This window comes from Xanthomonas sp. LMG 12461 (assembly GCF_009192935.1).
Lineage (GTDB): Bacteria > Pseudomonadota > Gammaproteobacteria > Xanthomonadales > Xanthomonadaceae > Xanthomonas_A > Xanthomonas_A sontii.
This window is the reverse complement of record NZ_NQYT01000018.1, coordinates 1-103432: the sequence shown is the minus strand read 5'-3', so window position 1 is coordinate 103432 and position 103432 is coordinate 1. Positions and strand designations below refer to the sequence as shown.

89 protein-coding genes, 5 tRNA genes and 5 pseudogenes are annotated in these 103432 nt (G+C 66.6%); 59 read left to right on the top strand and 40 right to left on the bottom strand.

Annotated features, from left to right (window positions below; genetic code table 11):
* Positions 1-298, top strand: a pseudogene (locus CEK68_RS05265) (IS5/IS1182 family transposase); the annotation flags it as partial.
* Between the two features lie 177 nt (positions 299-475).
* Entirely contained in the window at positions 476-2323 is a 1848-nt protein-coding gene (locus tag CEK68_RS05260; RefSeq protein ID WP_152238750.1) for a monovalent cation:proton antiporter-2 (CPA2) family protein, read from the top strand.
* 198 nt (positions 2324-2521) lie between these two features.
* Here the strand turns inward: CEK68_RS05260 and CEK68_RS05255 are convergent, their stop codons facing one another.
* Positions 2522-3295: an alpha/beta fold hydrolase gene (locus CEK68_RS05255; protein WP_152238749.1), complete on the bottom strand. Its 774-nt coding sequence runs from the start codon at positions 3293-3295 to the stop codon at positions 2522-2524.
* A gap of 4 nt (positions 3296-3299) precedes the next feature.
* Positions 3300-3596, bottom strand: a complete 297-nt coding sequence (locus tag CEK68_RS05250) for a DUF1244 domain-containing protein (RefSeq protein WP_043092094.1) — start codon at positions 3594-3596, stop codon at positions 3300-3302.
* Between the two features lie 51 nt (positions 3597-3647).
* On the opposite strand from CEK68_RS05250, the gene folD reads away from it, so the two are divergent.
* The 3 genes from folD (at position 3648) to guaA (ending at position 7919) form a co-directional block, all read left to right on the top strand.
* On the top strand, positions 3648-4559 hold the full coding sequence (gene folD, locus CEK68_RS05245; RefSeq protein ID WP_017913744.1) for a bifunctional methylenetetrahydrofolate dehydrogenase/methenyltetrahydrofolate cyclohydrolase FolD: 912 nt from the start codon (positions 3648-3650) through the stop codon (positions 4557-4559).
* Between the two features lie 236 nt (positions 4560-4795).
* Positions 4796-6253 (top strand): IMP dehydrogenase, encoded by a 1458-nt coding sequence (gene guaB, locus CEK68_RS05240; RefSeq protein WP_017917282.1) that lies wholly within the window; start codon positions 4796-4798, stop codon positions 6251-6253.
* Positions 6254-6353: 100 nt separating this feature from the next.
* The gene (gene guaA, locus CEK68_RS05235; RefSeq protein WP_010342916.1) at positions 6354-7919 is read left to right on the top strand and encodes a glutamine-hydrolyzing GMP synthase; all 1566 of its coding nucleotides are present in this window, start codon (positions 6354-6356) and stop codon (positions 7917-7919) included.
* 333 nt (positions 7920-8252) lie between these two features.
* On the opposite strand, the gene arsH is transcribed toward guaA, so the two are convergent.
* Entirely contained in the window at positions 8253-8987 is a 735-nt protein-coding gene (arsH, locus tag CEK68_RS05230; protein ID WP_152238748.1) for an arsenical resistance protein ArsH, read from the bottom strand.
* Between the two features lie 41 nt (positions 8988-9028).
* Between arsH and CEK68_RS05225 the strand changes: the two genes are divergently transcribed.
* From CEK68_RS05225 to CEK68_RS05215, 3 genes are all read left to right on the top strand, one after another.
* A complete protein-coding gene (locus tag CEK68_RS05225; protein ID WP_148828992.1) occupies positions 9029-9343 on the top strand; it encodes a metalloregulator ArsR/SmtB family transcription factor in 315 nt (104 codons plus the stop codon).
* A gap of 126 nt (positions 9344-9469) precedes the next feature.
* Positions 9470-9901 carry an arsenic resistance N-acetyltransferase ArsN2 gene (gene arsN2, locus CEK68_RS05220; RefSeq protein WP_152238747.1) on the top strand — a complete coding sequence of 144 codons (432 nt, stop codon included), beginning with the start codon at positions 9470-9472 and terminating at the stop codon, positions 9899-9901.
* 40 nt (positions 9902-9941) lie between these two features.
* A complete protein-coding gene (locus tag CEK68_RS05215) occupies positions 9942-10463 on the top strand; it encodes an arsinothricin resistance N-acetyltransferase ArsN1 family B (protein ID WP_148828994.1) in 522 nt (173 codons plus the stop codon).
* Here CEK68_RS05215 and CEK68_RS05210 read toward each other — a convergent pair whose 3' ends face one another.
* Genes CEK68_RS05210 through CEK68_RS05200 form a run of 3 tightly spaced genes read right to left on the bottom strand, consistent with a single transcriptional unit; the run spans position 10464 to position 14934 of the window.
* Positions 10464-10898 (bottom strand): helix-turn-helix domain-containing protein, encoded by a 435-nt coding sequence (locus CEK68_RS05210; RefSeq protein WP_152238746.1) that lies wholly within the window; start codon positions 10896-10898, stop codon positions 10464-10466. It lies immediately after the preceding gene.
* 4 nt (positions 10899-10902) lie between these two features.
* Positions 10903-13338, bottom strand: a complete 2436-nt coding sequence (locus CEK68_RS05205; protein WP_152238745.1) for a DUF2309 domain-containing protein — start codon at positions 13336-13338, stop codon at positions 10903-10905.
* A gap of 24 nt (positions 13339-13362) precedes the next feature.
* Positions 13363-14934, bottom strand: a complete 1572-nt coding sequence (locus CEK68_RS05200) for a proton-conducting transporter membrane subunit (protein WP_152238744.1) — start codon at positions 14932-14934, stop codon at positions 13363-13365.
* Between the two features lie 107 nt (positions 14935-15041).
* Between CEK68_RS05200 and CEK68_RS05195 the strand changes: the two genes are divergently transcribed.
* The 4 genes and pseudogenes from CEK68_RS05195 to CEK68_RS05180 all read left to right on the top strand — a co-directional run bounded on the left by CEK68_RS05195 (position 15042) and on the right by CEK68_RS05180 (position 21675).
* On the top strand, positions 15042-15932 hold the full coding sequence (locus CEK68_RS05195; RefSeq protein WP_043092087.1) for a LysR family transcriptional regulator: 891 nt from the start codon (positions 15042-15044) through the stop codon (positions 15930-15932).
* Positions 15933-16109: 177 nt separating this feature from the next.
* Positions 16110-18818 (top strand): AAA domain-containing protein, encoded by a 2709-nt coding sequence (locus CEK68_RS05190; protein ID WP_152238743.1) that lies wholly within the window; start codon positions 16110-16112, stop codon positions 18816-18818.
* Between the two features lie 16 nt (positions 18819-18834).
* A pseudogene (locus tag CEK68_RS05185) lies at positions 18835-19026 on the top strand (LysR family transcriptional regulator); the annotation flags it as partial.
* Between the two features lie 552 nt (positions 19027-19578).
* Complete coding sequence (locus tag CEK68_RS05180) at positions 19579-21675, top strand: ATP-binding protein (protein WP_226977765.1); 2097 nt, start codon at positions 19579-19581, stop codon at positions 21673-21675.
* A gap of 160 nt (positions 21676-21835) precedes the next feature.
* Here CEK68_RS05180 and CEK68_RS05175 read toward each other — a convergent pair whose 3' ends face one another.
* Together CEK68_RS05175 and CEK68_RS05170 are read right to left on the bottom strand one after the other, a co-directional pair.
* Positions 21836-22744 (bottom strand): NAD(P)/FAD-dependent oxidoreductase, encoded by a 909-nt coding sequence (locus tag CEK68_RS05175; RefSeq protein ID WP_152238741.1) that lies wholly within the window; start codon positions 22742-22744, stop codon positions 21836-21838.
* Positions 22745-22746: 2 nt separating this feature from the next.
* A complete protein-coding gene (locus CEK68_RS05170) occupies positions 22747-23190 on the bottom strand; it encodes an Rrf2 family transcriptional regulator (RefSeq protein WP_152238758.1) in 444 nt (147 codons plus the stop codon).
* Between the two features lie 260 nt (positions 23191-23450).
* Here CEK68_RS05170 and CEK68_RS05165 point away from each other — a divergent pair, with 260 nt between their 5' ends.
* Positions 23451-23870, top strand: coding sequence for a hypothetical protein (locus CEK68_RS05165; protein WP_152238740.1), 420 nt, complete (start codon positions 23451-23453; stop codon positions 23868-23870).
* On the opposite strand, the gene CEK68_RS05160 is transcribed toward CEK68_RS05165, so the two are convergent.
* On the bottom strand, positions 23854-25371 hold the full coding sequence (locus CEK68_RS05160) for an MASE1 domain-containing protein (RefSeq protein WP_193314113.1): 1518 nt from the start codon (positions 25369-25371) through the stop codon (positions 23854-23856). The two genes, CEK68_RS05165 and CEK68_RS05160, sit on opposite strands and share 17 nt — an antisense overlap.
* Before the next feature lie 539 nt (positions 25372-25910).
* Between CEK68_RS05160 and CEK68_RS05155 the strand changes: the two genes are divergently transcribed.
* The 3 genes from CEK68_RS05155 to CEK68_RS05145 all read left to right on the top strand — a co-directional run bounded on the left by CEK68_RS05155 (position 25911) and on the right by CEK68_RS05145 (position 27866).
* On the top strand, positions 25911-26741 hold the full coding sequence (locus tag CEK68_RS05155; protein ID WP_152238739.1) for an AraC family transcriptional regulator: 831 nt from the start codon (positions 25911-25913) through the stop codon (positions 26739-26741).
* Between the two features lie 81 nt (positions 26742-26822).
* A complete protein-coding gene (locus CEK68_RS05150) occupies positions 26823-27275 on the top strand; it encodes a VOC family protein (RefSeq protein ID WP_152238738.1) in 453 nt (150 codons plus the stop codon).
* A gap of 225 nt (positions 27276-27500) precedes the next feature.
* Complete coding sequence (locus CEK68_RS05145) at positions 27501-27866, top strand: nuclear transport factor 2 family protein (protein ID WP_152238737.1); 366 nt, start codon at positions 27501-27503, stop codon at positions 27864-27866.
* Positions 27867-27946: 80 nt separating this feature from the next.
* On the opposite strand, the gene CEK68_RS05140 is transcribed toward CEK68_RS05145, so the two are convergent.
* Positions 27947-29296, bottom strand: coding sequence for an Nramp family divalent metal transporter (locus CEK68_RS05140; protein ID WP_152238736.1), 1350 nt, complete (start codon positions 29294-29296; stop codon positions 27947-27949).
* Between the two features lie 147 nt (positions 29297-29443).
* On the opposite strand from CEK68_RS05140, the gene mntR reads away from it, so the two are divergent.
* The 3 genes from mntR (at position 29444) to orn (ending at position 31078) form a co-directional block, all read left to right on the top strand.
* Positions 29444-29908 (top strand): manganese-binding transcriptional regulator MntR, encoded by a 465-nt coding sequence (mntR, locus tag CEK68_RS05135; protein ID WP_026143893.1) that lies wholly within the window; start codon positions 29444-29446, stop codon positions 29906-29908.
* Positions 29905-30405, top strand: coding sequence for a tRNA adenosine(34) deaminase TadA (gene tadA, locus CEK68_RS05130; RefSeq protein WP_043092080.1), 501 nt, complete (start codon positions 29905-29907; stop codon positions 30403-30405). The genes mntR and tadA overlap by 4 nt, the downstream gene beginning before the upstream one ends.
* A 100-nt stretch (positions 30406-30505) precedes the next feature.
* Positions 30506-31078, top strand: a complete 573-nt coding sequence (gene orn, locus CEK68_RS05125; RefSeq protein ID WP_043092079.1) for an oligoribonuclease — start codon at positions 30506-30508, stop codon at positions 31076-31078.
* A gap of 98 nt (positions 31079-31176) precedes the next feature.
* On the opposite strand, the gene CEK68_RS05120 is transcribed toward orn, so the two are convergent.
* Complete coding sequence (locus CEK68_RS05120; RefSeq protein ID WP_152238756.1) at positions 31177-32127, bottom strand: mechanosensitive ion channel family protein; 951 nt, start codon at positions 32125-32127, stop codon at positions 31177-31179.
* Between the two features lie 5 nt (positions 32128-32132).
* Positions 32133-34508: a phosphoenolpyruvate synthase gene (gene ppsA, locus CEK68_RS05115; RefSeq protein ID WP_152238735.1), complete on the bottom strand. Its 2376-nt coding sequence runs from the start codon at positions 34506-34508 to the stop codon at positions 32133-32135.
* Between the two features lie 145 nt (positions 34509-34653).
* On the opposite strand from ppsA, the gene CEK68_RS05110 reads away from it, so the two are divergent.
* From CEK68_RS05110 to CEK68_RS05085, 5 genes and pseudogenes are all read left to right on the top strand, one after another.
* A complete protein-coding gene (locus CEK68_RS05110; protein WP_010342958.1) occupies positions 34654-35475 on the top strand; it encodes a pyruvate, water dikinase regulatory protein in 822 nt (273 codons plus the stop codon).
* Positions 35476-35630: 155 nt separating this feature from the next.
* Positions 35631-36137 (top strand): DUF1249 domain-containing protein, encoded by a 507-nt coding sequence (locus tag CEK68_RS05105; RefSeq protein WP_043092077.1) that lies wholly within the window; start codon positions 35631-35633, stop codon positions 36135-36137.
* Positions 36138-36206: 69 nt separating this feature from the next.
* The gene (locus tag CEK68_RS05100; RefSeq protein WP_017909497.1) at positions 36207-36695 is read left to right on the top strand and encodes an 8-oxo-dGTP diphosphatase; all 489 of its coding nucleotides are present in this window, start codon (positions 36207-36209) and stop codon (positions 36693-36695) included.
* Positions 36696-37157: 462 nt separating this feature from the next.
* A pseudogene (locus CEK68_RS05090) lies at positions 37158-37274 on the top strand (7,8-dihydro-8-oxoguanine triphosphatase); the annotation flags it as partial.
* A 182-nt stretch (positions 37275-37456) separates the two neighbouring features.
* Positions 37457-37570 (top strand): annotated as a pseudogene (locus CEK68_RS05085) (7,8-dihydro-8-oxoguanine triphosphatase); the annotation flags it as partial.
* Between the two features lie 543 nt (positions 37571-38113).
* On the opposite strand, the gene CEK68_RS05080 reads toward CEK68_RS05085, so the two are convergent.
* Positions 38114-38872: a 3-hydroxybutyrate dehydrogenase gene (locus tag CEK68_RS05080; protein WP_017913018.1), complete on the bottom strand. Its 759-nt coding sequence runs from the start codon at positions 38870-38872 to the stop codon at positions 38114-38116.
* A gap of 141 nt (positions 38873-39013) precedes the next feature.
* On the opposite strand from CEK68_RS05080, the gene CEK68_RS05075 reads away from it, so the two are divergent.
* The 6 genes from CEK68_RS05075 to CEK68_RS05050 are packed head-to-tail and all read left to right on the top strand — an operon-like array spanning position 39014 to position 42970.
* The gene (locus CEK68_RS05075; protein ID WP_017909499.1) at positions 39014-39628 is read left to right on the top strand and encodes a CDP-alcohol phosphatidyltransferase family protein; all 615 of its coding nucleotides are present in this window, start codon (positions 39014-39016) and stop codon (positions 39626-39628) included.
* A 45-nt stretch (positions 39629-39673) separates the two neighbouring features.
* Positions 39674-40789, top strand: a complete 1116-nt coding sequence (gene phaE / locus CEK68_RS05070) for a class III poly(R)-hydroxyalkanoic acid synthase subunit PhaE (protein ID WP_152238733.1) — start codon at positions 39674-39676, stop codon at positions 40787-40789.
* A complete protein-coding gene (locus CEK68_RS05065; RefSeq protein WP_152238732.1) occupies positions 40786-41862 on the top strand; it encodes a class III poly(R)-hydroxyalkanoic acid synthase subunit PhaC in 1077 nt (358 codons plus the stop codon). Before phaE ends, CEK68_RS05065 begins: the two co-directional genes overlap by 4 nt.
* A gap of 52 nt (positions 41863-41914) precedes the next feature.
* Positions 41915-42289: a DUF5329 family protein gene (locus CEK68_RS05060; RefSeq protein ID WP_148828215.1), complete on the top strand. Its 375-nt coding sequence runs from the start codon at positions 41915-41917 to the stop codon at positions 42287-42289.
* Positions 42290-42317: 28 nt separating this feature from the next.
* Positions 42318-42518 (top strand): PspC domain-containing protein, encoded by a 201-nt coding sequence (locus CEK68_RS05055; RefSeq protein ID WP_026144177.1) that lies wholly within the window; start codon positions 42318-42320, stop codon positions 42516-42518.
* Positions 42515-42970, top strand: a complete 456-nt coding sequence (locus CEK68_RS05050) for a hypothetical protein (RefSeq protein ID WP_017913022.1) — start codon at positions 42515-42517, stop codon at positions 42968-42970. Before CEK68_RS05055 ends, CEK68_RS05050 begins: the two co-directional genes overlap by 4 nt.
* Positions 42971-43120: 150 nt before the next feature.
* Here the strand turns inward: CEK68_RS05050 and CEK68_RS05045 are convergent, their stop codons facing one another.
* Positions 43121-44332: an FAD-dependent oxidoreductase gene (locus CEK68_RS05045; RefSeq protein WP_150409143.1), complete on the bottom strand. Its 1212-nt coding sequence runs from the start codon at positions 44330-44332 to the stop codon at positions 43121-43123.
* Between the two features lie 177 nt (positions 44333-44509).
* Between CEK68_RS05045 and CEK68_RS05040 the strand changes: the two genes are divergently transcribed.
* From CEK68_RS05040 to CEK68_RS05030, 3 genes are all read left to right on the top strand, one after another.
* Positions 44510-44725: a hypothetical protein gene (locus tag CEK68_RS05040; RefSeq protein WP_017907884.1), complete on the top strand. Its 216-nt coding sequence runs from the start codon at positions 44510-44512 to the stop codon at positions 44723-44725.
* A 144-nt stretch (positions 44726-44869) separates the two neighbouring features.
* Positions 44870-46435 (top strand): hybrid sensor histidine kinase/response regulator, encoded by a 1566-nt coding sequence (locus tag CEK68_RS05035; protein ID WP_255424753.1) that lies wholly within the window; start codon positions 44870-44872, stop codon positions 46433-46435.
* A gap of 96 nt (positions 46436-46531) precedes the next feature.
* The gene (locus CEK68_RS05030) at positions 46532-48895 is read left to right on the top strand and encodes a Tex family protein (protein WP_152238730.1); all 2364 of its coding nucleotides are present in this window, start codon (positions 46532-46534) and stop codon (positions 48893-48895) included.
* A 79-nt stretch (positions 48896-48974) separates the two neighbouring features.
* Here CEK68_RS05030 and CEK68_RS05025 read toward each other — a convergent pair whose 3' ends face one another.
* The 3 genes from CEK68_RS05025 to CEK68_RS05015 form a co-directional block, all read right to left on the bottom strand.
* On the bottom strand, positions 48975-52820 hold the full coding sequence (locus CEK68_RS05025) for a PAS domain-containing protein (protein WP_152238729.1): 3846 nt from the start codon (positions 52818-52820) through the stop codon (positions 48975-48977).
* Positions 52821-52937: 117 nt separating this feature from the next.
* Positions 52938-53318 (bottom strand): response regulator, encoded by a 381-nt coding sequence (locus CEK68_RS05020; protein WP_017909846.1) that lies wholly within the window; start codon positions 53316-53318, stop codon positions 52938-52940.
* 164 nt (positions 53319-53482) lie between these two features.
* Positions 53483-53569: transfer RNA gene (locus tag CEK68_RS05015), tRNA-Leu, on the bottom strand.
* 430 nt (positions 53570-53999) lie between these two features.
* On the opposite strand from CEK68_RS05015, the gene CEK68_RS05010 reads away from it, so the two are divergent.
* The 4 genes from CEK68_RS05010 to CEK68_RS04995 all read left to right on the top strand — a co-directional run bounded on the left by CEK68_RS05010 (position 54000) and on the right by CEK68_RS04995 (position 54507).
* Positions 54000-54075 (top strand) — tRNA-Ala (locus tag CEK68_RS05010).
* 46 nt (positions 54076-54121) lie between these two features.
* Positions 54122-54197 (top strand) — tRNA-Glu (locus CEK68_RS05005).
* Between the two features lie 114 nt (positions 54198-54311).
* Positions 54312-54387 (top strand) — tRNA-Ala (locus CEK68_RS05000).
* 44 nt (positions 54388-54431) lie between these two features.
* A tRNA-Glu gene (locus CEK68_RS04995) sits at positions 54432-54507 on the top strand.
* Positions 54508-55051: 544 nt separating this feature from the next.
* Here CEK68_RS04995 and CEK68_RS04990 read toward each other — a convergent pair.
* From CEK68_RS04990 to CEK68_RS04970, 5 genes are read right to left on the bottom strand one after another with little or no spacing between them, the layout of a single operon-like run.
* Entirely contained in the window at positions 55052-56923 is a 1872-nt protein-coding gene (locus tag CEK68_RS04990; RefSeq protein WP_152238728.1) for an alpha/beta hydrolase, read from the bottom strand.
* Entirely contained in the window at positions 56920-59994 is a 3075-nt protein-coding gene (locus CEK68_RS04985) for an efflux RND transporter permease subunit (RefSeq protein WP_152238727.1), read from the bottom strand. The genes CEK68_RS04990 and CEK68_RS04985 overlap by 4 nt, the downstream gene beginning before the upstream one ends.
* Complete coding sequence (locus CEK68_RS04980; RefSeq protein ID WP_152238726.1) at positions 59991-61109, bottom strand: efflux RND transporter periplasmic adaptor subunit; 1119 nt, start codon at positions 61107-61109, stop codon at positions 59991-59993. The genes CEK68_RS04985 and CEK68_RS04980 overlap by 4 nt, the downstream gene beginning before the upstream one ends.
* Before the next feature lie 23 nt (positions 61110-61132).
* Positions 61133-61951 (bottom strand): MipA/OmpV family protein, encoded by an 819-nt coding sequence (locus tag CEK68_RS04975; protein ID WP_152238725.1) that lies wholly within the window; start codon positions 61949-61951, stop codon positions 61133-61135.
* A 29-nt stretch (positions 61952-61980) separates the two neighbouring features.
* On the bottom strand, positions 61981-63441 hold the full coding sequence (locus CEK68_RS04970; RefSeq protein ID WP_226977763.1) for an efflux transporter outer membrane subunit: 1461 nt from the start codon (positions 63439-63441) through the stop codon (positions 61981-61983).
* 109 nt (positions 63442-63550) lie between these two features.
* Here CEK68_RS04970 and CEK68_RS04965 point away from each other — a divergent pair, with 109 nt between their 5' ends.
* The 8 genes from CEK68_RS04965 to CEK68_RS04930 all read left to right on the top strand — a co-directional run bounded on the left by CEK68_RS04965 (position 63551) and on the right by CEK68_RS04930 (position 73671).
* Positions 63551-64240, top strand: a complete 690-nt coding sequence (locus CEK68_RS04965) for a response regulator (RefSeq protein WP_017913698.1) — start codon at positions 63551-63553, stop codon at positions 64238-64240.
* On the top strand, positions 64237-65487 hold the full coding sequence (locus CEK68_RS04960; RefSeq protein WP_152238723.1) for an ATP-binding protein: 1251 nt from the start codon (positions 64237-64239) through the stop codon (positions 65485-65487). Before CEK68_RS04965 ends, CEK68_RS04960 begins: the two co-directional genes overlap by 4 nt.
* 76 nt (positions 65488-65563) lie before the next feature.
* On the top strand, positions 65564-65962 hold the full coding sequence (locus tag CEK68_RS21190) for a hypothetical protein (protein WP_226977762.1): 399 nt from the start codon (positions 65564-65566) through the stop codon (positions 65960-65962).
* 225 nt (positions 65963-66187) lie between these two features.
* Entirely contained in the window at positions 66188-67531 is a 1344-nt protein-coding gene (locus tag CEK68_RS04950) for an SWIM zinc finger family protein (protein ID WP_226977761.1), read from the top strand.
* Positions 67528-69054, top strand: coding sequence for a DUF5691 domain-containing protein (locus CEK68_RS04945; protein ID WP_152238722.1), 1527 nt, complete (start codon positions 67528-67530; stop codon positions 69052-69054). Before CEK68_RS04950 ends, CEK68_RS04945 begins: the two co-directional genes overlap by 4 nt.
* Before the next feature lie 26 nt (positions 69055-69080).
* Positions 69081-70163 carry an AAA family ATPase gene (locus CEK68_RS04940; protein WP_043092055.1) on the top strand — a complete coding sequence of 361 codons (1083 nt, stop codon included), beginning with the start codon at positions 69081-69083 and terminating at the stop codon, positions 70161-70163.
* A gap of 14 nt (positions 70164-70177) precedes the next feature.
* Entirely contained in the window at positions 70178-72493 is a 2316-nt protein-coding gene (locus tag CEK68_RS04935) for a DUF5682 family protein (RefSeq protein WP_152238721.1), read from the top strand.
* Positions 72490-73671 carry a VWA domain-containing protein gene (locus CEK68_RS04930; protein WP_152238720.1) on the top strand — a complete coding sequence of 394 codons (1182 nt, stop codon included), beginning with the start codon at positions 72490-72492 and terminating at the stop codon, positions 73669-73671. The genes CEK68_RS04935 and CEK68_RS04930 overlap by 4 nt, the downstream gene beginning before the upstream one ends.
* Before the next feature lie 856 nt (positions 73672-74527).
* On the opposite strand, the gene CEK68_RS04920 is transcribed toward CEK68_RS04930, so the two are convergent.
* The 9 genes from CEK68_RS04920 to CEK68_RS04880 form a co-directional block, all read right to left on the bottom strand.
* Positions 74528-74725 carry a hypothetical protein gene (locus tag CEK68_RS04920; RefSeq protein WP_152238718.1) on the bottom strand — a complete coding sequence of 66 codons (198 nt, stop codon included), beginning with the start codon at positions 74723-74725 and terminating at the stop codon, positions 74528-74530.
* A gap of 2 nt (positions 74726-74727) precedes the next feature.
* On the bottom strand, positions 74728-75831 hold the full coding sequence (locus CEK68_RS04915) for a zonular occludens toxin domain-containing protein (protein ID WP_152238754.1): 1104 nt from the start codon (positions 75829-75831) through the stop codon (positions 74728-74730).
* Complete coding sequence (locus tag CEK68_RS04910) at positions 75828-76103, bottom strand: DUF2523 family protein (RefSeq protein WP_152238717.1); 276 nt, start codon at positions 76101-76103, stop codon at positions 75828-75830. Before CEK68_RS04910 ends, CEK68_RS04915 begins: the two co-directional genes overlap by 4 nt.
* Complete coding sequence (locus CEK68_RS04905) at positions 76100-77215, bottom strand: virulence factor TspB C-terminal domain-related protein (RefSeq protein WP_226977766.1); 1116 nt, start codon at positions 77213-77215, stop codon at positions 76100-76102. The genes CEK68_RS04910 and CEK68_RS04905 overlap by 4 nt, the downstream gene beginning before the upstream one ends.
* A 122-nt stretch (positions 77216-77337) precedes the next feature.
* Entirely contained in the window at positions 77338-77478 is a 141-nt protein-coding gene (locus CEK68_RS04900; RefSeq protein ID WP_152238715.1) for a major capsid protein, read from the bottom strand.
* 16 nt (positions 77479-77494) lie between these two features.
* Positions 77495-77695 carry a hypothetical protein gene (locus CEK68_RS04895; RefSeq protein WP_152238714.1) on the bottom strand — a complete coding sequence of 67 codons (201 nt, stop codon included), beginning with the start codon at positions 77693-77695 and terminating at the stop codon, positions 77495-77497.
* A 3-nt stretch (positions 77696-77698) separates the two neighbouring features.
* Positions 77699-77968, bottom strand: a complete 270-nt coding sequence (locus CEK68_RS04890; RefSeq protein ID WP_226977760.1) for a G5P family DNA-binding protein — start codon at positions 77966-77968, stop codon at positions 77699-77701.
* A gap of 11 nt (positions 77969-77979) precedes the next feature.
* Positions 77980-78867 (bottom strand): replication initiation protein, encoded by an 888-nt coding sequence (locus tag CEK68_RS04885; protein WP_193314115.1) that lies wholly within the window; start codon positions 78865-78867, stop codon positions 77980-77982.
* A 413-nt stretch (positions 78868-79280) separates the two neighbouring features.
* Positions 79281-79496, bottom strand: coding sequence for a hypothetical protein (locus tag CEK68_RS04880; protein ID WP_152238711.1), 216 nt, complete (start codon positions 79494-79496; stop codon positions 79281-79283).
* Positions 79497-79631: 135 nt separating this feature from the next.
* On the opposite strand from CEK68_RS04880, the gene CEK68_RS04875 reads away from it, so the two are divergent.
* The 8 genes from CEK68_RS04875 (at position 79632) to CEK68_RS04840 (ending at position 88499) form a co-directional block, all read left to right on the top strand.
* On the top strand, positions 79632-80093 hold the full coding sequence (locus tag CEK68_RS04875; RefSeq protein WP_152238710.1) for a DUF3693 domain-containing protein: 462 nt from the start codon (positions 79632-79634) through the stop codon (positions 80091-80093).
* A complete protein-coding gene (locus CEK68_RS04870) occupies positions 80036-80581 on the top strand; it encodes a VC1465 family Xer recombination activation factor (RefSeq protein ID WP_226977759.1) in 546 nt (181 codons plus the stop codon). Before CEK68_RS04875 ends, CEK68_RS04870 begins: the two co-directional genes overlap by 58 nt.
* Positions 80578-81114 carry a hypothetical protein gene (locus tag CEK68_RS04865; RefSeq protein WP_152238709.1) on the top strand — a complete coding sequence of 179 codons (537 nt, stop codon included), beginning with the start codon at positions 80578-80580 and terminating at the stop codon, positions 81112-81114. Before CEK68_RS04870 ends, CEK68_RS04865 begins: the two co-directional genes overlap by 4 nt.
* Positions 81115-81754: 640 nt before the next feature.
* On the top strand, positions 81755-82300 hold the full coding sequence (locus CEK68_RS04860) for a VC1465 family Xer recombination activation factor (protein WP_226977758.1): 546 nt from the start codon (positions 81755-81757) through the stop codon (positions 82298-82300).
* On the top strand, positions 82297-82833 hold the full coding sequence (locus CEK68_RS04855; RefSeq protein ID WP_152238708.1) for a hypothetical protein: 537 nt from the start codon (positions 82297-82299) through the stop codon (positions 82831-82833). The genes CEK68_RS04860 and CEK68_RS04855 overlap by 4 nt, the downstream gene beginning before the upstream one ends.
* A gap of 242 nt (positions 82834-83075) precedes the next feature.
* On the top strand, positions 83076-84161 hold the full coding sequence (locus CEK68_RS04850) for a site-specific integrase (RefSeq protein WP_152238707.1): 1086 nt from the start codon (positions 83076-83078) through the stop codon (positions 84159-84161).
* 163 nt (positions 84162-84324) lie between these two features.
* Positions 84325-86655, top strand: a complete 2331-nt coding sequence (locus CEK68_RS04845; RefSeq protein WP_152238706.1) for an AAA family ATPase — start codon at positions 84325-84327, stop codon at positions 86653-86655.
* A gap of 20 nt (positions 86656-86675) precedes the next feature.
* A complete protein-coding gene (locus CEK68_RS04840) occupies positions 86676-88499 on the top strand; it encodes a UvrD-helicase domain-containing protein (protein ID WP_226977757.1) in 1824 nt (607 codons plus the stop codon).
* Between the two features lie 347 nt (positions 88500-88846).
* Here CEK68_RS04840 and CEK68_RS04830 read toward each other — a convergent pair.
* Positions 88847-89062: pseudogene (locus CEK68_RS04830) on the bottom strand (ATPase); the annotation flags it as partial.
* A 406-nt stretch (positions 89063-89468) separates the two neighbouring features.
* Between CEK68_RS04830 and CEK68_RS04825 the strand changes: the two are divergent.
* Both CEK68_RS04825 and CEK68_RS04820 read left to right on the top strand, forming a co-directional pair.
* Positions 89469-90899 (top strand): hypothetical protein, encoded by a 1431-nt coding sequence (locus CEK68_RS04825; RefSeq protein WP_152238704.1) that lies wholly within the window; start codon positions 89469-89471, stop codon positions 90897-90899.
* Between the two features lie 332 nt (positions 90900-91231).
* Entirely contained in the window at positions 91232-91672 is a 441-nt protein-coding gene (locus CEK68_RS04820; RefSeq protein WP_193314111.1) for a hypothetical protein, read from the top strand.
* A 579-nt stretch (positions 91673-92251) separates the two neighbouring features.
* Here CEK68_RS04820 and CEK68_RS04810 read toward each other — a convergent pair.
* On the bottom strand, positions 92252-93469 hold the full coding sequence (locus CEK68_RS04810; protein ID WP_152238701.1) for an FAD-dependent monooxygenase: 1218 nt from the start codon (positions 93467-93469) through the stop codon (positions 92252-92254).
* Positions 93470-93606: 137 nt separating this feature from the next.
* Between CEK68_RS04810 and CEK68_RS04805 the strand changes: the two genes are divergently transcribed.
* Entirely contained in the window at positions 93607-94524 is a 918-nt protein-coding gene (locus tag CEK68_RS04805) for a LysR family transcriptional regulator (protein ID WP_152238700.1), read from the top strand.
* A 122-nt stretch (positions 94525-94646) separates the two neighbouring features.
* Here the strand turns inward: CEK68_RS04805 and CEK68_RS04800 are convergent, their stop codons facing one another.
* From CEK68_RS04800 to CEK68_RS04775, 6 genes are read right to left on the bottom strand one after another with little or no spacing between them, the layout of a single operon-like run.
* Complete coding sequence (locus CEK68_RS04800; RefSeq protein ID WP_226977756.1) at positions 94647-95453, bottom strand: hypothetical protein; 807 nt, start codon at positions 95451-95453, stop codon at positions 94647-94649.
* A 12-nt stretch (positions 95454-95465) separates the two neighbouring features.
* On the bottom strand, positions 95466-96116 hold the full coding sequence (locus CEK68_RS04795) for a DUF3299 domain-containing protein (RefSeq protein WP_226977755.1): 651 nt from the start codon (positions 96114-96116) through the stop codon (positions 95466-95468).
* Positions 96103-96699 carry a DUF3299 domain-containing protein gene (locus CEK68_RS04790; protein WP_017916601.1) on the bottom strand — a complete coding sequence of 199 codons (597 nt, stop codon included), beginning with the start codon at positions 96697-96699 and terminating at the stop codon, positions 96103-96105. Before CEK68_RS04790 ends, CEK68_RS04795 begins: the two co-directional genes overlap by 14 nt.
* A gap of 2 nt (positions 96700-96701) precedes the next feature.
* Positions 96702-97955 carry an ABC transporter permease gene (locus tag CEK68_RS04785; protein ID WP_193314114.1) on the bottom strand — a complete coding sequence of 418 codons (1254 nt, stop codon included), beginning with the start codon at positions 97953-97955 and terminating at the stop codon, positions 96702-96704.
* A 2-nt stretch (positions 97956-97957) separates the two neighbouring features.
* The gene (locus CEK68_RS04780; protein ID WP_043092026.1) at positions 97958-98671 is read right to left on the bottom strand and encodes an ATP-binding cassette domain-containing protein; all 714 of its coding nucleotides are present in this window, start codon (positions 98669-98671) and stop codon (positions 97958-97960) included.
* Entirely contained in the window at positions 98668-99177 is a 510-nt protein-coding gene (locus CEK68_RS04775; protein WP_150409122.1) for a DUF2796 domain-containing protein, read from the bottom strand. Before CEK68_RS04775 ends, CEK68_RS04780 begins: the two co-directional genes overlap by 4 nt.
* 190 nt (positions 99178-99367) lie before the next feature.
* Here CEK68_RS04775 and CEK68_RS04770 point away from each other — a divergent pair, with 190 nt between their 5' ends.
* From CEK68_RS04770 to CEK68_RS04760, 3 genes are all read left to right on the top strand, one after another.
* Complete coding sequence (locus CEK68_RS04770; protein WP_017913716.1) at positions 99368-99598, top strand: hypothetical protein; 231 nt, start codon at positions 99368-99370, stop codon at positions 99596-99598.
* A gap of 332 nt (positions 99599-99930) precedes the next feature.
* Positions 99931-101211 (top strand): phospholipase D-like domain-containing protein, encoded by a 1281-nt coding sequence (locus CEK68_RS04765; RefSeq protein ID WP_226977754.1) that lies wholly within the window; start codon positions 99931-99933, stop codon positions 101209-101211.
* 272 nt (positions 101212-101483) lie between these two features.
* The gene (locus CEK68_RS04760) at positions 101484-101759 is read left to right on the top strand and encodes a hypothetical protein (protein ID WP_017910537.1); all 276 of its coding nucleotides are present in this window, start codon (positions 101484-101486) and stop codon (positions 101757-101759) included.
* A 192-nt stretch (positions 101760-101951) separates the two neighbouring features.
* Here CEK68_RS04760 and CEK68_RS04755 read toward each other — a convergent pair.
* Positions 101952-103432 (bottom strand): ABC transporter ATP-binding protein (locus tag CEK68_RS04755; RefSeq protein WP_152238698.1); only part of this gene is annotated, 1481 nt, incomplete at its 5' end.

Below are 103432 nucleotides of genomic sequence, written 5' to 3'. Positions count from 1 at the left end.
CGGGTATGCCGATGCAGCGCGGGAAGCAGACCTGAAAAGGCGTGGTTACCGCCCCGCGATCCAACATCAAGGGCAGGCACGCAAGCCCTTGAGCGAGGCAGCAAAGCGCCGGAACCGTCGAATTGCCAAGGATCGGGTGTTCGGCGAGCACCCGTTTGCGCGCTTGGCTCAACAAGGCGGCAAGTTCGTACGCTGCATCGGCTTGGCGCGGGCAAAGGTGGTGATCGGGCTGAAGGTCGCCAGCCATAACGTGATGCGGCTGGCACGGCTACAGGAGCGGGCCATGGTGCCAGCGTGATCGGCTGAGGTAGCCCAGCGGCCACCTCAGCCTCCCAACCACCACGATCAGGCGCCGCTCTGGTGCCGTTGCGACAGATGCTACTCCTGGCTCCAGGTCGTGGCAGGTTGTTCGAGGCGCCCTCATGTCGCAGTCCGCTCCATGGGGATGTCCGGACCTTGTGCGTAGAATCGGCGCATGACCAGTGCAGCCGACAGCAGCGAATTGATCAAGGTGGTAGCGCTGCTCGGCGCGGCTGTGGTGGCGGTGCCGGTGTTTCGCAGGCTCGGCCTGGGTTCGGTGCTCGGCTATCTCGCCGCCGGCCTGGCGATCGGGCCGTTCGGCCTGGGCTGGTTCTCCGATCCGCAGGCGATCCTGCACGTCGCCGAATTGGGCGTGGTCATGTTCCTGTTCGTGATCGGCCTGGAAATGCGGCCCTCGCATCTGTGGAGCCTGCGCAAGCAGATCTTCGGCCTGGGTACTGCGCAGATCATCGTCTGCGCGAGCGTGCTGACCGGGGTCGGACTGGCCTTCGGCTTTCCATTGCCGGTGGCCTTCATCGCGGCCTCCGGCTTCGTGCTGACCTCCACCGCGGTGGTGATGCAGTTGCTCGGCGAGCGCGGCGACATCGCCTTGCCGGCGGGGCAGAAGATCGTCGCGATCCTGCTGTTCGAGGACCTGTTGATCGTGCCGCTGCTGGCGGTGGTGGCGTGGATGGCGCCGGTACCGGCGGACGCGTCTGCGCCGTCGCGCTGGATCGGCATCGGTATCGGCGCCGCGGCGATCGTCGGCCTGCTGGCGGCGGGGCGCTGGCTGCTCAACCCGCTGTTCCGGCTGCTGGCGGCGGCCAAGGCGCGTGAGGTGATGACCGCGGCCGCCCTGCTGGTGGTGCTGGGCGCGGCGCTGCTGATGCAGCTCGGCGGGCTGTCGATGGCAATGGGCGCGTTCCTGGCCGGCGTGCTGCTGTCCGAATCGACCTTCCGCCACCAGATCGAAGCCGACATCGAACCGTTCCGCGGCATCCTGCTGGGGCTGTTCTTCCTCGGTGTCGGCATGGCGCTGAACCTGGCGGTGGTGGCGGCCAACTGGACGCTGATCCTCAGCGGTGTGCTTGCCTTCATGGCCGCCAAGGCCGCGTGCATCTACCTGGTCGCGCGGCTCACCGGCAGCGGCCATGCGCAGGCGCTGGATCGCGGCGTGCTGATGGCGCAGGGCGGCGAGTTCGCCTTCGTGCTGTTTGCCGCCGCCAGCGGTGCCGGGGTCATCGACGCGCAGATCAATGCCAACCTGACCGCCATCGTGGTGCTGTCGATGGCGCTGACGCCGCTGTTCGTGCTGCTGTACCGGCGCTGGGCACCGGTGGAGGCGCCGTCGATGGAAGGCGTGGATGCAGCCGACGGCCTCAACGGCAGTGTGCTGATCATCGGTTTCGGCCGCTTCGGCCAGGTCGCCAGCCAGTCGCTGCTGGCGCGCGACGTGGACGTGACCATCATCGACAACGACATCGAGATGATCCAGAGCGCGGCCAAGTTCGGCTTCAAGATCTACTACGGCGACGGCACCCGCCTGGACGTGCTGCACGCTTCCGGTGCGCACAGCGCCCGTGCCATCGCGGTGTGCGTGGACAACCGCGAAGCGGCCAACCGCATCGTCGAACTGGCCACCACCGAGTTTCCGCAGGCCAAGCTGCTGGTGCGCTCCTACGACCGCGAGCACGCGCTGGAGCTGATCGCCGCTGGCGTGGATTACCACATCCGCGAGACCTTCGAATCGGCTGTGGAATTCGGCCAGGCCGCGCTGATCGAACTGGGCATGGAGGAGAGCGAGGCGCGTTCTATCGCCCGCGAGATCCGTCGCCGCGATGCCGAGCGGCTGGAACTGGAGATCGCCGCCGGCGACGTGCGTGCTGGCAGGGGCCTGATGTACGGCAACATCACTCCAGTGGTGCCGACCCCGACTCCGTTCACGCCGCCGCGGCGCGAGAGCCGCACGCTCAATCCGGAAGGCGTGCCGGTCGAGCCCGGCGAGCCGCGTCGCGGCGATTAGCCACGGCAAGGCAGCCTTGTGTGCGGTGCCCGTGTGGGAACCGATAGGGACTTGCGACGAGCCCGCCGGATGCACTGTGGGAGGGACTTCAGTCCCGACGCATTGCGCTTTCGGAAGCACACACCACTTCGCGCGTCGTGGCTGCATGACAGTCGACTCCCGGGTACCTTTCGAGTACCACGCCCGAGCGATGCCGCCTCAGCGCAGGAACGCCTGCAGCGCCCGCACGTAGCCCGGATCGTCGCTGATGTCGTTGTGGTCGGCCTGCGCGAAGGCGACCACGGTCGGGCTTTGCGGCAGGGCCCCGAGCAGGGCATCGGTGCTGGCCGGCGGCACCACCTGATCGCGGCCGGCGCGCAGAATCAGCAGTGGGCCGCCATAGGCGCGCAAGGCGCGCGCCGAGTCGTAGCGATCGCGCAGCAGCCAGCGCACCGGCGCCCACGGGTAGTGCGCCTGCGCCGCCGACACCAGGCTGTCGAACGGCGTCACCAGCACCAGCTGCGCCACCGCGCGCCGCGCCGCCAACTGGCTGGCCACGCCGCTGCCCAGGCTGCGCCCCAGCACCGCGATCTGTGCCTGTGGTTGCGCGGCGCGCACATGGTCGTACAGCGCCACGGCATCGCCCACCAGTGCGGTCTCGCTGGGCTTGCCGTCGCTGGCGCCGTAGCCACGGTAGGCGAGCAGGTAGAGGCTGTGGTCGGGCAGGGCGGCCTGCAACTGCGCGCGGGCGACACGCAGATCCTCGGCATTGCCGCCGAAGTACAGCAGCACCTTGTCGCGACCGGGATTGACCTGCCAGCCGCGCAGCTCCACGTCCGCGCCGCGACGCAGCGCGAAATCGGTCTGCGCCGGTGCCACCCGCGTGCCCTGCGGGAAATACAGCAGGTCGCGCTGGCCCAGGTAGAGCAAGGCACAGACCAGCACATAGGCCGCGGCGAGAATGGCCGCCGCGATCGCGGTGTAACGCAGCATCGCGCTAGCCGTGCTTGCGCTGCGCCTCGGCGAAGGCGGCCAGTTGCTCAGGTGTGGCCTCGGCCTGGTGCTGCGCCTTCCAGTCGGCGAACGGCATGCCGTAGACGCGCTCGCGCGCCTGCTCCTTGCTGAGGTCTTCGCCTTCGGCGGCCGCCGCCTCGCGATACCAGTCGGCCAGGCAGTTGCGACAGAACCCGGCCAGGATCATCAGGTCGATGTTCTGCACGTCAGGGCGGACCTGATTGAGGTGCTGCAGCAGGCGACGGAAGGCGGCGGCCTCGATGCGGGTGGTGTCGGTCATGGCGGAATCGGGGACAATGGACATCCCCCGACTCTACACCCGCCCGCCCCGATGACCGATTCCGCGCCCGTCTCCTCCGTCCCGGCCCGCATCCTCGACGGGCGGCGCATCGCCGAAGACCTGCTCGACGAGCTCAAGGCGCGGGTCGACGCGCGGCTGGCGGCCGGGCAACCGCGGCCCGGATTGGCGGTGGTGCTGGTGGGCGGCGATCCGGCCTCGGCGGTGTACGTGCGCAACAAGCGCCGCGCGGCCGAAAAGGTCGGCATCGAGGCGTTCGACTACGACCTGCCGGCGGGCACCAGCGAAGCCGAACTGCTGGCGCTGATCGACCGGCTCAATGCCGATCCCAAGATCCACGGCATCCTGGTGCAGTTGCCGCTGCCGGGCATCCCCGATGCCAGCCGGCTGATCCACCGCATCGATCCGCGCAAGGACGTGGACGGCTTCCATCCGGAGAACGTCGGCCACCTGGCGCTGCGCGAATTCGGCCTGCGCCCGTGCACGCCGCGCGGCATCGTCACCCTGCTGGCGCACACCGACCAGCCGGTGCGCGGGCGCAACGCCACCATCGTCGGCGTCAGCAACCATGTCGGCCGGCCGATGGCGCTGGAGCTGCTGATCGCCGGCTGCACGGTCAGCTGCTGCCACAAGTTCACCCCGCCGGAGGTGCTGCAGGCGCGGGTGCGCGACGCCGACATCCTGGTGGTGGCGGTGGGCCGGCCGGGGCTGATCCCGGGCGAGTGGGTCAAGCCCGGCGCGGTGGTGATCGACGTCGGCATCAACCGTCTGGACGACGGCCGCCTGGTCGGCGACGTCGGCTTCGACGCGGCGGCGCAGCGCGCCAGCTGGATCACGCCGGTGCCGGGCGGGGTCGGGCCGATGACCGTGGCCACGCTGATGCAGAACACGATCGAGGCCGCTGAGGCGGCTGGGAGTCGGGATTCGGGATTCGGGATTCGTTGAAGGCTGCGCGGGATTTGGGAATCGGGATTCGGGATTCGTTAAAGGCGGAGCAAAAGCGCATGCGCGGCCTTTCCGGTTTGCATGCGGGATCGGCAGTCCGTCGAGATCGCCCTGCTGAAAGAGAGGCAAACGGTCCGACCGCGCAGGGCGCCGCCTTGACGAATCCCCACTCCCGAATCCCCAATCCCCGCCCCAATGCGTTAAAATGCCGCGCTTCCCCATACTCGGGTCCGCCGATGCTGCGCATCCAGGCTGAAGCTCTCACCTACGACGACGTCTCGCTCGTCCCCGCCCATTCGACCGTCCTGCCCAAGGACGTCAGCCTGGAAACCCGGCTGACCCGCGACCTGCGCCTGAAACTGCCGATCCTCTCGGCCGCGATGGACACGGTCACCGAGCACCGCCTGGCGGTGGCCATGGCCCAGCTCGGCGGCATCGGCATCATCCACAAGAACCTGACCCCGGCGCAGCAGGCGGCCGAAGTGGCCAAGGTCAAGAAGTTCGAGGCCGGCGTCATCACCGAGCCGTTCACGGTCGGTCCGGAGACCACCATCGGCGAGGTGCTCAAACTCACCCGCGCCCGCAACATCTCCGGCGTGCCGGTGGTCGACGGCAGCGAACTGGTCGGCATCGTCACCAGCCGCGACATGCGCTTCGAGAAGAAGCTCGACGATCCGGTCCGCCACATCATGACCAAGAAGGATCGCCTGGTCACCGTGCGCGAAGGCGCCAGCGACGAGGAGGTGCTGCAGCTGCTGCACCGCCATCGCATCGAGAAGATCCTGGTGGTCAACGACGGCTTCGAGCTGCGCGGCCTGATCACGGTCAAGGACATCCAGAAGAAGACCGACAACCCCAACGCCGCCAAGGACGCCGCCACGCGGCTGCTGGTCGGCGCCGCGGTGGGCGTCGGCGGCGATACCGAACAGCGCATCGAACTGCTGGCCGCGGCCGGCGTGGACGTGGTCATCGTCGATACCGCGCACGGCCATTCGCAGGGCGTCATCGACCGCGTGGCCTGGGTCAAGAAGACCTACCCGCAGCTGCAGGTGATCGGCGGCAACATCGTCACCGGCGACGCCGCGCTGGCGCTGATGGACGCCGGCGCCGACGCGGTCAAGGTTGGCGTAGGCCCCGGCTCGATCTGCACCACGCGTGTGGTCGCCGGCGTCGGCGTGCCGCAGATCACCGCGATCGATATGGTCGCCGAGGCGCTGCAGGACCGCATCCCGCTGATCGCCGACGGCGGCATCCGCTACTCCGGCGACATCGGCAAGGCGCTGGTCGCCGGCGCCTCCACGGTGATGGTCGGCGGCCTGTTCGCCGGCACCGAGGAAGCGCCGGGCGAAGTCGAACTGTTCCAGGGCCGCAGCTACAAGAGCTACCGCGGCATGGGCAGCCTGGGCGCGATGGAGAAGGGCAGCAAGGACCGTTACTTCCAGGACGCCTCCGACGCCGACAAGCTGGTGCCGGAAGGCATCGAAGGCCGCGTGCCGTACCGCGGTCCACTCAGCGGCATCATCCACCAGTTGATCGGCGGCCTGCGCGCGACCATGGGTTACGTGGGCTGCGCCACCATCGAGGACATGCGCACCAAGCCCAAGTTCGTCACCATCACCGGTGCCGGCCAGCGCGAAAGCCACGTCCACGACGTGCAGATCACCAAGGAACCGCCGAACTACAGGATGGGCTGACGCCCATCCGGGAATGGGGAATCGGGAGTCGGGAATCGATGAACCAGCGTCTGCACCGCTTTGCCCACTCCCGATTCCCCGTTCCCGATTCCCGGCCCCAATGACCAACATCCATAGCGACAAGATCCTCATCCTCGATTTCGGTGCGCAGTACACGCAGTTGATCGCGCGGCGCATTCGCGAACTGGGCGTGTATTGCGAGATCTGGGCGTGGGACCACGATCCGGCCGAGATCGCCGGCTTCGGGGCGAAAGGCATCATCCTCTCCGGCGGCCCGGAATCGACCACGTTGCCGGGCGCGCCGGCCGCGCCGCAGGAAGTGTTCGACAGCGGCCTGCCGATCTTCGGCATCTGCTACGGCATGCAGACCCTCGCCGCGCAGCTCGGCGGCGCCACCGAAGCGGCGGACCAGCGCGAGTTCGGCCACGCCGAGGTCGAGGTGGTCGCTGCCGATGCGCTGTTCTCCGGGTTGACCGATCACGCAGGCGCCTCGCGTTTGAACGTGTGGATGAGCCACGGCGACCACGTCTCGCAGGTGCCGCCGGGCTTCACCATCACCGCCGTCACCGACCGCATCCCGGTCGCGGCCATGGCCAACGAGGCCAAGCGCTGGTACGGCGTGCAGTTCCATCCGGAAGTCACCCACACCCTGCAGGGCCAGACCCTGCTGCGCCGCTTCGTGGTCGACGTGTGCGGCTGCGCCACGCTGTGGACCGCGGCCAACATCATCGACGACCAGATCGCCCGCGTGCGCGCCCAGGTCGGCGACGACGAAGTGATCCTCGGCCTGTCCGGCGGTGTCGATTCGTCGGTGGTCGCCGCGCTGCTGCACAAGGCGATCGGCGACAAGCTGACCTGCGTGTTCGTCGACACCGGCCTGCTGCGCTGGCAGGAAGGCGATCAGGTGATGGCGATGTTCGCCGAGCACATGGGCGTCAAGGTGATCCGCGTCAACGCCGCCGACCGCTATTTCCAGGCGCTGGCCGGCGTCAGCGATCCGGAAGCCAAGCGCAAGATCATCGGCAACCTGTTCGTGGAGATCTTCGACGAAGAGTCGAACAAGCTCCGCAACGCCAAGTGGCTGGCGCAGGGCACCATCTACCCGGACGTGATCGAGTCGGCCGGCAGCAAGACCGGCAAGGCCCACGTCATCAAGAGCCACCACAACGTCGGTGGCCTGCCCGAGCACATGAAGCTGGGCCTGGTCGAGCCGCTGCGCGAACTGTTCAAGGACGAAGTGCGGCGCCTCGGCGTCGAACTCGGCCTGCCGCGCAGCATGGTCTACCGCCATCCGTTCCCCGGCCCCGGCCTGGGCGTGCGCATCCTCGGCGAAGTGAAGCGCGAGTACGCCGAACTGCTGGCCAAGGCCGACGCGATCTTCATCGACGAACTGCGCAAGGCCGACCTCTACGACAAGACCAGCCAGGCCTTCGCCGTGTTCCTGCCGGTGAAGTCGGTCGGCGTGGTCGGCGACGCCCGCGCCTACGAATGGGTGATCGCGCTGCGCGCGGTGGAGACCATCGACTTCATGACCGCGCACTGGGCGCACCTGCCGTACGACTTCCTCGGCACGGTGAGCAATCGCATCATCAACGAACTGCGCGGCGTGTCGCGGGTGGTGTACGACATCTCGGGGAAGCCGCCGGCGACGATCGAGTGGGAGTGAGGTGACCTCCTTCGTGGGCGGCGCTGGCTGATCGGCGCGCCCTGAAGCAGGCTTGGCATTTCGGTAGTGTTCCCGCTCGCCTTCCAGCATCGAGTCCAGCAGGTCGCTGTCCGTCAGCTTGGTACTGCGTAGCTCCAGCGCCTGATACGGCGTGTCTTTCTTCGAAGAACCTCCCGCACCGTCAGCCCGGATGCTGCGATCGGCTCCACAAGTCGCTTCCGGCTTGGAGGTGTCTTGAGGTATTCGACGACCTGTGGGTGTGCTCCCGCGTGGCGGATCAGAGCGAGGTGTTGCGCGAGGTGCCGCATTCCGGGTTGTGGCAGATCACGGCCTTCATGGCACGGTCTTTGCCGCCTGGGTGGCTTCGACCGCGCCTGCGGCCGCCGCCAGTGCAGCGGCGGTCTGCGTATCCTTGCGCTCGCTGTAGCGGTCGACCAGGTAGTCGCTGCGGCCGCGCACCAGATAGGTGAACTTCACCAGTTCCTCCATGACGTCCACCACGCGGTCGTAGTACGCCGATGGTCTCATGCGGCCATTGGCGTCGAACTCCTGCCAGGCCTTCGGGACCGACGACTGATTCGGGATGGTCACCATCCGCATCCAGCGCCCAAGCATGCGCAGCGCGTTGACCACGTTGAAGGATTGCGATCCGCCGCAAACCTGCATCACCGCGAGCGTGCGTCCCTGCGTCGGGCGGACGCTGCCTTCCTGCAGAGGCAGCCAGTCGATCTGGTTCTTGAAGACCGACGACACCGCGCCATGACGTTCGGGGCTCACCCAGACCTGGCCTTCCGACCACAGCGAAGCGGCGCGCAGTTCCTGCACCTTCGGATGGTCCGGGCCGACGGCATCGACCATGGGCAGGTCGTGCGGATCGAAGACGCGGGTTTCGGCGCCGAAGTAGTCCAGCAGCCGTTGCGCTTCCAGTGCCAGCTTTCGGCTGTAGGACTCCGGGCGCAGCGATCCATACAGGATCAGAATGCGCGGCTTGTGCTCGGCATCGCCGGCGGCCAGGCGCGCGCGATCCGCTGCGGGCGCAAGCGTTGCATCCAGATTGGGAAGGTCCATGATCGATTGCCTGGGTTCATTAATTCTATTATTCTAAAATAATGGAACATTTGACCGCAACCAAGGCCTTGTCGGCACTGGGCCACGAGACCCGTCTGGCCATCTTCCGGCTGCTCGTCCAGGCCGGACCGGCGGGCAAGCTGGCGGGCGAGATCGCCAGCGCGCTGACCCTGCCGGGGCCGACCCTGTCCTTCCACCTGAAGGAGCTGGCGGCTGTCGGGATGATCCGCGCCGAGCAACGGGGCAGGACGGTCTGCTATCGCGCCGAGTTCGACACGATGACGCGTCTGCTCGATTACCTGACCGAGAACTGCTGTGGCGGCGACGTGCGTTGCGGAGAGGGACGGACTTGCTGACGCTTTGCCATTCGATGCGGGATGGCTGCGACATGAGCGTGGGCACGGCTCATGCGGCGCCGACGGCGCATCACCAGGCTGCCGCCAACCGTCGTTTCGGTCTTCTGCACATATCGAGGTGATGTCATGGACGTCGTGATCAGCCTGGCGCAGTTCGATCCGCAGATGGAAGAACTGCTGCAGTCCTCGGGGTTGCCGACCTCCGACCTGATCGCCGATCACGCGTCGCGACAGTTCCTTGCCGCGCGTCGGGGTGGGTTGGTCGGCACGGTGGCTGTCGAATTCCATGGCGAACATGGCGTGCTGCGTTCGTTGTGCGTCGCGGAGGGGCATCGCGGTGATGGCCTCGGGCGTCGGCTGGTTCGGGAGGCAGAGCGCCTGGCTATGCAGCGTGAGGTGCTTGCCTTGTATCTGCTGACCACGACGGCGCAGGATGTGTTCGCCGCCATGGGCTACGTACAGTGCGACCGACGGCAGGTGCCGCCGCTGGTCGTGGCGTCGAGCCAGTTCGAACGCCTCTGTCCGTCCAGCGCCGTCTGCATGTCGAAGCTCCTGTGATCCAGGCGCTGCCTCTCATCAACAAAGGAAGCCGGTGACCGTGACAGCGACCATCGTTTCGGCCAGTCCCGTGCATGCCCAGCGCATCGCGGACATCTACAACCACTACATCGCCAACACGTGCGTCACGTTCGAACTGGATCCCGTGACGTCGGCCGACATGGCCAGGCGCATTGCAGACGTCCAGAGCGTCGGCCTTCCGTGGCTGGTGGCGCTGGTGGGCGACGAGGTTGCCGGGTATGCCTACGCCACACAATGGAGAGCGAGAAAGGCGTACCAGCGTTCGGTGGAATCCACGATCTACCTGGCTGATGGGCATCGGGGGCGAGGGCTGGGCGCTGTCCTGTATGGCGCGCTGCTGGAAACACTGCGACGGCTGGAGTTGCACGTGGTCATCGGCGGTGTCGCTCAACCGAACGATGCAAGTGCCCGGCTGCACCAGGCGCTGGGGTTCAAGAAGGTCGCGCACTTCGAGGAGGTCGGTTACAAGCTCGGCCGTTGGGTGGATGTCGTGTACTGGCAGTTGCTTCTTCCAGCCGCGCCCCACGAAAACGCGCTCTGACTAGCGACGCTGGTAGACGACGCCCTGAACCAAGACCTGATCTTGCTCCGGCGCCTCGTCGAAACGTCGATGCGCTTCGGCAATGGCGCGTTGATTCTCGTTCGCCCAATGGACCAGCGCCATGACCGGCTTCAATAGCGTGCGTCCAAGGTCGGTCAGTGCGTAATCCACGCGCGGAGGGATCGTCGGATACAGCGTCCGCGTGACCAGTCCATCGCATTCCAGTCCGCGCAGGGTCAGCGTCAGCATGCGCTGGGAAATGCCGTCGATGCCACGCTTCAATGCGTTGAAGCGCTGCGGGCCGTTCGCCAGCATGGCGACGATGTAGAGACTCCACTTGTCGCCGATGCGATCCAGGATCTGACGCGTCGCCAGACAGCCGCCCGCATCAGGTGCAGGGACGTCGACAGGTGGGTCGATGTGACCAGGTGACATCCGGTCACGCGTGTGCCGGCACGGCGCTGCGCTTGGGCGGCGCATCGCCAGGACACGCCTCCCAGCGCAACTCGCCGGTGTAGCGCGACGCCATGCGGCCCTGGTCGTCCAGCGCGAACAGATGCAGCCAGCGATTGTCGAACAGCGCGCGAACCTGCGGATGGCGTTCGAGGATGTCGGTGATCGCGTCGGTCGGTGCTTCGATCAGCACCGACAGCCGCAACGGTTCGTGGATCAGCCGTTCGCCGTCGTGGACCGACTGCCAGGGGAGTCCGCCGCGCAGCAGGCCGCCGTTGCCCTCAACCACGCCGATGCCACCGGTGACGTTGTGCAGCAGCTTGTTGCCTGCGCCGAAGACCTCGGGCGCGACGGTCGAGCCGTAGTACTGCAGGCTGATCCAGCTGGCGACCACCACCGGGGCGGTCAGGATCAATTCCAGCACGCCGAAACCTTTGTCGCGCCGCCAATCGTAGTCGTGCAGGAAGGCGCGTCCCGCCAGGTCGCGTCCGGTCGTGCGCGCACGCGGCGCGGCGATGAAAGCCTGGCAGCCGGCCAGGGCCCATTCCGGGCGCAGCTCGGCCCAGTCGCGGGCGCGATGCGCGATGTCCTGGCTGCGCTGCGCGCGCGGTAGGCGCAGTGCCCGCTCGCCGCGCGCCAGCGTGCCGGCGGCGTGCAGCCAACGCGTCGCCTGGTCGAGGTCGGCGGTATGCGCGGGCGAAGCATGGTCGGCGCTGTAGAGCGTGACCGCATCGGTCGTGGTGTCGTGCAGGGCGCCGACGAACAGCGTGTCGGCGGGAATGGCGATGCCGCGCTCGGCAAGCCCGGCGCGCACCTCGGGGTCGTTGAGCAGCGCGGCGAGCAGCCGCGCGTTCACTTCGCCCGAGTAGCCGCCGCAGGCGCCGCAGTGCAGGGCGCTGGCGTGCGGATTGTTGACCACGTTTGCCCCGTGGCCGGCGATCACGACAAGTCGAGCGAACCCGGTGGTGAGCGACATCGCGGTGAGGATGCGCGTGGCCATGGTCAGCCGCGTGTCGAGGTCGAGCGCCTCGGCCGGGCGCGGCGCGGGATCGTTCGGCGCCGCCTGCCGCGTCAGTCCCAAGCCATCGCGCAGCAGCTTGGCGACATAGATCGGGCCGGTGGCCTCGACGAAGGCAAACGAGGAAATGGCGGCCAGCTTGAAGCGTCCCCAGGCACGCTTCGCACGCGCCGCGATCCGCGCGGCGAGGTCCGCCTCGGCCACCGAGGCCGTCGCCGCTCCTGCGCAGGTGTGCACCGCTGGTGTCAGCAGCACCGGAAGGCGTGCCTCGACCACGTCCGAAGCGAAGCGCCGATGGCCGATGCCCAGCCCGAAGAAGCCGGCGAATCCGAGCGTCTGGATGCCGGCATCGAGGCTTTCCAGCGCGCGGCGGAACACTTCCGAGCGTACGTCGATGCAGAAGGCCATCTGCAACGTCATCCGGTCGGGGGCGACCGGGGCCGAGGCGGGCGCTGCAAGCACGCTGCCGAGCCGCCGCTGTGTGGCTCGTTCGGCCGCTTCCTGCAGGAGGCTGTCGACGACGTCGTCCGAAGTCGCCGCCACCGGCGTGGCGTAAGCGGCGACGGCGCTTCGCCACTGCGGCGCGATCTCCGCACCGAACTTGCCCAGCAGGGCGGCTTCCCAACTGATGCGGATGGCGAGCAGATCGGTCACGCAGGCATCGGTTCCGCCGCTCAACTCCGCTTGCCAGAGCCGATAGCGGGCGACCTGGCTCCAGCCGCCCAGCGTGGTCAGCAGACGGTGGAAATAGTTCTCCAGCGCGTCTGGCGCGAGGCCGAGGCGGGCGACGCCCTCGACGATCGCCTCTTCGGCAGTCGCTGGCGCGTCCGCCACCTGCTGTGCGAATCGGGTGAGTCCGGCGATTTCCGGCGTCAGATCGCGTGTCGCGACCAGCCGCCACGCGTTGTAGGCGCCGCCGGACTGCCCGGCGACCCACAGCGCCTGGCCCTGGTCGAAGTAGCTGGCGGCCCAGTGTCCGATGCGCTCTTCGACGATGCCCGGCCAGTCGACCAGCGACGCATCGCGTGCCAGATCGGCGACGGTCGGGATCGCCTGCGGGGCAGGGCGCGTGGCTTCGATGACGAGCTTCAGTGCGGACACGCTCGGCGGACGCAGCGCCGCCGGCGCGTTGTGCCAGGCCGCCTGCAGATCTTCTTCGGCGATCTCGCCGGACTGCAGTCGCTGCGCATACCAGGCGCGCGGCATGGTCACGGCGATGCCGGCGGCGCGCCGCAGCCGCGCCGCCGCGATCGGCAGCGGTTCGCCGGTCTGGCCGAGGAAGGGGTTGACCGCCACGCTCGAGGCGAGCGGCCAAAGCGGGGGAATGGCCCGCGCCGCACACGCGGCGGCGGCGATGATCAGCTCGTGAGACAAGGACGGTGCGTCGGTGGTGGTCATCAGCATGGCGGTGTCCTGGCGGTTAGGGAGTCACGAGGTCTTGCGGACGGACCAGCCGCCGAGCAGGCGATCGAGCGTGGCGTTGGCATACAGGCCATTGGCGAGATGCATGCGCAGTCCGGCGGCGGCCGGGTGCGTCGCCCACAGCGGGAACAGCGCCTGCGCCACCGCCACCAGGCCGAAGCTCAGCACCGCCAGCGCCATCAGCGTCCACTCCAGCCGACCCGGCGCCGGCGTCGCTGGCAGCACCCCGGTGGTCAGCCATTCGGCTGCGGTCTGCAGCGCGAAGTAGCCGACCGCGGCCGCGCTGGCGTAGAGCACGGTTTTTCGGGTGAGCGGACGGGGTGCGGCATCGGCCAGACCCTGGGCCAGCAGATAGGCGACGCCGAAGATCAGGATGGCGCCCAGGGCTAGCGCCTGCGGCGACTTGTGCTCGAAGCCGAAGGCGAACCCGAAGGCGGCGCCGATCCCGACATAGATCGCCAGCGCGATCAGGAAGGCGCGGCACACCGCCGCCCCATTGGGCACGGCGACCGGCCCAGGCCGGCGAATGGACGCCACCTGCTCGACGGCGCCGCCGGAGGCCAGGAAGGCATGGGCCTTGTAGAGGGAGTGCGCGACGATGTGCAGCAGCGCCAGCGGGAACAGCGCCAGCCCGCACTGCAGAATCATGAAGCCCATCTGCGCGACCGTGGACCAGGCCAGCGAGGTCTTGATCGCGGGTTGGGTCAGCATCACCAGCGCGCCGAACAGCGCGGTGAACCCGCCCAGCATGGCCAGCACGGCGAGCACGCCGGGGGCCGCCAGCATCAGGTCGGCAAAACGGATCAGCAGGAAGCCGCCGCCGTTGACCACGCCGGCATGCAGCAGCGCCGACACCGGTGTGGGCGCCTCCATCATCTCGGTGAGCCAGCCGTGGGTCGGGAACTGCGCCGATTTCAGCACCGCGGCCAGCGCAAGCAGGGCGGCGGCCGCGGTCAGCGACCAGTCGTGCTGGCCGCTGCGGGCCAGGGTGTTGATCGTGGCGATGTCGGTGGTGCCCAGGCTGTTCCAGACCAGCGCGGCCGCACTCACCAGGGCGATGGCGCCGATGCTGGAGAACAGGCGCTTCTTGCGCGCGGCGCGTTGCGCGGCCACACGCTGGGGATAGAACAGCAGCAAACGATTGAGCGCGATGCTGGTGGCGATCCAGGCCAGCACGACCTGGACCAGGTTGCCGGCCTGCACGAGTAGCAGCACCGCGGCGAGCGCGACGCAAAGCCAGCCGGTGAAATAGCCCTGCCGCGCTTCGCCATCCAGATAGGTGCGGGTGTAGCGCACCACGATCCAGCCGACGAAGGCGACCAGCAGCAGCATCGTGGTGCTCACCGCATCGAGCCGGACCGACAGGCCGATGCCGCTCCATCCGATAAATGCGCTGCCGTCAGCGCCGCGGGCGATCAGCAGCGCCAGCGAGGCGATGGCGACGAGCAGTGCGCCGAGCGCGGCACGTTCGGCGAAGGCGGGGAGGAAGCGGGGGCGTCGGCCGCTGCGGACAAAGCCGAACACGGCCGCGACCAGCAGCAGGAGTGGGGCAGAGAGCGGCAGCAGATAGAGCGACAAGGCAATCCCCTTGGATCGAGCGCAGTGGCGGGCGGCGCCACGATAGCGATCGGCGGGGTCGAACAAAAATTCATTGTTTTCATGATATCGTTCGTTATTATCGAACAATGGCCGCTTTGAACTACAACCACCTGCGTTACTTCTGGGCTGTGGCCCACGACGGCAACCTGACCCGCACCGCCGAGCGGCTCAACCTCACCCAGTCCGCCTTGTCGGTGCAGATCCGCAAGCTGGAGGAGCGTTTGGGCCATGCACTGTTCGAGCGGCGCGGGCGGCAACTGCACCTGACCGAGGCGGGGCAGATCGCGCTGGACCACGCCGATGCGATCTTCGCCACCGGCGACGAACTGCTGGGCACGCTGCGGCAGACCGGCGCCGCGCGGCAGGCGCTGCGGGTCGGCTCGCTGGCCACGCTGTCGCGCAACTTCCAGCTGGAGTTCCTGCGGCCGCTGCTCGGCCGAACCGACATCGACCTGATCCTGCGCTCGGGCAGTGCCGGCGAACTGCTGCGGGCGCTGGAGGCGCTCAATCTCGACGTGGTCCTGCTCAACCAGGCGCCGGCCACCGACGCGCTGACCCCGTTCGTGACCCATCGGCTCGCCGAGCGCCCGGTCAGTTTGGTGGGCACGCCGGACCGGTTGGGTCATGCCGCCAGCATCGCCGATCGGCTTCGCCAGCATCCCATCATCCTGCCGACGGTGGACAACAGCGTGCGCGCGGGATTCGACGCCCTGGCCGATCGTCTGGGCGTGCGACCGCAGATCGTGGCGGAGGTGGAGGACATGGCGATGATGCGCCTGCTGGCGCGCGAGGACATCGGCCTGGCCGTGCTCCCGCCGATCGTGGTCAAGGACGAGATCGCCGCCGGCGTGCTGGTGGAGGGCGATCAATTGCCGGACATCGTGGAGACCTTCCACGCCGTCACCATGTCGCGGCGCTTCCCAAATCCGTTGGTGCGGCTGCTGCTGCTGCCGACGGCAACAGCAGAAAGCCTGTAGTTCCTTTTTCCCCGTGATTGCCCGATCTTCAGGCAGGTTCTAGGCTACGTGATGCAACGCTTGGGCCGTCTACCTGCGTCGGAAGAGAGACTGGCAATATGAAGTCATGTGAATAAGTAACGGCATCTGGCTGTCGGTCGAAGGGTGAACGACGGCCAAGTACACGGACAGAGACGTATGGTGTCGATCCAGGTGGGTGGCGAGGACAAGACTGCAGAGATCGTCAATTGGTTGATCTGGAGCGACAAGCGCGCAGGTCTGCAGCTGAAATGTTCCTACTTAAATAAGGGCGCCGTTTTACACGCGCTCAAAGATTGCGTCATCGTTCCCACTCGCGAACTGAATGATGTGCTGCTGACCAGATCAGGCAGCACGAACGTTACGCCTGTCGCGAAGGCGACGATATATGGCGAGCGGTATGCCGTGGTGCATTACCCTGGCGCTGCCGACAAGCCCTACGTTTTCAAAATGGAGGGAATCGACTTCATTGCGCCGATGGTGAAGAACGGCGCGCCGGTTCTGCAATATTTCATCAGGGTGGCTAAGGCGCGGCAGGCGCATGCAACGTCGCAAACAGATAGCAAGATCGCGGCCAATGTCGTAGACCAGCTGGGCAGGCTGCCTGTCAGTGTCGAAACGGCCTTGCATGCCTACTGCACGGGACACAACGGCACGCTGCTCCCCGGGCCGGGCCTGATCTATCCGTTCGGTCTGAACGAGAGCCAGTTGGCGGCGGTCGAGCATGCGTTCCGTGCTCAGGTCAGCGTGATCGAGGGTCCGCCCGGGACGGGCAAGACCCAGACGATTCTCAACATCCTTGCCAACATCCTGCTGCGTGGGCAGACAGTGGCGGTGTTGTCCAACAACAATGCAGCAGTAGAAAACGTCTACGAGAAGTTGGAGAAGTGCGGACTGGGCTATCTGGTCGCTAAACTCGGCAATCAGGAAAACCGCGACGATTTTTTCGCCGATCTGCCGCCATGGCCATCTGACGCACCCGAGCCGGCGCCGACGCTGGAGGAGATCCAGGGTCTGTTGGGTCGCTTGACGCAGCAGTTGCGCGATCGCAATCGGTTGGCGCAATTGCAGGCCGAACTCGACGAGTTGACCATCGAGCGGCGCTATCTCCAGCAATGGCAGGCGGAAAACGGCGTGCATGCTGCCGTCTCGCTGGAAAAGTACGGGTTGACGCCGCACAAGACCGCAGACTTGATGGCCTACTTGGCCCATCTCGGCCAAGAGCGTGTCCGCCTGCGGGATCGCATCGAGTTGTTGTTCAACTTCGGGATCCTTCGTGTCAAGCCTTTCGCCAACGCAGATGAGCGACTGTCCGTGTTTCATGCGCTGCAGATGCACTACTACGACAAGGAGCTACAGGAAAAGGCGGCGGAGTTGCAGGCTTGCCGCAAATCGCTGGCGCAAGGAAACTTTACTGCCTTGTTGGATGCAATGACTTCTGCGTCCATGCGCCATCTGAAGCAACACCTACAAAGTCTGCCCCTGCCATCGGACAGCTTCGATGGCAAAACCTACCGGCAAAGGTTCGATGTCTTCTTGAAGCGCTTCCCGATCCTGGGAAGCGGTACGCACTCCATCATCAATTCGATCGCACCGGAGACGATCCTTGATTACGTGATCATCGACGAGGCCTCGCTCCAGGACATCGTACCGGGCATCTTGCCACTGGGCTGTGCGAGGAACCTTATTGTTGTCGGCGACAACCGCCAGTTGGCGCACATTCCAGTTAAGCTGGGTCTGTCAGCGCCCGCCGAGGCCTACGATTGCGAGCGCTACAGCCTGCTCGATTCGTGTATCGCCGTGTTCAAGCAGGCGCTACCAAGGACACTGCTCAAAGAGCACTATCGCTGCCATCCCAGGATCATCCAGTTCTGCAACCAGCAGTTTTACGATAACGCATTGGTGCCGATGACCGAAGATCAAAGCGAAGCGCCTTTGCGCCTGATTGTGACCGCCAAGGGCAACCACACCCGTCAGAACACCAATCTCCGCGAATTGGATTCCCTGCTCAAGGTGCTCGATGATGAGGATGACGCGGTTGGCATTGATGGCGATGGGCGTGGATTCATCGCGCCGTTCCGGGCGCAGGTGAATCTCTCTGATTCGCGCCTGCCGGCGGAGTTCGTGAAAGACACGGTGCATAAGTTCCAGGGTCGAGAGTGCGATGAGATCGTCTTCTCCACGGTGCTGGACAAGAAGCGCTACAACCAGGATCCGAAGCGCCTGAGCTTCGTTGACGACCCACGCATGATCAATGTGGCGGTATCGCGAGCCAAGCAGCGCTTCACCCTTGTGACTGGCGATGACGTATTTGCCGACAATGGCCACATCGCTGCCTTGGTGCGCTATATCAGCTATTACGCCGAGGGTGCGCAAGTCGTGCGGGCGCCTGTGATCTCTGCATTTGATCTGCTGTACCGCGAGTACGACCAGTCCCTGGCCCGCTTGAATGCTCGCTTGCGCCCCGAAGATTCACAGTACAAGTCCGAGCAGATCGTGGCACAGCTACTGCGCGAGGTTCTGTCCACATCCGAGTGCCATGCCTTGATGTTCCACGATCAAGTCAAGCTGGATCAAGTCGCAGCCTCGAGCAACCCGGAGTTGACGGAACGCGAGCGGGCCTTCATGGCGCGTGCCAGTTGCGATTTTGTTGTTTATTTCCGGGTTGGAAAGATCCCAGTGGGGGTAATTGAAGTCGATGGCGGCCTTCACGACCGGCCCGAGCAGATGGAGCGGGATCGCTTGAAGAACGGAATCTTGTCCAAAAGCGGCATTGCCATCCTGCGCTTGCGCACTGTGGAAAGCGGCATCAAGGAGAAGATCACCGATTTTCTTGTAGAGTGGATGAGTGCTGTGGCCGAGAGCTGAATAGCCTGACAAGGTGCGCGAGGACATCGGCCTGGCCGTGCTCCCGCCGATCGTGGTCAAGGACGAGATCGCCGCGGGCGTGCTGGTGGAAGGCGATCAATTGCCGGACATCGTGGAGACCTTCCACGTCGTCACCATGTCGCGGCGCTTCCCGAATCCGCTGGTGCGGCTGCTGTTGCAGCCAGCGGCTGCGGCGGGTGGCGCGTAGCGCCTCGCCGAAACGTCTCGCCAACTGCGACGAACCCTAGGTGTGTCAGCGATGAGCGACCGCTGCGCGTTCGTCGCGCAGGCAAGCGACGACATGTGGCATGCCATCCCGTGACGCGAACACGGCGATATGCGCTTGTCTCGATCGTGCGATGTCCTTCAACCGCAGCGGTTCGAAGGGTCGGTTGACGACGCGATGGGCGCTGCTGCCCATGCGAACAAGCGTCATCGCCCCCTCACGCAGTTTGGCGATCGTGGAGCGCACGACTCCCGTGCATGCAGCGCTCACACGGCTTGAGGTCTAACGAGGCATTCACTCATAGACTTAGATGCACGTCGCACGCGCTTCACGCGTGACCTATGCCACCATCGTTTTCGCATCTCTTCGGAAAGCGTTTCCATTTTTGCGGATATCCATTCGCTCCGAAATCCATCGCGCTGGTGTTATTCGATAACATCCGGCGCCGCCATCCAGCAGGTGCGCGTGTACCGAGAACTTGCACAGGCCCAACGTGATGCATGCCTGGATGCGGAGCAGAGAAAAGCGCTGCTCATGATCGCGTCCGGCGCGCCGATGGAGGAATGCCTGGATGCACTGACCGACGCCGTGGCGCGGCTTGCTCCGGGCGCGCGCGCGTGCGTACTCCTGGCGAGCGAGGACCGCCGCACGATGGGCGGCGGCTACTCGTCGCACTTCCCGCCGACATTCGCCGCGGCCATCCGCGGCTTGCCGATCGGGGAAGCGCTCATCGGTACCTGCGGGACCGCCATCCATGAGGGGCATCCGGTCGAGTGCGAGGACGTGGAGCACGCGCCGCAATGGGCCGCGCCCTGGCGCTCGCTTTGCCTGGAAAACGGCATCCTGGCGTGCTATTCGCACCCGGCCATCGGGCAGGGCGGCAAGGCGGTCGGATCGTTCTTTCTGTGTCTTGCGGAAGCGCGGCAGGCTACTGCGTGGGAGCGCAAGGTCGCCGAGTTCGGCGCGCTGGTGACCAGCATCGTGGTGGAGCGGGAACGGGCCGCCGCGCATCTGCGCAAGGAAATGGCGGCGCTCGCCCGCCTGCAGGAACTGAGTGCCGAGCTGGTGGGGCCGGGAGAGTTCGAGCCGCTGCTGCAGAAGATCCTCGCGGCGGCCGCCGACATCTCGGGAACCGACAAGGGCAACATCCAGATCTTCGATCCGGTCAGGAAAACCCTGCGGATCGTCGTGCATCAGGGACTGGGCCCGCGGTTGGTCGAGCATTTCCGCGAGGATGGGTGGGATGCCAGTTGCGGGGAAGCGGCGAAGCAGGTGCAGCGTCTGGTCGTCGCCGACGTGGAGAAGCTGGAAGGCCTGCAGGGGACATTGGGGCTGGAGATCGTGCTGGAGGATCAGATCCGCTCCATCCAGTGCATGCCCTTGCTCAGCCGCGATGGCCGGCTGTTGGGCATGCTCAACAATCATTACCGCTGGCCGGGCGGCCCCGACCCGGACGCGCTGCGCTACATCGACCTGCTCGCACGCCAGGCCGCCGAACTGGTGGAGCGGCATCAGATCGAAGCGGAGCTGGCGCAGGAGCGGCGGCGCAAGGACGAGTTCCTGGCCATGCTCGCGCACGAGCTGCGCAACCCGTTGGCGCCGTTGCGCAACATGCTGGAAGTGCTCAAGCGCTCGCATGGCAACGAGGCGTTGTCGCGGAAGGCGCACGAGGTCATGGAACGGCAGGTACGGCAGCTGGTGCGCTTGGTGGACGACCTGCTCGACGTCAATCGCATCAAGCAGGGAAAACTGGAATTGCGGCGCGAGTCGCTGCTGCTGGCCGAGGTGATCCAGCAGGCCGTCGAGGTCTGCCGTCCTGCATTGGACCAGCAGCGGCATCGCTTGCGCGTGGTGTTGCCGGAGACGCCGCTGCCCTTGCAAGGAGACCCGGTCCGTCTCACCCAGGTGTTCGGGAATCTGCTCACCAACGCGTGCAAGTACACGCCACCCGGGGGAGACATCGAGGTTCGGGTCGACGCGATCGAGGGCAGCGCCGAAGTCGTGGTGCAGGACAACGGTTCCGGCATCCCACCGGACAAGATCGACGCCATCTTCGAACTGTTCACCCAGGTGGACCGCACGCTGGAGCGTGCGCAAGGCGGGCTTGGCATCGGCCTGATGCTGGTCAGGCAACTGGTCGAGATGCATGGTGGCACTGTCGAGGCACGCAGCGAGGGGGCAGGGAAGGGCAGCACGTTCGTCGTGCGGCTCCCCTCCGACGCCGCGCCTGCCGCAGTGTCGGGCACGGGAGATGTCAGGCCGGCACCAACCGTGCGCCGGATCCTGGTGGTCGACGACAATGCGGACATCGCGCTGGCGCTGGCCGCGCTGCTGGAACTGGACGGACATGACGTGCGCACCGCGGGAGGCGGAGAGGAAGCGCTGGCGTTGGGCGCACGCGTGCGCCCCGAGGTGATCCTGATGGACATCGGCATGCCCGGCATGGACGGGCACGAAGCGTGCCGCCGCATCCGCGACTGCGATTGGGGCAGGGACATCACCATCGTCGCGCTGACCGGCTGGGGGCAGGACGGCGATCGCCAGGATTCGGCGCGGGCCGGGTTCGACGCGCACCTGGTCAAACCGGTGGGATTTGCCGAGTTGCATGGCCTGTTTGCCGGGCTGGACTGACCTGGTCAGGTTCGGCGTCTGCAGCGTCCAGTGTGTGGAGCCTACGGGTGATGTGCAGCGCGGCTGAACCGCTACACGTGGCATGACCGTATCTACGTGGTTCGCTTGGCGTGGCCCGACATGGCCACCAGATCTGAGCAGGACATCATCCCGTGCAGGCTTATGCTGGCGGCGCGGCGAAGGTCTCCGGCCATACCAGCGAGCGGTGAACCTGCGAGCCTGCCATGGCGCCGCTGGCGACGGCCAGTGACAGCGAATGCGGCGCTTTCGCCAGGTCGCCGCAGGCGAAGACGCCGGCCACCGAGGTCCTGTGCTCGGCGTCGATGCGGACCTGGAGGCCCATCGGCGTCTCTTCCAGCTGGCAGCCCATGGCTTCGGCGAGGGAGCCGGACGGGACGGTGCGCGGGGCCGTGAACAGGCCGGCGAAGGTCAGCCGCCGGCCGTCGGCCAGGACCACGTCGGCATGCCCCTCGATCCTGTCGATGGGCGCCTCCTCGATCGCCACGCTGCGGTCGATCAGGCGGGCCCTGGCCGCGTCGTCCAGTTGCAGCGCATCGTTGACGAGCAAGGTCACGTTGCCCCATTCGGTGAGCAGTTCGGCCTGGTGCGCGGACAGCGGGCCGGCGCCGACGATGCCGATGCGGCCCTGGTCCAGCTCGTAGCCGTGGCAGTACGGGCAGTGGAAGACCGCAGTGCCCCAGCGTTCGGCAAGACCGTCGACGGCCGGAAGCCGGTCGGCGACGCCGGTGGCCAGCAGGATGCGACTGCCTTGGTGCGTGCCGCCATCGGAGGTGGTCACGCTGAAGGCGTCCAGGGAGCCGGTGGCGGTCAGGGCATGGGCGTCGAGCCAGGCCAGCGTCGGATAGGCGTCGAGCTGCTGGCGCGCGGTCGCCGCGATGGCGTCCGGCGGCACGCCGTCCTGGCCGAGGAAGCCATGTGCATGGCGGGCCGTGCGATTGCGGCGCTGGCCCGCATCGATCACCAGCACGGAGCGGCGTGCCCGCAGCAATTGCAGGGCGGCGGCCATGCCCGCATAGCTGCCGCCGATGACGATGGTGTCGTAATGCATGCTCAGTTCCTCGTGCGTCGTGCCGCCGCGTGCCGGCGCGCGAAGTCGGCGGCCAGGTCGGCAAGGGTGATCTCCGAAAACCGCTTCAACAGCAACGCCTCGGCTTCTGCGAACGTGCCTTCCAGTGCGGCATTCACCGCTTGCTCCACCAGGCACGCCGGGGTTTCGTGGCGATTGCCGATGGCGAACAGGGCCGGTTCGCCCAGTGCCTCGTGCAACTGGCGCAGGGTGACCGTGGCCAGGTCGGCATGGATGCGCCACCCGCCGGCGTGCCCGCGGTCCGAGGTCACGATGCCGGCTTCGCGCAGGTAACCCATCGTGCGCCGGACCACGACGGGGTTGGTGCCCAGGCACTGGGCCAGGGCGTCGGAGGTCATGGGACCATCGTGCTCGGCCATGTGCAGCAGGGCATGCAGGACAGAGGACAGGCGGCTGTCGCGTTTCATGTAACTAATGATGTTTCGAAATGCGTGGCGGGTCAAGCACGACCTGCGTTCCGGCGTGGTCGATCGCGTGCAACCGGATCCGCCGCGATTGCGGGTGCGCTGGGGTCGGTGGCAGGGCGCTTGTTCATCGTGGACAGGTAACGACCTGGTCGGGCGCCATGGCCGCGGCGCTGTTTGTCGACCGCTTCACGCCCCGGACCACGTACCTTGATCCAGCCTGAGATGCAGGCGGAATTCCCCGGATGGGAAAGGAACATGGAATGAAGACGAAGGCGAAGGGCTTGGCGATCATGGCGGCGGCGGGGCTGGCGTTGTCCTTTCAGGCGCAGGCACAGTCCTGCTGTCCCTCTGGCGGGCACGGGGTGGTGGGCAAGGGACTCGGCGAAAGCGTGCCCAAGGCGCTGAATCTGGCCACGGATTCGGCCTGGCGCGTCTACGCGTTCTCGCGCGATGGCGTGAACTACCTGCAGATCAACGACGCCAGCGGTGTGGTGCGTGCCGCGGTCGGCCGCATCGGCAAGACCCTGTGGGTGCTGCCGATGGGCAGTGACGTGGCGCGGGTCTCGCTGACGGCATCGCCTGCGATGCCGTCGCGCGTGATCTACCGGACGGCCGATGTGGTGGTGCGCCTGCGCTCGGATGCACGCGGTGACGCGTGGGAGGTCACGGCGGTGGAGTGAGGCTGCCGGAGGCCGGGCTTTCGGACACCAGAAAGCTGAAGCTCAACGCATGGCGGCGCCGGCAGGTGCCGCCATGCGCCTGCAGGCGGACCGCCAGTTCCCGCTCGGGCGCTTCCGGACGGCGCCGCAACGCGCTCAGCATCGCCGCATCGGCGGTGATGCGGATGGCGATGCCCTGTCGTCCTTGCGCACGCCATACCCGTGCGCGCAGCAGATGCGTGTGGGCCACGGGCAGGGTCTCGATGGCGTCGAGGATGCAGCGATAGGCCACCAGTTGCAGACCCAGCGAGAGGCGTCGCGGGTCGCCATGCAGGCGGCAGCGGAACTCCGTGGCGCACAGGTTGGCGAAGGTCGGCGAGTGCAGCGTGTGGTACAGGCCGTGCGTCTCGATGCCGAGCGGGTAGAGCGCGGTGACGTATTCGTCCAGCAACTGCGCCTGGATCACGCCGGTGCGGGTCATCTGCATGGCGGCGGCGTAATGTCCGCGTGCGCGCAGATCCTCCACCACATCGCGACGCAGCTTGTTGATCTGGGTGCTGAGGTCGGTGTAGTCGACCACCCGTCGGCGCAGCGTGCGTTCGGCGGAGAGGTAGCCGGCCTGTGCGAAGGCCAGCGCCTGTTCCCGCAGGCGTCCGTCGTCGCGCATGTGCCGATAGGCGGCGGAAATCCGTGATCCGAACGCGAACATCACCGTGGCGGTGGCGGCGAGCAGGATCTGCACCACGAACGCATCGGCATCGTGCATGCCAGGTGCGACGACCTTGGGCATGGACAGGGCCACCGCAACATTCGCCATGACCACGCCGAGCGCCGCGCCCCGCCAGCCATGGCGCAGCGTCAGTACGATCGCCGGGACCACCAGCAGGACCATCAGCAACTGTCGCAGCAGCGCGTCGCCGGCCACGGCGATCGACGCCGACAGCACGACGACCACGGCGATCGACGCCAGCCCCTCGCGCAACAGCGAGGCCTGCAGTCGCGTGGGTTCGTCGCGGCGCAGCCACAGCAACGCCGGCAGCACGAACATCAGGGTGCCCAGGTAGTCGCCAAGCCAGTAGCGCAGCAGCACATCGAGCGGCGCCGGCCCGGCGGGGCCGCCCAGCGCGGTGTTGATCGCGATGTTGCAGAGCGTGCTCCACAGCGCGGTCGCCAGCGTCAGCGGCAGCAGCCAGTGATCGTTGCGTGCTAGGTCAGGCACCCGCTGACGCGCCAGGACCGGCAGCAGCGACACGGCGGGCATCAGCAGGAACGGACTCAGGTATGCCCAGGTGGCACTCGCGCCCCAGGTCTCGCTCATGGGAATGCGCAATGTCAGCAGCGCGGCGGCATCGCCGGCCAGCAACCACGGCCAGCGCCGTGCGGGCAGGAACAGCAGGCTGGCGACGCGCACTCCGGCCGGCAGATACCACTGGTCCACGGAACACCGCCAGGCCAGCAGGAAGGCGGCGCAGTAAGTGGCGCTCAGTAGAACGCCTTTGGCGATATCTCTTGCCGCGGCCATTCCCGCCATCCGTGGTATGTCGCGGCTACTGTATAAGCCGGATCGGCGGCGAGGGTAGACAGTTGGCGGTGTCGACGACAGTGTGAGATACGTCGCAGGTGCGCGACGCATGCAGGCGAATGCCGGGTGTTCTTTCGCGCGGATTCGCGAGCCGGCAAGGGGGCGCTTGCAGTCGTGCCGCTGTTTCGTCTGCGTGATGCTGCGCGTCGCTCGTGCAGGCGGCAGCACGTCTTCGACCGCTTCGATGTCGAGCCACGCGAACATGGCTGGTGCGATGATGCATGGCCACGTGCTCCTCGAAATTGACTGCGACAGCAGGGCAAGGATGTGCGCCAGCAAACCTGAAACGCCCTGCCACAACGGATGCGGCATGATCACTGCAGGTGCGTCGCGGAGGCATTCCGAGGGCGTCCGATACTCCTGCGTGACCGAATCGGATTGATGCCGGCGACGTGCGGCCGAGCCTGTGCGGCAGCGTTCGATCATCGCGTCGTCGGGCGGACTACCGACGGAGCCGGTGACAGGCGTAGCATCGCGCCATGGCGTCCATGCATCGACCTCCCGTTTCCGCATTGCGCGGTCTGGTGACAGCGGTATGGGCGCACGAGCCCGCACCGGTGTCGGCAGCCGTGCGGCTGCCTGCGCGCGAGCACGTGCTGCCGACCGGTGCCACGCATCTCGCCGTGCGGATCGGCGGTGCACCGTTGCGGGTGTTCGACCACGCGGACGACCTGTGCGGCCATTGCCTCGGCCACGCGGTGGTGGGTGGGGTACGCACGGCGTATCACGTGCGCGATGTCACGCAGCCTGCGGTCTCGGTCGGTGCGATGTTGCGTCCAGGCGCCACCAGCGTGTTGCTCGGTGTGCCCGAATCCGCCTTGGCCGGGCATCACACGCCGCTGGAACTGCTGCTGCCTGCCGGCGAGGTCGATGCGCTGCTGGAGCGGTTGCATGCATGCGCCGAGGCGTCGGCGCGCCTGGCTGCCTTCGAACGGTGGCTGGTCGACCGCGCCGGCGGCCGCCCGCCCGTGCGGCATCCGGCGCTGTGCGTGCTGCGTTCCGGTGGCTGGCATCCGGACTTGCGCGTGGAGACCCTGGTGCGCGCCAGCGGACTCAGCCATCGGCATTGCATCGCCATGTTCCGGCAGGCGACCGGTCTGGCACCGAACGCCTGGCTGCGGCTGCAACGCTTCTCGCACGCGCTGGACCTGGCGTGCGACCGCTCGCTGGGCTGGGCCGACATTGCCGCCGCCAGCGGCTTCGCCGACCAGGCGCACCTGACCAACACCTTCCGCAGCGTGGCCGGTGTCACTCCGTCCGCCTGGCGTCGGGCGGCCGATCCCGCCGCCCCCCGGCATGTGCCGCGCTGATCGCGGCGCAGGTCAATTTCCTGCAAGACGCGGCGCACGCAGGGTTCCACAATGGGCGCCTGGCCCACACGAGGACATGCCATGGCGATCCACGAACTGTATGCCTATCTGTGCGTGCGCGACGCCGCCGCCGCGATGGCGTTCTACGCCCGCGCGTTCGGTGCGCGCGAACTGTTCCGCCTTACCGAGCCCGATGGACGTATCGGTCATGCCGAGGTGGATCTCGATGGCCACATCCTGATGCTGTCGGAGGAGTATCCGGACATGGGCGTACGCAGCCCCGAACACCTTGGCGCCACGCCGGTCACGCTGCACCTGCACGTGGACGATGCCGACGCGTTGGTCGCCCGCGCGCTCGGCGCCGGCGCCACGCTCGAGCGCGGTATGCAGGACCACTTCTACGGTGAACGCTCCGGCACCGTGCGCGATCCCTTCGGCCACCGCTGGCTGATCGGCCATGCGATCGAGTCGGTGACGCCGGAGGAAATGCAGCGGCGTTATACGGCGCTGTTCGCGAAAGCAACGACAACCTGAGAGGGCGCGAGATCGTCAGCGCCCGTGCATGCCGGTGCGTACCGGCAGGAACTCCGGTTTCGCCGTCACTGCCGATGCACGAGACTTCTGTATCGGGTCGTTGCAACGCTTGCGTGCGTCGCCGGTCGCTCGCGCGGCGAGCCGCTGAGGCGTGTACGCAGGTGCGACACGGGCGACGCTAGGTTGGCGCCATCTCGACCGTTCCCAGCCAGAGGAGACCATCCGATGACCGAGGCTAACCAGCACGTCCTGCAGGCCGCGAACGTCGCCATCGCCGCAGGCGATTACGAAGGCTTTCTCGCCCATTGCACCGAAGATACGACCTGGCACTTCATCGGCGAGCGCACATTGCGGGGCAAGCAGGCGGTCAGGGAGTGGATGGCCGAGGTCTACCGGCAGCCGCCGCAGTTCGACGTTCTCAAGTACATCATCGGCGACGGCCACGTCGTGGCCCTCGGCCAGATCACGCTCGAGACTGGCGACGCCGGGACGTCGCGGTTCTCCTACTGCGACGTCTGGCGATTTCGCGATGGGCGGATGGCGGAACTGGAGGCGTACGTAGTGCCGCTGGCTGCAGCCCAGGACAGGTAGCGACGCGCATGTGCTCGGACGTCCGTTCGCAGCGCGGCCATGCTGTCCGCGTCTGCGCACGGCGTCGGCGGCGGGATCGCTCAGTGCAGCAAGGTGTCCGTCAGCAGCTTCAGATTCAGCACCACGATCAACGCGGCGATCGTCCAGGCCAGCCAGGCCAGGCCGCGACGCACCACCAGTGGTCCCATCCGCTGCTTGTCGGTGACGAAGCGCACCAGCGGGATCACCGCGAACGGCAACTGCATCGACAGCACCACCTGGCTCAGCACCAGCAGCTTGGCGGTGCCCTGTTCGCCGTACAGCGAGGTCACCGCGACCACCGGCACGATCGCCAGACCTCGGGTCAGCAGGCGCCGCGCCCACGGCGGCAGCCGCAGGTGCAAAAAGCCTTCCATCACGATCTGCCCGGCCAGGGTGGCGGTGACGGTGGAATTGATGCCGGAGGCCAGCAGCGCCACCGCGAACAGGGTGGAGGCCAGGCCGACGCCGAGCATCGGCGCGAGCAGTTCGTGGGCCTGTTCGATCTCCTGCACGTCGGTGCGGCCGTGCGCATGGAACACCGCGGCGGCCAGGATCAGGATCGCGGCGTTGACGAACAGCGCCAGGCTCAGCGCGATGGTGCTGTCGGCCAGCGCCCAGCGCAGCGCCGAGCGGCGGCCCTGGTCGGTGCGCTCGTAGGCGCGGGTCTGCACGATCGAGGAATGCAGGTACAGGTTGTGCGGCATCACCGTCGCGCCGATGATGCCGATCGCCAGGTACAGCGCGGCCGGATCGGTCACCATCTGCGCACGCGGGATGAAGCCTGACAGCACCTCGCGCAGCGGCGGCGCGGCCAGCACGATCTGCACCAGGAAGCAGGCGAAGATCACCGTCAGCAGGGCGATCACGAACGCCTCCAGCGCGCGGAAGCCGCGGCGCATCAGCAACAGCACCAGCAGCGCGTCGATCGAGGTGATGATCGCGCCAGCGGTGAGCGGGATGCCGAACAGCAGCTTCAGCGCGATCGCCGTGCCGATCACTTCGGCCAGGTCGCAGGCGACGATGGCCGCTTCGCAGGCCAGCCACAACAGGAAGTTCACCGGCTTGGAGTAGTGCGCACGGCAGGCCTGGGCCAGATCCAGCCCGGTGGCGATGCCCAGGCGCGCGGCCAGGCCCTGCAGCACGATCGCCATCAGGTTGGAGAGCAGGATCACCGACAGCAGCAGGTAGCCGAAGTGCGAACCGCCGGCGATGTCGGTCGCCCAGTTGCCCGGATCCATGTAGCCGACCGAGACCATGTAGCCGGGCCCGAGGAAGGCCAGGAAGCGGCGCCAGCCCAGGCCGCTGCGCGGCACGGCCACGCTGGCATGCATCGCGCCCAGGCTGGGACGCGCCTCGCCACGGCTGGCGTGCGCGGCAGCGGAACTCGGCAGGGGCAGGGGGGCGGCCATGGCAATGACACGTGGGGCGGGGTGCGAACGAGTATATAGCAGGTGCTATATGGATTAGCATTGGCAATTCAGATCGCTGCGATAGCCCGGATTCGGCCAGAATAGGCGGGTGGCCGGCGGGCGCCGGCACAGGACAAGGGCGTTGCGATGCAGAAAAGCGGGAAGTCGATGGCGCCGCCGGCGGTGCTGCTCGACGCCGAAGTGCAGGTCGAAAGCTTCCGCCAGGTGCGCGAGGCGCACCGCCTGGAGCTGATCGAGGACTACGTGGAGTTGATTTCCGACCTGCTCGCCGACGGTGGCGAAGCGCGGCAGGTGGATATCGCCGCGCGCCTGGGCGTGGCCCAGCCGACCGTGGCCAAGATGCTCAAGCGCCTGGTCAAGGGCGGTTGGGTGGTGCAGCGGCCCTACCGCGGCGTGTTCCTGACCGCCGAGGGCGAGGCGCTGGCCGCGGCCAGCCGGCAGCGCCACCAGACCGTGGAGCAATTCCTGCTGGCCCTGGGCATCGATGCCGACACCGCGCGCCGCGATGCCGAGGGCATCGAGCATCACGTCAGCGAAGCGACGCTGGCGGTCTTCGCCGAGTTCGTGCGCAAGCACGGCGCGTCGCGATGAGCGTCGGCGACGACGCGCAACGGGCGCGCGACGTACATTGGATGCGCCATGCGCTGGCCCTGGCCGAACGCGCCGAGCGCGAGTTCGACGAGATTCCGGTCGGCGCGGTGCTGGTCTCGGCCGAGGACGAGGTGCTGGGCGAGGGCTGGAACCTCAACATCGCCGAACACGACCCCAGCGCGCACGCCGAGATCGTCGCGCTGCGCCAGGCCGGCCGCCGGATCGGCAATCACCGCCTGGTCGGCAGCCGCCTGTACGTGACCCTGGAGCCGTGCGCGATGTGCGCGATGGCGGTGGTGCATGCGCGGGTGGCGGAACTGGTCTATGCCGCCACCGATCCCAAGACCGGCGCCTGCGGCAGCGTGTTCGACCTGCTCGCCGATCCGCGCCACAACCACCGCGTGCAGGTCCGCGGCGGGGTGCTGGCGGCGGAGGCGAGCACGCGCCTGACCAACTATTTCCGCGCCAAGCGCGGCAAGCCGCCGCTGGGCGCGTGAGCGGCCGGCCCCTGCCGGTCGCGCAGGCCGCGCGGTATCATTGAAGCCTGATACGACACTTCCGCGCCGGCCTCGCCGCCGCGAACGACGGGACGGTGATATGGCGCAAGCGCACGTGGCGAACGATCGGCTGATCTGGATCGATCTGGAAATGACCGGCTTGGATACCGATCGCGATTCGATCATCGAAATCGCCACGGTGGTGACCGACGCGCAACTCAACGTGCTGGCCGAGGGCCCGGAGTTCGCCATCGCCCATCCGCTGCAGACGCTGGAGGCGATGGACGAGTGGAACCGCAACCAGCACCGCCACTCCGGCCTGTGGCAGCGCGTGCTCGACAGCCGGGTCACGCTGGCCCAGGCCGAGGCCGAGACCATGGCGTTCCTGACCCAGTGGTGCAAGCCCGGCACTTCGCCGATGTGCGGCAACTCGATCTGCCAGGACCGGCGTTTCCTGCACCGGCAGATGCCGCGGCTGGAGCGCTTCTTCCACTACCGCAACCTGGACGTGTCGACGCTGAAGGAACTGGCGCGGCGCTGGGCGCCGACGGTGTCGGCCGGCCTGACCAAGACCTCCTCGCACACCGCGCTCAGCGACGTGCACGATTCCATCGACGAACTGCGTTACTACCGTCCGTTCATGGGCAGGCTGGGCGGGCAGGGCGAGGGCTGATCCGCGATCAGGACGCTGTCAGAGAGCATGCGATAGATCGCCCGACGATCGTCGGGCGGATACAGTCGCGCAGGGAATGCAGGCGCTGACGCCGCCGCTCAGCGCGCCAGCGGCGGGCCCGGCTTGGTCTCGCCGTCGTCGGTGACGCCCTTGGTCAGCAGCTCGGCGATCGGGCGGCCGTCGGCATCGTGGTGGTACACGTGCAGGTCGCGCTGCGGATACGGAATGCTCAGCCCGTTCTCCAGCAACTGGTTGCGGATCTGCTCCAGCGTGCTGCTCTTGGCCGCGCCGAAATCGCTGTTCTTGGCGTAGCCGAACAGCATCAGGTCCACCGTGCTCTCGCCCAGGTTGGTGACCTGCACGAACGGGGCGGGCGTCTTCAGGATGTTCGGATTGTCCTGGGCGATCTTCAGCAACAGCTCCTGCGCCTTCTTCAGGTCGTCGCCGTAGCCGACGCCGACGGTGATCTCCAGGCGCCGGTTGGGCAGGGTGCTGTAGTTGACGATCGGCGCGGTGGTGATGGTGCTGTTGGGCAGGGTCACCATGCGCTCGTCGAAGGTACGGATGCGGGTCTGGAAGATCCGGATCTCGTCGACCACGCCTTCCTGGCCGGCCACCACCACGTGGTCGCCGTCGCGCATCGGCCGCAGCACGATCAGCATGACCCCGGAGGCGATGTTGGACAGCGAATCCTTCAGCGCCAGGCCCACCGCCAGGCCGGCGGCGCCGAGCACGGCGAACAGCGAGGTCGGCGGCACGCCGATCTTCTGCAGCGCGGTGACCAGCACCAGCACCAGCATCAACGCATAGGCGACGTTGCGCAGGAAATTGCTGAGCGTGGCTTCCACCCGTGCGCGCAGCAGGGCGCTGCGCAGCCATTCGCTCAGGCGCTTGGCGACCCACATCCCGACCACCAGGATCAGGATCGCCACGCCCCAGTTGAGCGCGTATTGCGCCCAGTCCAGCGTCCGCCAGTCGAACGGGCGCGCCGCCCGCGTCGCCGGCGCAGCGGTCGTGGCCGCCGTCAGTGCCGTCAGCCACGACTGCATCGGCATCACCCCTTGCTCTTCAGCTTGGCCAGGCGCAGCCAGGTGTCGACCACGGTGTCGGGGTTCAACGAGACCGATTCGATGCCTTCCTGCATCAGCCACTCGGCCAGGTCGGGGTGATCCGAAGGACCCTGGCCGCAGATGCCCACGTACTTGCCCTTGGCGCGCGCGGCCTTGATCGCCATCGACAGCATCTTCTTGACCGCCGGATTGCGCTCGTCGAACAGGTGCGCCACGATCGAGGAGTCGCGGTCCAGGCCCAGGGTGAGCTGGGTGAGATCGTTGGAGCCGATCGAGAAGCCGTCGAAGATCTCCAGGAATTCCTCGGCCAACAGCGCGTTCGACGGCACCTCGCACATCATGATGATCTTCAGGCCGTTCTCGCCCTGGCGCAGGCCGTTGCTGGCCAGCACCTCGACGACCTTGCGGCCTTCCTCGAGGGTGCGCACGAACGGGATCATGACCCACATGTTGTCCAGGCCCATCTCGTTGCGGACCTTGAGCACCGCCTTGCATTCCAGCGCGAACGCGGCGGCGAAGCTCGGATCGACGTAGCGGCTGGCGCCGCGGAAGCCGATCATCGGGTTCTCTTCGTGCGGTTCGTAGTTGCTGCCGCCGATCAGGTTGGCGTACTCGTTGGACTTGAAGTCCGACAGGCGCACGATCACCGGGTGCGGCGCCACGGACGCGGTCAGCGTGGCGATGCCTTCGGCCAGGCGATTGACGTAGAAGCTCACCGGGTCGGCGTAGCCGGCGACCTTCTCGTCGATCTTCTTCTTGGTCGCCGCGTCCTGCTTGGCGTATTCCAGCAGCGCGTTGGGATGGATGCCGATGTGCGCGGCGATGATCATCTCCAGGCGCGCCAGGCCGATGCCGGCGTTGGGCAACTGGCCGAAGTCGAACGCGCGCTCCGGGTTGGCCACGTTCATCATGATCTTCAGCGGCGCCGGCGGCATGTTGCCCAGGTCCGTGGTGGTGCGCTCGAACGGCAGGCGCTCGCCATAGATGTAGCCGGTGTCGCCTTCGGCGCAGCTCACCGTCACTTCCTTGCCGTCCTCGACCAGTTCCATCGCGTTGCCGGTACCGACCACCGCCGGCACGCCCAGCTCGCGGGCGATGATCGCCGCGTGGCAGGTGCGGCCGCCGCGGTTGGTGACGATCGCCGAGGCGCGCTTCATCACCGGCTCCCAATCGGGATCGGTCATGTCCGCGACCAGCACGTCGCCGGGCTGCACCCGGTTCATGTCCTCCAGGCTGCGCACCACGCGGGCGACGCCGGCGCCGATCTTCTGGCCGATGGCGCGGCCTTCGGCGATCACCTCGCCGCGCTGCTGCAGCGCGAAGCGTTCGATCTGGGTGGCGTGGCCGCGCGATTTCACCGTCTCCGGGCGCGCCTGCACGATGAACAGCTTGCCGCTGACGCCGTCCTTCGCCCACTCGATGTCCATCGGCCGCTGGTAGTGCTGCTCGATTACCAGCGCCTGCTTGGCCAGTTCCTGCACGTCCTCGTCGTTGATCGAGAAGGTGTTGCGCAGTTCGGCCGGGGTGTCCTCGATGCGCACGCGCTCGCCCGGCACGTCCGAATACACCATGCGGATCAGCTTGCTGCCCAGCGAGCGGCGCAGGATCGCCGGCTTGCCGGCCTTGAGGGTGGGCTTGTAGACGTAGAACTCGTCGGGATTGACCGCGCCCTGCACGACCATTTCGCCCAGGCCGAAGCTCGAGGTAACGAACACCACGTCGCGGAAACCGGACTCGGTGTCCAGGGTGAACAGCACGCCGGAGGCGCCGACGCCGGAGCGCACCATCAGCTGCACACCGGCCGAGAGGAACACGTCCTCGTGCTTGAAGCCGTGGTGCACGCGGTAGGCGATGGCGCGGTCGTTGTAGAGGCTGGCGAAGACTTCCTTGACCTTGTGCACCACGTCGTCGGCGCCGGTCACGTTGAGGAAGGTCTCCTGCTGGCCGGCGAAGCTGGCGTCGGGCAGGTCTTCGGCGGTGGCCGAGGAGCGCACCGCGACCGCGATGTCGCCGCCACCGTTCTCGTTGCACAGTTGCGCGTAGGCGTCGCGGATCGCCTGGTCCAACTCCGGCTGCAGAGGCGCGTCGATCACCCAGCCGCGGATTTCCTTGCCGGCGGCGGTCAGCGCGCCCACGTCTTCCACGTCCAGCGTGGCCAGCTTGTCGAAGATGCGCTGGTACAGATCGTTGTGGGCGACGAAGGCCTTGAACGCTTCGGCCGTGGTGGCGAAGCCGCCGGGCACCGAAACGCCGAGCCCCGCCAGGTTGCCGATCATTTCGCCAAGGGAGGAATTCTTGCCACCGACGCGAGCCAGGTCGGCCAGGCGCAGCTCATGCAACCACAGGATGTTCTCGTTCAAGCGCGATGCTCCGTTAGGCCATCGCCCGAGGCGGGCTGAATGGCCGCGTCCGTGAGGGAAGAAGCCGATATGATGCAGTGCGCACCCGAGCCGGCACAAGCGAAGCGGGCGCATCCGTTGGGTTTCAGCCAGGAGAATGCAGGCAATGTCGACGATCAGACCGGTGTTCTACGTGTCCGATGGAACCGGTATCACCGCTGAAACCATTGGGCATAGCCTGCTCACCCAGTTCAGCGGTTTCAGCTTCGTCACCGACCGCATGTCGTTCGTCGACGATCCGGAAAAAGCCCGCGACGCCGCGCAGCGGATCCATGCCGCAGGGGAGCGCTATCAGGTCCGGCCGATCGTGGTCAACTCCTGCGTCGATCCGCAATTGAGCATGCTGCTGGCCGAGAGCGGGGCGCTGATGCTCGACGTGTTCGCGCCCTTCATCGAGCCGCTGGAGCGCGAATTGAACGCGCCGCGGCACTCGCGGGTGGGACAGGCGCACGGCCTGGTCGACTTCGAGACCTACCACCGCCGCATCAACGCGATGAACTTCGCGCTCGCGCACGACGACGGCATCGCGCTGACCTACGACGAAGCCGATGTGATCCTCGTGGCGGTGTCGCGCGCGGGCAAGACCCCGACCTGCATCTACCTGGCGCTGCATTACGGCGTGCGCGCGGCGAACTATCCGTTGACCGACGAGGACCTGGAGAGCGATCGGCTGCCACCGCGCCTGCGCGCCTATCGCAACAAGCTGTTCGGGCTGACCATCGATCCGGAGCGGCTGCAGCAGATCCGCCAGGAGCGGCGGCCGAATTCGCGCTATTCCAACGCCGAGACCTGCCGGCGCGAAGTGGCGGCGGCCGAAACCATGTTCCGCATGGAGCGGATTCCGACCCTGAGCACCACGCATACCTCGATCGAGGAAATCTCCAGCAAGGTGCTGGCGACGCTGGGACTGCAGCGCGAGATGTTCTGAGAGAGGGGACGACTGGCCAGCGCGCGCCGGTCGGGCGGGGCCGTTCCTGGCGGCGACGGCATTTCCGCACGTCCTCGCAGGGATTTCCACGGTAGGCCGCTGGCGCCGATCCGTCAATGCTGCCGCCGGCGCGATCCAGCGTGTAGGATCGGTCCATGCAGCACGCCATGACCCGCAGCGAACGCATCCCCCGGCTCAGCCGTTTCGGCTGGCTGATGGGGTTGTACGCCGAGAACTATCTGCACCTGAACCGCCTGTTCGTGCCGGCCGACCTGGCCGCCGGCAGCTACGTGTCCAGCATCGGCGACGGCCTGGACCTGCGCCTGGACGTGATCGAGCGTCACCGCTACACCGTCGAGCTGCGCCTGACCTACGATCTGTGCGACCCGCTGACCGGCGAGCCGGACCCGTCGGCCTACGTGCGCCTGTACCTGGACGCGCGCCAGGCCGAGACCACGCATTGCTATGTCGGCCGCCGCTGGCAGGACGTGATGGGGCTGTACCCGCCGCCGGCGGAACTGATCAGCCACCGCATGCGCATGAACACCTTCCTCGGCAAATGGCTGGAATACCTGGCCGAGCGCGGCCACGGCGTGGCCACGCTGCGATCGGCGCCGCCGTTGCCGCGCGCGGCGCAGGACACGGCGACGCCCGCCGTCTAGCCACAGGCTAGACGAAGTGGCGGCACGGTTACGGCATACTGCGCGCCCGTCGTTCTCTGCCTTCGTCGCATGCCTTACACCCCCATCGTCGCCACCTTGGGCTACGTGCTCTCGCCCGACCGCAGCCAGGTGCTGCTGGTCCATCGCAATGCCCGGCCCGGCGACCATCACCTGGGCAAGTACAACGGCCTGGGCGGCAAGGTGGAGGCGGACGAGGACGTCCTGGCCGGCATGCGCCGCGAGATCCTGGAAGAGGCCGGCATCACCTGCGAGGCGCTGCAGTTGCGCGGCACCATCAGCTGGCCGGGCTTCGGCAAGCACGGCGAGGACTGGCTGGGCTTCGTGTTCCTGATCGACGCCTACGCGGGCGAGCCGTTCGCCGAGAACGCCGAGGGCACGCTGGCCTGGGTGCCGATCGCGCAGATGGACACGCTGCCGCTGTGGGAGGGCGATCGCCATTTCCTGCCGCTGGTGTTCGACGGCGACCCGCGCCCGTTCCACGGGGTCATGCCATACCGCGACGGACGCATGCAGTCCTGGCGCTACTCGCGGGTCTGACGCGCTAAGCCCCTCTCCCATCGGGAGAGGGGTTGGGGTGAGGGTACGGCGCGAAAGCGACTCGCGGAGTTTGGGGGGCGAGGGTGCGGCGCCAAGCGTCTCGCGATGTTTGGTTGCACCAGGCTCCGCCCGTACCCTCATCCGGCCCTTCGGGCCACCTTCTCCCGACGGGAGAAGGAGCAGCCTCTTCTTGCTGCTGGTATTCGACGGCGACCTGCGCCCGTTCCACGGGGTCATGCCATACCGCGACGGACGCATGCAGTCCTCGCGCTACTCGCGGGTCTGACGCGCTCGCGCTGCCGTAAAGCCCCTCTCCCACCGGGAGAGGGGTTGGGGTGAGGGTACGGCGCGAAAGCGACTCAAGGAGTTTGGGGCGAGGGTGCGGCGCCAAGCGCCGCGCGGAGTTTGGTTGCACCAGGCTTCGCCCGTACCCTCATCCGGCCCTTCGGGCCACCTTCTCCCGACGGGAGAAGGAACAGCCTCTTCTTCCCGCTGGTGTTCGACGGCGACCCACGCCCGTTCCACGGGGTCATGCCATACCGCGACGGACGCATGCAGTCCTGGCGCGACTCGCGTGTCCGACACACTCGCGCTGCCATCAAGCCCCTCTCCCACCGGGAGAGGGGTTGGGGTGAGGGTACGGCGCGAAAGCGACTCAAGGAGTTTGGGGCGAGGGTGCGGCGCCAAGCGCCGCGCGGAGTTTGGTTGCACCAGGCTTCGCCCGTACCCTCATCCGGCCCTTCGGGCCACCTTCTCCCGGCGGGAGAAGGAACAGCCTATTCCTGCCGCTGGTGTTCGACGGCGACCCACGCCCGTTCCGTGGGGTCATTCCGTATCGCGACGGACGCATGCAGTACTGGCGCGACTCGCGGGTCCGACACGCTCGCGCTGCCATCAAGCCCCTCTCCCATCGGGAGAGGGGTTGGGGTGAGGGTACGGCGCGAAAGCGACTCGCGGAGTTTGGGGGGCGAGGGTGCGGCGCCAAGCGTCTCGCGATGTTTGGTTGCGCCAGGCTTCGCCCGTACCCTCATCCGGCCCTTCGGGCCACCTTCTCCCGTCGGGAGAAGGAACAGCCTCTGCCTTTCGCGTCGGGGGATGGGCGAGGGGCCGGCGCGCCGCTCGGTCGAACACTCGCGCGGCATCACGTCCGTCTTGTCCACAGTGGCTGTGGATCGATGCTGCACAAGCCTGTGGGCAAGCGGTCCAAGTCGCTGAAATGGCTGCCCGATTCTGCCGGTTGGCGAAAATTTCATCAGTCCCGGTCGCGCTTCTCCACAGCCGGTGTGGATGAAAGCGCACGAACGCTGTGGATAAGATGCCAGTGGCGTTGTGCCGCAACGGCCGCCGCCGCAATGGCGAAAAATTGACCAGCGTCGATCGCGCGATCCAGCAGGCGCACGTGCGCGCTTGCCGCAGCGCTACTGCGCGGTCCAGCCGCCGTCGATGGCGATGGTCTGCGCGGTGATGTTGCGCGCCGCCGGCGAGGCCAGGAACGCCACACAGCCGGCCAGTTCGTCGTAGGCGATGAACACGCCCTTGGGCATCGGCTTGAGCATCACTTGGGCGATCACGTCGGCTTCGGAAATGCCGCGGGTGCGCGCCTGGTCGGCGATCTGCCTGTCCACCAGCGGCGTTTTCACGTAGCTGGGGCAGAGCGTGTTGATGGTGATGTCGGTGTCGGCGGTCTCCAGTGCGATCACCTTGGAGAAGCCGACCAGGCCGTGCTTGGCGGCGACATAGGCGCTCTTGTACGGGCTGGCGACCAGCGAGTGGATGCTGCCGATGTTGACGATGCGGCCGAAGCCGCGTTCGCGCATGCCCGGCAGCACCGCCTGGGTCAGCCGGGCGACCCCGGTCAGCATCACCTCCACCAGCAGGCTCCACTTGTCCATCGGGAACTCCTGCAGCGGCGCCACATGCTGCAGCCCGGCGTTGTTGACCAGCACGTCCACCGGCCGGCTGACGGCCGCCAGCGCCGCGGCGATGCTGTCCGCACTGGCTACGTCCAGCGCCACCGCCTCGGCCGAGCCGCCGGCCTGGCGCACCTGCGCGGCGACCGTTTCGGCGGCCTCGAGGTCGAGGTCGCTGACGACGATGTGGCGGCCGTCGGCGGCCAGTGCGTGGGCGATGCCGGCGCCGATGCCGCTGGCGGCGCCGGTGATCAGGACGGTCTGCATGGGGAGTACCTGCGCGGAGTGGGGGGCGATCAGCGTAGCAGCGCGCCGTGACGCCTGGCAGCGGCCGCTCGCCAGTGCGGCGGCGCCACGCTACCCTGTGCCGTCGCTCGCCGCTCACGCCGGATCCGCCACGTTATGCCGATGAAACGCCACTTCTCCATGCTGCGCGAGTTCCAGCTGGCCGACTGGTTCACCCTCGCCAACGCCTTCTGCGGCACCGGCGCGGTGTTCGCGGCGATGCGCTTCCTGCAGGACGGCCGCCGCAGCGACCTGCTGTTCGGCATGGCGCTGATCCCGCTGGCATTCGTGTTCGACGCGCTGGACGGGCGGGTGGCGCGCTGGCGCAAGTCGTCCTCGACCCTGGGCCGCGAGCTGGACTCGCTCGCCGACGTGATCTCCTTCGGCGTGGCCCCGGCCGCGCTGGCCTACGCCTGCGGCATGCAGGGCGGCTGGGACTGGCTGGTGCTGAGCTTCTTCGTCTGCTGCGGGGTCAGCCGCCTGGCCCGCTACAACGTCACCGCCGAGCAGATCGCCGGCGACGGCGACAAGGTGCCGTACTTCGAGGGCACGCCGATCCCGAGCAGCCTGGGCCTGGTCATCGTGCTGGCGATCGCCGCGCACCTGGGCCATATCGGCGACGCCTTGTGGTGGGGCGAGTGGCGGTTGGGACCGTGGCTGCTGCACCCGCTGGCGCTGCTGTTCGCGCTGTCCGGCTCGCTGATGATCAGCAAGACGCTACGCATCCCCAAGCCCTGATCGCAGCGGGTTGCTATCATCGCGGGCCAGGTCTGGAGAGTGGCGATGAAGGCTAGCGGCGGTGGCGCCGGCGATTTCGAGGCGATGACGCGGCAGTACTGGGACGCCTGGAGCGCCGCATTGCGCCAGGGCGCAGTGGCCCCCGCGTCGCACGCGGCTGGCGATGGCGCCGGTTCCTGGCGCGAGGCGATTGCGGCCTGGAGCCAGTGGCTGCCGCGCGGCAGCGCGCCGCAGGCCGAGGACGCGCTGGCGCAGTTCCAGCAGCAGGCCGGCGACTGGCTCGGCGCGATGCAGCAGGTGGCAGCGCAGTTCGCCGGTCGCGACGCCAGCAGTGCCGACGTCGCCGACGCCTGGAAGCGACAGGTACAGGGTCAACGCGAGCAGTTGCTGCAGTGGCTGCTGGGTGCGGTGCGCGGGGCCGGCCAGGCCGGGATCGACCCCTGGCTGCAGCAGGCGGCGCAGTGGCTGCAGGGCCTGCAACGCGACAGTGGCCCATGGTTGCAGATGCCCGGGTTCGGCCCGGCGCGCAACCACCAGGCGCGCTGGCGGGCGCTGGCCAAGGCCCAGCAGGACTATCAGGCGCAGTTGCAGGCCTATCTGGGACTGCTGCAGGGCGCCATCGACCGCGCCTTCGGCCTGTTCGAGGAGAAGCTGCGCGCGCACGAGGATCCGGGCCGGCAACTGACCAACGCGCGGGCGATGTTCGATCTGTGGATCGACGCGGCCGAGGAAGCGTATGCGGCGGCCGCGCTGTCGCCGGAGTTCCGCAAGGTCTATGCCGACGTCGCGAACGCGCAGATGCGCCTGCGCGCCCTGCTGCAGCGCGAGACCGAGCAGGTGTGCGAGCAGGTGGGCCTGCCCACGCGTACCGAACTGGATGCTGCGCATCGGCGCATCGCCGACCTGGAACGCCGGCTGCGACGACTGGAGCGCGGCGAAGGGCAGGGCGCGACTGCCGCGGCCGGACCTGCACCGGTTGCTCCGGCCCCGGCTGCGCCGCAGAAGAGCCCTCGGAAGACCGCGGCCAAGTCGGCCCCTGTGCGGGCGGCAGCCGCCGCGCCCAAATCCAAATCCAACGCCGCCACGCCAGCGAAGGCCACGCCCGCCGCCAAGCCGCGGCGGGCCGGGACCACGCCGGCGGCACGCCGGAGTCGCGCATGAAGGGACCGCTGAGTTTCAGCAGCGACGATCTGGTCCAGGAAACCCTGGAGCTGCAGCGCAAGCTGCTCGAAGGCCTGCGCGTGCTGCCGGGCCTGGACACGGTGGACTACGGCGCCACCGCGCGCCAGGAAGTGTGGCGCGACGGCAAGGTGGTGCTGTACCGCTTCGTCGGCGAACGCCCGCCCACCACCAAGGTGCCGCTGCTGATCGTCTATGCCCTGGTCAACCGCCCGTACATGGTCGACCTGCAGGCCGACCGCTCGCTGGTGCAGGGCCTGCTGGCGCTGGGCGAGGACGTCTATGTGCTGGACTGGGGCTATCCGGACCGCTCGGAGTGCTACCTGACGCTGGAGGACTACCTGCTGCGCTACATCGACGGCGCGGTGGACCATCTGCGTTCCGCCGGCGGCGGCGCCCCCGTCAACATGCTCGGCATCTGTCAGGGCGGCACGTTCTCGCTGTGCTACGCGGCTTTGCAGCCGGAGAAGGTGCGCAACCTGGTCACCATGGTCACCCCGGTGGATTTCCACACCCCGGACAACATGCTGTCCAACTGGGCGCGCCAGGTCGACGTCGACCTGTTCGTGGACACGCTGGGCAACGTGCCGGCGGACCTGATGAACGTCAGCTACCTGATGCTCAAGCCGTTCCGCCTGAACCTGCAGAAGTACGTCGGCCTGCTCGACATCCTCGACGATCCGCGGGCGCTGGAGGACTTCTTGCGCATGGAGAAATGGATCTTCGATTCGCCGGATCTGGCCGGCGAGACCTTCCGCGAGTTCGTCAAGCAGTTCTATCAGGACAACGCGCTGATGCACGGGCGCGCGCGCATCGGTGCGCACACGGTGGACCTGAGTCGGGTCACCATGCCGGTGCTCAACGTCTATGCCGAGCAGGACCACCTGGTGCCGCCGGATGCGTCGCGGGCGCTGCGCGGCGTGGTCGGCAGCCGCGACTACGCCGAACTGAGTTTCCGCGGCGGCCATATCGGTATCTACGTCTCCGGCCGCGCCCAACGCGAAGTGCCGGCGGCGCTCCATCAGTGGCTGGCCGAGCGCGATGGCGGGCACTGAGCGCCAGCGGCGACGCGTCGTGCCGCCAGGGGCGCGTCTTGCTGGCGTCGTCTTGGCGGTGGCGCTGGCCTGGCTGAGCGTGGAGCGCGGCATCGCTGCGCCTGCGGCCGCGGCCGACCGTGAAATCCGCGGACTGCTGGCGGCGTTGCAGTCCTCGCCGTGCCGGTTCCAACGCAACGGGACCTGGTACTCCGGTCGCGAGGCCGAGGCGCATCTGCAGCGCAAGTATGCGGCACTGCGTTCGCGCGACCTGGTGGACAGCGCCGAGCAGTTCATCGCGCGCGGCGCCAGCCGCAGCAGCGTCAGCGGAAGCGCCTACCGTGTCGCTTGTCCTGGCCGGCCGGAGCAGGAGGCGGCGGCCTGGTTCGAGCAACAATTGGCGGCATTGCGCCGTCACGCCGCGCCCGCGCCGGCGCGCGTAGAGTGAGCCGGCCGCCGTCGCTGGAGCCGCTGCCATGTCGCAACCCCGTTCGCTGTCGCGCTCGTTGAACGACCGCATGATCGCGGGCGTGATGGGCGGGATCGCCCACCGCTTCGGCTGGAATGCGACCCTGCTGCGGGTGCTGTACGTGGTCGGGTCGATCGTCTCGGCCGCCTTCCCCGGCATCCTGGTCTATCTGATCCTGTGGCTGCTGATTCCCAACGAAGCCGATTGACGCGGCCGCTGTCGCGGGTCTGGCGCCGTGCCGGCATCGCCGTCGGCGTCCTCTGGACCTCGCCGAACACTGTCCTGGGCATGCTCGTCGGGACCATCGCGCTGGCCTTCGGTGCCCGCCTGCGCTTCAGCCGGCGCGAACTGGCGCTGGTGTTCGAACGCGTGCCGATGCGGCCACGCGGGGCGATGACGCTGGGCAACGTGATCCTGCTCAGCGCAGACGATCTGGACGTGGCCTGCGCCACCTACGAACACGCTGCCGGTCGTTGCCGGCATCCTGCGGTACGGCTCGGCGACCACGAACGTGCGCACGTGCTGCAGTACATGCTGCTCGGGCCGCTGTTCCTGCCGGTGTACCTGGCCTGCGGCGGGGTCAGCGTGCGCAATCCATTGGAACGCGCCGCCGATCGCTATGCGCTGTACGGTCGGGGTTGGTGGCCGGGGACGGGTTGAGCGCGTGGCGTCCGCAAACCGCTGCTTTCGCAATGCACGACGTTGCCGCGCAGGAGCGGCTTCAGCCGCGACGGGCTTTCCCGGGAACGCCCCGGTCGCGGCTGAAGCCATGCGTACGGATGTACCAGTGGCGCTTGTTGGTGGCTCGGGTCAGTCGAGCCGGGAAAAACCGAACAGGCGCTTGAGCGGGTGCGCATGCCGCTCGATCTGGGCGCGCAGCAGGCCGGCGCCGATCATGCTGTAGGTGATGCCGTTGCCGCCGTAGGCCATGGCGAACTGCACGCGCGGGCCGTGCTGCGGGTGGGGGCCGAAGAACGGCAGGCCGTCCTCGGTCTCGGCGAAGGTGCCGGCCCAGGCGAAGGTCGGCTGCAAATCCAGTCCCGGCATCACCTTGGCGATCTTGCGCGACAGCGTGCGTGCCTTGCTGTCCACGCGCGCGTCGCGGCGCGCCGGCACGTCCACGCTGTCGTCCTCGCCGCCGGCGACGATGCGGCCGTTGCCGGTGCTGCGCAGGTACAGATACGGCCGCGCGCTTTCCCAGATCATGGTGTCGCGCAATGGGCCGAGGACGGAAGGCTCGAGCGGGTCGCTGACGAAGGCGTAGCTGCTGCGGTTGCGGGCCACGCGTTGATCCAGCCAGTGCTGGTTGGCGTAGCCGGCGGCCATCACCACATGGCCGGCGCGCACCTGCGCGCCCTGATCGGTGTGCAGGGTCACGCCGCGGCCAGTGACCACGATCCGCGCGATGCGGGTGCGGTCGTAGACGCCGACGCCGCGTCGGAAGGCGCGGCCGAGCAGGCGATAGGTGAGGCGGTACGGATCCACCCGTGCCGCCTGGTGGCTGAGGATCGCGCCGTGCGCCTGCAGGCCGTAGTCCGCGTCCAACGTCTGCGCGTCCAGCCATTCCACGTCCAGGCCGTGTCGCGCGCGCACTTCCAGCTCTTCCAGCAGCACCCGCACGTGGCGGCGTTTGCTGGCGTAGTACAGGCTGTCGTTCCAGCCGAAGTCGACATCGCGCAGCGGCCGGACCAGGTCGCGCAACTGCTCCAGCGCCTGCGCGCAGGCGCCGTAGGCGAGGGCGGCGGCAGGTTCGCCATAGCGCTTGGCCAGATCGATCAGGTGGGTGTCGATCTCGTACTGCAGCAGGGCGGTGCTGGCCGCGGTGCTGCCCCAGCCGATGTCGCGCTGCTCCAGGACCGTCACGGCATGCCCGTGCGCGCTCAGTTCTTCGGCGATCAAGGCGCCGGTGATACCGCCGCCGACGACCGCGACATCGCAGCGCACGTCGTCGCGCAGCTGCGGAAAGCTCTGCATCAGGCCGTTGCGGACCGACCAGAAGGGATAACCGCTCTTGAGATCCATGACGCCCCGGCGCAGAAAGGATGTGCGACTTAGGCGCAGGTCCGGTTAAGTCCGCGTGAGCCGCCGCGGACGTCATGTTCGGGCAAACAGCCGCGATTAATCTCGGTGCAGAAGTCCCTCACATGGCGCTGTGTATGGTGCGCGCCAGTTCCACGAATTCCCTGTAGAGGAAGCGTCATGTCGGTCGTTCTGTATATCGGTGGCAGCAAGGACGGAGAGAAGGGCGTCGTGCCCTACGGGTTCCGCAAGTCCATGAAGGAAACCGAGGCAGGCCCTGAGATCTATGTCGAGCGCGTGCTGGCATTGAGCGATCGGCAGGTGCGGATCATGGCGCTGGAGTCGCTGCAGGACGATATCGTGGTAGAACGCCTGCACAGGTATTATTCGCGTTGACGCCGGCGTGCGAACCCCGGTGTGGCCGCCCGCCTAGGCGGGCCAGCGACGGTTCGCATCGACCTGCCACCGACCATGCCCGCACCAGAAATCAGCAACACCTCGGCGCCGCCGACGACCGTCGACCCGAACGCCCCCACCGACATGTCCAACCAGCGCAGCGATATCTTCTTCGCTGCGGTGCAGACCACGCGCATGCCGATGATCGTGACCGATCCGCGGCAGCCGGACAATCCGATCATCTTCGTCAACCGCGCGTTCCTGGAAATGACCGGTTACGGTCGCGAGGAATTGATCGGCAATAACTGCCGCTTCCTGCAGGGGCCGGACACCGATCGCGAGACCGTACGCAGCGTCCGCGACGCCATTACCTCGCATGACGAAGTGGCGGTGGAGATCCTCAACTACCGCAAGGACGGTTCCAGCTTCTGGAACGCGCTGTATATCTCTCCGGTGTATGACGACCGCGGCGAGCTGGTGTATTTCTTCGGTTCGCAACTGGACGTCAGCCGCCGCCGCGATGCCGAGGACGCGCTGCGCCAGGCGCAAAAGATGGAGGCGCTGGGCCAGCTCACCGGCGGCATCGCGCACGACTTCAACAACCTGCTGCAGGTCATGTCCGGGTATCTGGAACTGATCGAGCACGCGGTCGAGAGCGACCCGCTGAATCCGTCGCTGCTGCGCAAGAGCGTGGACCGCGCTCGCGATGCCGCCGGCCAGGCCGCGCGCCTGACCCAGCAGCTGCTGGCGTTCGCGCGCAAGCAGAAGCTGGAAGGACGCGTGCTCAATCTCAATGCCCTGGTGGCCGGGATGAGCGATGTGGCCGAGCGCACGCTGGGCGACGGCATCGCGTTCTCGCTGGAGCTGTCGCCGGGCCTGCGCAACTGCCGGATCGACCCGACCCAGGCCGAAGTGGCGCTGCTCAACATCCTGATCAATGCGCGCGACGCCATGGCCGACCAGGCGGCGCCGCGTCTGGTGATCCAGACCCGCAACGTCTCGGTGCGCGCGGACGAACCCACCACCTACGACAACCTGCTGCCCGGCCATTACGTGTGCGTGTCGATCACCGACAACGGCAGCGGCATGCCGCCGGAGGTGCTGGCGCGCGTGCTGGATCCGTTCTTCACCACCAAGGAAGAGGGCAAGGGCACCGGCCTGGGCCTGTCCATGGTCTACGGCTTCGCCAAGCAGTCCGGCGGCGCGGTGCGCCTGTATTCGGAGGAGGGCCACGGCACCACCGTGCGCCTGTACTTCCCGATCGACGACAACGTCGAGAACATGGCCCCGCGCGATTCGCGCACGCGCCGCCCGTTCGATCGCCAGGGCGACGAGACCATCCTGATCGTCGAGGACCGGCCGGACATCGCCGAGCTGGCGCGGCTGTTCCTCGGCGACCAGGGCTATGCCACGCACGTGGTGTACAACGCCCGCGAGGCGCTGGAACTGCTCGATACCGGCGTGCACGTGGACCTGCTGTATTCGGACCTGATCATGCCCGGCGGCCTCAATGGCGTGATGCTGGCGCGCGAGGCGCGGCGGCGCCGGCCCAAGATCAAGGTGCTGCTGACCACCGGCTATGCCGAGTCCTCGATCGAGCGTACCGATGCCGGCGGCAACGAGTTCGAGGTGCTGGCCAAGCCGTACAACCGCCAGGAGCTGATCCGCAAGGTGCGCATGGTGCTGGACGGGCCGAACGGCGTCACCTGACGCCGCCAGCTTGGCGCGCGCCTGTCAACGGGTTCCCCGGCGGCGCGCGCACTGCGAAAATGCGGGTTTTCCGCAAGGCGGCTTCGGCCGGACGCAATGCACGACACTCAGCTCGCCCAGCAGATCGCCAACACCATCGCCGCCGAGATCGGCGCGCAGCCGGCGCAGGCGCGCGCCGCCATCGCCTTGCTCGACGAGGGCGCCAGCGTCCCGTTCATCGCGCGCTACCGCAAGGAAGTCACCGGCGGGCTCGACGACACCCAGTTGCGCAACCTGGAAGTGCGCCTGACCTATCTGCGCGAACTGGAAGAGCGCCGCGCCGCGGTGCTCGCCAGCATCGCCGAGCAGGGCAAGCTCAGCGACGAACTGCGTGCGGAGATCGTCGCCGCCGACACCAAGTCGCGGCTGGAAGACCTGTACCTGCCATACAAGCCCAAGCGGCGCACGCGCGCGCAGATCGCCCGCGAGGCCGGGCTGGAACCGCTCGCCGACGGCCTGCTGGCCGATCCGAGCCAGGTGCCGGAAACCTTTGCCGCCGGCTTCGTCGATGCCGACAAGGGCGTGGCCGACGTCAAGGCCGCGCTGGAAGGCGCGCGCGCGATCCTGATGGAGCGCTGGGGCGAGGATGCCGCACTGGTCGGCGAACTGCGCACCTGGCTGGGCGAGGTGGGCGTCATCCGCGCCCGCGTGGCCGAGGGCAAGGAGCAGGAAGGCGCCAAGTACCGCGACTACTTCGATCACGCCGAAGCACTGGCCAAGATTCCTTCGCACCGGCTGCTGGCGCTGTTCCGCGCGCGCCGCGAGGAGATCGTGTATCTGGAACTGGATCCCGGCAGCGAGGCCGAAGCCGGCCACCAGTACGCCGAAGGCCGCGTCGCGCTGCGCGCCGGCATCGCCAACCAGGGCCGTCCGGGCGACCGCTGGCTGCTGGATGCCTGTCGCCTGACCTGGCGCGCCAAGCTGCACATGCACCTGCTGCTGGACCTGTTCAACCAGGCGCGCGAAAAGGCCGAAGCCGAGGCGATCGCGGTGTTCGGCGACAACCTGCAGGACCTGATGCTGGCCGCGCCGGCCGGGCCGCGCGTGACCCTGGGCCTGGACCCGGGCATCCGCACCGGCTGCAAGATCGCGGTGGTCGACGCCACTGGCAAGCTGCTGGCCACCGACACCATCTATCCGCACGAGCCGCGCCGGCAGTGGGACCAGTCGCTGCACACGCTGCGGCAGCTGTGCACGCAGCACGGCGTGGAGCTGATCGCGATCGGCAACGGCACCGCCAGCCGCGAGACCGACAAGCTGGCTGCGGACTTGATCAAGCAGAATCCGCAGCTGAAGCTGGAAAAGATCGTGGTCAGCGAAGCCGGTGCCTCGGTGTATTCGGCGTCCGAGTTCGCCGCCAAGGAGTTCCCGCAGCTCGACGTGTCGCTGCGCGGCGCGGTGTCGATCGCGCGGCGCCTGCAGGATCCGCTGGCGGAACTGGTCAAGATCGAGCCCAAGGCGATCGGCGTGGGCCAGTACCAGCACGACGTCGACCAGTACCGCCTGGCGCGGGCGCTGGACGCGCGGGTGGAGGACTGCGTGAACGCGGTCGGCGTGTACGTCAACACCGCCTCGGCGGCGCTGCTGTCGCGCGTGTCCGGGCTGTCGTCGAGCGTGGCCGAGAACATCGTGCGCCACCGCGACGACAACGGCCCGTTCAAGCGCCGCAAGGACCTGCTCAAGGTGCCGCGGCTGGGCGACAAGACGTTCGAACAATGCGCCGGCTTCCTGCGCATCGCCGATGGCGAGGAGCCGCTAGACGCTTCGGCGGTGCACCCGGAAGCCTATCCGGTGGTCGAGCGCATCGTCGGTGCCACCGGCAAGCCGATCAAGGCGCTGATCGGCGATGGCGGCTTCCTGCGCGGGCTCAAGCCGGACCAGTTCACCGACGAGAAGTTCGGCCTGCCGACCGTGCGCGACATCCTCAAGGAACTGGAAAAGCCGGGCCGCGATCCGCGCCCGGAGTTCAAGGCGGCGCGCTTCGCCGACGGCGTGGAGGACATCAAGGACCTCAAGCCGGGCATGGTGCTGGAAGGCGTGGTCAGCAACGTCGCCGCCTTCGGCGCGTTCGTCGACATCGGCGTGCACCAGGATGGCCTGGTGCACATCTCCGCGCTCTCGGACAGCTACGTCAAGGATCCGCGCGACGTGGTCAAGGCCGGCGACATCGTCAAGGTCAAGGTGCTGGAAGTGGACGTGGCGCGCAAGCGCATCGCGCTGACCCGGCGCCTGGACGACACGCCGGCGCCGGCGCGTCCGTCCGACCGCGACCGCGACGCACGTGGCGCCGGGGGCCCGCCGCGGCGCGAGCGCGACGGGCGTGGCAATGCGGGCGGCGGCAATGCCAAGCCGCGGCCGGCTGCCGCGGCGCCGGTCAACAGCGCGCTGGCCGACGCGTTCGCGCGCGCCAAGCGCAGCTGAGGTTCCAGCAGAAAAAATCCGGCGCGCTCGCGCCGGTGCATCCAGTGCCGGCCGCACGGTGCAGCCGCGCAGCGCCGACTCAGGCCGATTCGGCGCTTTGGCTCTGGTCGGTGGCGAGCGCGGCCGGTGCCGGCGCCACCAGCGATGCGGCCAGCCCGAGCAGCTTGACCGGATCCACCGGCTTGCCCAGGTGCGCATCGAAGCCGGCCTCCAGGGCCAGCGCGCGATCCTCGCTGCGCACGTAGGCGGTCAGCGCGATGGCCGGGATGCGGCTGGCTGCGCCGACACCACGGGCGCGGATGCTGCGGATCAGGCTGTGGCCGTCGCGGCGCGGCATGCCGACGTCGCTGACCAGCAGCGCATAGGGCCGTTCGCGCAGCAGCGCTTCGGCATCGTCGGCGCAGACCGCGGCCTCGACCACGGCACCGGCTTCCTGCAGGAAGCGCTGGGTGACGCCCCGCGAATCCATGTCGTCGTCCACCACCAGCACGCGCACGCCATCCAGGCGAATGCCGTCACGCCGCAGCATGCCGCCGGACAGGGCGGTATCGTTGCCACGGCGGATCGGATCCAGGCTCTGTACGTCGTTGCGCGGCAGCAGCAGGGTGAAGGTCGCGCCGAGGCCGACGCCGTCGCTGCTGACCGACAACTGTCCCTGGTGCAGTTCGGCCAGCTGCTTGGCGATCGCCAGGCCCAGGCCGAGGCCGCCGGCGCTGCGCGTGCTGCTGGCGTCGGCTTGGCGGAAGCGGTCGAACACGTGCGGCAGGAACGCCGGGTCGATGCCGATGCCGGTATCGCCGACGGCGATGCGGACGTGGGTGCTGGTGCTGTCCAGGGTCACCGTGACCGTGCCGGCGCTGGGGGTGAACTTGATGGCGTTGCCGATCAGATTGGTCAGCACCTGCTGCAGCCGCACCCGATCGCCCAGATAGGGCAGGGCGGTCGCTTCGTCGGCGACCAGCACGATGTCGATGCCCTTGTTCTGCGCGCCGGGGCGCGCCGCATCGATGGTCTCGCTGAGCAGTGCGCGCAGGTCCAGCTCGCCGGCCTCCAGGCGGACCTTGCCGGACAGGATGGCGCTCATGTCCAACAGGTCGTCGATGATCTGCGCCTGCGAATGCGCGCTGCGCTCGATCACCTCCAGGCCCTTGCTCAGGTCCTTCTCGCGCACCGCATCGTCCTGCATCAGCCGCGACCAGCCCAGGATCGCGTTCAGCGGCGTGCGCAGCTCGTGGCTGAGCGTGGCCAGGAACTCGTCCTTCATGCGGCTGGCGCGTTCGGCCTCGCTGCGCGCGCTCTGCTCGGCGGCGAGCAGTTGCTGCAGGCGCAGGTCGGTGCCGCGGCGCTCGATGATGATGCCGGCCAGGTGCGAGGCGGAGCGCGCAAGATCCTGTTCGTGCGGGTTGGGGTAGTGCACGAACGGGTAGTACAGCGCGACTACGCCCAGCACTTCGCCATCGCTGGCCAGGATCGGCGTCGAGCAGCAGGCGACGATGTCCGCCTCCAGGGCGGTCGCCAGATACGCCTGCCAATGCGGGTTCACCCGCACGTCGCTGCACAGCACCTGCCGGCGCAGGTAGGCGGCGCGCCCGCAGCAGCCGGTGTTGGGGTCGATCGGCAGGCGCTGCACCGCCTTGCGGAAGGCGGGCGGCATGCTCGGCGCGGCGCCTTCCAGCAGGCACTGGCGGTGCTCGTCGACCAGCATGATGGTGCAGCGCAGGCCGATATCGCTCTGCGACTCGATGCCGCGCGCGATCGCCTCCAGCACCGTGCTAAGCGGCTTGCCGGTGGTGATCATCTCCAGCGCCGCACGCTCGGCGGTGGTGGCATTCTCGATGCGCTTGCGCTCTGCGATGTCCAGCAGCGAGCCGATGAAGCCCAGGAACTGGCCGGACGAACTGAAGCGCGGCGTGGCGGTGTCCACGCACCAGCGGTACTCGCCGTCGTGGCGGCGCAGGCGGTATTCCACGGTGTAGGCGCGGCGGTCGGCGCAGGCGCGCGCGAGGGTGCGGCCGACCGTGGCCAGGTCGTCGGCATGGATCATTTCCTGCCAGCCGCTGCCCAGCGCCTCCTGCTCGCTCTGCCCGGTGAACAGATACCACTGGCGGCTGATGTATTCGCAGTCGCCGTCGGCATTGGACATCCAGATCATCACCGGCGCGTTGTCGCACAGCTGGCGGAAGCGCAGTTCGCTTTCCTGCAGGCGCTGCTCGACCAGGCGGCGGTCGTGGATGTCGGTGTTGGTGCCGATCCAGCGCACGATGCGGCCGCTGTCGTCGCGGATCGGCAGGGCCCGGCCGAGATGCCAGCGGTACTCGCCGTCGTGGCGGCGCAGCGGGTACTCGATCTCGTACGGCTTGCCGCTGCGCAGCGCTTCCGGCCACACCTCCATCACCCGCGCCAGGCCTTCCTCGGTGTGCACATGGCGCCAACTGTCGTACCCGGCCTCGCCGACCGGCAGTCCGGTGTATTCGTACCAGCGGCGGTTGAAGTAGTCGACGTGGCCGTCGGGCATGGCGGTGAACACGATCTGCGGCATCGCATCGGCCAGTTCGCTCAGGCGCGCGGCACTGCTGGCCAGTGCGCTTTGCGCGCCCGCGCGTTGCATCGATTCCCAGCAGCGCGCCGCCACCAGCCGCACCAGCTCGATCTCGGCCGAGGTCCACACGCGCGGCTGGGCGTGGTGCACGCCGATCGCGGCCACCAGGCGGCCGGCCTTGTGCAGCGGTGCGGTCAGCACGGCGCGCATGCCCAGACGACGGTAGTTCGGGTCGTCCAGGCGCATCGGCGGCTGGTGGGTCTCGGTGTCCTGCACCACCCACGGCCGGTTTTCGCGCATGCAGTCCAGCAGGTCGCTGCCGAAATCGCTGAAGCGCGAGCGCCCGGTCAGGTGCGAGGCGCCGTCGACGTAGTCGGCGCGCACGTCGAACACGTCCTCATCGGCCTCGACGATCGCGTAGGCGCAGCGATTGGCGCCGAGGTGCTGGCCGAGCAGGGCGGCACCGGTCTCGCAGATGGCTTCGGTGCTGTGCAGGTTCTGCAGGGTGTCCTCGAGCATCAGCAGGAAGCTGTCGTGCGCCTGCGCGCGCGCCTGTTCGGTGCGGTCGATGCCATGCACCAGGATTCCGCTGACCCGGCCCTCGGCGTCGTGCATCGGCTGGTACACGCATTCCAGCGTGGTGTCCGAGGTCGCTTCGTGCGGACTGCGGCACAGCTGGAAGGTCATCGACTCGTCGATGAACGGCACGCCGCTGGTGCGGACGTTGTCGAGCAGGCCAATGACGCCCTGATGCTGGATTTCGGGGATGGCCTCGGTCAGCGGCCGGCCGACCACCTCGCGCGGTCCGACCAGCTGCTGGTAGCGCCGGTTGACGGTCTCGATCACGTAATCCGGGCCGCGCAGGATCGCCAGCGCCGCCGGCGACTGCTCGAAGGCATCGGCCATCTGCGCACGTTGCGCGTCCAGCGCCTTCAGCAGCGTGTCGCGTTCGCGCGCCAGGGTGATCCGCGCCGTGTCCTCGGTGCACACGCACAGCACGCCGGCGATGCGGCCCTCGTCGTCGAACAGCGGGCTGTAGGAGAAGGTGAAATACACCTGCTCGCCGTAGCCGTTGCGCATCATCGTCAACGGAATATGTTCGTTCCAGGTCGATTCGCCGCTGGCCATCACCTGGTCGGCCTGCGCCCGCACCTCGGGCCACACGTCCGGCCACACCTCTTCCATCGGCCGCGCGAACCCCTGCGGGTGCCGCAACCCGAGGATCGGCACGTAGGCGTCGTTGTACAGGTTGAACTGGCGCTCGCCCCAGCGCACCGCCATCGGGAACCGCGAGTTCAGGCAGATCGACAGTGCGGTGAGCAGGCTCCGCGGCCAGTGCTCCATCGGGCCCAGTTCGTGCTCACGCCAATCGATGGCGCGCAGCAAGGCCCCCGTGGCGCTGCCGGCGGGAAACCGGACAGGAGGCGGCGAACAGTCCTTGGCGTTGATGGCGGAGTTCCTCGAAGCGTTCCCGCCAGGCGGCGGGCTTACGGCCGAGGATTCTCAGGGGCGCGCGGTCGTCTTGGCGTGAGCGTCCTGCAAGGCCTTGATCAGCTGCTCGGACAGGTAGGGCTTGGTCAGCACCACGCCGGCGGCGAAACCGGGAGGGAGCGCGTCGGCGGCCACGCCGGTGGCGAGCACGAAGGGGGTGCCACGTTCGCTGAGCGCCCGGGCCACCGGTTCGCTGGTCTCGCCGGCGGAGAGGCGGAAGTCGAGCACCGCCCGGTCCGGGCGCTCGCTGTCGATCAGCGCAAGGGCCTGCTGCACGGATGCGGCGATGCCGACCACCTCGGCACCGGCCTGGGCAAGCTGCAACTCCAGCAGCGTGGCGTTCATTTCGTCGTTCTCGACCACCAGGATACGCAGGCCCCGCAATGCCGACATCGCTTGCTCGTTAAGGTTTGGGAACGGAAAGTATAGCGGGACCGTCACTGCCACCGCCTAGACAAACGGGCGCAGGAAGATGAAGCGTTTACCTGTGATCGACGTCGATGTGCGCCGCGGCGGTCGCGCAAAAAACAAACGGCAGCCGAAGCTGCCGTCAGTCCTGGTGCCGAAGGTGGGACTCGAACCCACACGCTTTTAAGGGCGGCGGATTTTGAGTCCGCTGCGTCTACCGATTCCGCCACTTCGGCGCGGCCGCGGAGTATAGCCGACAGTTCGGCCGCGCCGCCAGCGCTGTATTTGCCGTCGTTGGAGGAGGCGGGGGGGAATGGCAGTGGCCATGGGTACTTCCCGAGCACACCTCTATATGTGCGTCGCACGTTAGGCGAAGCATTCGGTTGCTGCCGACCGCGCAAGGGGCGCGCAAATCCACCCGTTGTGCCGATATCGGCAATCATCGACACGAGTGGCGGAGGGCTGCGGAGGCGGATTGGCGCCGTGTGCGGTGAGTTCCGTAGGTCGCCTCCATCGTTGGACGTGAGGCGCAGACGTCGCGCAATGCAGGCGTGCGCGCGGATGCAGCCGGTCGTGGCGAGGGCGTGTGCGGCGTCGCGAACGTTCCGAAAAAAACGCTTGCGTGTGCCGATCACGATCGTTAATATTCCGCTCCTCGCAGCACGTGGGGCCATAGCTCAGCTGGGAGAGCGCTTGCATGGCATGCAAGAGGTCGCCGGTTCGATCCCGGCTGGCTCCACCAACTTTTCGGACATAGGCCGTCCGCAAAGGCGACATCGTTACACAGCGTCCCCATCGTCTAGAGGCCTAGGACATCACCCTTTCACGGTGGCGACCGGGGTTCGAATCCCCGTGGGGACGCCATTTTTCGCAGGAATTCCTCGCGCGCATCCGGGTTCGGCTCTGCCGAACGCACTGAGTGCGGGGTTTGTACATCGGAAGAAAGTCGGGTAAGATTCCGCTTCTGCCAGTACACGTGGGGCCATAGCTCAGCTGGGAGAGCGCTTGCATGGCATGCAAGAGGTCGCCGGTTCGATCCCGGCTGGCTCCACCAACTTTTCGGACATAGGCCGTCCGCAAAGCAACATCGTTATCCGCGTCCCCATCGTCTAGAGGCCTAGGACATCACCCTTTCACGGTGGCGACCGGGGTTCGAATCCCCGTGGGGACGCCACTTTTCGAAAACACCCGGCACTGCCGGGTGTTTTTTTATGCGTGTGGCGGCCGTGTGCGGCGGCTGCGAGATGCGGCAAGCATGTGCTGGAAGCCGGGTGGATCGCTGGCTTCTTCGAGCGAGCTGCGCTGCTGTTCCTTGTCTGCCTGCATCCAGGATGAGCGAGGGCGCCCGTACCCTCACCCCAACCCCTCTCCCGAGGGGAGAGGGGCTTTGGCTGCTCCCTTCTCCCTCCGGGAGAAGGTGCCCCGTAGGGGCGGATGAGGGTCCGGGCGTCGCCTCGCATGGGCAGATTAGTGCAGGCGCTGCGCGCCCCGTACCCTCACCCCAACCCCTCTCCCGAGGGGAGAGGGGCTTTGGTTGCTCCCTTCTCCCTCCGGGAGAAGGTGCCCCGCAGGGCGGATGAGGGTCCGGGCGTCGCCTCGCATGGCCAGATTGGTGCAGGCGCTGCGCGCGCCGTACCCTCACCCCAACCCCTCTCCCGGAGGGAGAGGGGCTTAATGGGGCTGTTGCTGCATCGATGAAGGGCTAACGCTGCGCCAGTTCAATGCAGCAGCCGGCGGATCTGCAGGATCGCCTGCGGCGTGCGTTGCACGCTGTGTCCGGAGACGATCACCGTTTCCGAGGCGGCGCCGGGCAGGTGGGCGCTCCAGTACGGCACGATGCCGTCGCTGGACTGCGCCAGCGGTACGCGCGGATCCTCCTGCCCGATGATGGAGTGATAGGTCACCTGTGGTGAGATCGGCAACTGCGCCGCGGCGAGGATGAAAGGGTCGTGGTCGCTGAGGCTGTCGATGCTGTTGGGCAGCCCGTCGAGCATGTTCTTGCCCGCGATGTCCTGGAACTGGTCGAGCACGCGCCGTGGCAGCCCGATCACGGCGCGTGCCAGTTCGCCCACCGTGCCGGCGGCTTCGGGCGTGCCGCGCTGCGGGGTGGCCAGGAAGATCGCTTCGGAGACTTCCGGCATCGGTGCGAACTGCAGCATCGGTCCGAGCCTGGCGTGCAGTGCCTGGCGCGCCTGCGGATCCAGCGCCGCCCCGTCGAACAGGGTTCGCCACAGCCGCTCGCCGTCGCTGGAAGACACCATCAAGCGCGCCAGCACGCCGCCCATGCTGTGCCCGATCAGCACCATGTCATGTGCGGAGACGCTGCGGCGTTGCGGATCGAACTGGTCCAGCGTCTGCTCCAGGGCGTTGCGAACTTGCAGGTGGGTGTAGGGAATCGGCAGGTTGGTCGGGTAGTAGACGAACCAGATCTGATAGCGCGCGCGGACCTGCGGATCGCCGAGCAGGTCGTTGGCCAGGTTGACCCAGGCTTCCGGGCTGCTGGCCAGCCCGTGCAGCAGCACCAGCACGCGCCGGTTCGGATCGTAGGGCTGGGTCAGGAACACGTGCGGCCGGTCGATGCCGTGCCCGAGGCCGAGCAGGGTGCGCAGCGATTGCGCGGCGAAACCGGCGCGCGCCATCCACACGCCGTAGCCGGCGCTGAAATTGGCCGCCAGCGGCACGTCGACACCGCCCATCGTGACCCGATCGCCGAGCGAGGGGTCGTGGACCTCCACGTGTGCGCTGTGGCTGGCCAGCACCTGCTTGAGCGTGCGGCCATCGAAACGCAGCAATACCGTGAGGTTGGGGGTGGGCATGTCGCTGTAGACAGGAGCGGCGTCGGTGCTGCGGATGGCCTCCGCCGCCGGCTGCGGCAGGACCGCGACCATCTCCGCGCCGAAGCCATCGCGCCGATACAGGCTGCGCAGCCCATCGAAACGCAGGCCGCTGGCCGCCAGCATCGTCTCGGGCATCGGCATGTCCTGCGGGTTGCCGACGCCGCTGGTATCCAGCGTCACCGTCCAGTCGGGCAGGGCGGCGATCTGCGCGCTGGCCTCGTGCGTGGCCGGCGGATGCCGCCGGTAGCGGGCGAACAACGCGGTCACCGCCTGCTGCACGGCGTAGTTGTAGTAGTCGCGCACCTGGGTCTGGCGTTCCTCGAAGGCGCGTTCGCTGGGCGTGCGTGCGCTGAAGAACAGGTAGGCGTAGGCGTAACGCGCGGTCTGCAGCCAGGCGGCCAGCGTGGCATCGCTGGCCGGACGTTGCCTGGCGGCACGTTGCGCGGCCAGCAGCGACAGTTCCGCCGCCGTCGCCAGGGTACGTTCCTGGTCCATGTCGGCGTTGCCGAGCAACTGGTCGATGCATGGCGGCACCGTCGCCGTGCAGCGTGCCGCGTCGAGGCCGGCCACGTTCAGCGTCTGCAGTGCGGCATCGCTGGGGCGCGCGGTGCTCAGCGCGTCGCCGCGCTTGGCCTGGATGTAGCGCGCCGCATCCACGCGTTGCAGGGTGACGCTGGCACAGCCGCCGGTGCACAGCGCCATGCACAGCACGACACAGGCCAGGATCGCGCGGTGCCAGCGCCGCCGCTTCATGCCGCGACCTTCGCCGGCTTGCCGGCGCGGCGTGCGAACAGCAGGTCGTACAGCACCGGAATCACCCCCAGGGTCACCAGCGTGCCCAGGGCCAGGCCGCCGATCATGGTGATGGCCATGCCGGTCCACAGCGGCCCGGCGAAGAGCATCAGCGGGATCAGGCCGACAATGCAGGTCAGCTTGGTCATCACGATCGGGCGCAGGCGCTTGACCGCGGCGGCGATCACCGCCTCGTGCCGGCCCAGGCCATCGGCCAGTTCGGCCTCGATCCGTTCGAGCAGCAGCACCGCGTTGTTGACGATGATGCCGGCCAGCGCGAGCAGGCCGAAGGTGGCCATGAAGCCGAACGGATAACCGGTGACCAGCAGGGCGAGGGTGGCGCCGATCAGCACGAACGGAATGCTGGCGACCACGATGAACAGCTTGCGGAACGAATTGAACTGCCACACGAACAGCAGCAGGATCGCGCCCAGCGCATGCGGCATGTACTGCAGCAATGCCTGGTTGGCTTCGGCGGCGTCCTCCAGTTCGCCGCCCATCTCGATGCGGTAGCCCGGCGGCAGGCGCAGCGCCGCCACCTTGTCGGCCAGCGCGGCCACCACCTGGTCGGTGGTCAGGTCCGGGTTGCGGCCGGTGATGGTGATGGCGCGGCTCAGGTTGCGGCGCTGGATCGTCGAGGGTTCCGAACTCAGTTGGATGTCGGCGATCGCCGACAGCGGCAGCGGCGCGGCGCCGGAGGACGGGTAGATCGGCGTGTCGCCGGGGTTGCCGCTGCGTGCACCAGGGCCGCTGTCGCCGCGCAGCACGATCGGCACGTTGCTGCCGTCGTCGTGGATCACCGAGGCGTCCACGCCGCTGTAGCGGAGTTGCAGCGCCTGGGCGATGTCCTCGCTGGCGACGCCGGCGCGGCGCACCTTGGCCTGGTCCACCTGCACCACGTAGCGCGGAATGCGGCTGTCCCAGTCGTCGCTGACGTCCAGCGTGCCGGGCAGGGCACGCAAGGCGTCGGCGATGCCGGCGGCGATCCGGCGCAGTTGCGTTTCGTCCGGGCCGATCACCCGGTAGATCGCCACGCCGGATTCGGTCGAGCCCAGGGAGAATCGCTTGGGCTCGGCGCGTACCGCCGGGTAGGCCTGGCGCAGGTGGGAGCGCACCTTGGCGATCAGCGCATCGATGTCGCTGCCCGGCCGCACGCTGACGGTGAAGTAGGCGATGTTGGCCGCCGGCAGCGGCGGGTTCAGCCCGAGCACGATGCGCGGGCCGCCGTCGGCGACGTAGCCGATGCTGTCGACGATCTGCGGATTCTGCCGACGGTCGGCCAGCCACTGGCTGATCGACTGCACGGTGCGCAGGGTCTCGCGCGCATCGCTGCCCGGTTGCAGGGTCACCGGCATCTGGAACTGCAGGCGGTCGGACTTGGGCAGGAAGCTGTACGGCACCGAGACCAGCACGGTCACCGCCAGCGCCAGCAGGGCGAGCATGCTGCCCAGGAACAGCGCCTTGTGCGCCAGCAGCGCCTCGATCGTGCGCCGGTACAGCCGGTACGGCTTGGAGGTGTAGCTGTCGCCATGTCCATCGGCCGGCGCGACATGCGCGCGGGCGAAGTACATGCACAGCAGCGGGGTGATGGTGATGCTGAGCAGCCAGGAGCCGAGCAGGGTCACCGCCAGCACGATCGCCAGCGAACGCATGTATTCGTTGGTGCTGGTCTGGCCGAAGAAGAACGGCGAGAACGCCAGCACGATCACCAGCGAGGAGGTCAGCAGCGGGATCGCCAGGCTGCGGCCGGCCGCCTCGCAGGCGGCGCGACGTTCCTCGCCGGCGGCCAGGCGCCGTTCGATGTCCTCGGCGATGACGATGCCATTGTCCACCAGCAGACCCAGCGCCAGGATGATCGCGGCGATGGACACGGTCTGCAGTTCCACGCCCAGCACCCGCATCGCGATCAGCGCGCCGAGGATGGTCAATGGCACGATCGCGCCGACGATCAGGCCGGTGCGCCAGCCGAGAAACAGCATCACCACCGCCATCACGATGACGATGGTCTCGCCCATCACGTGATGCATCTTGCCCATCTCGCGCTCGACCACGTCGGCCTGGAAGGTGACCACGTGCTGTGCGAAACCCACCGGCAGCATCTTGGCGGTCTCGCCCAGGGTGTGGCGCAGCGCCTTGCCGACCTCGGCGACGTTGTTGCCCGGGGCCATCGACACCGCCACCACCACCGCCGGCTGGCCCTGGTAGATGGCGCCGGCTTCCGGCGGATCCACCGGCATCAGCTCGATCCGCGCCAGTTGCGCCAGCGGGATCTGCCGTGGGCCGTCGGCGCCCTGCGTCGCGATCGGAGCATTGCGCAGGTCGTCGAGGTCGCGCACTTCGCCGGAGGTGGTCACGGTCATCGCCATGCCCGACGCGGCGACCAGGCCGCCGCCGGCGACCACGTTCTGCGCGCGCAGTTGCTGCGCGACCGCGGCCGGGGTGAGGCCGGCCTCGCCCAGCCTGGTGCGGTCGAAGGCGACATAGACGCGCTCGTCCTGCAGGCCGTGGAAGGTGACCCGCTCGACGCCCGGCACGGCGTACAGCTGCGCACGCATCTGCCGCAGCGGCCCGAGCATCTCGGCGGTGTTGAAGCCGGGCGCGGTGACGGCGATCGAGGCGATGGCGACGCGGCCGAAGTCGTCGTCGACCAGCGGCCCCTGCGTACCCGCGGGCAGCTCGGCACCGGCCTCGGCCACCTTGCTGCGCACCCGCTGCCACAACGCCGGCAGGTCCTTGACGCTGTCCTGCGCGGTGACCTGCACGATGGCGCTGCCGGGATGGATGGTGGTGACGATCTTCTTCAGCCCGCTGACTTCGCGCAGCCGTTCCTCCAGCGGACGCGCGAGCAGGTTCTCCACGCGCTCGCTGGGCATGCCGGGGTAACCGACCTGCACGATCGCATCGCGCACGGTCACGCTGGGTTCCTCCTGCGAGGGGAAACCGAGAAAGGTGACGATGCCGCCGATCAGGATCAGGGCGGCGCTGAACAGCGCCAGGCGGCTCGATTGCAGGGTGGCGCGGGTCAGGTTCATGGCGAGGTGGTGCCGAGGCGGGTGGTGGGACGGAACGGCACGACGTGCTGGCCGTCGTGAAGGAAGGCGGCGCCAGCGGCGACGATGCGCTCGCCCGGAGCCAGGCCACGCAGGATCTGCACGCGGCCGCCCTCGGCGTGCCCGGTGACGACCTGGCGGCGGCGCACGCTGCCGCTGTCCTGGCGGTACACGAACAGCATGGTCTGGCCGTCGGCCATGCTCGGGATCAGCGCGCTCAACGGCACGCTCGGCGCCTGATCGGCGGCGCTGTCGGGCAGGGCCAGCAGCAGCGATTCGCCGCTGCGCGGCTGCGCCGCATCGGCGCCGGTGCTGTCGAACAGCGCCTGCACGGTGGCCCCGCCGTCCACGCGTTCGGACACGCTGCGCAGGCGCAGCGGCAGCGCCTGCTGCGGTGCGCTGCTGCGGTAGGCGAGGACGCTCTGGCCCGGTTGCAGCGCCGCCGCGCGATCGGCCGGCAGCGTCGCCAGCACCTGCGCGCGATCGGCGCCGTCCAGTTGCAGGACCGGCTGGCCCGCGCTCACAAGACTGTCGGGCTGCTGCAGGCGTGCCACCACGCTGCCGTCGAACGGTGCGCGCAGTTCCGATTGACGCACCGCGCGGCGCGCCAGCGCCAGGTCCGACTGCGCGCTGCGGACCTTCGCCTGCGCCGCGGCGAAGGCGCTCTTGGCCGCGGTCAGGGTCGCGGCCGAGGCGGCGCCGTCGTCGAACATGGCCTGCTGCTGGGCGAGCTGGGTCTGCTGCTGCTGCAGGTCTGCCGCGGCGATGCCGACGCCGGCCTCGGCCTGCTGCAGGCGCAGGTTGTTCGGTTCCGGGTCCAGGCGTGCGAGCACCTGGCCGGCGCGCACGCGGTCGCCCACGTCCACGGCGATGGCGGCGATGCGGCCGCCGCCTTCGAAGCCGAGATCGGCGCGTTGTTGCTGGCGCACCTGGGCGAGGTAGCGGGTGCTGTCGCGTGCGGCATCGCGGCCGACGGTTTCCAGCTTGACCGCGCGCGGCGCGTCGGCGGGCGGTGCGGCCTCGCGGCCGCAGCCGGACAGCGCCAGCACGGCCAGCGGCAGGCACAGCGTGAGAAGCAGGGTGGGGCGCAGGGTCATGATCGGCGGTGTCCCGGGAACGTTCAGAAGGTGTAGGTGACGGTGGCGCCGCCGCCGGCAGCGGCGCGGCGACGCACCACCGGGCTGCCGTCGGCGGGGCCGACGTAGCGGGTGGCGTTGAGCAGCAGCGAGGCGGTCCAGTGCGGCGACAGGGTGTGATCCCATTCGGCGCCGACGGTGTAGGCGTACACGCCGGCATCGGCGCGGTGCGGTTGGAATCCGCTGGTCAGGCTTTGCGCCTCGGTGACGCCGAAGTACGCCTGGTTGAAGCGGCGGTCGCCGACGTGCGCGTCCAGGTCCAGGGTCACGTTGTCGGCCGCCGCCTGCAGCAGGGTGAAGCGCGCGCCGGCGCGGTAGCGGTTGCGGCGCGCACCGTCCTTCAGCGCGAACTCCGCCTCGGCGTCCAGCGCCAGGTACGGGGTGAGCTGCTGCATGACCAGGCTGCGTGCGGTGATCGCGCCGGGCACGTCGCCCATGCCGGCCAGGCGCTTGGAGCCGGGGCGCCAGCTGCTGTTGCGCTGCAGGCGGCCCAGGTCGTAGCCGAACGACTGGCTGGCGGAGAAGCCGTGCGCGTTCTGGAACTGGACGCCGGCGCCGCGCAGTGTGTCCGCGAACAGGATGCCGCGCTGTACCGAGAGCACTGGCACCGCCTGCACGCGATCGTCGGCGGAACCGGCATAGCGCGGAGTCAGCATGGCGCCGGCGCCCACGCTCACTTGGGTGCGGTCGCCGAACAGGCCGGCGCTGGGGGCCGGATCGGTGTCTGCGGCGTGCGCGACGGGCGGCAGCGCCAGCACCGCCACGGTCAGCGTGGGCGACAGAACGGACAGGAGATGTTTCATCGGAGCAACCTCGTGCGGGGGAAAGGTCATCAGGGCGCGTTCGGCAGCGGCACGCCGTAGAACGCGCGGAACAGCGCGATGCGATCGAGCAACAGGTCCTGGCGCGCCTGCAGATGCGCCAGTTCGGCTTGCGCGGCCTGGATGTCGCCGGCCAGCAGCTCGGGGCGGTCCTGCAGACCTTGCGCGACGCGCTGCTGCAGGCGCGCCACACGCTGGCGTTCGCGTTCGAGATTGGTGCGTTCGCCGCGTTCGCGCTGTTGAAGCGCTGGCAGCGCATCCAGCGCATCGGCGACCTCGCGGAACGCCGCTTCCACGGTCTTCTCGTAGTCGGCCACCGCGCCGTCCTTGCGCATCTGTGCGATGTCCAGGTTGGCGCGGTTGCGGCCGCCGTCGAACAGCGGCAGCACCAGTTGCGGCATGAAGCTCCAGGTGCGGCTGCCGGGCATGAACAGGCCGTTCAACGCCTCGCTGGCGGTGCCCAGCGAGGTGCTCAGGCGGATCGACGGGAAGAACGCGGCGCGCGCGGCGCCGATGTCGGCATTGCGCGCGCGCAGTTCGGCCTCGGCCTGGCGGATGTCCGGGCGCTGCAGCAGCAACTGCGAGTCGAGGTCGCGCCAGGTGCGGCCATCGTCCTGCCCAGCACCCGGCAGCAGATCCTGCAAGGTGCCGGCGCCGTCCGGCGTGGCGTAGCCGGCGAGCAGTTGCAGGGCGCGGCGAGCGGCGGCGTGATCGCTGGTGGCCTGCTGCGCGCGCGCCTGCGCCTGGTCGTCGTCGTGGCGCTGGCGGTCCAGCGCATCGCGGGAGATCAGCCCGACCGTCTGCTGGCGCGTGGCGATCGCCAGCAGTGCGGCACTGCGCTCGGCGATGGTCTGCGCCTGCTGCTGGCTCTGCAGGGCAGCACGCTCCAGTGTGTAGGCGCGCAGCACCTCGGCGATCAGCGCGCCGCGCGCCGCCTGGCGGCCTTCTTCGGAGGCCAGGTAACGCTGTTGCGCCGCCGCCGACAGCGAGGCCAGCTTGCCGAACAGGTCCAGTTCGAAGCCATCCACGCCGACCGCAACGGTACTCAGCTTCTGGCCGTAGCGCGCCTGCGTGGCCGCGTCGTCGTAGCTGCGGCGCGCGCCCTGGGCATCGAGGCCCAGCTGCGGCAGCTGCTGCGCGCGTTCGATGCGGTACTGGGCGCGCGCCTGCTGCACGGTCAGCACGGCATTGCGGAAGTCCGGATCGTGGGCCAGTGCCTGGGTCAGCAGCGGGGCCAGGTCGTGCTGCGGCGAGAATGTCCGTACGAACTGCAGTTCCTGGTCGGTGAGCGCACTCTCGCCGCGATCCGGTGCGGCGGCCGCGGTCGCGTTGGTCGCGCCGAAGGTGGGCGGCAGGGCCGGTTGCGGGCGTTGGTAGACCGGCGCCAAAGAGCAGCCACCCAAGGCGAGTGCGAGAAGCCCGAGCAGGGCGCGGGTGCGACACGGGCGAAGCGGCAGGGACGGTAGAATCATGGCAGCGGTCGGGTGATCGAACTCGACTGCCAGCATCGGCGGGCATGTTCAAGCCGCCTTCTAGGAATCTTCAAGATTCCATCAAGACGCCAAACACGGGCACCGGGCAATGCACGCGAAGAAGATCCTGCTGGTCGAAGACGATGCCGACAGCGCCAGCATCCTCGAGGCCTACCTGCGCCGCGACGGCTTCGAGGTCACCATCGCCGAGGACGGGCAGAAGGCGGTGGCGGTGCATGCGCAGTGGAAGCCGGACCTGGTGCTGCTGGACGTGATGCTGCCGCGGCTCAGCGGCACCGAGGTGCTGTCCACGATCCGCCGCAGCAGCGACACGCCGGTGATCATGGTCACCGCGATGGGCGACGAACCGGAGAAGCTCGGCGCGCTGCGTTACGGCGCCGACGACTACGTGGTCAAGCCGTACAGTCCCAAGGAAGTGGTGGCGCGGGTGTTTGCGGTGCTGCGCCGCGCCGGGCCGGCGCGCGCCAGCGAGGAGCCGCTGCGCCACGAGCGCCTCACCGTGGACACCGCGGCGGTGCGCGCCACGGTGCGCGACGCCGACGGCCACGAGGTGGCGCTGGAACTGACCCCGACCGAGTTCAACATCCTGGCGACGCTGATGAAGACGCCGTTCAAAGCCTTCACCCGCAGCGAACTGCTGGAGATCTGCCTGCCCGACAGCGACGCGCTGGAGCGGGTGGTGGATGCGCACGTGCACAACCTGCGCAAGAAGCTGGAACACGAGCAGGTCACCGGCCTGCTGGTGACCGTGCGCGCGATCGGCTACCGCTTCCGATGAACTGGGCCTGGTTCCGCCGCAAACGCCACGCGCCGCTGTGGCAATGGGTAGGCCTGCGCATGAGCGCGCTGGCGGTGCTGACCATCATCGCGATCGCGCTGGGCATGGTGCTGCGCTTCGCGATCTGGGACGTCTCCACCCTGAGCCGCCTGCCGCCGCAGGCCCGGCAGGAGATGCTGCAGCTGCGCGAGGATCCGCACAGCAATGCGCGGCGTCTGTGGCAACTGTTCGAAACCTATTACGACGTGGCCGACTTCCTGCCCGGGCTGGCCAGCCGCGACTGGTGGCTGCTGGCCGGCATGGTGCTGGCGTCGATCCCGGTGATCGTGGTCTGCGGCCTGCTCGCTTCGCGGCCATTGTCGCGGCAGTTCTCCAATGTGGCCGAGGCGGCGCGGCGGATCAGCGATGGCGATTTCGCCGCACGTGCGCGCGTGGTGCCCGGCGCCCCGGACGAACTGGCCGGGCTGGCGACCGACTTCAACGGCATGAGCGCGCAGCTGCAGCGGTACGAGCGCGAGGTGCGCGAGTCCAGCGCGATGCTGGCGCACGAACTGCGCACCCCGCTCAACGCGGCGATGGGGCGGGTGCAGGGCATGCTCGACCAGGTGTTCCCGAGCAGCGAGGAGCAGTTGCGTATGGTCCAGCGCCAACTGGAACAGATCAATCGCCTGGTCGGCGACCTGCACCTGCTATCGATGGCCCGCGCCAACCAGTTGATGCTGGAGCCGCAGCGGTTCGCGCTCGGTGCCCTGGTCCGCGAACGCCTGACCTGGGCGGCGCAGCCGCTGCAGGAGGCCGGCATGCAGGTGCAGGTGCGCATTCCCGAGCAGTTGCACATCAGCGCCGACCGCGACCGCCTGGGCCAGGTGCTGTCGGTGCTGATCGACAATGCGATGCGCTACGCGGCGGCCGGCGGCGAACTGTTGCTGGAGGCGCAGGCCGACACCGATGGCGTGCTGATCCGCGTGGCCGACCGCGGTCCCGGCGTGGACGAGGAGGCCCTGGCGCGGATGGGCGACCGTTTCTGGCGCGCCGACGACTCGCGGGCACGCCATTCCGGCGGCAGCGGCCTCGGCCTGTCGATCGCCGCGGCCATCTGCCAGGCGCACGGCGGCACGCTGGAATTCGCCAACCGCGCGGGCGGTGGACTGTGTGCGCGGGTGCGCTTGCCGCATGCGCCTGCCGGCGACGCGGATGCGCTGGTCACAGGTGCGTCCGCGGCGAACCCGCGCAAGCGCCTGGCCTGAGGCTCTTAACGACTGTGGGATGTGGCGGGGGCTTGGCCAGCGGGAGTGGCGCACAATTCGCCCCATCGCAGTGCCCATGCTCGATGTCGCGGCGAACGGCGCCTCGTCGATGAACCCGTCGACCGCGGCACGTCCACGCGCCGAACTGCGGAGCGAAGATGCGGTTCTGCATCTGGCTGTCCACGCGGCACGAACCACCGATGACCGGCTTGGCGGTAAAGTGCATCAAGGCCGACACTGCATCGGCCGCCCCATGCCGCAACCGGATCCCGCAATGCGTGTAGCCAGCACCGCCATCCCGACCGGAACCACCCCCGCCGAATGGCGCTCCATCGAGCACGCCGCCACCCGGGAACTGCAACGCCGCACCGAGGCGGCGCATACGGCGGTGATCGCGCTGCTGCAGACCCACGCCGCTGCGTTCAGCGCGAAACAGCGCGCCCAGATCCGGCGGCGGTTGGCGCGGGGCGGCTGAACCCCACGGCCGCAGGTGCGGCAGTGCGACATGCGCGGGGTGCGTGATGCCGCAGCCAGCGAGGGAATGACAGGCGCCATCGACCGGCGTCGCATGCCCAGTTGTCAGCGCAAAGGCACACGCGGTCGGTGAGTCAACGAGGCAGCCGCCCGCGTGCCGCGTGTCCGGCACCGACCATGTCGCTGATTGCCACACGACCTCGGCTATCATCGACCAGACGCTGAGATGAGTAAGGATATGGAAGTGCGACTCACGCGCGAGCAGGTCCTCGCGCTTGCGCCGGATGCGGCATCGGCCAAGGCGGCCACCGGCCTGGCCACGGGCGGGAAGTGGGGCCTGCTCGGTGCCGACACCGAGGTGCTGTGGGGAGAATGCCAGGGCAGTGGCGCCAAGCCCTACCAGACCCAGGTGGACCTGGTCGCGCTGGTCAGCCGTTGCTCGTGCCCCAGCCGCAAGTTTCCGTGCAAGCACGGGCTGGCCATGCTGCTGCTGTATGCCGACGGCAACCCACGCTGCGTGCCGGGCACCCGCCCGGCCTGGGTCGAGGAATGGATGCAGGGACGTCGCGAACGCGCGGCGCGCAAGGAGGAAGTCGCCGCCAGCAAGCCGCCGCCCGATCCGCAGGTCCAGGCCGCGGCGGCGGCCAGGCGCGAACAGGCGCGTTGGGCGCGCATGCAGGCCGGCGCGGCCGAACTGCAACGCTGGATCGCCGACCAGTTCCGCCAGGGCCTGGCCAATCTGGGCGCGGAATTCGACCAGGACGCGCGGCGCATGATGGCGCGCATGGTCGATGCGCAGGCTCCCGGCCTGGCCGCGCAGTTGGAGCGCGCCGTGGGCGAGGGCGGCCGCGATCTCGCGCAGCTCGCCGACCTCGGCGAACGCCTCGGCCTGCTGCAACTGTTGGCACAGGCGGTGCCGCGCGCAGGCGATTTCAGCGCCGCGCGCCAGGCGGACCTGCGTGCCGCACTGGGCTGGCCGCTGGAGCGCGACACGGTGTTGCGCGAAGGCGAGGCGGTGCACGATCGTTGGCATGTGCAGGGGCAGCACGTGATCGAGCAGCCGGGCAATCTGCTGGAACGCCGGGTGTGGCTGCAGGGCCTGGACAGCGGCCGCCCCGCGCTGCTGCAGGAGTACAGCCACGGCGGGCGCGGATGGGAGCAGCATTGGCGCAACGGTCATGTACATGCCGGCTGCCTGCATTTCCATCCGGGTACGGTGCCGTTGCGCGCCGTGCCGGGCGAACTCGATCCCGGCGTGGAGGCCGGCGCCGCGCTGCCGCGCACCGACACCCTGGACGCCGCCGCCCGTGCGCATGCGCTCAACCCATGGCTGCCGCAGGTGCCGATGCGTCTGCAGGAGGCGCAGATCGCGCACGATGGCCGCAGCGTCCGGGCGCAGCACAGCGAAGGCAGCCTGCCGTTGCAACTGCCCGCGATGCAGGGTTGGGCGCTGCTCGCGTTCGCCGGCGGTCATCCTGTCTGCCTGATGGGCGAGTGGGACGGCGACACGCTGTGGCCGCTCAGCGCGTGGAATGCGCAGGGCGAGCGTTGGGAAAGGAGCGCGGCATGAACGAGGCCTGGTTGAAACCGGCGCTGCTGGGTATCGATCGCCCGCAACGGATTGCCCTCGATGGCGCACTCGGCGAGGTACTCGCCGCCATCGCCACGCAGGACGATGCCGCACTGGGCTACAGCCTGCAGGTGGGCGCGTTGGCCGCCTGCCGGCGTGCGGCGCTGCGTCTCGGCGCGCCACTGCCGCTACCGCCGCCCGCGCCGCCCGATCCGCAAGCGCTGCCCGCAGGCCATGCCTGGGTGCCGCTGTTGCGGGCGCTGTTCGCCAGCGCGCAGCCCGCAGCGTGGCTGAAACGCCTTCGCCACGAAGCCTGCCTGCAACTGGCCGCACGCGGCCAGCATCTGCCGGTCGCAGTACTGCCGCAGGCATTGGACGCAGGCGCGCGCCTGAGCGCGCTGCGGGGCGCATTGCGCCCGGTGATGGGCGCGCGTGGCCGCTGGCTCGCGGCGCGCAATACGGAGTGGACCTACGCCACCGATGCGGTAGCGGAGGCGCAGACGCCTGCCGATCTGGCGCGGATCTGGGAGGAGAGCACCTTCGATGCGCGCCTGCTGGCCTTGCGGCAGTTGCGCGCGTCAGACCCCGACGGCGCGCGCCAGCGCCTGCAGGACGCGCAGAAGGAACTGTCCGCACGTGAACGTGCCGCCTGCGTCGATGCGTTGCGGCCGCAGTTGTGCGAGGCCGATGCGCCGTTCCTGCAGCAACTGCTGAAGGACCGCAGCCGCGAGGTCCGCCAGTTGGCCGGGCCGATGCTGGCGCGGTTGACGTCCACCGCGCACGCGCAGTACCTGCAGGCGCAGATGTCGGCGGTGTTGCAACAGCAGCGCACCGGCCTGTTGCGCCGAGTGAGCTGGACCCTGGAGGCGCCGAGGGCGGCCGATGCCGGGTGGAACGAGGCGGCCATCGACAGCAAGCGGCCCGGCAGCGACGCGCTCGGTGAGCGCGCCTGGTGGCTCTATCAACTGGCGCGGCAGTTGCCGCTCGCCTGGTGGTGCCGCACGCTGGAGAAGACCCCGCAAGAGGTGCTGGCCTGGTCCCGCACCACGGAGTGGGACGCCGCCCTGCTGCGTGCCTGGCTGGAGCAGGTGGACGCCAGCGAGCCGGCCTGGGTGGAAGCCCTGCTCGACGTGGAGCAACGGCAGCGCAGCCCGAGCGAGCTGCTGGCCCTGCTGCCGCCGGAGCGGCGCGAGCGCTATTGGCCGCCGAGTACCGCGCAACTGCAGCGGCAGGCGCTGCTCGGCGAGGTGCTGGCCGGCACCGCCCACGGCCAGCACTTGAGCGCCGCCTATTCGCAGTCGCTGGCGACAGACCTGGGCTCGCTGTTCGGCGCTCCGATGCTGCGCCACGACTATCTGCTGCGCGACGCGCTGCTAGAACTGCTTGCCGTCCTGCATCCGTCGGCATTGCCGCGGGTGCAGGTGGCCGATCCGCCCGCGGACGCCAGCGCTGCCTTGCTCGATTGCGTGCAGCAGGCCCGCCAGCTCCTGGTCCTGCGCCAGAGCCTGCACGCCGCATCCTGATCCTCACGCCTTTCATTGGAGACCTCATGAGCACTGCCGTCCTGCGCCAGCACGCCGAACACCAATACGCCGAGGAACTGGAGGAACTGCGCCGCCAGGACAACCGCCAGCGGCCTGCCAACTGGCTGCTGTCGCCCTGGGCGGTGGTGACCTACCTGCTCGGCGGCACGCTGGAGAACGGCTTCGTGGTCAGCCCCAAGTACATCGGCGACCGCCGCCTGATGGAAGTGGCCGTGGCGACCATCGCCACCGATCGCGCCCTGCTGCTGTTCGGCGTACCGGGCACCGCCAAGTCCTGGGTGTCCGAACACATGACCGCGGCGATCAGCGGCGATTCCACGCTGCTGGTACAGGGCACCGCCGGCACCAGCGAAGAGCAGATCCGCTACGGCTGGAACTATGCGCAGTTGCTGGCCAACGGGCCCAGCGAGAAGGCGCTGGTGCCGAGCCCGCTGATGCAGGCCATGCGCCTGGGCAAGATCGCCCGCATCGAGGAGCTCACCCGCATTCCGGCCGACGTGCAGGACGCGCTGATCACCGTGCTGTCGGAAAAGACCCTGCCGATCCCGGAGCTGGGCAGCGAAGTGCAGGCGGTGCGCGGCTTCAGCGTGATCGCCACCGCCAACAACCGCGACAAGGGCGTCAACGAACTGTCCAGCGCGCTGAAGCGCCGCTTCAACACCGTGATCCTGCCGGTGCCGTCCAGCGAGGAGGACGAAGTGGCGATCGTGCGCAAGCGCGTGGCCGAAATGGGCGCGGCGCTGGACCTGCCGGCCGAGCCGCCGGCGCTGCAGGAAGTGGCGCGCGTGGTGCGCATCTTCCGCGAGTTGCGCAATGGCGTCACCGAAGACGGCAAGGCCAAGCTGAAGAGCCCGACCGCCACGCTCTCCACCGCCGAGGCCATTTCCGTGATCAACAACGGCATGGCCCTGGCCGGCCATTTCGGCGACGGCGTGTTGCGCCCCGGCGACATGGCCGCCGGCATGATCGGCGCCATCGTCAAGGATCCGGTGCAGGACGCGCTGGTGTGGAAGGAATACCTGGAAACCGTGGTGAAGGAGCGCGAGGACTGGAAGGACCTGTATCGCGCGTTCCGCGAGCAGGCCTGAGCGAGCCGGCCTCGATGAGCGAAGCCATCTCCCTGTTCGGCATTCGCCACCACGGTCCCGGCTGCGCGCGCAGCCTGGTCGCCGCGTTGACGGCGTTGCAGCCGGACTGCGTGCTGATCGAAGGGCCGGCAGGTACCGAAGCATTGCTGCCGCACGTGCTGGAGGAGGGCATGCAGCCGCCGGTGGCCCTGCTGTCCTATTGCGTCGACGACCCGCAACTGGCCGTGTTCCATCCGTATGCCGCGTACTCCCCGGAATGGCAGGCCATGCACTGGGCGCTGCGCAACGGCGTGGCGGTACGCTTCATGGACGTGCCGCCGGCCTTGACCCTGGAATGGCAGGCGCAGGCGCGTGCCGAGCGCGTGGCTGCGCCTGCAGACCAAACGTCGGAGCCGGCGGACACGCCGCCACCGGCGCAGGACGACGCCGACGCACCCGAGGACGAGCGCGCCGAGGTGCGCCCGTCCGATCCGCTGGACTGGCTGGCGCGTGCCGCCGGCCATGCCGACGGCGAGGCCTGGTGGAACCACATGGTGGAAGAGCGGGGCGACGGGCAGGGGCTGTTCGATGCCATCGCCGAGGCCATGGCCGCCGTGCGCGAACACACGCCGGAGCCTCCCGGCCTGCGCGGCGAACACGAGGCCGTGCGCGAAGCCCACATGCGCAGCGCGCTGCGCAGCGCCAGCAAGGCGTTCGCGCGTGTCGCGGTGGTCTGTGGCGCCTGGCATGTGCCGGCGTTGCAGCCGGCCGCGTTGCGCGCCAACAGCGCCACCGCGGACAGCCGCCTGCTCAAGGCCATGCCCAAGCGCAAGACGCAGAGCACCTGGGTGCCATGGACCTATCGCCACCTGAGCATGGACAGCGGCTACGGCGCCGGCGTGGAAGCGCCGGGCTGGTACGACCACCTGTGGCGCAGCAGCGGCGTCCACGACCAACGCGCCGTCGGCTGGTATGCGCGGGTGGGGCGCCTGTTGCGCGACCACGGACTCGACTGCTCGTCGGCGCACCTGATCGAGGCCACGCGCCTGGCCGACACCCTGGCTGCCTTGCGTGGTCATCCGGCCCCGGGCCTGGACGACATCGCCGAAGCCAGCCGCGCGGTCATCTGCAACGGCGACGATGCGCCCATGCGGCTCATCCGCGAGCGCCTGATGGTCGGCGACGCCCTGGGTCAGGTACCCGACAGCGTGCCGGCGGTGCCGCTGCAGCGCGACCTGGAGGCGCAGCAGAAGCACCTGCGCCTGAAACCCGAAGTGCTGGAAAAGACCCTGGATCTGGACCTGCGCAAGGACACCGATCTGGCGCGCAGCCATCTGCTGCATCGGCTGCGCCTGATCGGCATCGAATGGGGCCGGCTGGCGCGCACCGGGCAGTCCGCACGCGGCACCTTCCACGAAATCTGGCAACTGGCCTGGCAGCCGCAGTTCCTGGTGGACCTGGTGCAAGCCAGCCGCCACGGGCAGACCCTGGCCGATGCCGCGTCCAGCATGGCCATCGCGCAGGCGCGCAAGGCCGAGGCGCTGCCAGCGTTGTCCGCGTTGGTGGACCAGGTGCTGCTGGCCGACCTGCCGCAGGCGGTCAGCGCGATCGCCGCCGAACTCGAGGCCCGCGCTGCCACCGATGCCGAGCCCCTGGCGCTGCTCGGTGCGCTGCCGCCCCTGGCCAACGTGTACCGCTACGGCAATGTCCGCCAGACCGAGGGCCGCCAGGTCGCGCACCTGTTCGACAGCATGCTGGCGCGCGCGGTCATCGGCCTGACCCTGGCGCTGTCCAGCCTCGACGAGGCCCGCGCCGAGCAGGCGCGCAGCATCGTTCTGGACGCCGATCGCGCCATCGGCCTGCGCGGCGATGCGGACGGCAGCGCCAACTGGCAACAAGCGTTGCAACGCGTGGCGCTGTCGCCGGCATGCAACGCGTTGCTGCAGGGCGTCGCCCTGCGGCTGCTGTTCGACACCCAGGCGGTGCAGGGCACCACCGTGCACCTGCAACTGCAGCAGCACCTGTCGCCGGGCGCCGAACCGCTGCAGGCCGCGCAATGGCTGGACGGCTTCCTCAACCGCAACGCCACCGTGCTGCTGCACGACGATGCCGTGTGGCAGATGATCGACGCCTGGGTCGTGGCGCTGGACGAGGCGCAACTGGTGCGCGTGCTGCCGCTGGTGCGGCGCACCTTCGCCGCCTTCCAGCCCGCCGACCGCCGCGACTTGGGAACGCGCGTGCGCCAGGCGCCGGTGGAGAAAACCGATGCCGCTGTCGTCCCAGATTGGAACCTGGCCCGCGCCGAGCGCGCGGTGCCGACGCTGCGCGAACTGCTGGGATTGCCCGCATGACCGACACGCCATCCACTCCCGACACGCCCACCTCGCGCGCACAGCGCTGGCGCCTGATCCTGGGGCAGGAGGCCGAATCCAGTTGCGGCGCCTTGCCCAAGCCGCTGCAGGGCATCGACCAGGCGCTGGCCGCGCTGTACGAGCCCGACGGCCCAGGCGGCCTGGGGCGCCGCGGCGGGCGAGGGGCCTCCTCGCCCAATGTGGCCCGCTGGCTGGGCGACATCCGCCGCTACTTCCCCTCGTCGGTGGTGCAGGTGATGCAGCGCGACGCCCTGCAGCGCCTGGATCTGACCCAGATGCTGCTGGAAAAGGAAATGCTCGAGCAGGTGCAGCCCGACGTGCACTTGGTCGCCAACCTGATTGGCTTGAGCCAGGTGATTCCGGCGCAGACCAAGGACACCGCGCGCATGGTCGTGCGCCAGGTGGTGGAGAGCCTGCTGCGCCAGCTCGAGGAACCGATGCGCTCGGCGGTGACCGGCGCCCTGGACCGCGCTCGCCGCAACCGCCGCCCGCGGCTGGCCGAGATCGACTGGCACCGCACCATCCGCAGCAACCTGCGGCACTGGCAACCCGACCTGCGCACCGTGGTACCGCAGGACCTGGTCGGCTACGGCCGCAAGGCCAGGAAGCCGCAACGCGAAGTCCTGCTGTGCATCGACCAGAGCGGCTCCATGGCTGCCTCGGTGGTGTATTCCAGCATTTTCGGCGCGGTGATGGCCTCGCTGCCGGCGGTGTCCACGCGCCTGGTGGTGTTCGACACCGAAGTGGTCGACATGAGCGAGCAACTGGACGATCCGGTGGACCTGCTGTTCGGCGTGCAACTGGGTGGCGGCACCGACATCCACCGCGCCGTGAGCTATTGCCAGAGCATCATCCGCGAACCGCACAACGCCATCCTGGTGCTGATCTCCGACCTGTACGAAGGCGGCGTCGAGGAGCGGTTGCTGGCGCGTGCCCGCGAACTGGTCGAATCCGGCGTGCAGTTCATCGTGCTGCTGGCCCTCAGCGACGAAGGCACACCGTCCTACGACCGCGCCCTGGCCGGCAAGCTGGCGGCGCTAGGCGTGCCGTCGTTCGCTTGCACCCCGGACGCATTCCCCGGCCTGATGGCCGCGGCGATCCGCCGTGACGACATCCAGCAGTGGGCGGGGGCGCAGGGGTTGGTGACGGTGCGGTGAGGTTGGTGGGTCTGACGGTGCCTGCGGGCTCCTTCTACTCCAGTAATTTTACATAAGATACATTATGCGAAATTGCATATGCGCCTGATGCTGGCAAGGCTGCGATGGATCTGGATGTGGCTTACCTCTTGCTTACCACCTCGATCCCCTAGCGACAAGGAAATCGCAGCGTGAGCGACACGTACAACATCGATCGCCGGCCGCCTTGCTGGGCGGTCGGTCAACCCTGCCCGAATCACTGCGCGGAAGCGCATGCAAGACACATCATCGACAATCACGTGGAGCTACACGGCCCATGGGCTGGCTGGCGACTCGCCGGCCGGGATCTGGTAGCACCATCGGGAGAGCGCATACCCGAACGCCGGCTACGCGGCCTGCTATGGCGCGCAGATGCTACTGACTTACGTGACGCAACACGAAATCGGAACCTTGCCAGGAAAGCGCGTCAGCAGTCGATGGTGAAGGTCGTTGTTGTTGATCTGGGCGAATGGAAGAAACGCCACTTCGGGGGCATGGCTGGATAAGCGTCTACGTAGGGGCTATGCCCCTACACCCCAAAACGCTACCTTAATTGTCCACACAAGGAGAACGACAAATGCCACCTAGCGCCGATGCAGAAATAACAGCCGCCTACATCGACGGGATACAAGACGCGATTTCGCTAACAGCTTTCCTTGTAGCGGACGAAAGGCAACTAAACGCGATAATTCGCGCACTCACAGACATGGCTAACGACCGCAACCGGCATGAAAAGCGGCGAGAAGTTATGCGGTCGCTTGCCATGAATTTACACGACCAAAGAACGCGAAATGCAGCATGGAAAGAAGCTGCGCTAAACGACGGCTAGTCACACCATCTAGTCGAACGGGTCGTAAAAAACGTTGCGCTGATGCCGGTCAGCGCGGCGTACATATTCTAAAGCGCGATGAGCACTCCACTCACGCTCTAGACGCCGCAGGCGCAGGCTGGCGCGGATACCGGAAACAATCCCAGCGGCGCACAAAGCGATGACTACAGAAAGCTGAGCGGTGGCAATCCAATCGATGCTTTGCATGCTCACATTTCCAGCGTGGTGGCAGGAGTGTACGTGCCAGTGACCTTAGAAGGCGACTCCGGGAACGTGCCGAGCGAACGCGCCTTGCGCTCCACGATGGAGCCCTGCACAGCGCCCTGACCGCTTGCATCAGGGCCGCCGACAGGCTGCCCGCCACCTACCCCGCCCGCGACCGGCGCAGAGCCGCTTGGCGCGGCGTATTGGTGATAAATGTTGATCGGAAGCGGACGCTCCACCACACGCCGGCACTCGGCCTGGGTCTGATCGATCAACAAGCCATCCTGATTCCAGCAGCGGCAACCACGGTGGCTATCCACGCAACCGACTATCGGCGTGACTGTCGGGCCGGTCAGGCTGAAATACTCACCCGTCGCAGCCGCCTTGTCCTGCTGGATTGGTTGAACGCCAGGACCGCCCAACATCGACGCTGCCGGCGTCGGAGTCTCCGCTACGCTGCGCTCCGCCGCCGTCTGCTTCTTTTCAGGCGCTTTCGGCGTGATGAACCAATAGAAACCCCACAAGGCGAACAAGATCACTGGCAACGACATAAGCGCTGCTTTGATCTTGGCGGGCATCTTGAACTTATGCGCATCGGTGTGCATCGAACTGGACTTGTAGACCTTGTAGAGGTCAGTCGGATACGACCACACGCTTTCATCAGCACCCTTGCGAGCGCTCGCACTGTATGGATTCATGACGCCACGACTAAAGGCAACAAGCGAGGCAGATTGAAGCCCAAACGCGCGATTGAGATGCCAATGCTTATTGACGAGACGAAACAACTCCTGATCGATCTTATCCGGCCACTGGGTGATGAACATCATGTCGAAACCACGGTGCCGATGCTCGTCCATGTCGCGCACGACCTCAAGCGGGGAACGACCCTTGCCTTTGTACGAGGGAAATCGCTTATGCGCTTCGTCGTAAACGACAATGGACCCATCAGGCAGCGTGCGCCAATCCTCAGGGGCAGGCTGGACGCCGGGAAGAGTAATGCCCTTGATATCGGTATAGACCGGCCTACGCTTGCGCACCTCCTTGCTGATGAAATCGACCGCGAACAACGTTTTGCCGTTGCCCGGCATGCCAGTCACGAGGTAGATCATTTCGCCGCCGCCTTGCCGATGCCAGAACCCGCCGCATTGATCGCCATGCGGGCCATGATCGCGGATCCAACAATCGTCATCGCCTCGCCAGTGCCAGACATGAGCGCGAGACTGGCGACGGTCGCAGGCAGGCCATTGACGCGCGATGCAACGAGGTTGAGCGCGCCAAGCACCACGGGCGTGATTGCCGCATAGCTGATGACAGACAAGCCGGCACCACTGAGGATGCGCGCCAGCGCATCACCGAACAACGACTGCAAAAGTGCCTTCATTTAGACGCTCCACTACGAAGGCCGGCCAAGATCATGGCGGCGGCGATTGATGCAACAACGATCAGGAATGGACGCAGCAACGTGGAGAAATCACACAACGGCTGCCAACTAAACTCCCCCTGCCCTGACGAGCCAGCCACGTTCACCGTAAACGTCTCAGGCGCAGGACAACTGCCACCACCGATGCCGCTCGACCAGCTATTGGGGTTAATTTCGATGTCACGCTCCGGAAGCTCCTTTTCCGGTTCGCCATCGGAACGCATCCAGTCCACGAAATCACAGACCTTCCCGGCCCACGAACAAAACGTAGGCCACTGCGACTCCATCGGCTGCGTTTTTGAAGGGTCATCCGTAGGCACCGAATCAGGGCCAGGATCAACACCGTTTGCGGCCTCAAGCTGCTTACGGAGCGCGTTCATGGCATCTGTGATTTCCTGAGTGCGAATCGGAGCGCCAGTATCAGGATCAATCAATATGGCGTTGACCACCTCCGGCGACTTTTTCATCAAATCGCCTATCTGACCATCATCAATGACGGTGTCGCTTGTGGTGCCGCTTCCATAGTTCACAACGGCCTGCTGCGTGACTGTCTTCGCCAAAGCGAGCCGGTCATTGCCATTGCGACAACTGACGATCAGGTAGTTGTCGGGAGACTCAAATTCAGCAGACGTGCAATTCTGAAATTGCAGACCGGCAATCGCTATGGCGCCGCCGGTCGTGGTGGTGCAACGCATCTCACCGCCTACAGTCGCGCACCACGCCTTGGACCCCGGTTGCAACGTTTGCGCAGTCGCAGGCGCCACAACCTGATTTTTCAACTCATCAATGGCCCAGCCCGCAGCGTCAACAATGCCCTTCACCATGAGGTAGGCGTTGTATGCGGCAAAGCCACGTTTCAAAGCACCACGCGCAAGCGTGCCCAATGTGGATGACGGCATTTCGACCGGGACGGCGTAGTTGCGCACACCGTTGACAGAACCGGTGAAAGACGCCTCAAGAGTGACCGTAGACCGAACGCCAGTTGCGGTAGTGGCGGCATAACGAGCAGACGTAGGATTGACATTGATGCCAGACGATGCCACCGCAACGACGCCAAGCCACAGCGCGCACACAGCGGTCAATCTGAGAACAGAATGCCGAGGCCAATCAGAAGTACACATAGAACTATCCAGCCTTCCATCGGTTTTCCCCAAAGAAATTGGGGGGCCGAAGCCCCCCAGGTTAAAGCGCTGAATTAGCCGCCGCGGATGGCCTGAGTAATCCAACTCCACGCCTTGATCGCCGCGTTGGGCAGCATCTTCGCTGCGCCGACGAGGCCGATGGCGGCGGTGGCGGCGCCGAGGGCGGTAACCACGGTGGTGACGTCGATATCCATTGTTGCTCTCCTCTTTTCATCGTTGGGTTTGTTGGCCAAGCTTCTTCCAGATCCAGCACGCGCCCAGGAACAGCAACGCCGCACTGCCAATCTGTCCCGCCTGCTCGACCGTCAGCGGGGGTAAAAGGGATGGCGCAGGCAGCCACGCCTGCTGCGTGCACTCATGCGTCTGCGCGTCGAATTGCACGCAGTAGAGGACGTAAGCTTGCTGCGCCATGGATTACGCCTTGGCAGCCGGCGCCGGGGCGGCGTCGCGCACGAGCTTGATGCGACGGCCAAATTCAAGGCCGCCGAACTTGTTCAGTTGGAGCGACGCGGGGTCGATTTCGTAGAAGCCTTCCGTATAGGGCGGCTGGTCTTCATCGAGAGTGAGCGGGAACGGAAGCGGAAAATCGTTGGGCCGGATCACGGCCGCTTTCTGCTCGCGAAAATGCATCGCAGCCTTACCCTCGCGAGCGGGGAACGAACGCACGTTGACGATGCTGCTCATGATTTGGACTTTCATAGTGGTATTACCTTCCAGGCGATTGTGCGGCCGAAAATGAAAGAGACTTTCCAGGGGGACGGCCAGAAAACCCCCGTGAGCCTGTCGAACCATCCGCCTTTGGTCTTGCGGATATCTGCATCGCCGCCGAGCGCTTCGCGCGCCTCTGACGGTGCTTTCCACCAACGCAGTTCGCGCCGGGATTCTTCGTTCAGCCCACCAATGCCACTCGTGCGAAACCCCTTGGGGAACGCCGCAGCGGTCGCGCTGGTGAACTTGCTTGCATACTTGGCGAGATAGCCGACGCAGTTGCGCGCCTTCTCGATTTGAGAACTACCGTGCGGCCACCATCCACGCTGATCGACCTTGCCGAAATACATGCCACGCGGAACCCACACCATCACGTGGTAGTGCGGCCGCAGTCGCTTGGTGAGTTCTCCGACCCATACGTAACGGAACACCTCACCCTTCCACCGGACGGCCCTAGAGACAGTTCGATTGAAGTAGCCGCGCATCCGTCTAAGTAGTTCGCTAACGTCACGAGGGCGGCTGTTGCTTCCGTCACGGTAGGTGAGCGTGAGGAAATACCACGCGCCACGGCGCGAACCTTTTTTCGCTTCTTGGTCATGGAGCCTCGCTCCGGTAATGACGGACTTTCGCAGCCGTTGCGCCCGCGCAAGTTGCGGATCGATTTCGATGGAGACGCGACCGAATGCCTGCGTTCCACTTGTTGAGTAATGGACAAGCCCAAGGGCGGCCGCTTCGCGGCCGCCCTCTCCTGCGGCCACGTATGCGGCCATTGACGCACCAACAGCACGCTTCTGGCGTGCGAGGTTTTGCGACGCGAGTTCAGTGCGCCGCGCTGCTGCCTGCATCTGTCCAATCGACGCATCGAATGCAGCCATTTCAGGCGCAGGCGAAGCGGAAACAGACACGGGCAAATGATGGGCGCCCGCGCATGCGATGCACAGGCCGCCAGGGAAAAAGTGCGACGTTGGATCGCCGCAGAATGCGCAAGTCGTGCGCGTGGTGCGTGATCCGTCAGCCACGTTTCACCGCCTTGGCACGACGCACGAAATGGCGTATCACCAACACGACAGCAAGAACGACATAGGCGATGAAGGCGAGCGCATCAACCACGGCACACCTCACGCTTGGCCTGCGCGATGAGTGCACACGCGCGGTACTCCGCATCGAGACGACGCAGGCAACGCTCGTGGTTCCAAACGAGGATGCGCAGCAAGCCGGCGGCAACGAGGACGCCAGAAAGCAGAAGAAGCGACGCGGCCACAACGTGAGTCATCACGAAAAAGGGCGCTTACGCGCCCTTCCCCTTCGCGACCGGCTTGGGTGCTTCGCTGACCGGCTGGCCGCTGGGCGGAACCGGCTTGGTGGGCTTGATCTTGTGCGCCGCGAACGCAGCGGCCAGGATCAGACGCGACACCTTGGATTCGCCCAACTCGGCGAATGCGAGCGCGGAACGCTGAAGGTCCATCACGAGCGGCTGAATGGCCGCGTGCTGCTTGATATCCATCTGAATTGCCCCTTCCCCCGCTCCCTGTAGAACCCGCCGCCGGACAGGGGGACCGGTCGGCGGGGCGTGTATCGAGTCTCGATACACGAGACGCAGTAAAATGGGTCGAGACAAGATTGTCAAGAGGGTCGATACATGAAAAGCGTTGCCGAATTGCTCGACGCAATCAAAGAACGTCGAAATCTCAGCACTGACAGTGACTTAGCGGCAGCGTTGGGGGTGAGCCGTCAGACCGTGAACAACTGGCGAAAGGGCAGAAACACGCCCGACCCGGTGGCATGCGCGACGATAGCGGGCCTAACCGGTGAGCCACTGGCGCTGGTGATGGGGATCGCCGGGGAACAGCGCGCAATCACCCGAGAAGAAAAGGCGGTGTGGAGAAAGCTGGCAGCAACGGCTATGGGGGTGATGCTGCTCATAGGAGGCGCCCTGCCTCACGAAGCAAAAGCTTCAACTATCAATGCGTTACAAGAATCGCACACGATACATTATGCGAAATTGGACGTGTCCCCGCACGGCGGCGCGGCTGGCCATCCCCGTTGCAGATCCGCCACCACGCTCAGCAGTTCCGCACCGCCCGCATCACTCTCGGCCTGAGCATCCCCGACTGCGCCAAGCTGCTGCGCGTCAGCGTCCGCACGGTCTCCAATTGGGAGTCCGCTCGAGCACGCATCCCCTATACCGCATACAAGCTCATGCGCGTTCTCAGGGGCGGCAAGCTGCTCGGTCCCGACTGGACCGGCTTCCAGGTGCGCGGCAACGTCCTGGCCACGCCTGAGGGCCGGGAGCTTCGCTCCAGCGACCTGGTCTGGTGGTCGCTCCTGATCCTGCAGGCGCAGGAGTTCCGCAACATCATGGCCAAGCGCCGCGGTGTGTTGCCCACCCATGTGGCCACTGCTATGGTCAGTCACTGCCGCGCGCCGGCTTGGGTCTTCAAGCCTTCCGCGTCTACGCATTGTCGTCAGAGTGTCGACACTTTGGGGGGTTTTTCACCGGTCGGACCGGTTAAAAATGCCCTGCACCTTGGCCCGGGGAGTAACACGGGCCAAAAATCTCATGACCAGATTTTGCGGGTGGGCGCATGAGCGTCTCCCCGCCTCCGTCTCGCAAGACCGCCCCTAATGTGCGCCTGGTCGATCCGCTCAAGACCCAGGCGGTAACCAGGGCCAAGCAGCTGGGCATCTCGCTCAATGCCTTGGTTGCCATCGCGGTTCGTCAATATCTGGATGTTCAGCCTCAGCCGTCGAAGCCGGATGCCGATCCTCTGGCGGCCCTCGGCGGAACTGATCCGGCGTTCCCGTCTTCGATCGGTCATCAGCTTTCTTCACGCCCACGGGCGCGGGCGGAGAACGCGGCGGGAGCTGCGGTCGCGGCCCGTGTCCGCGGGCGTGGTGCGCGTTTGTCGGTCGGGGCGCGTAAGCCGTACGGTCCGCCGGGGCCGCCTTTTGCCGGTTTCCGGCTTCGTCAGGGTGATGATCTGCATTCCTTTCTTACCTGCCCTTCTCGCGCTGTTCCTTCGGGCTTGGTTGGCGCCGGCTTTTTGCAGGAGTACCAGCGTTGCGAAGAGTACGCCGAGTGGTTTTGGCGGACTTATATCCAGCTCCCGCAGGGTCTTTGATTTCCGTGATGCGTCACTAAAACAGGGGGGAACCATGCATCCGCGCACCCGATTTCGCGCTCGTTGTGAGCGCCGCCTACGTAACTTCCGCTTTGCTTGTTTGGGCCTGTATCGCTCGCTCAGCTTTCCCGTGAGGAAGCCAGGCGTATGGCTGATGTTTAGGTACTTTGGAGTTTTCTTTCTGCTCTACAGATCGGGGCGTTTGGATCTCGCGTTCAAATTTGGGCGCATCTGGCCCGCGCATTTTTCGACCATCATTGCTGCTCTGAACCATCAGGGTGATCGTCGGCTTGGAATAGTTCTCTGACGCATCACGGAATATGATGTGCGGGTGCGGGGGCACCCCGCGCAAACCGCTGTAGATCTATTAGCCTGCGGCCGTCATTGGCGCGGGCTTTTTGTTGCCCATGCATCGGCAAAAATCTCGCGCCCCGTTGACTGCTTCTAATTCCGTGACTCGTCACTAAACTATCTATTTAGTGATGCGTCACGAATTAAATAGAGAAATTTTTGCATGTGTCGACACTTTCATTTAAGATCCGCCCTGCCAAAGGATTAACTCATGCGACGTATAATGAACCGAGATACATTATGCGAAATTGGCCGTGTCCCCCGACGGGGGCGCGGCCGGCCATCCCCGTTGCAGATCCGCCACCACGCTGAGCAGTTCCGCACCGCCCGCATCACCCTCGGCCTGAGCATCCCCGACTGCGCCAAGCTGTTGCGCGTCAGCGTCCGGACGGTCTCCAATTGGGAGTCCGCTCGAGCGCGCATCCCCTATACCGCCTACAAGCTCATGCGTGTTCTCAGGGGCGGCAAGCTGCTCGGTCCCGACTGGACCGGCTTCCAGGTGCGCGGCAACGTCCTGGCCACGCCTGAGGGCCGGGAGCTGCGCTCCAGCGACCTGGTTTGGTGGTCGCTTCTGATCCTGCAGGCGCAGGAGTTCCGCAACATCATGGCCAAGCGCCGCGGCGTGTTGCCCACCCATGTGGCCACTGCTATGGTCAGTCACTGCCGCGCTCCGGCGTGGGTTTTCAAGCCGTCCGCGTCTACGCATTGTCGGCAAAGTGTCGACACTTCGGGGTATTTTTCACCGGTCGGACCGGTTAAAAATGCCCTTCACCTTGGCCCGGGGAGTAACACGGGCCAAAAATCTCATGACCAGATTTTGCGGGTGGGCGCATGAGCGTCTCCCCGCCTCCGTCTCGCAAGACCGCCCCTAATGTGCGCCTGGTCGATCCGCTCAAGACCCAGGCGGCAACCAGGGCCAAGCAACTTGGCATCTCGCTCAATGCCTTGGTTGCCATCGCGGTTCGTCAATATCTGGATGTTCAGCCTCAGCCGTCGAAGCCGGATGCTGATCCTCTGGCGGCCCTCGGGGGGGCTGATCCGGCGTTCCCGTCTTCGATCGGTCATCAGCTTTCTTCACGCCCACGGGCGCGGGCGGAGAACGCGGCGGGAGCTGCGGTCGCGGCCCGTGCCCGCGGGCGTGGTGCGCGTTTGTCGGTCGGGGCGCGCAAGCCGTACGGTCAGCCCGGGCCGCCTTTTGCCGGTTTCCGGCTTCGTCAGGGTGATGATCTGCGTGCCTTCGTTACCTGCCCTGCTCGCGCTGTTCCTTCGGGCTTGGTTGGCGCCGGCTTTTTGCAGGAGTACCTGCGTTGCGAAGAGTACGCCGAGTGGTTTTGGCGGACTTATATCCAGCTTCCGCAGGGTCTTTGATTTCCGTGATGCGTCACTAAAACAGGGGGAACCATGCATCCGCGCACCCGATTTCGCGCTCGTTGTGAGCGCCGCCTACGTAACTTCCGCTTTGCTTGCCTTGGCGTGTATCGCTCGCTGACCTTCCCTATCCGGAAGCCAAGTTCCTGGGCCATGTGCCGCTTCTCCTCGACCTTCTTCTACCTCTATAAGTGATGATTATCGTGGCTACGCACCATTCATCGTAGTAAAACATACATACTATGAAAGATATTCCCGCGATTCCAACCCTCGCGCAACCGGCGGCCAGCCTGACCCTGCCCGACCAACTGGCCCAACAGGCCGCCGACGCAGTGCGCGAGCTGCTCGCCGAAGCGGCCGCCGAGAACACGACCCGCAGCTACACCAGCGCGCTGCGCTATTGGGCCGGTTGGCACGCGGCGCGCTACGGGATCGAACTGACCCTGCCGGTGCCCGAGGCCGCTGTCCTGCAGTTCGTGGTCGACCATGTGGTCCGGCGCAACGCCGACGGCGAGCTGGCCTGGGAACTGCCGCCGGCCGTTGACCAAGCGCTGGTGGCCGCCGGCCTGAAGGCCAAGCCCGGTCCCTGGACCTTGTCCACGGTCCGGCATCGGGTGGCGGTACTGTCTACCGCGCACCGACTCAAGCAGCAACCCAATCCTTGCGAGCAGCCAGCGATCCGCACCGTGCTCAGCCGTGCGGCCCGTGCTTCGGTCAAACGCGGCGAGCGACCCCGCAAAAAGACCGCGATCACCTTGGCCGAGCTCGAGGCGATGCTGGCCACCTGCAACGACAGCCTGGAAGGGCTGCGCGACCGTGCCCTGCTCTGCTTCGGATTCGCCAGCGGCGGACGCCGGCGCAGCGAGATCGCCGCAGCCGACCTGCGCGATCTACGCCGGATCGGCGACAAGGGCTATATCTACCGGCTGGAGTACAGCAAGACCCAGCAGGCTGGCGTCTCCGCATCTTCCACGCCGGACAAGCCGGTCCTGGATCGGGCCGCAATGGCGCTAGAAGACTGGTTAGAAGCCTCCGGCCTCACGGAAGGAGCTATTTTTCGTAGGCTCTGGAAGAATCGGGTGGGCCCTGCCCTGTCCCCCGCCGCGGTAGGCGAGATTGTGCAGCGGCGGGCGCGCCTGGCCGGGCTGGAGGGGGATTTTGGCGGGCACAGCCTGCGCTCGGGGTTCGTGACCGAGGCCAGTCGTCAGGGGGTGGCGTTGCCAGCCATCATGCAGATGACAGAGCACCGAGCGGTGTCGAGCGTGATTGGATACTTCCAAGCGGGCGGAGCCACCGCGAATCCCGCTGCTCGTCTTTTGGAGGACTAAGCGTCGCAATGTGCGTGGCTGGAGATATGCTTTCTTGGTTTTGAGTAGATCAGTGATGAGGGGATCAAAGGCAGTATAGAAGTAGCTAGATTGTGCCAACCAGCTGTAGCCTTTCGAAGCCATCAACCAAAAATCAGATCGCGCTGATAAATCGGAGCTTACGGTGCACATTGATTTCATAGAGGTTGCGAATTTCCGCAAGTTGCTCGCAGTGCGAGTCGACATCGCCAAACAATCAACGGTCTTCGTTGGCGCCAATAACAGTGGCAAGACATCGGCAATGGTCGCTCTCCGCCGCTTCCTGGTTGATCACGGAAATTTCTCGATCAACGACTTCACGCTATCTCACTGGGCGAAGATCGATGCCGTCGGCAAGGCTTGGGAAGAAGAAGCAGCTGGTGACGAGGCTCCTGACTTTGACTGGGGTTCTGTGGTCCCGTTCCTCGATGTATGGCTTTATGTGCCGGAAAAGCAGCTTCACTTCGCGCAGAAGATCTTACCCACCCTCGACTGGGACGGGTCGGCGCTCGGGGTCCGCTTGCGTTATGAACCGAAAAGCATCGAAGACTTCAAGCGCGAATATCTAGCCTCCCGGAGTTCGGCGAAGGCAGTAATGGCTGCGGCTGCGGTCGCTCCTGCCGAAGGAGCGGACCAATTCTCGCTTTGGCCTAAGTCGATGATCGAGTTCCTATCACGTCGCTTGCGTGCCATGTTCGAGGTCAAGGCGTACCTTCTCGATCCGGCGAAGCTTAAAGACCCAGGCGACGGAGAGGCGAAGCCACAACCACTGCCTCCTGGAAGTGAAGCCCTCACTAGCGATCCGTTCAAAGGCTTGATCCGCATTGACGAGATCAGCGCTCAGCGCGGGCTGGGCTGGACTCCATCAACTGGATCGGGAGACGAAGAACAAGTCGATAGCTCAACACGCCCAGGCAAGCGACTCTCCACCCAGCTACGTGGCTATTACACCCAACACCTGGATCCGTTCGACAAGCCAGAAGAGAAAGATCTGGAAGCGCTGCAAGCCCTACACAGTGCGCGAGTGCAGTTCGGCAAGCAGCTATCGACCTCATTTGAAGCTGCGTTGCAGGAGTTGGAAACGATTGGGTATCCCGGCCTAACTGATCCAAAACTGACTCTGACAGCAGATCTTCGACCAGTAGACGCTCTGACCCACGCCTCAACCGTGCACTACGAGGTGCCAACGCATTTGGCCGATGTCGGATATATCAATCGCTTACCCGAAGACTCAAACGGACTTGGCTACCAGAACCTAGTTTCGATGGTCTTCGCCCTGATGAGCTTCCGCGACAAATGGATGCGAGTCGGGAAGGCTTCGAAGCAATCTCCGACAGACGAAGTCAGTATTCCTCCATTGCATCTGGTGTTGGTAGAAGAACCTGAGGCGCACCTTCATGCGCAAGTGCAGCAGGTGTTCATTTCGCATGCCTATGGCGTGCTGAGGCGCCACGACCATCTAGGAGATAAAGAAGACCTTTGCACTCAGATGATCGTCAGCACACATTCGAGCCACCTTGCGCATGAAGCGGATTTCGCTTCGCTTCGCTACTTCCGACGAATGCCCGTTAATCCTATCAAGGGGTCTGTTCCGGTATCTCGTGTGGTGAACCTATCTCGCATCTTCGGCACCGAAGACGACACCACCCGTTTCGTGAAGCGCTATTTAAAAGCAACGCATTGTGATCTGTTCTTTGCCGACGGTGCCATTCTCGTGGAAGGACCAGCTGAGCGTATCCTAGTGCCGCACATGGTGCGAAATCGAGAAGATTACATCTATCTTACAAGGCGCTACCTGACATGGCTTGAAATCGGTGGAAGCCACGCGCACCGCCTTCGTCCTCTTCTGACTGCGCTTGGTATCAACACGCTGGTGATCACCGACCTGGATGCCAAGAGGGCAGACGGAGGCAACGCCGTCCCAAAGCGGGGCCAGGCCCTTCTGACACGCAACCAGACAATCAAGACTTGGTTGCCTGCTCAAGAGTTGCTCGACCTGCTCTTGGACATGAAACCAGACTCCCTTGCTCTGCTGGACCAAAGCGGTGTGGGCGTTCGCGTCGCATATCAGCAGCCTACTAAGGTGTCATTTGGTACCGATAATGATGGCGAGGCAATAGCCAACACGTTCGAAGACGCTTTGGTGTATCACAACATTGAGTTCTTCAGGGCACTTGAAGGAATTGGTCTTGCGAAGAAGTTCCGCGATGCTTTGAATACGACCGCGAACCTTGAAGAGCTATCTAGTAGGCTGCATGCGGATCTTGCCAAGGGCGACAAAGCCGAGTTGGCAATGAATTTGCTTGAAAGTGAGAACTTGAAGGAGCTAGTGCTTCCCGACTATATCGATGACGGACTTAGATGGCTGATCGCCCAACTAAAACGCAAAGAAGACGACGTCGACGGCAAGATGCCGATCAAACCTGACCCAGCTGCGGAGAGTGACGCAGCAGAGGCCGCCGAGGCAGGCCAATGAATCAGGCAGCGCCAGCGGTCTTGGACGACGATGTCGATCGATTGGTAGATGAGCAGATTGCCGTCTGTCTGGATCCTTCGAACCCAAAGAGCTTTTTCCTCTTCGCGGGCGCTGGGTCAGGTAAGACGCGCTCCCTGGTGTCGGCTCTTGAGTACATCCAAGGAACATGGGGAGATCGGCTTCGGCGGTCGGGCCAGCGTGTAGGCGTAATTACCTTCACAAATGCTGCCTCGGATGAGATCAAGCGGCGAATCCGGTTTGATCCACTGTTTGATGTGCGCACTATTCACAGCTTCGCTTGGTCATTGATCGAAGGTCTAAATAATGATATTCGCGCATGGCTCACGACGAAGCTTACGGAAGACATTCGCGACTTGCAGGCACAAGAGGCCAAGGGTCGAGCAGGTAAGGCATCGACCGAACGAAAGCTGAAGATTGCATCCTCAGTCAAGCGCCTTGAAATGCTGCCTTCAATCACTCGTTTCATTTATAGCCCCACCGGCACCAATCGCACGCGCGACTCCCTCAACCATGCCGAGGTGATCCAACTTACATCGTACCTGCTCAGTTCGAAACCCCGTATGCAGAGCATCTTTGTAGGTCGCTATCCCATACTCCTTGTGGACGAGAGTCAAGATACGAGCGAAGCGTTAGTTAACGCACTTTTTCAAGTTGAGGCGCGGCAAGCCGGTTCGTTCTCGCTAGGGCTTATCGGAGACATGATGCAGCGCATCTACTCCGACGGTAAGGACGACTTAGGCAAGAATTTGCCAGATGGCTGGCAAACGCCTAGCAAAAAGATGAACCATCGATGCCCATCTCGCATCGTGGCGCTCATAAACAAGGTGCGCAGCTCAGTTGACGATCACCAGCAGCAGCCGCGTAGCGATGCTGCCGAAGGGGTCGTGCGTCTGTTTGTCATTCCTGCTGAGAGTGGCAACAAACCCGAGCTGGAAGCACGAATGGTTAAGATTATGGCCGATACTACAGGCGATGCCTACTGGACGGTTCCTAGTGCGGTTAAAACGCTGACGCTGGAGCACAAAATGGCCGCCGCGCGGCTGGGCTGCCTGGATGTATTCTCGGCGCTGTATGAGCTTGATTCGATGAGTCTGCTCAATGGAACCCAACCGCTTGCAACCTTCTTCACCAACGAGATTTTATCGATAGTAGAGGCTCGGCAAAGTGGTGACGGCTTCGCCCTGATGCGTACGCTTAAAGCCCACTCCCCGCTCCTTACATCCGAGGCTTTAAGAGCAAGCCCTGGAAGAGCGCACCTAGTAGCGATTCAAGCATTCGTCGATGATCTTCTTTCGTTATGGAAGAACGGGGCTGATCCATCGCTGTTGCAGGTGCTTCGGCGTGTCGCGTCTAGCCGGCTTCTGGAGGTGCCGGAGAGACTCCTCGCCTGGACGGTAGATGATGTTGAGCCAAGGGCCGCGGATGAAGCAGTAGATGAAGCAACCCAAAAGCGCCATGAGATCATCGATCGGTTGCTGGCAGCTTCGTTCTCGCAGGTCGAGCCTCTTCGCGAATACCTGGCTGGGCGCGCTCGCTTCGACACACACCAAGGCGTTAAGGGATTGGAATTCGACCGAGTGATGGTGATCATGGATGACACCGAGGCACGCGGCTTCATGTTTAAGTATGAAGACCTTTTCGGTGGCAAGACCGAAGGCAAGGTTCTCGAAGCGACCAGGAGACTGTTCTACGTAACCACAAGTCGCGCAAAGAAGAGCCTCGCCTTGGTGGCATATAGCTCTAACCCTGAGCGCGTTAAACGCTTCGTGCTCGATCAAGGTTGGTTCTCAGAGGATGAGGTCATAGAAGAGCTGTTGAACTGAGTTGGCAGATTCCTACCCTCGATAAATCCATCTAATCCCCTCCTTCCCCTGCCAGTATCTGCTTTCAGCCAAATGCAATCATTGAAGAAGTCATGCAGAGCGACTGCTTGCGCTTCGAAAGGCTACATTTGTGGGCCGGGTGCATCACTTCGATGCCTAAACCGCCCCACGCGGTTTGGGATCCATGGGAGAGCTTGCCAATCCCGCCAAGCGTACTTGTATCAACTCCAGCAATGCCCGGACACGTGCAGTCACGGAATGACGATGGTTGTGGCCTCCAGTAGTTGCGGAGGGGCAAGAGTAAGGTCCAGTGACACCTGCGCTGGTCCGACCAGGTCGCCATCTTTGGGCGATCCGTTGCGTACCGGGTCGCATTCGACCAGCGCGACAAACCCGGCGTCGTATAGCTACTGGTGCTCCGGGCACAGGCCCCTGCCGACGATCGTTTTCTCATTCATCCTCGCGCGCAGGCGTTTGTCGAGCAGAATCGAGCCGGTGTCGTGGGGGCTGCCGCAGGCCGGGCAGACGCGCTGTTCCAGCGACACGTGGGACTTTTCATTCATGAGGGTGACTCCGGTTGCTCGGGCAGGAATGCCCGGCCACCGGTCCCATGGCTCTACGTGAAGCAGTCACAGGGTCGAAGACGACACGGGCCGCAAGCGTTCCGTGGGACAATGAAAGGAACAGCAAAGCCGCCCTTAAGCCATCTCCAGCACAAGCGGCAGCGCGCAGGCCCGTTGCAACGCTTCAGGCCGGAGGCGTCAGGGTCAAAGCCGAATGGCCGCGACTCTACGAGGCGCGGGGCGTAAGCACGCGAGCCCGGCGGCGCCTTCGCCGGACACCATGTGCCCTTCGTTGCTCCTATAATGTGTAAAGGGAACATCGGTAGGACATTGATCGACCGATCAATTATCGATCCGTCAACGGCGAACAATAGGGGGAATAGAAGTGATTCATACGGAAAGTGACGTGACGCTGCAGGGAGAGGTTTCGGAGGGAGCACCGTCTTACCTAGGCTGCGCGGATAACAGCGTCTTTGGTCGATTTCTGCCGTCGGTGCTGCACATTCGTGCAAGTACTTTCGCTGATCTCGAGCCAGAGCATGACGACTCAGGACCTCGTGCGATCTCCACGCATGCGCATGAGTATGTGCACTATCTGCACAGCATCGGAACGACGGCGGGCCAGCTCTATCTGCTGTCCCATCTCCTCCTCCTCCGTTGTGCTGCCTCCGGCACGAATGGAAATGGCCATTTCCTCGGCCTTGAAGCACTGGATGAGCCCAATCGCGGCCAGTTGATCGGGATCCTTCGTTGCATGCAGGAGCTTCGAGGCCAGAAAAAAATTGCCTTTGGCACAATCATTGGACGATTGGAATTCGACCCGCCGCGGCGTATTCAGCCTACTGACTCGGCCATCATCGAGGTTGAACGGCTCGCCGTTGTCGCTCGCGGGACACGATCTGACGGGACGGTGGTCACGGACGAGATGGAGATTGCCTATAGCTTCGTTACAGAGGGTGTCGCCTATGCAGTGGATCGCGAGATACGGCGTCTGCAGGGCAAAGAGCTCCCGGACCAGCTTGACGCACAGGTACCTCTCTATCCCTACCGTGCCTACGGTGAGCTCATCGATGCTTGGGTCGGTCGCGAAACTTCTGTGCTCGAGCGGATTTTGATCGGCAACGCCGCTCTCGGTCATCGCGCGGTTGGTCTTACGTTGCAGAGGGCCTGTGAGGCAGTTCGCCAATCCGAGCGGCCTGCCGAAGAAGTGATTGCCCCCATCATCCTCGAGGGATTGGAGGAATCGAAGGCTATCATCGAAAAACTGGGGGAAGTCATGTCAACCACCGCAGCCGATCCAATGGTAGCGGCGGGACTTTCCGCCTATCTGGAGCTTGTCGATCGCGCAAGCTTCTGCCGTCGGCGCCTGCTTGCCCCGGAACGCCTATTAATCGAGCAACCACTCGATGTCGAAGGTTTCAGGCGGGTAGTAGGCAATCTAGTTGACGCGATGGTGCTTCAGGAGAAACCGAAGGCAAAAGAGGACGGGGAAGCAGAACTTACGATTAATTGGATTGGCCCAGGACACGTTGCCAACGATGAGTACCAAATTTCAGGGCTGGCTGCACTTCAGTCAGCGTTTCATTTCAATAGTCTGCATCATGGCGGTGACGGGACTATGGCGCCGACCAGCTCCATCGCGGCCCATGTGTGCCCCTACAAGGGAGCATGCGAGGTGAAGGTGAGCGAGGATGAGGCTGAGCTGTGCATGTCAGCCCCATGGATGATGTTTGTCGACAGCAAGCCGGGGACGTCAGTTTGCTGGTATGCCGCTGGTGTGAAAACGGCTCGTCGTGCTGAGCTGGGCGCTGCTTCACCTGCGACGCCTAACCGTTGATGCATGATGCGCAGTTCGCTCGACAAGCTAGAAGAGGCGGGAAGCGTGCCAACGATATCTCAATGACTTTGCCACCCGCTCCTTCCGTGACATCGCCGACCAGGACTAAACATGGCGCGGGCCGCATACCGGACGACGCTATATCCGCAGTTCCTGTGGTCGGGACTGTAGGCGATCGAAAAGCACATCAAGGCCATCTTGCCCTACAACCGCATCCCGCAGCCGAAGGGCAAGGAGTCGCTGAGACACGATCTGCCCGTGCGCTGGAGTTGACCAAACAAGCCCGGTTCGAGATGTCTTTGTCCGCAACGTCAATGCAGATAATCGAGCACTTGGATACGTATGGCCGCTTCCTCTATCTGGAAAGCTCATACCACCTGGACGGCCAGGAACTGCTCATGCTCGACCGAGCGGTATGGGAGGTCCGGTTGTACTGCCGTGTCCTCGACCATACGATCACGACCGGCGCCGGCGAGATCATCGACATGCTACCCAAGTACCTGAGAACGATCGAATTTGAACTGCGCAAGCCAGCGCGCCGGTTTCTCATTCCGGGCGGCGTCCTAGAGAAGATCTTGGCGAAGCGAGACCACCCCGCTCGCCCATTCTTGGTCTGGAACAATCTGCTCTTCAACCAGCACCATCGTAAATCCCTGCAATGGCGCCCTCGCCGACATCTGGTCAACTCACCACTTGCCCTACGGCCAGAACTGCTCGATGAGGTGAATAAGTACGTGTGGCTTCCGGGCGACGCCATCAAGGCATACATCTAGGAGATCGAAGCGCGTCGGTCAGACCGATAAAGGTATGGCTGCCAATGAGTCTCTTGAGCTCGGGCGTCTTTGGATCAATGTTTTGCGATGAATATCGGAACGGCTGTAGAGACTCTTCCCTACCCCCGATAAACATCCCTAATCGCTTCCCGGTTACGCTTGCTTCCATAAGAAAAACTTTCACGATATCGGCGTAACCCGAGCCAGGAAGTCGCGTTGGCTAGGACCCGCTCTACTTCTCTTCACTTAAGGGAGGACGTACATAGCGGAGATCCTGTCTGCGAGAGGCGCCAAATTGCTGATAGTTCGCTCGGGCTTGTGTGAGGCTGAGGTTGCCATTCGGGCCACTTAGTACCTCATCAGCATCATCGTCGTCTTGGCCATCATCCTCCCAGAAACAAACAGCGCAAATCTCAAATCCCCCTCGCTCGGACAGCGTCTTGTAGCCACAACAGGGGCAGCGCAGTGGCAGGTCTTTGATCAGCATGACGTAGCAACCCAATAAAATGGATCCCCGGATCCGGTGGAAATACTCCCTGCAGCGGAGGTGCTACGCGACGCTCGCATCAGGATTGTCTGTCAAAGGCGATACAGACTGCCAGCGCCGTCCAGTGGCGTCCCGTCAATGCAGTACGCCATCGGCAACCCCTGCGACCATCCTGCCGCCATGGCCTGGGCATCACGCAATGGATCGGATGCCTTGGCGCGCTCGTTGCGAAGACGGCAGGTTTCGGGGTCTTGGGCGAACAGGCCGCGCGCGAACATTCTGCCCTGCTCTGCCAGCTTGGTGGTCTTGGGTCCGCGGATTGCGGCAAAGCGCGGCAATGCTTGATCCAGCGCACCGTCGGCCTCTTCGAGGCACCGCGCCAGATGCCAGGCGTCTTCCAACGCCTGACAGGCGCCCTGACCCGAGGTTGGTAGCGGCGCGTGCGCCGCATCGCCGACGAGCAGCACGTTTGCTCGGCTCCAGGCGTGCAGCGGCTCCACGTCGTGCACGGCGATCAGTTGGATGGAGTGCGCCGGCGTGGCTTCGATGAGGCGTGCGACAGGCTCCGGCCATCCTGCAAACAGATCCATCACTTCCTTGCGCATCTCCGCTGCGGGCGTCGCCTCGGGCAATGGCCGCGCCTGCGCGGCGGCCCAGTACACCAGATCCGTCCGGATCGGCACGCAGCCGAAACGGTCGCCAGCCCCCCAGTAGTCATGAATCGCCATGTCGCTCAGCAACGGGACACTTCCCTGGGCAACGCCGATCCAGTTCACGAACCCTTGGTAGATGGGCGTGTTGTCCCCGGCGACGAACTTGCGCGCCACCGAGCCCATGCGGCCATCCGCGCCAATGAGCAGATCCGGACAGATGCTCTTCCCGTTCTCGAACCGTTCCACGGCCTTGCCGCCGGCATCCAGATCAATCGCGACCGCCCGATGCCCGAACTCCACCTGGATACCAGCGCGTGCCACGTGGTCCAGCAGTACCGCCTGCAAGTCGCGGCGCAGGATCGTATGGGTCGGGTAGCCCATGAGTTGGTCCAGCAATGTGATGTCCAGGCCACCCAGCGCGTTACCCGCTGCGTCTTTGCGGTGTACCGACACTGGCCGACCGCCCACTGCCCCGACATCCTCCAACAATCCGAGTTCTTGCAGCACAAAGCCCGCGTTGGGCCAAAGCGTCACGCCAGCGCCCATGGTGGCCGGCCCGTTCCGACGTTCATAGACGCGGAGGGTGTGCCCCTGCTTGTGCAACGCGAGGGCCACGCTCAAGCCTGCAATGCCGCCACCCAGTATTCCGATCTCCATGCCGATACATCCCGATTCGATTGGTCCAGGCGTGCCGTTGCAGGGCAGCCATTGGACGGGAGTGCATCTTGGACCTCGCCAATTCCGCTAACTAGCATGCGAAAATGGCGGGGTTTCATACCCTATTTGGGACAATAGTGCGCACCAACCTCGATCTGAATGCAGTCCGCGTCTATGTGGCCGTCGTCGACGCGCAGAGCTTTTCCGGGGCTGGGCGCCTGCTGGCCTTGCCGTCGTCCAACGTCAGCCGTCATGTCGCGGCACTGGAGCGCAGGCTGGGCGTGCGCTTGCTGGAACGCAGCACGCGCCATCTGCGCATGACGGAAGCCGGGAGGCTGGTTTATGCCCGTGCCAAGCCGCTCCTCGACGCTTTGCTCTCCACGGAGGAGGAGCTCGGCGCAGTACAAGGCGAATTGAAGGGGCCTCTCAGGATGTGCATGCCCAACGAAGCGCCCAGGTTGCTCGCGCCTATCCTCGCGGAATTCTGCAGCCTCCATCCGGGCATCGAGTTGGAATGCGACACGCGCCTCACCGGCCTGGAAGTGTTGCGCGAGGACATGGATCTCTCCCTCGTCTTCCATCGCGGGCGTCAGGATGACAGTACGTTCATCACCCGCGAACTGGCGACCTTGCCCAGCATCGTGGTCGCGTCCCCCGCGCTATTGGCCCAAACCGGGACGCCGCGACACGTGCGCGAACTCAAGTCCTTGCCGTGCATCACCACCGTGAGCGCACTGAAGGGTCAGCCCTGGCAGTTTCTCGATCCTGCGGGTGAGATCGTGAAGGTACCCGTGCGCAGCCGCTATCGCGTCAACAGCGGGGAACTTGCGGTGGCGGGCGCGCGTCAGGGCCTTGGCTTCGCGATCGTTGCTGCTTACCCATGCCAGGACGATCTTGCCGCGGGCCGGTTGCAGGAAGTTCAACTGGATCTAAGCCCTGCCCCGCTGCAATTGCTTGGCGCCTACAGTCACCGTCATTCGGTCACTGCGCGGGTTCGGGCGTTGCTGGAGTTCATCCAGGTGCGATTGCAGGTGTTCGGGGGTACGTCAACGTAAGGCACGTTGCAACAACGTGGCGTGGAAGCCTCCCTAATCAGCTACTCCGCAAACTTCTGTCTTGGCCAACGCCTGCCGTTCGCAGCCGTTAGCTTCCGCCGTGCAAAAGCACGCGCGCGCACTCAGCGACAGGATTCCGGCAACTTCTCCAGCAAGCCCGCCACCACCGGCGTCAGCCGTTTCGCGACCTCCGGCGGAATCGCCTCACCTGCCCCCTGCCCGCCTTCGCTACGGGCTTGTTCGCAGGCTTTGACGATCCGCGGGCGCATGCCGGACCACAGCGCTCTGCACTGCCAGCCATCCCGGCCCAGTGGCAACACCGCATAGGCGATGGACTGGCATTCCTGTGCCGCGCGGGCGCCTAGCGATTGGCCGGAGTACTCGTGCGGCACGGTGTCCAGCGTGGGTTGGTAGTAGCTGTCGGGGAACGCGGCCGCGTAGCGTTCCGGGTCCAGTTGCAGCGGCAGGCCGGTCGCCGTCAGGTCGAGCGCGCGGTCGCAGGGCGCAGCGGCGGCGATGCGCTGGATCGCTTGGTAGATCGGATGGTCCAGGTCGGGTTCGCGCGTCGTCACCTCGGACGTTGCGACCAGCACCGGCAGGCGGGCGCGGTTGGCCATCTTGGCCAATTCACCAGAATGGGCCGGTGCGCAGCGTTCGCGGATGCTGGCCGCAATCAGGAATGTGGCGTCGCGCGCGAATGCGGCGTCGCTGTGCAGCAGTGTGGTGATGCGCTTGTCGGCTGCATCTTCGGACAATGGCGCGACATGAAATGCGGGCACAGTTGGCGGGTGGATCGCCGTGGTCGCAGCAGCACGCGGTGTCGGTGCCACATGCCCGTGCGTACGCAATGCCAACAGCACGCCGCCGGCAACGACGACGCCACAGGCGGCGATCGCGATCGCCAAACGCATCGGCGACTTCAGGCGCATCGGACCGTGCCCTCAGCCCTGCACCGGGGTGAGCGTGGCGTCTTCCGCCTCGTAGGTGGCATTGGCGATATCGGCCTTGAAGTCGGCCAGATGCAGTCGCCCCCGCAGGTGGAACGGGTCCCACAGCTCCGGGACGTCGATCGGGGTGCGCAGCACCACGTGCAGGATCTGGTTCGGTGGCGGCGGTGGTACGTGGATGCAGGCGCCATAGAACGGCACGAACAGCAGTTCGCTGACCTTGCCCTGGTCGTCGCTTTCCAGCGGCACCACGTAGCCGTCCAGGGCGAAGCGTTTGCCTTCCAGGCCCTTCACCACTTGCGATGAACCGAACTGCGCGGCGCGCTGGGTGCCGGAATGGTCGATCGGCATGCCATTGACCACCGAGGGACCATCGTCGACCGGCGCCGGCTGATCCAGCACCGCGGCGTCGCCTCGCCACGCCGTGCCGATCCGCGGCGGCGGGCGCTGGTAGATGTCGTTCGCCGGCGCCAGTTGTTCCCAGCGCTCCACTGTGTCCGGGACGGCGTCGGCGGCTGCGGTCGCATGCGTCGCTGCCGGCGATGGTGCCGGCGTCGTGTCCGGCTGCTTCCCGCCATCACCGTGGCAGCCCGCCAGCAGGCACAGCAACGCAACCGGCAGGAAATGGCGATCAGCCTTTTTCATAGGGATGCAGGTGCGCCTGCTCCATCGTGTAGGCGGTACCGGCGAGTTCGCCGTGGAGGGTTTCCGCGCGCAGTTGGCCGCTCAGGTAGAACGGGCTGTACATGTCGGGCGGGTCGATCGGGGTATCCAGGCGCACATGCACGATCTGGTTCGGTGGCGGGGGCGGCACGTGGATGCAGGCGCCGTAGTACGGCACGAACAGGAACTCGCGCACGCGGCCGGCGTCGTCGCTGTCCAGCGGCACCACGTAGCCCGGCAGGCGCACCTTGCGCGCCAGCACGGCGGCCACGGTGTTGTAGGTACCGGTCTGCGGCATCGCACGCTTGCCGGTGTGGTTGACCGCTGGTTCCTCGCTGTTTTCCAGCGCCTTCAGCTCGGCCGGCGGCAGCATCGCGCTCCAGTCCAGCTCGCGATAGCCGTCGGCATCGGGCTCGCCCAGTGGCGGGTTGATCGCCGCTTCCTTGGTCGGTGCTGGCTGCGCCGCCGCTGTCGCCTGCGCTTTTTCCGGAATGGGGGCTTGTTGCTGGCGGCCGCAGCCGCACAGCAGTGCGAGCGCCAGCAAGGGAAGGATCCAGCGGGTCATGCTCACAGCTCCGGCGACAGGCCATCGGCCAGGGTGCGGCGATAGGCCAGCAGGGCCGGCACGATGCCGGCGAGCACGCCGGCCAGCAGCACGCAGCCGAGCCAGCCCCATTCCGCCGCGCTGGGTGCGATGCGGTTGATCGCCAGGCCGAAATGATCGAGCACCCAACCGCGCGCCAGCCAGCTGGCCGCGGTCACCGCCAGCAGCGCCAGTGCGCACGACACCACGGTGACCAGGCCGGCCTCGAACAGCAGCAACCAGGCGATGTCGCGCGGCCGTGCGCCGACCGCGCGCAGGATCGCCATCTCGCGCCGGCGCTCCTGCAGCGTGGCCACCAGCAGCGCGACCATCGACACCAGGCCGAGCAGCACCACCAGCGAGGCGATCATGCGCAGGGCGCCTTCGGCCGTGCCCAGCGTGCCCCACAACTGTTGCAGGGTGACGCCGGGCATGATCGCCAGCATCGCTTCCTCGGGGTACTCGTTGATCCGCCGCTGCACCGAGAAGGTGGCGATGCGGGTCTTCAGGCCGAGCATGAAGGCGGTGATGGTGTCCGGGGTCAGGTCCATCGCCCGCGCCTGCGCGGCGCTGACGTGGTGGCCCGGAAGCCGCACGCCGGAATGCCAGTCGATATGGATCGCCTCGATCGCCTGCAGCGAGACCAGCACGCTGGAATCCACCGGCGTGCCGGTGCGGCGCAGGATGCCGACGATCCGGAACGGCTTGTCGGCATGGGTAGCCAGACTGATCCGGCCGGTGCCGTGAGTCAGCACGATCTCGTCGCCGAGGTGGCGGCCGAGCGCGGCGGCGACGTCGGCGCCGATCACCGCATCGTAGAGATCGTCGAACGCCCTGCCCTGCGCGAATGCCAGGGGATGCTTGGCGCCGTAGTGGTAGTGCTCGAAGAAGCCGGTGCTGGTGCCGACCACCCGGTAGCCGCGGTAGGAATCGCCCAGCGACAGCGGCACCGCCCACTTCACTTCGGGCATCGCGCTCAGGTCCTGGTAGCTCTTCCACGACACGTTGTTGGTGGCGTCGCCGATGTGGAACACCGAGTACAGCAACAGGTTCACCGGACCCGAGCGCGCGCCGACGATCAGGTCGGTGCCCGACACGGTGCTGGCGAAACCTTCGTGCGCCTGCGTGCGGATCCGCTCCACGCCCAGCAGCAGGGTCACGCTCAGGGTGATCACCAGTACGGTCAACGCCACGCCCAGGCGCCGGCTGCGCAGGCTGGCCAGGGCCAGCTTCAACAGGCTCATCGTGCACCTCCCGCGCCGGCGCGGTTGAGCGTGGCCAGGTCGGCCTGGGCGTCGAACAGCGGTGCGATCGACGGATCGTGACTGACCACGATCGAACTGGTGCCGCCCTGCCGGCACTCGGCGAACAGCAACTGCAGGAAGGCCTGCGCGGCGACCGGGTCGAGCGCGGAGGTGGGTTCGTCGGCGAGCAGCAGCGGCGGCCGGGCGATCAACGCGCGCGCGGCGGCCACGCGTTGCTGCTGGCCGACGCTGAGGCGCGCGGCCGGGCGCGACCACAGTGCCGCCACGTCCAGGCCCAGCGCGACCATCAGCCGTTCGATCTCGGTGTCCAGCGCCTGCGTGCCCGCCGCCAGCCGGCCGCGGCGCGCCGAGAACTGCAGGCCCAGCGCGATATTGTCGCGGGTGCTCAGGAACGGCAGCAGGTTGAACTGCTGAAACACCACGCCGCAGTGGTCGGCGCGGAAGCGGTCGCGTGCGGCCTTGCGCAAGGCCGCCAGGTCCTGCCCGGCCACGCGCACGCAGCCGGCGGTGGGCTGCAGCACGCCGGCGATCAACGCCAGCAAGGTGCTCTTGCCCGATCCGCTGGCGCCGCGCAGCAACAGCTGTTGCCCACGCGGCAGCGCAAACGATGCGATGTCCAGCACCGGTGCGGCGGCGCCGGGATAGCCGAAGCGCACCTCGGTCAGTTCGACGACGTGGTGCTGGTTCATTCCGGCAGCTTCACCCGGGTCTGCCCGGGCACGACCTCGATGCGGCCCTGGCCCGCAGCGGTGGCGACATCGACCAGCACCGTGTGCAGCCCGGGGAAACGTTGTGGCAACAGCACCTGCAGGTGATCCAGACGCGCCGGCTGCGTGCAGTTGAACGCGTACCGGGCGTGGAACTCGGCATGGCTGTGGCCGGGCTCGTCCGGATCGGCCATCGCCACGTCGTAGCCCTCGGTGGTGACCTGCGCGCTGCGCAACGAACAGGCCGCCGCGACCGGGAACTGCAACCAGCCCACACCGCGCAGGGTGGCGACCGCGGCCTCCAGCCGCTGGCGCTCGTCGGCATCGCGCGTCGGGTGTTCGAAATCGAGGATGCCGATGCCGGGCGCGCTGAGCTGCACGTCCACGGCGGTGCCGTCGACGGCGACCTCCAGGTTGGCCTGGCCGTGCACGTGCGGGCCGTGGTGGCGGATCGCAGCGGTGGCTGGCGAGCTGGCGGAGAGGAGCAACAGGATCAGGGGAATGCCAGGTCGCATATGCAGTGCATCGGTTGAGTTACACTATAACATTAGTGAACTATCGAGCGCGGGTGCAAGCCTGCCGTTACCGTCAGTCAGCCGCGGTTCGCATCCGGCCACCACCGACGCGCCTCGCACGGCGACCCTGTGCCGCGATGGGCGCCGAACTCCAGGGATCTTCATGTCTTCTTCCATCATTCCCGACAGCTACACCGCCTGGCGCCACTGCATCGAGGTCGACTGCGGCCTGCGACTGGAGCCTGCCTACGTCGCGCAACGCATCGCCGCGCTCAACGACCTCACCGACCACCACACCCAGCAGTTCGTGCGCTGCTGGGGCGAGCCGCATCGCCAGCAGGTGCTGCAGTGGTTTGCGCAGGCGCAGGCCGCATTCGCCGAAGGTCGCGCCTGAACCCTCGCGCGCGGCACGACGCGGTCGCCGGTGCCGTTGGACGGCGATGCATTCCTTCTGCGAACGCCGCGCGGCGCGGCATCGCGACGCCCTGATCCAATCAGAACCGTGAGTGGTCAAGCGATGAAGGTCGGCCGCGGCCTGCGTGCGCATTGGTGGCGCGCTCTGCCTTGAAGCGCTGACGCCCCTGGACGGGAATGCCAACTTAGCCGTCACCATCTCACTGACACATGCGCTGCAAAGCAGGCTGCCAAGCTACGACAGCTGCCGGTAGCATGCACGCGCATCGCCGCCCGGCATCCACTTCCCACGCTCCCGCAAGGACACCCAACGTGCCTCTCGCTTCCATCGCCAGCGTGCATCCCGCACGCCGCTTCCTGTCCGCCGCCATGGCCTGCCTGCTGCTGTCGGCAGCCACCGGCGCCCAGGCCCGGCCGCAGCCCTCGCAGTTCCAGATCGTCGAGAGCGTGCCCGAGGCCAGCGTCTACGGCGAACCCGGCGTGCCGCGCACCCAGCAGACCTGGCTGGCGATGATCAACGGGGCCAGGCAGCGCATCGACATCGCCGCGTTCTACATCTCCGAGAAGCCCGGCACAGGACTGACCCCAGTGCTGGACGCGCTGGCCGCACGCGCCCGCGCCGGGGTGGCGGTGCACCTGCTGGTCGACCACACCTTCCTGGCCAAGAACCCGGACAGCGTCGCCTGGCTGGGCAAGGTGCCGGGCATCACCGTGCGGGTGCTGCCGGTCGATACGCTGACCGGCGGCGTGCTGCACGCCAAGTACATGATCGTCGACGACGCCAGCGTGTTCGTCGGCAGCCAGAACTGGGATTGGCGGGCGCTGGAGCAGATCCATGAGATCGGCGCGCGCATCGACGACGCGCGCTTCGCCAAGACCTTCGCCGCGAGCTTCGACTACAGCTGGCGCCTGGCCGACGAAGGCAATCTGGCCAAGGCGCAGGCGCGCGGCGTGCAGCCGCCGGACTTCGTTCCGGTCACCGCCACCGATCCGGTGCTGCTGGATGCCGGCAGCGACGCGCCGCTGATCGCCTTCCCCGCGTTCAGCCCGCCGGCGCTGCAGCCGGCGTGGGTCAGCGCCGAGGAGCCGGCCCTGGTCGAGATGATCCGCGCCAGCCAGCATGCGCTGCGCATCCAGGTGATGACGCTCTCGGCGATCCGCAGCTTCGGGCCCAAGGGCTGGTGGGCGCCGGTCGATAGCGCCATCCGCGATGCCGCCGCCCGCGGCGTGCAGGTGCACATCATCGTCGCCGACTGGGCGCTGCGCGAACCGATGCAGGCCTATCTGAAAAGCCTGGCCGCACTGCCGAACATCGCGGTGAAGTTCAGCCGCCTGCCGCCGGCGCCGCAGGGCTTCATCCCGTATGCGCGGGTCGAGCACGCCAAGTACGCGGTGGCCGACGACCGCAGCAGCGTGATCGGCACCGGCAACTGGGAATGGAGCTACTTCAATACCGCGGTGGACGCCTCGGTGTTCGTCAAGGGCAAGGGGCCAGCCGAGACGCTGACGCGCATCTTCGACCGCGACTGGAACGGCCCCTACGTCACCACGCTGCAGCCTGGGCAGAACTACGAGGCGCCGCGTACCGAGTAGTCGCTGAGTCGTCCTGCGCGGCCTGTGCGTCCATGGGCGAGCCGGCGCGTGTCAAAGCATGCGCTCGGCCCGAAGACCCAGCGCCGCGTCAATGCGCTGCGTTAACCTGTCGAATGTTGCTGCGACGGTCTTGCGCGCCGATCCCTACGAAGTCTTAACCAGCACTCCCTATCCTGGCTCCGCGCTGGAGGGCGGCCGCAGCGCCGGGCATTACCGCATGCGCCACAACGCACGCCTCCCACCGCGTACGGACATCAAAACAAGGAGACGCCATGAAGACGCTGCACGCACTCGTGTTCGCAGGAAGCTTGTTGGGCCTTGCCTCGCCGGCTTTCGCCGAGGTCGCCAATCTCACCAACAGCGCCGACGGTGCCAACCGCGACGCCGGCATCGCCGCGGTCAAGAAGAAGTTGCAGGACGCCTGCACTGAACGCAAGGGTAAGCCGGACCCCAACTCGTTCGAGGTGGTGTTCGAGAAGACCAGCCAGAATCCGGACGTTCCCAAGCCGTACTACGTGGATGGAAAGATGAAGTGCGATATCCCGTAGGGGGCGTGTGGCCATTTAGCCTTGCCTGTCCAGATGGCATGGCCTAGGAACAAGACCCCGCTTGCGGGGTTTTGTTTTTCTGCTGGTCCCAAATATCGGACTGCCTGACGCATACGAAGCAGTAGGCTGCAGCGGACCGAGCAGCGTGTGGCCCCTGCTCATGAAGGCGGTGCTGGCGGAGATGCTGTCGGCTCAGGAAGCCCGATCAGCCAACAGCAGCGGCGACACGGTCCCGCGTTGCACCATCACGCAGTGGTCGGCGATGGCGGTCAGGCCGAGGCGGTGCGAGACCGCGACCAGGGCGGTCTGCGGCAGCCGCCGCCGCAACGTGCTCAGGACCTGCTGTTCGGCGGCGGCGTCGAGCGCACTGGTGGCTTCGTCGAGCAAGGCGACGCGCGGTTGCCGCAGCAGCACCTGGGCGAGCAGCAACCGCTGCAGTTCGCCGCCGGACAGGCGCGCGCCGGCGCCGTGTGCGGCGGTGTCCAGGCCGGCGCCGCCCTGCAGGCGCGTGGCCAGGCCGACGTCGCGCAGGGCTTCCCACATCGTGGCCTCGCTCGCGGCCGGCGCCGCCCAGGCCAGGCAGTGGCGCACGCTGTGCTGCCAGGGTCGCACGCCCTGGGCGACATAGGCCAAGGGCTGCAGCGCGGCGCGGTAGCCGGCGAAGTCGAGCGCACGGCCGTCGCAGTGCGCGGCGAACTGCGGTGGCGCGACCATGCCGGCCAGCGCGTCCATCAGGCTGCTCTTGCCGACGCCGGATGGGCCGCTGATCAGGGTCAGCGTGCCCGGCGCGAGGACCAGACCGGTCAAGGCCACCGCGGCCAGCGGCGGCGCCAGGCCGATGCGTTCGATCTGGATCGGCGCCGTCGCTTCTGTCGCCGCACCGGGCTGTGCCGCCAAGGTGCCAGGTGGCGTTGGCAGCGTGCCGAGCGCGACGTAGCGCTGCCACAATTCCAGCGCAGGCGCGGCCGAGCGCAGTTGCTGCACGCTCTGCCGGGTCGAGACCAGGTACGGCAGCAGCCGCCCCAGCAGCAGGCCGACGGTGATCAGCGCGCCGCGGTCGATGCCGTGCCACACTCCGGCCAGCAGCATGATCGCGGCGATGGCCGCCACCGCCGCCAGTTCCAGCAACAGGCGGCCGGAGGCGACCAGCGCCTGCTGGCGCGCGTAGCCGTAGGCGAGCCGACCGGCGATCGCTTCGTAGGCTTCCTGCTCGCGCGCCTCGCGGGCGAACGAGCGCACGTGGCGCAGGCGCCGCGGGAAATCCTCGCTGAGCCAGAACAGCCGGGTCATGTCGGCGACGTACTCGCGGCTGACCCGGGCCTGTTCGTGGCCGGCGATGCGGAAGGCGAGCAGGCCCAGCGCCAGCAGCGGCGGCAGTGCCAGCACCAGCATGGGCGAGACCAGGAACGCCGCGGCCAGGCTCACCGCCGCGGTGATCGCCGCCACCAGCAGTTGCAGCAGCGCGCTGAAGCCCTGCACCACGATCTCGACGTTGTAGGTGAGCAGGTTGGCGATTTCCGCCGAGCTGGCATCGGCCAGGGCCGGCAGCGGCGCCTGCAGCAGGCGCGCATGCACCTGCCGGCGCAGGTCCAGCGCGTGGCGGCTGGCCAGGTCCGCGGCCAGTCGTGTGCCCCACCAACGCAGCAGGGCGAAGCCGCTGCTGGCGGCAACGA

Coding starts and splice junctions, on each gene's coding strand:
- CEK68_RS05055 (WP_026144177.1), top strand. CDS start 42,318: ATGTCGCAACCCCGTTCGCTGTCGCGCTCGTTGAACGACCGCATGATC.
- tadA (WP_043092080.1), top strand. CDS start 29,905: ATGAGCGTCGGCGACGACGCGCAACGGGCGCGCGACGTACATTGGATG.
- phaE (WP_152238733.1), top strand. CDS start 39,674: ATGAAGGCTAGCGGCGGTGGCGCCGGCGATTTCGAGGCGATGACGCGG.
- CEK68_RS05140 (WP_152238736.1), bottom strand. CDS start 29,296: ATGGCCGCCCCCCTGCCCCTGCCGAGTTCCGCTGCCGCGCACGCCAGC.
- CEK68_RS04865 (WP_152238709.1), top strand. CDS start 80,578: ATGAGCGTCTCCCCGCCTCCGTCTCGCAAGACCGCCCCTAATGTGCGC.
- CEK68_RS05145 (WP_152238737.1), top strand. CDS start 27,501: ATGACCGAGGCTAACCAGCACGTCCTGCAGGCCGCGAACGTCGCCATC.
- CEK68_RS05225 (WP_148828992.1), top strand. CDS start 9,029: ATGGAACATTTGACCGCAACCAAGGCCTTGTCGGCACTGGGCCACGAG.
- CEK68_RS04855 (WP_152238708.1), top strand. CDS start 82,297: ATGAGCGTCTCCCCGCCTCCGTCTCGCAAGACCGCCCCTAATGTGCGC.
- mntR (WP_026143893.1), top strand. CDS start 29,444: ATGCAGAAAAGCGGGAAGTCGATGGCGCCGCCGGCGGTGCTGCTCGAC.
- CEK68_RS04890 (WP_226977760.1), bottom strand. CDS start 77,968: ATGAGCAGCATCGTCAACGTGCGTTCGTTCCCCGCTCGCGAGGGTAAG.
- CEK68_RS05155 (WP_152238739.1), top strand. CDS start 25,911: ATGGCGTCCATGCATCGACCTCCCGTTTCCGCATTGCGCGGTCTGGTG.
- CEK68_RS04895 (WP_152238714.1), bottom strand. CDS start 77,695: ATGGCGCAGCAAGCTTACGTCCTCTACTGCGTGCAATTCGACGCGCAG.
- CEK68_RS05105 (WP_043092077.1), top strand. CDS start 35,631: ATGCAGCACGCCATGACCCGCAGCGAACGCATCCCCCGGCTCAGCCGT.
- CEK68_RS05250 (WP_043092094.1), bottom strand. CDS start 3,596: ATGACCGACACCACCCGCATCGAGGCCGCCGCCTTCCGTCGCCTGCTG.
- CEK68_RS04760 (WP_017910537.1), top strand. CDS start 101,484: ATGAAGACGCTGCACGCACTCGTGTTCGCAGGAAGCTTGTTGGGCCTT.
- CEK68_RS05170 (WP_152238758.1), bottom strand. CDS start 23,190: ATGAAACGCGACAGCCGCCTGTCCTCTGTCCTGCATGCCCTGCTGCAC.
- folD (WP_017913744.1), top strand. CDS start 3,648: ATGACCGATTCCGCGCCCGTCTCCTCCGTCCCGGCCCGCATCCTCGAC.
- CEK68_RS05080 (WP_017913018.1), bottom strand. CDS start 38,872: ATGCAGACCGTCCTGATCACCGGCGCCGCCAGCGGCATCGGCGCCGGC.
- arsN2 (WP_152238747.1), top strand. CDS start 9,470: ATGGACGTCGTGATCAGCCTGGCGCAGTTCGATCCGCAGATGGAAGAA.
- CEK68_RS05040 (WP_017907884.1), top strand. CDS start 44,510: ATGTCGGTCGTTCTGTATATCGGTGGCAGCAAGGACGGAGAGAAGGGC.
- CEK68_RS05150 (WP_152238738.1), top strand. CDS start 26,823: ATGGCGATCCACGAACTGTATGCCTATCTGTGCGTGCGCGACGCCGCC.
- CEK68_RS05165 (WP_152238740.1), top strand. CDS start 23,451: ATGAAGACGAAGGCGAAGGGCTTGGCGATCATGGCGGCGGCGGGGCTG.
- CEK68_RS04875 (WP_152238710.1), top strand. CDS start 79,632: ATGAAAAGCGTTGCCGAATTGCTCGACGCAATCAAAGAACGTCGAAAT.
- CEK68_RS04935 (WP_152238721.1), top strand. CDS start 70,178: ATGAGCGAAGCCATCTCCCTGTTCGGCATTCGCCACCACGGTCCCGGC.
- CEK68_RS04900 (WP_152238715.1), bottom strand. CDS start 77,478: ATGGATATCGACGTCACCACCGTGGTTACCGCCCTCGGCGCCGCCACC.
- CEK68_RS05075 (WP_017909499.1), top strand. CDS start 39,014: ATGAAACGCCACTTCTCCATGCTGCGCGAGTTCCAGCTGGCCGACTGG.
- CEK68_RS04850 (WP_152238707.1), top strand. CDS start 83,076: ATGAAAGATATTCCCGCGATTCCAACCCTCGCGCAACCGGCGGCCAGC.
- CEK68_RS05210 (WP_152238746.1), bottom strand. CDS start 10,898: ATGTCACCTGGTCACATCGACCCACCTGTCGACGTCCCTGCACCTGAT.
- CEK68_RS05205 (WP_152238745.1), bottom strand. CDS start 13,338: ATGCTGATGACCACCACCGACGCACCGTCCTTGTCTCACGAGCTGATC.
- CEK68_RS04920 (WP_152238718.1), bottom strand. CDS start 74,725: ATGCAAAGCATCGATTGGATTGCCACCGCTCAGCTTTCTGTAGTCATC.
- CEK68_RS05100 (WP_017909497.1), top strand. CDS start 36,207: ATGCCTTACACCCCCATCGTCGCCACCTTGGGCTACGTGCTCTCGCCC.
- CEK68_RS04980 (WP_152238726.1), bottom strand. CDS start 61,109: ATGACCCTGCGCCCCACCCTGCTTCTCACGCTGTGCCTGCCGCTGGCC.
- CEK68_RS04780 (WP_043092026.1), bottom strand. CDS start 98,671: ATGAACCAGCACCACGTCGTCGAACTGACCGAGGTGCGCTTCGGCTAT.
- CEK68_RS04965 (WP_017913698.1), top strand. CDS start 63,551: ATGCACGCGAAGAAGATCCTGCTGGTCGAAGACGATGCCGACAGCGCC.
- CEK68_RS05030 (WP_152238730.1), top strand. CDS start 46,532: ATGCACGACACTCAGCTCGCCCAGCAGATCGCCAACACCATCGCCGCC.
- arsH (WP_152238748.1), bottom strand. CDS start 8,987: ATGGACCTTCCCAATCTGGATGCAACGCTTGCGCCCGCAGCGGATCGC.
- orn (WP_043092079.1), top strand. CDS start 30,506: ATGGCGCAAGCGCACGTGGCGAACGATCGGCTGATCTGGATCGATCTG.
- CEK68_RS04800 (WP_226977756.1), bottom strand. CDS start 95,453: ATGCGCCTGAAGTCGCCGATGCGTTTGGCGATCGCGATCGCCGCCTGT.
- CEK68_RS05180 (WP_226977765.1), top strand. CDS start 19,579: ATGATCGCGTCCGGCGCGCCGATGGAGGAATGCCTGGATGCACTGACC.
- CEK68_RS05035 (WP_255424753.1), top strand. CDS start 44,870: ATGTCCAACCAGCGCAGCGATATCTTCTTCGCTGCGGTGCAGACCACG.
- CEK68_RS05045 (WP_150409143.1), bottom strand. CDS start 44,332: ATGGATCTCAAGAGCGGTTATCCCTTCTGGTCGGTCCGCAACGGCCTG.
- CEK68_RS05255 (WP_152238749.1), bottom strand. CDS start 3,295: ATGCTGCGTTACACCGCGATCGCGGCGGCCATTCTCGCCGCGGCCTAT.
- CEK68_RS04810 (WP_152238701.1), bottom strand. CDS start 93,469: ATGGAGATCGGAATACTGGGTGGCGGCATTGCAGGCTTGAGCGTGGCC.
- CEK68_RS04950 (WP_226977761.1), top strand. CDS start 66,188: ATGAGTAAGGATATGGAAGTGCGACTCACGCGCGAGCAGGTCCTCGCG.
- guaA (WP_010342916.1), top strand. CDS start 6,354: ATGACCAACATCCATAGCGACAAGATCCTCATCCTCGATTTCGGTGCG.
- guaB (WP_017917282.1), top strand. CDS start 4,796: ATGCTGCGCATCCAGGCTGAAGCTCTCACCTACGACGACGTCTCGCTC.
- CEK68_RS04960 (WP_152238723.1), top strand. CDS start 64,237: ATGAACTGGGCCTGGTTCCGCCGCAAACGCCACGCGCCGCTGTGGCAA.
- CEK68_RS04945 (WP_152238722.1), top strand. CDS start 67,528: ATGAACGAGGCCTGGTTGAAACCGGCGCTGCTGGGTATCGATCGCCCG.
- CEK68_RS04770 (WP_017913716.1), top strand. CDS start 99,368: ATGTCTTCTTCCATCATTCCCGACAGCTACACCGCCTGGCGCCACTGC.
- CEK68_RS04970 (WP_226977763.1), bottom strand. CDS start 63,441: ATGATTCTACCGTCCCTGCCGCTTCGCCCGTGTCGCACCCGCGCCCTG.
- CEK68_RS05160 (WP_193314113.1), bottom strand. CDS start 25,371: ATGGCCGCGGCAAGAGATATCGCCAAAGGCGTTCTACTGAGCGCCACT.
- CEK68_RS04940 (WP_043092055.1), top strand. CDS start 69,081: ATGAGCACTGCCGTCCTGCGCCAGCACGCCGAACACCAATACGCCGAG.
- CEK68_RS04990 (WP_152238728.1), bottom strand. CDS start 56,923: ATGAAGCGGCGGCGCTGGCACCGCGCGATCCTGGCCTGTGTCGTGCTG.
- CEK68_RS04790 (WP_017916601.1), bottom strand. CDS start 96,699: ATGACCCGCTGGATCCTTCCCTTGCTGGCGCTCGCACTGCTGTGCGGC.
- CEK68_RS04915 (WP_152238754.1), bottom strand. CDS start 75,831: ATGATCTACCTCGTGACTGGCATGCCGGGCAACGGCAAAACGTTGTTC.
- CEK68_RS05065 (WP_152238732.1), top strand. CDS start 40,786: ATGAAGGGACCGCTGAGTTTCAGCAGCGACGATCTGGTCCAGGAAACC.
- CEK68_RS04885 (WP_193314115.1), bottom strand. CDS start 78,867: ATGGCTGCATTCGATGCGTCGATTGGACAGATGCAGGCAGCAGCGCGG.
- CEK68_RS05020 (WP_017909846.1), bottom strand. CDS start 53,318: ATGTCGGCATTGCGGGGCCTGCGTATCCTGGTGGTCGAGAACGACGAA.
- CEK68_RS05190 (WP_152238743.1), top strand. CDS start 16,110: ATGGTGTCGATCCAGGTGGGTGGCGAGGACAAGACTGCAGAGATCGTC.
- CEK68_RS05110 (WP_010342958.1), top strand. CDS start 34,654: ATGTCGACGATCAGACCGGTGTTCTACGTGTCCGATGGAACCGGTATC.
- CEK68_RS05260 (WP_152238750.1), top strand. CDS start 476: ATGACCAGTGCAGCCGACAGCAGCGAATTGATCAAGGTGGTAGCGCTG.
- CEK68_RS04985 (WP_152238727.1), bottom strand. CDS start 59,994: ATGAACCTGACCCGCGCCACCCTGCAATCGAGCCGCCTGGCGCTGTTC.
- CEK68_RS05175 (WP_152238741.1), bottom strand. CDS start 22,744: ATGCATTACGACACCATCGTCATCGGCGGCAGCTATGCGGGCATGGCC.
- CEK68_RS04910 (WP_152238717.1), bottom strand. CDS start 76,103: ATGAAGGCACTTTTGCAGTCGTTGTTCGGTGATGCGCTGGCGCGCATC.
- CEK68_RS21190 (WP_226977762.1), top strand. CDS start 65,564: ATGCTCGATGTCGCGGCGAACGGCGCCTCGTCGATGAACCCGTCGACC.
- CEK68_RS05120 (WP_152238756.1), bottom strand. CDS start 32,127: ATGCAGTCGTGGCTGACGGCACTGACGGCGGCCACGACCGCTGCGCCG.
- CEK68_RS05195 (WP_043092087.1), top strand. CDS start 15,042: ATGGCCGCTTTGAACTACAACCACCTGCGTTACTTCTGGGCTGTGGCC.
- CEK68_RS04975 (WP_152238725.1), bottom strand. CDS start 61,951: ATGAAACATCTCCTGTCCGTTCTGTCGCCCACGCTGACCGTGGCGGTG.
- CEK68_RS04880 (WP_152238711.1), bottom strand. CDS start 79,496: ATGGATATCAAGCAGCACGCGGCCATTCAGCCGCTCGTGATGGACCTT.
- CEK68_RS04795 (WP_226977755.1), bottom strand. CDS start 96,116: ATGAAAAAGGCTGATCGCCATTTCCTGCCGGTTGCGTTGCTGTGCCTG.
- CEK68_RS04930 (WP_152238720.1), top strand. CDS start 72,490: ATGACCGACACGCCATCCACTCCCGACACGCCCACCTCGCGCGCACAG.